Annotated in this window: 39 protein-coding genes, 1 tRNA gene and 2 pseudogenes (1 of these 42 running past the window's edge); 31 read left to right on the top strand and 11 right to left on the bottom strand. The window is 45.8% G+C overall.

Features of this window, described 5'->3' with window-relative positions; translation table 11 throughout:
• Positions 1–117: 117 nt before the first annotated feature.
• On the bottom strand, positions 118–1,005 hold the full coding sequence (locus NLX74_RS20600; protein WP_235309420.1) for a LysR family transcriptional regulator: 888 nt from the start codon (positions 1,003–1,005) through the stop codon (positions 118–120).
• Between the two features lie 118 nt (positions 1,006–1,123).
• Here NLX74_RS20600 and NLX74_RS20595 point away from each other — a divergent pair, with 118 nt between their 5' ends.
• A complete protein-coding gene (locus NLX74_RS20595; protein ID WP_235309422.1) occupies positions 1,124–2,149 on the top strand; it encodes a YeiH family protein in 1,026 nt (341 codons plus the stop codon).
• A 240-nt stretch (positions 2,150–2,389) separates the two neighbouring features.
• Positions 2,390–3,934 carry a GH25 family lysozyme gene (locus NLX74_RS20590; protein WP_254329821.1) on the top strand — a complete coding sequence of 515 codons (1,545 nt, stop codon included), beginning with the start codon at positions 2,390–2,392 and terminating at the stop codon, positions 3,932–3,934.
• A gap of 72 nt (positions 3,935–4,006) precedes the next feature.
• Here the strand turns inward: NLX74_RS20590 and NLX74_RS20585 are convergent, their stop codons facing one another.
• Positions 4,007–4,273: a DUF2642 domain-containing protein gene (locus tag NLX74_RS20585; protein ID WP_025719729.1), complete on the bottom strand. Its 267-nt coding sequence runs from the start codon at positions 4,271–4,273 to the stop codon at positions 4,007–4,009.
• Between the two features lie 168 nt (positions 4,274–4,441).
• Here NLX74_RS20585 and NLX74_RS25720 point away from each other — a divergent pair, with 168 nt between their 5' ends.
• On the top strand, positions 4,442–4,570 hold the full coding sequence (locus tag NLX74_RS25720; protein ID WP_013371969.1) for a hypothetical protein: 129 nt from the start codon (positions 4,442–4,444) through the stop codon (positions 4,568–4,570).
• Positions 4,571–4,757: 187 nt separating this feature from the next.
• On the opposite strand, the gene NLX74_RS20580 is transcribed toward NLX74_RS25720, so the two are convergent.
• Both NLX74_RS20580 and NLX74_RS20575 read right to left on the bottom strand, forming a co-directional pair.
• Positions 4,758–4,988 (bottom strand): LSm family protein, encoded by a 231-nt coding sequence (locus NLX74_RS20580; protein ID WP_025719727.1) that lies wholly within the window; start codon positions 4,986–4,988, stop codon positions 4,758–4,760.
• A 112-nt stretch (positions 4,989–5,100) separates the two neighbouring features.
• On the bottom strand, positions 5,101–5,766 hold the full coding sequence (locus NLX74_RS20575) for a cupin domain-containing protein (RefSeq protein ID WP_235309428.1): 666 nt from the start codon (positions 5,764–5,766) through the stop codon (positions 5,101–5,103).
• A 457-nt stretch (positions 5,767–6,223) separates the two neighbouring features.
• Between NLX74_RS20575 and NLX74_RS20570 the strand changes: the two genes are divergently transcribed.
• The 6 genes from NLX74_RS20570 to NLX74_RS20545 all read left to right on the top strand — a co-directional run bounded on the left by NLX74_RS20570 (position 6,224) and on the right by NLX74_RS20545 (position 10,819).
• The gene (locus NLX74_RS20570; RefSeq protein ID WP_235309430.1) at positions 6,224–6,877 is read left to right on the top strand and encodes a cell wall hydrolase; all 654 of its coding nucleotides are present in this window, start codon (positions 6,224–6,226) and stop codon (positions 6,875–6,877) included.
• Positions 6,878–7,060: 183 nt separating this feature from the next.
• Positions 7,061–7,411 carry a hypothetical protein gene (locus NLX74_RS20565; RefSeq protein WP_029517714.1) on the top strand — a complete coding sequence of 117 codons (351 nt, stop codon included), beginning with the start codon at positions 7,061–7,063 and terminating at the stop codon, positions 7,409–7,411.
• A 31-nt stretch (positions 7,412–7,442) separates the two neighbouring features.
• Positions 7,443–8,429, top strand: coding sequence for a ketoacyl-ACP synthase III (locus NLX74_RS20560; protein WP_254329820.1), 987 nt, complete (start codon positions 7,443–7,445; stop codon positions 8,427–8,429).
• Between the two features lie 216 nt (positions 8,430–8,645).
• Positions 8,646–9,179 (top strand): GNAT family N-acetyltransferase, encoded by a 534-nt coding sequence (locus tag NLX74_RS20555; RefSeq protein WP_061828477.1) that lies wholly within the window; start codon positions 8,646–8,648, stop codon positions 9,177–9,179.
• Positions 9,180–9,312: 133 nt separating this feature from the next.
• The gene (locus NLX74_RS20550) at positions 9,313–10,416 is read left to right on the top strand and encodes a glycerol dehydrogenase (protein ID WP_023989402.1); all 1,104 of its coding nucleotides are present in this window, start codon (positions 9,313–9,315) and stop codon (positions 10,414–10,416) included.
• Positions 10,417–10,603: 187 nt separating this feature from the next.
• Complete coding sequence (locus NLX74_RS20545) at positions 10,604–10,819, top strand: hypothetical protein (RefSeq protein WP_165178361.1); 216 nt, start codon at positions 10,604–10,606, stop codon at positions 10,817–10,819.
• Positions 10,820–10,891: 72 nt separating this feature from the next.
• Here the strand turns inward: NLX74_RS20545 and NLX74_RS20540 are convergent, their stop codons facing one another.
• Entirely contained in the window at positions 10,892–11,923 is a 1,032-nt protein-coding gene (locus tag NLX74_RS20540) for a glycosyl hydrolase (protein ID WP_254329819.1), read from the bottom strand.
• A gap of 31 nt (positions 11,924–11,954) precedes the next feature.
• On the bottom strand, positions 11,955–12,233 hold the full coding sequence (locus tag NLX74_RS20535) for a hypothetical protein (RefSeq protein ID WP_254329818.1): 279 nt from the start codon (positions 12,231–12,233) through the stop codon (positions 11,955–11,957).
• A 353-nt stretch (positions 12,234–12,586) separates the two neighbouring features.
• Between NLX74_RS20535 and NLX74_RS20530 the strand changes: the two genes are divergently transcribed.
• The 3 genes from NLX74_RS20530 (at position 12,587) to NLX74_RS20520 (ending at position 13,396) form a co-directional block, all read left to right on the top strand.
• Positions 12,587–12,769, top strand: coding sequence for a hypothetical protein (locus NLX74_RS20530; RefSeq protein ID WP_254329817.1), 183 nt, complete (start codon positions 12,587–12,589; stop codon positions 12,767–12,769).
• A 52-nt stretch (positions 12,770–12,821) separates the two neighbouring features.
• The gene (locus NLX74_RS20525; protein ID WP_023989398.1) at positions 12,822–13,148 is read left to right on the top strand and encodes a YnfA family protein; all 327 of its coding nucleotides are present in this window, start codon (positions 12,822–12,824) and stop codon (positions 13,146–13,148) included.
• Between the two features lie 95 nt (positions 13,149–13,243).
• Positions 13,244–13,396, top strand: coding sequence for a hypothetical protein (locus NLX74_RS20520; protein WP_165149143.1), 153 nt, complete (start codon positions 13,244–13,246; stop codon positions 13,394–13,396).
• A 77-nt stretch (positions 13,397–13,473) separates the two neighbouring features.
• Here NLX74_RS20520 and NLX74_RS20515 read toward each other — a convergent pair whose 3' ends face one another.
• Both NLX74_RS20515 and NLX74_RS20510 read right to left on the bottom strand, forming a co-directional pair.
• Positions 13,474–13,662 (bottom strand): hypothetical protein, encoded by a 189-nt coding sequence (locus NLX74_RS20515; protein WP_023989396.1) that lies wholly within the window; start codon positions 13,660–13,662, stop codon positions 13,474–13,476.
• A gap of 130 nt (positions 13,663–13,792) precedes the next feature.
• Positions 13,793–13,951: a hypothetical protein gene (locus tag NLX74_RS20510; protein ID WP_013311032.1), complete on the bottom strand. Its 159-nt coding sequence runs from the start codon at positions 13,949–13,951 to the stop codon at positions 13,793–13,795.
• Between the two features lie 247 nt (positions 13,952–14,198).
• On the opposite strand from NLX74_RS20510, the gene NLX74_RS20505 reads away from it, so the two are divergent.
• The 3 genes and pseudogenes from NLX74_RS20505 (at position 14,199) to NLX74_RS20495 (ending at position 15,667) form a co-directional block, all read left to right on the top strand.
• Positions 14,199–14,284 (top strand) — tRNA-Leu (locus NLX74_RS20505).
• Positions 14,285–14,548: 264 nt separating this feature from the next.
• A pseudogene (locus NLX74_RS20500) lies at positions 14,549–14,692 on the top strand (NucA/NucB deoxyribonuclease domain-containing protein); the annotation flags it as partial.
• 171 nt (positions 14,693–14,863) lie between these two features.
• Complete coding sequence (locus NLX74_RS20495; protein ID WP_254329816.1) at positions 14,864–15,667, top strand: discoidin domain-containing protein; 804 nt, start codon at positions 14,864–14,866, stop codon at positions 15,665–15,667.
• Between the two features lie 125 nt (positions 15,668–15,792).
• On the opposite strand, the gene NLX74_RS20490 is transcribed toward NLX74_RS20495, so the two are convergent.
• Positions 15,793–16,593, bottom strand: coding sequence for a bacterial surface protein (locus NLX74_RS20490; protein ID WP_254329815.1), 801 nt, complete (start codon positions 16,591–16,593; stop codon positions 15,793–15,795).
• A gap of 160 nt (positions 16,594–16,753) precedes the next feature.
• Here NLX74_RS20490 and NLX74_RS20485 point away from each other — a divergent pair, with 160 nt between their 5' ends.
• Complete coding sequence (locus tag NLX74_RS20485) at positions 16,754–17,809, top strand: fibronectin type III domain-containing protein (RefSeq protein ID WP_254329814.1); 1,056 nt, start codon at positions 16,754–16,756, stop codon at positions 17,807–17,809.
• 921 nt (positions 17,810–18,730) lie between these two features.
• On the opposite strand, the gene NLX74_RS20480 is transcribed toward NLX74_RS20485, so the two are convergent.
• Positions 18,731–19,330, bottom strand: coding sequence for a YgdI/YgdR family lipoprotein (locus tag NLX74_RS20480; RefSeq protein ID WP_254329813.1), 600 nt, complete (start codon positions 19,328–19,330; stop codon positions 18,731–18,733).
• 150 nt (positions 19,331–19,480) lie between these two features.
• Here NLX74_RS20480 and NLX74_RS20475 point away from each other — a divergent pair.
• A pseudogene (locus NLX74_RS20475) lies at positions 19,481–19,820 on the top strand (YolD-like family protein).
• Between the two features lie 459 nt (positions 19,821–20,279).
• Here NLX74_RS20475 and cysK read toward each other — a convergent pair.
• The gene (gene cysK, locus NLX74_RS20470) at positions 20,280–21,221 is read right to left on the bottom strand and encodes a cysteine synthase A (RefSeq protein ID WP_254329812.1); all 942 of its coding nucleotides are present in this window, start codon (positions 21,219–21,221) and stop codon (positions 20,280–20,282) included.
• Between the two features lie 806 nt (positions 21,222–22,027).
• On the opposite strand from cysK, the gene NLX74_RS20465 reads away from it, so the two are divergent.
• From NLX74_RS20465 to NLX74_RS20400, 14 genes are all read left to right on the top strand, one after another.
• Complete coding sequence (locus NLX74_RS20465) at positions 22,028–22,663, top strand: MBL fold metallo-hydrolase (RefSeq protein WP_254329811.1); 636 nt, start codon at positions 22,028–22,030, stop codon at positions 22,661–22,663.
• 495 nt (positions 22,664–23,158) lie between these two features.
• Entirely contained in the window at positions 23,159–23,680 is a 522-nt protein-coding gene (gene loaP, locus NLX74_RS20460; RefSeq protein WP_254329810.1) for an antiterminator LoaP, read from the top strand.
• A 165-nt stretch (positions 23,681–23,845) separates the two neighbouring features.
• Positions 23,846–24,574 carry a 4'-phosphopantetheinyl transferase family protein gene (locus NLX74_RS20455; protein ID WP_254329809.1) on the top strand — a complete coding sequence of 243 codons (729 nt, stop codon included), beginning with the start codon at positions 23,846–23,848 and terminating at the stop codon, positions 24,572–24,574.
• A gap of 48 nt (positions 24,575–24,622) precedes the next feature.
• Positions 24,623–24,862, top strand: a complete 240-nt coding sequence (locus NLX74_RS20450; RefSeq protein WP_165178358.1) for an acyl carrier protein — start codon at positions 24,623–24,625, stop codon at positions 24,860–24,862.
• Positions 24,859–26,097: a beta-ketoacyl synthase N-terminal-like domain-containing protein gene (locus NLX74_RS20445; protein ID WP_254329808.1), complete on the top strand. Its 1,239-nt coding sequence runs from the start codon at positions 24,859–24,861 to the stop codon at positions 26,095–26,097. Before NLX74_RS20450 ends, NLX74_RS20445 begins: the two co-directional genes overlap by 4 nt.
• A gap of 15 nt (positions 26,098–26,112) precedes the next feature.
• Complete coding sequence (locus NLX74_RS20440) at positions 26,113–27,375, top strand: hydroxymethylglutaryl-CoA synthase family protein (protein WP_069289930.1); 1,263 nt, start codon at positions 26,113–26,115, stop codon at positions 27,373–27,375.
• On the top strand, positions 27,372–28,133 hold the full coding sequence (locus tag NLX74_RS20435; RefSeq protein WP_254329807.1) for an enoyl-CoA hydratase/isomerase: 762 nt from the start codon (positions 27,372–27,374) through the stop codon (positions 28,131–28,133). The genes NLX74_RS20440 and NLX74_RS20435 overlap by 4 nt, the downstream gene beginning before the upstream one ends.
• A gap of 45 nt (positions 28,134–28,178) precedes the next feature.
• The gene (locus NLX74_RS20430) at positions 28,179–28,928 is read left to right on the top strand and encodes a polyketide synthase (protein WP_013310979.1); all 750 of its coding nucleotides are present in this window, start codon (positions 28,179–28,181) and stop codon (positions 28,926–28,928) included.
• A 221-nt stretch (positions 28,929–29,149) separates the two neighbouring features.
• Positions 29,150–40,291: a hybrid non-ribosomal peptide synthetase/type I polyketide synthase gene (locus NLX74_RS20425; RefSeq protein ID WP_254329806.1), complete on the top strand. Its 11,142-nt coding sequence runs from the start codon at positions 29,150–29,152 to the stop codon at positions 40,289–40,291.
• Complete coding sequence (locus NLX74_RS20420) at positions 40,275–59,975, top strand: SDR family NAD(P)-dependent oxidoreductase (RefSeq protein WP_254329805.1); 19,701 nt, start codon at positions 40,275–40,277, stop codon at positions 59,973–59,975. The genes NLX74_RS20425 and NLX74_RS20420 overlap by 17 nt, the downstream gene beginning before the upstream one ends.
• Before the next feature lie 50 nt (positions 59,976–60,025).
• Positions 60,026–73,411, top strand: coding sequence for an SDR family NAD(P)-dependent oxidoreductase (locus NLX74_RS20415; RefSeq protein ID WP_254329804.1), 13,386 nt, complete (start codon positions 60,026–60,028; stop codon positions 73,409–73,411).
• Positions 73,412–73,442: 31 nt separating this feature from the next.
• Positions 73,443–82,316 (top strand): SDR family NAD(P)-dependent oxidoreductase, encoded by an 8,874-nt coding sequence (locus tag NLX74_RS20410; RefSeq protein ID WP_254329803.1) that lies wholly within the window; start codon positions 73,443–73,445, stop codon positions 82,314–82,316.
• Between the two features lie 60 nt (positions 82,317–82,376).
• On the top strand, positions 82,377–83,252 hold the full coding sequence (locus tag NLX74_RS20405) for an SDR family NAD(P)-dependent oxidoreductase (protein WP_254329802.1): 876 nt from the start codon (positions 82,377–82,379) through the stop codon (positions 83,250–83,252).
• Between the two features lie 61 nt (positions 83,253–83,313).
• Positions 83,314–84,253, top strand: partial view of an acyltransferase domain-containing protein gene (locus NLX74_RS20400; protein WP_254329801.1) — the 5' portion only. It continues 14 nt past the right edge of the window; 940 of the gene's 954 nt are visible here — the first part of the coding sequence; the start codon lies at positions 83,314–83,316; its stop codon lies off the right edge, out of view.

Raw genomic sequence — 84,253 nt, 5'->3', positions numbered from 1 at the left:
CGGTAGATTACAGGCGACTGGCTGCTTAAACTTGAAAGGTGTTTTGATCCCTGTCTCACAAACGGGGGTCAGTCCCAAAGCACCTTAATGGGTGCTTTTTTTCATGGTTTCTGCACTTTACCTTTTCACATTATAACTTCGCAAAATCTCCAAAAAAGCGGTGCTTGCTTTCGTTTCAAATGTCGAAGAAGGAGTTAGGAAGGAGAATTTTCGAATGACCGGAAGATTATGAATATCCAGTACTTTTAATGTGCCCAGAGCAAGTTCCTTCTGAATGACCCATTGGGACAGCAAAGAAATCCCCAAGCCTGCTTCTACAGACTCTTTGATGATCTGTGTACTGCCAAAATTCATCATATGAGAAGGGGAGAACCGAAGCCGTGCAAACATCTTTTCAGCCGCTTCCCGGGTTCCAGAACCTTCTTCCCTCAGAATCCAGATGTCCTCTTGCAGCTCACTTAAATCCACTTGAGATTTACCCGCCAAACGATGATTTTGCGGAACGACGATATACATTCGATCATCAGCAAATGATTCAATGTGTAAATGGTCATGCTGAAATTCTCCTTCGATAATGCCTACATCCAGTTGATTATGGATCATGAGTTTTTCAATTTCCTGAGTGTTGCCGATGGTAATCGAGGGCTGAATGAGTGGATACTGGATTCTCATTTGCGCAATCACGTGCGGCAGCACATATTCGCCATATGTGTAGCTTGCGCCAATCGACAGGTTTCCTTTTGCCGTATGTATCAGCTCGTCCACCAAATATTGCATCCGTGTATGGAGACGGATAATCTCCTGAGCATGATGATACACAATTTCACCTGCTTTGGTTAAGCGCACATATTTATTACTACGCTCCAGGAGGCGGGTCCCTACGCTACGTTCCAGCGTTTGAATATATTGACTTACCGCTGGTTGGGTCATGTGTAACACCTCGGCAGCTCGTGTGAAGTTTTGTTTCTCCGCGACCCTAACAAATACGATTAAAGATTGGTCCAAAGCCCATTCCTCCAAATACGTCATATCTATTTACTTATTATCATTATTATAATGATTTATTTTTCTTATGACAAAAAACATATTAAGCTGGATGCATGTAGAATTGGAGGGGTTCACCATGAACAGTCATACACAACACACCAAATTATTTTCGAACAGAGGGCGATTATTCCAGCGTATATTTGGCATTATCTTCACGATGTTATTTGCTTTGGCAGGCTACGGCCTGAACGAATTGCCAGGTTTTCATTATGTAGGTCCATTGGCCGGTGCTATGTTTCTCGCTATTCTGTACCGACAGTTGTGGGGATACCCTGAAGCTGTGCGCTCGGGGGTTGAGTTTTCAGCAAAGAAAATACTACGTGGAGCGATTGTGTTATTTGGGCTGAAGCTGAACATGGATGTTGTCATTCATCATGGGTTGGGTTTACTTTTGCGTGATGTGGGCACCGTTGTATTTTCCATCTTTTTTACGGTTTGGCTGGCAAAACGTTTTAAGGCAGATGCTTCGCTTTCGCTTCTTCTTGGTATTGGAACAGGAGTTTGCGGTGCAGCAGCGATTGCAGCGGTTTCTCCCTTGTTAAAATCCAAAGATGAGGATACAGCCATAGGAGTAGGACTCATTGCCTTGGTTGGAACGGTATTTGCCATTTTGTTTACTGTGCTTCGTCCCTGGCTTCCTTTGACGGATATGCAATATGGAATCTGGTCGGGCATCAGTTTACATGAAATTGCACATGTGGCCTTAGCTGCAGCGCCTGCCGGACAGGATGCTCTTGCAATGGGTTTATTAGCCAAACTGGGGCGTGTTTTCTTACTCATACCGCTCAGCTTTGTTTTAATGGTTTGGATGAAACGAACTGGAAAAATTCGTACAGACGCTAAAGTGGAGTTTCCCTGGTTCCTCATCGGCTTTATGGCTACAAGTATTGTGGGTAGCTATGTTTTTGGGAAATATATTGTAGTTTCATCTAGTCTGACGAACGAAATTTCTCAAGTTACCACCTTTATGTTAACGATGGCTATGGTAGGTATGGGGCTGAATGTGAGCTTTAAGGCTTTGCGGGAGAAAGCAATGCTTCCCTTACTGGTACTATCTGTTACCTCGATCATTCTTATAGGGTTAACATTTTTAACAGTGTGAACATGAAGTATTCGTTTGGTGATAAGATTGCTAGTAAACTAGATTAATAAAACTGAAAAAAGCTCTGCTTGCTGTATAGCTGGCAGAGCTTTTTAGTACTTTTGTATGATAAGACTGAAATATGTACTGAATCAATCGTAACTTTTACCATATGATTCGCGTCTATCAAAATAGAGGTCCTGAGAATCATAGAGTGCAAGAATTTCATAAGCGAAAATATAGAGATTGGTAGGTTACATAATGAAGAAAATTTGTTTATTTGCTTTTTTGTTTCTGTTTCTACTAGCATTTCCAAGAGAAAGTCATGCTGCATCTTCGAGTTCACATCTTCAGTTGGATGGTAAAGATATAAGTGTTGGCAAAGGTGTTCAGATTCAAGAAGTAAAGGGGAATGTACTGGTTCCACTCCGTCTCATTGTAGAGGAATTGGGTTATAGCGTGAATTGGGAGTCGAAGACAGGGACCATAACTATACATAAGCAAAATCTTAACCTCAGTCTTCAGGTCAACAATCCCATAGCCTCTGTCAATGATCATCAAATGGGATTGGCTGTAGCTCCTTTGCTTAAAGAGGGGACGACTTATGTTCCGCTTCGCTTTGTATCGGAGCAGACAGGAATGAATGTGACCTGGAACAACGAGCTTAAAACCGTGTTCCTGACGACTCCTCCTACTTCAAGCGGCAATAGCGAGTCCACTCATGATCATCCTACTACTCCAGCTGTAAGTAATCCTAAAGAGAGTGCGCGCACGGCTATAAACCAAATTAGCTTCGCTAATCACCAATTAACTATAACTGTTAATGGAAAAGTAACCCCCAAAGTAACCACGTTGACTCATGCAGACCGTATTGTTGTAGATATACCGGATACAAAGTTTGCTGAGGAATTTCCATCCTCGCAATCATTTAACAATGGTGGACAAGGAAGGTTTTCAGTCACAGAAGATCCAGATGTTTCCCAAGTAAGATACTCCATGTTTAGTACAAACCCAGCCTCGGTACGCATCGTGGTCGATCTTAATCAGAGTACACCCTTTCATGTACTCAATGCGGATGATGGTAAGGTGGTTATAGCGTTGGATCAGCAAACAGAGGAGCCATCAACTACCGAGAACGTTATACCTACCATACCTGTTGTACCTGAGATTTCTTCCGATGGACACGCGCAAGGGATTGACGTCTCACACTATAATGGCAATATTGATTGGCAGCAAGTGGCGGCGGCAGGCAAGACATTTGCTTTTATTAAAGCTACAGAGGGCACAAAATATCAAGATAATCAATTTTTAGTAAATGTGCAGGGTGCCAGAGATGCTAACATCCTGGTTGGCGCTTACCACTTTTTGAACGCTACTACTGCGGATGGAGCTCGTCAGGAAGCAGCTAATTTTGCCAGGGCTATAGATTCAGCAGGAGGCAGGCTGGATTTACCCCCTGTGATGGATTATGAAAATAACCCCAAAGGTCTTACTCCTGCACAAATTAGTGAAGTGGCGCATGCTTTTTTGGATGAAATGGAGAGGCTTACCGGGCGTCAGCCGATCGTATACACGGGCAATGTCTTTGCTTCCAAGTTTGATCCTACATTTTCTATGTATAAGCTGTGGGTAGCCCGATACAGCACTACGCAAAAGCCGACCGCAGTCCCAGCTTGGAATAGCTGGTGGGCTTGGCAGTACAGTAGCACAGGCAGTGTTCCGGGTATTCAAGGCCAAGTCGATTTGGATGAATACAACGGAACGATAGATGAACTCCGGGCTTCACTGGCAGGAGAGCTTGATTAGCATAATCAACGTTATAATCAATCCTCGCGAATCCGGAATAGGATCTGCGAGGATTTTTAATGTCTAATTTGTTTAGTTGGGCATGATCCATACGATTTCGCTGATTCGAACAAAGAATTTTTTTCCGTATACATCTAAAATGACATGATCAGGCTTACAATCCACTACACATCCATCAATTCTGCCACGTGTGGTCTCAAGTACAACGTACTTGCCGATCACCGATTTTAATGTTTCTACGACGTACGGATCTACAGGGTGCACCACGACGTGGTGAGAGGTAGGATGGTGGGGGAAAGGTTGATTAACGTTGTAATTGAGCATTTGATTTGAATTCAATTGCTTCACTCCTTCAAGATTAGTTGTGTTATCCTATGCTCCTGCCTAGGAAAGGTGTAGGCTAATGCCCATCAGCAAAAACATTCATAACATTGCCGAAAAGCCCGGTCCGTAGGAAAGCTCAATACATAAGCTATGTTGTACCTTGAATTGAAGGAGGCAATGACCATGAGTGAATGTGAAAGAGGTTGTGGTGGCGGTTCAGTAGGGGGCTACCCAGGAGTATGGACATCGACAGGAGCTATTCTGGTACTGTTCATTCTGCTCGTTATCATTACGAAGTCTTTATGGGTTTAAAATGAACTGAGTAGCTTAACCCCCCATTGGTATATAACCGATGGGGGGTTAAGTGTATTAGAGGATGGAACGTATGTAAAACACCTCAAATAACAGCGTACAAGCCCTACACAAACTGTGCCGGGCTGGGCAGCTGTCATTTGAGTTACATTGGCATCTATAGACAGGAACGGACAATGGATCAGGATTAAATTAACGCAATCGCCAGCAGGGTGAACAGGCTCAAAGTTAAGATTTGATTCCCATACCCGTAGCCAGGATAAAAGGCAGACGTTTGTACACGTCCGTTCCGTTCTGTTTTTAAGTACACATTATTACGATCCACATCCATAATGGTTCCTTCGTACTGTTTTCCGTCAATGGTGAGAATACGCACCTTTTTATTCATGCAGTTCAAACAGTTGTAGTAAGCGTCCATTCCATCACCCCCTCTTATACATTGGCATTTTATGAGAGGGACGGTCTTATGGTAACGGCGAACATACAGGGAAAAGGTATTCCCTTCAACTTAAGACCTGACTAGAGTTAGCCTATTCTTGATAGGGATTAAAAGAGAAGCCGGGATATCCGTTAGTATAGGCGTAATCTCTTTGGGGGACGACCTGAGGGTGTGATGAAGCATCAGCAAGCCTTACATGTATCCCTGGTTTTCGGGGGGGCTGCTGCTTGCAGTCATTGGGAGGACCGATGATGACAGGTTTTTTAATAGGGGCGAGCGCTTCCTGAACCTTATTCTCATCCAGGCAGTAAGTATGAGCCAGAATGTTATTTGGCGTTAGGCGCAAAATGTCAGATCCCAGTATGAATTCAGGGGTCGGGGCATCAAAAATCGTCAACAAATGAGTGTTATCCATCGTGGCGACCAGATAATGCCACCATCCTTGAGGGACGTTAGCCACTTGGCCAGGTGTGATCGGAAAATGTCGTAACTCACGGGTAAAGGGGTTAATCAGTGACACGGTTACTGCTCCAGAGATGCAGTAGACCAGTTCTGTGGCATTTTGGTGATAGTGAGGCTCCACAACATTAGCAGTGCTGAGGCGAATATCCAGCAGCGATACATTTGCTAATGTATTCAGCTGCTGGATCGACAGCTCGTTGATCGAATTTTGAGCATCCTTCTGAAACAAAACATTGTCGCTTAAATCATAGGTGAATTGTACAGTAGGAGAGGTGTAATCCATATATGAATTCACGCGTCGTTTCCAGCCTTTCTGTTAATCAAGATTTGATGATCGTACGCTACCCTATGCATACGCCTATATATGTGTGCGCGCAAATATGATTTGAATTAGTAGAAATCAGGCTCCGATCCCGGGAAAGTTGAAGCGAAAAATAGCGAAAAAAGTCACGTATTCAAGTGTGGTCAGTACATGATTCATTGCTTTTAATACACGTCATCCCTTTAGGGATGGCGTTTTATTTGCTTGGGTAGTCTTAGGACCAGAGCCGGATGATACGTAAATGCGGCTTGTGGTATACTGCAACGGACGTGTGAAAGCTTGATTGTCCCATTCCGTATGTAGCCACGCGTCATTTCTGCAGCTAGGCATAAGTTATGTCATAAGAAACATCATCGGATAAACGTCCCTGAGTTGTACAGGCCGGAATGGTTGCACCGGACAGAACATGAAAGAGGAGGTTGTCTGGAATATGAAAAAATTATCTATTTTAATCCTGTCCTGCGCATGTATGTTAGGTACTGTATTGTCAGTCGCACCAGGACAAGCACAAGCACAAACGTCAGCTTTGAAGAAAGGGATTCAAAGCGAACGGGTGCTGGAGCTTCAACAGCAGCTTCATTCGCTCGGTTATTTCAAGGCTGGGTTTACTGGGTACTATGGTTCTCTGACCAGTAAAGCGGTGGCTCGTTTTCAACGAGATAATGGTCTGGCACCTGATGGAGTAGCCGGAGCGGCAACACAAGCCAAGCTGAAATCCTTCGGAGAGGTGCGCGTAACCGCGCTGGATCAACTGGCTCGTATCATTTATTCTGAGGCGCGCGGAGAATCGTTTGAAGGTCAAGTGGCTGTTGGCGCTGTCGTATTAAACCGTGTGCAGTCCGGCGAGTTTCCAAGCTCGATCCCGGACGTTATTTTGCAGCCTGGCCAATTCACCGCTGTACAGGATGGTCAATACCGCCTGAAACCAAACAAGACGGCATACCGTGCAGCCAGACAGGCACTTAATGGTGCTGATCCAACCAATGGGTCCTTGTTTTATTACAACCCGGCCATTGCCACAGCCAAATGGAGTAAAAGTCGCCCGGCTGTCATCTCACTCGGTCGCCATACGTTTACGAATTAATTGCAAATGAGAATACGCAAATTTCCAGCCGTCAGTTGCTTCTTCTAGGAGCAGTGACGGTTTTTTATATTCACAAATTTGTAATATTTTAGTGGCAATTTATCTGATTTAATATTAAAAATTCTACCTATTATTCCGATACTCTTAATAGACAAAAAAATGAAATCAAAGGAGTCTTTCTAAATGAGTCAACATCCTTACACTATCGAAGTCGATCAAGCCATGAAAACGGTACATATGGCGGTGAATGGAGTTTTTAGCCAGGAGGAGTATGATAGCTTTGTAAAAGATTATGTAGCCAAAACTTCATCCATTCAGGCGTCAAGCTTTACACTCAAGGTAGATTGTACCCAGATGGCACTTTTGGGTCCGGGAGAAGTGGAAAAATTGAAGGGCTCATTTGTACGTTACAAAGAAACTGGATTTGCCAAAGTAATCTTTGGCATCAGTCTTCAACAAACCATTATTAAAATGCAGCTTGGTCGAGTAGCACGTGAAGCAGGATTAAACAACGTAGATATTGTCGTACAATAATGCGCTGACGTATGTGTAAGGGGGAAACCTGATGAGCCATATCAAAATAAAAGCACTGGGTGTGTACCATCCGCCCCATTCGTTGGATAACGAATATTATGTTCGCCATTTTGACGAGCGGGGCAAAGATATTCGACGCTTCATGGAGCATATGGGTAGAAAACAGCGTTATATCATTGATGATCCGAACGAAAACGGCCTAACAATGGGAATTGCAGCTGCGCAAAAAGCTCTGGAACAAGCCGGTATGACAGGCCGTGATGTGGATATGATCGTGTTCTCCACTCAAGTTCCTGAGTCACTGTTTCCGATGAATGCCTTATTTGTTCACCAGGCGATTGGGGCGAGACATGATGTGGCCGTGATGGATTCCAACGCGAATTGTGCAGGGATGACAGTCGCTGTCGACCAAGCCAGTCGGTCGATGCTATCTAATCCTGACGTGCGGGCAGCCCTTATTATCGGTTCAGATTATAATTCACTCATTTCCGGTCCGGAGGATGAGATTACTTATGCGAACTATGGAGATGCTGCATGTGCGGCTATTTTGGAGCGTACAGAAGAAGACACCGGTTTTATAGATTCAATGTATTTTACGGACCCAGTCAATATAGATAAAATTTTGTACCCGGCTCAGGGGTTAGCGGCAACACTCCAAAGGAACGCCCCCGGAAAATATATTCAGTGGCTTCCGTTCGACGCCAATATGGCCTTACCTCCTACATTTGATCTGCTTGAACGCATTTTAAAAAAGAATGGGTTGACGCCTCAGGATGTACGGGCTTATTGTCTGTCTCAGTTCTCGTTAGCAAATGTATTGAAGATTCAGGATCACTTGGAGCTAGAGGATGCCCAAATGATTTATGTGGGTGATCGATATGGTTACACAGGTACCAGTAGCCCGTTCATTGCGCTATATGAAGGTATTGAATCGGATCGTATCCGGCGCGGTGATTATGTGCTGTTCTGGACGATTGGAGCTGGATACCAGCTGGTTGCTATGTTGTTTAAATATTAGTTATGCGAAGACCTTGCAGCTGTAAGGTCTTTTTTGTGTGTCACACAACGACAATTGTAATGATTTGGTTGTGTTATGTTTGATTGTTTTGTAAAATTTAAACATTGAATTAAAAGGGAGAGCTTATATTGCGGACATCGGATAGCATGACAATTATAACGGAAAACAGGGCACACAATTCATAATAGGAGCTGAAGAGTCATTAAGATCGAAAATTTGTTTTACGGGGAACGAATAAAACTGGCCGCAGTCAGGGAAGAAGATGCCGAAGTGATGTTCAAATGGGGTGAGGATGCGAAGTATCTGCGAAATGTAGATACGGATTTGGCGCTCCCCTACACGTTGAAACAGATGGAGTCAGAAGGATCTCCCCGCTCTAACGAGGTCTATTTTCGATTAAGAACATTGGCAGATGATGTCTTGATCGGATTTGTTGCTATCCACGGGATTGAGTGGAATAATCGCAGCGGACAGCTGGCAATAGGTATAGGTAATACGGACTACCGCGGCAAGGGCTTTGGGGCAGAAGCGGTACGGCTCATTCTTCGTTATGCGTTTTATGAGCTCAATTTGAATCGGGTCGGCTTGGATGTGATTGAGTACAATACACAAGCGATCCGAACTTATGAGAAGGCGGGGTTCCAGCTTGAGGGTAGAGTTCGTTCCGCTGTTCTTCGTGATGGTAACAGTTATGATCGTATCATGATGGGTATCCTGTATTCTGAATGGAGCTCGACTGTTCAAATATAATAGATACACAATTTGTTCATATAATATTCCATAATAAGCCTTTTAATAACGTGAAAAGAGGTTTATAGTTAAGGGGTCACATGCCCAAATCATTATTAATTTGAGTATGAGTCAAAGCTGAGGAGGAATTTACATGGCAAACGTTGTAAGGTCCGTTACTTCACCCAAGAAATTTATTTCTGGACAAAATCTACTCTCGTCGTTAAATGACTATATTAAGGATTATGGCGATAAAGCCTTTGTCATTTGTGATGAGTTCATACTTGAAAGGGCCCAAAAGGAGGCAGGTGCTTCGATTGAAGCAGCTGGTAACCAGGTGGTCTTCGAGAAATTTCAATATGAATGTACAAAAGAAGAGATTGATCGTAACCGCGAATTGGTGCGTAAACATGGTTCGAACATTATCATAGGGATTGGCGGGGGAAAAACATTGGATACCGCCAAGGCAACGGCTTATTATGAAAAGCTGCCTGTTGTTATTTTCCCAACGATTGCTTCTACAGATGCTCCTTGTACCGCGCTTGCGGTTATATACAAAAAAGATGGCTCTTTTGATGAATATCTGTTCCTGCCTACTAATCCAGACGTTGTACTGGCGGATACAGGCATCCTGGCAGCAGCGCCTGCACGTTTCTTTGCAGCTGGAATCGGTGATGCACTGGCCACTTATTTTGAAGCTCGTGCCTGCTATCAGGCCAATGGAGATAACCTGGTTCTGAACAAGCCTTCCACTACAGGACTGGGACTTGCTCGTCTTTGTTATGATACGTTGCTGGAAAATGCTGTGAAGGCCAAACGTGCTGTGGATCGTAAAGTATATACTCGTGCGGTTGAGGATACGATTGAAGCTACTATTTATCTGAGCGGTGTTGGTGCAGAATCAGGTGGATTGGCAGCAGCACATGCCATTCATAATGGCATGACGGCTGTTCCTTCGCTCCATAAAGCACAGCATGGTGAGAAAGTTACATTCGGTTTGTTAACCCAGCTAGTGCTGGAAAATGCACCGAAAGAGGAACTGGAAACCGTGATTAAACTGGTGAAGGATGTAGGCCTTCCGTTGACGCTTCGTGACTTGGGTGTAGAGGAATTTGTTGAGGCTGAATGGCGCCAAGTGGCTGAAGCTGCTTGTGCATCGAATGATACAATGGTCAACATGCCGTTCCCGGTTAGTCCTGCTGACGTGTACAATGCAATCATTGCAGCGAATGCAATAGCAGAATCCTATCAAGAATAGTTTCTTCCTAAATCACGAAAATGGGTTTACAAAAACGGGTCTGTCACATCACTGGCAGACCCGTTTCGTTTACGTGCACTAACTTGTGAAACAAAAGAAGGGTACCAGGGACTTATATCCTATCTTGTTCTAACCGATATACATGTAACAGGGAAATTAGGTTGGTTACACAGCAGGAGGAGATTTGATGTTGGTGCATGGTAGAACACGTAGGGGTAACTTGTACATCCATATGTCCAGCGGTTTTCACAAAATTGGAGATTATCGGGAAGAATATTCTGTAGCACCGGGTGATCGGCTGATGTCTAGACTGTCCAAGCGGATCTACACCATTGTATCCGTACATCTTGGTGAAGAGGCGTATGCCGATATTGATCTAGAAGAGGTTATCAGAAATAGTTAGAGAGCTTTATTTAGATTTAGTATAAAAAAAGCTTCCACTTTGCTCTTAGAGCGAAGTGGAAGCTTTTTTCTTTCAGCGGAGGGACTCATGAAGAAGGTCTCGTGTGATGATATTATTTTGGTTCATAAAATGTCTGATTGCTGCTTGTGAATTGGTTGCAGACAGCTCCTTTCCCCATGTCATGGCATAGGCCCAGGCTGGCTGGTTTTGCAGCACCTTCGCACTCGGCAGAATATCACTTTCTCCGATTCCCATAGGCTTGCCCTGCGCAAGCTTTAGTAATTCAGTGTAGTAGGAGGATTTATAATCATTATTATAGATATCAGCTGCAAGAATATCTACCCGGTTAATACCTGGGAAGGACAGATTATAGGAAGTGCTATATGCGTTTGGGGCATTGGGACTCCACACCCACAACAGGTTATTCAGATGATGGACATGAGTGAACCGATCATACATTAGATTCCACAACTTAGCGTAATTTTGCTTGTTCCCCCACCAAAACCAGTTGCCGTTCATCTCATGATAGGGTCTCCATAAAACAGGTACATCCGCGTCTCGTAAAGTCTTAAGGGACAGAGCCACCTCATCCAGATCGGCGATCAGTTGTTTATATTGCGGGGTACCCGGTGTGATGTAACGATTAAATTCAGCTTGAGTTATTTTTGCTTGTACATTTTTCCACGTTTTGGGTGTGCCCGGTAGCGCCTGATGGAAGGTAATAGCTACGATTCCGCCGTCCTGACTCCATTGGATAGCACTATTCACAACATGCTGACGTTGCTCTTGTAGGGCCGTACGGGACTGATTAGCTAATCCTCCAAACTCATAGCCGTGAAGTCCTGCGTATTGTCCGCTGATTTGTTGTAGCTTGTTATTTTGTTCATCCGGTGCCTCTAAGTAATCATGCTGCCCGGAAATTAGCATATCATCCGGTACATTAGATAGGTAGGCGAGTAATTGCTTAGCTTTGGTAGAGGCCTGAACATTAATTGGCGGGGCGGCATCGGCAACAATGAATGATTGCTGAGAGCCGCTGAAGAATAAAACAAGCATTAGTAGTAGCACCCTCTGTAACCAAAAGCGTGTTGAGTGAGATTTCATGGCGCTCCTCCTTTGATGCATGGTAATGGGATTAGTATTTTTCTTTTTGCTTTCTAAGCTGTATATAGGCGCTAATAATAATCACCAGCAGACTAATCGTGGCCCATCCATTGAATTCCTGTGAGTGTATCCAGTTGTCCCATATAAGGAAGCCTAAAATTACAACGAGCAAACCCATTGCAAGATACATTTTGGTTTGTGCTGGACGTTGGGTGCATTTTGAAATCCAATGTATGATGCCGAAAACGATGGCTGCCTGAAATAAAAATATGCCCATTATCATTAAACTTGCTATAAAGATTGGGGACATAGGTATCCTCCTCCTGGGTTTACAAACAGAATATGCAGGTTGTAACCGGGATGTGGATTATTGGATGTAAATTTAATTGCAATTGGAATAAACAGTTGAGCGCTGGTTACGATCTTGAACATGTTGACTAAATTATACCATAACTACCGTCCTGCAATGAAAGACGTCTAAATACCCACTCTACCTTGATTCGACATCATACTTTATATTCAGCGAAATATTGACATATGGATATGCACTTCACATATATGAAGATGCAATCAGAAATATGTGGTAAGTATATGCATAAAAGCACCGCGAAATCGACGGAAAAGTTTGGTAAGATTAAAGTAGATTGAAAAGGAGGTACTCTTATGAATGAAGAAAACAGACCATTCTCTAGATCAGCAGATGCTGAAGGAGCCAAAGCGAACTTTGATGCCAATCAGCGGAAGCTTCACTCCGAGGGAGCGCCTAGCTTATGGCGTCAGGTCAGCAACCTGCTGATTCTAGTTGGCGTGATTGCATTGATTATCATTTTAGCTCGAGTGCTCTAATTGAGATATCCAAAAAAACGAAAAGAATTTGAAGAATTAGGGATGTGAAATGGTGTTAAAGGCAGCTTTACTTTTTATATTGGCTGGCATCGCTGAAATTGGAGGAGGATATTTGATTTGGCAGTGGCTGCGGGAAGGGAAGACATGGTATGTCGGACTTTGCGGCGGAGTAATTTTGGCTGTGTATGGAATCATCGCTACCTTTCAGGTTTTTTCCTCCTTTGGGCGTGTATATGCAGCATACGGAGGTGTCTTTATTGTTCTTTCCATCGCATGGGGCTGGTGGATTGATAAAAAGACACCCGACTTGTACGATTTCATTGGTGGATTGATTTGTTTGGTCGGTATAGCTGTAATCCTGTTTCCGCGATCAGGGTGATAGGACGAAAAACCCTTTTTTATTTTCGAAAACATGACTATAGGTCTAAAAAAATAAGCTTCATATTCCGAAATAGAACTTAAGGAGGGGGTTCTATGAACTGGAATCAAATGAAGCTTAGATTGAAATTTGGCAGTACTATGCCGAAGAATGAAGGTAATTTCTCTTTTGGTATCATGTGTGGACTCTTAATCAGCATCGTGCTGTGGATCTCGATCATTGGCTGGATTATGCTGATCTTTAAGTGATTTTACGAAATCACTGTACATATCAAAACAAATAAAATTAAGGGTTGCTCACAAACCCGTGTCCTATTACCCATGCTTTATTTTGTGAAATCGTTACGTAACTTGTCTATCCCGCGACCTATGGCTTCATCAATCATATCGGTAGCAGCAGGTGTATCTGCATCGGTGTCAGGAATGCGATTAAATCCTGGCTCGCGCTTGTCGAGGGATTGTTTATGTTCGATTTGATCGTCAGTACGATTTTTTTCAGAGTTATTATCTCTCATAGCACATCACAGCTCCTTTTATTAGGTACATTCAGCTTCTATACTTTACATAAACGCTTGTGCTCCAGACTAAACGTTGATAAAAATAAAACCGGGAGGGACTAAATCCCACCCGGCACTTCCCAAACAACTAGCGATGCTCAATCAGATCAATCGCTCCCAGAACAACATGAGCCAGTCCGAAACCGAGAATGCCTGTAGCTGCAAGTTTGTACTTACTGCTCAGCAACACAGCGCCTGAAGCCGATACTACCGTTCCAAGAACAGCTGGAATCATACCTTCACGCATTCGTAACACCCCTTCTGGTAGTTTGGAAAGACGTTTATTAGTGTAATTCAAAAGTGCACAAGTTATACAAAAAGAGAAATTTATTATTTTTTTTAAAAAACACTTTACAATTCGATAAAATTATCGTATTATATGTTGGTGCCCAATTGAACGACATTTACATAACGAGAACACTTCTTAATCAGATGCATGTTTCTCAGATACTTGTAAGACAAGTAAGTGTAAAGATTAGCGTTCCTAAATTTATGCCGGGGTGGCGGAATTGGCAGACGCACAGGACTTAAAATCCTGCGGTAGGTGACTACCGTACCGGTTCGATCCCGGTCCTCGGCACTATGGTTTTTCTCTTGAATCCCTTGATTATCAAGGGATTTTTTATTTTTTAGTGATTGAAATCATGACTTCCATATCACAGGGAGCGAGTGCCTTTTTCGCTCTTGGGGACGGATTGGGGACGAACTTTTGGATCGAAGACATCGAGGTGTGCTGTTGTTTTACGACTAAGCTTCTTGGTGACGTGAGCATAGGTGTCTGAAGTCACTTGAGATGTGGAATGTCGCAATCGATGCTGAATCTCCTTGATAGGATGCTCCCTAGCCAATGGCAATGTGGGCTGGAGGCGGTGTAGGTGTCGATATCCGATACATAACTCCTAGTGATAACCGGGGAGCAGGATCATGGATAAGTCATCAACTAGATAAGTATGCTGATGGAACAAAAGTGAGATTTATCGTGAAATAAAAGCGAAGACTCAACCAGTATAATAGCTGGTATGAGTCCTTTTTTATATCCAATAAAAAATAAATATGCAAATATTTAGATTATATTTATAGATCAGCAAGTTTATGTTTAGACACAATTACTCAATTAAATTATTCTTAGTTCTATTAAACATATTGGAGGATTACCTTAATGAAAAAAGCATGTATAACAATTTTATTTTTAGTTCTTTTATCTCTTCCCGTATCGAATGCTTTTGCAGCCGAGACAGAATATTCAGAAAATTTAATTCCAAAATTGACATCTAATAATTTGCCATCTGGAGTGGCAAGTGCGAGTAACGAATTTTCATACGCATATAGATCTTTTGACGGGGATTTTGCTGCTATCTCTAGTGCTTGGGGATCAAATGAAAATACTGCATGGTTAAGATATGACTTCCCTAAACCTGAAGTTATTGAGCAATACGTTATATATCCACAGACAACGGCAACCGACCGAGCTCCTAAAGGTTGGACTTTTGAAGGCTCGAATGATGGGGATACTTGGAACGTGCTGGACACTCAGTCCAATATCACTGAATGGGTAGATAGTACTCCCAAAAAATTTACTTTCTCTAATTCTAATTCATACAAGGATTATAGAATTAATATTACAGCAAACAATGGGAGTCAGTATCTAGCTCTTAGCGAATTAGAGATGGTGTCTAAAGTATCGAGTTCCACTCCTAATCCAGGAACAGAGGAACCAACTCCAAACGGGGATCGTGCAGTTCTGGTAGTCACCATGACAACAGGTTTGGAGAAAGAATTCGATTTGAGCATGAAAGAAGTCAATGACTTTATCACATGGTACGAAAGCAAGCAGGCTGGATCTGGATCGGCTTCATATGCCATCAATAAACACGATAACAATAAAGGTCCATTCAGCAGCCGTAAGGATTACATGTTGTATGATCGTATCCTCACATTTGAAGTAAGTGAATATTCTAAATAAAATTAAAAATCTCTGCTAACCTTAATTGGTCGGCAGAGATTTTTTCGTTGGTCAGTTTGAATTTAGAGTAGATGTGAAAAAGGACTCCGTTGGTATGTAACCAGTATGGAGTCCTTTGTTGTTTATTATTTAGTTGAATACTCGCTTACCTCAAACGTGAGTATTTTGTTGAATATTACATAGTAATTGCGACTGCTAAAAGGACCTATGTTATTCTTATGTTTATTGATTGCATAGGAAGCCGTACCTGAACCCGCTTGTTTAGCCTCATACCAGGCAATAAAATCGTTAACTTCTTTCATACTCAGGTCAAACTCTTTTTCAAGACCAGTATCCATAGTGATAACTAAAATAGCTCGGCCTATATCTTTAGGTGTATCTTGATCAGGATTAGTTTCAGTTCCTGGATCAGGTGCTGGAGATGTATTTTTTGTATCTGGGTTATAAGTTTTTAATACCCCATCAATATCAAATGCATCCATTCCAATAGCACCATTAGTTTTAATTATTAATGTGTGTTCTCCTTGTGGCAAGCCCGTTTTCTCAAACGAAATAGCTTGAAAAGCACTTTTTTTATTGTACTGTGTATAAGGATATTCGACTCCATCAAGTGTCAGGGTATAATTTTGAGTTTTCCAAATAGATACGGTAGTAATGAGTCTTATTTTTGTTCCTGTGAAATTAAATTTAATGAACTTTTCATTGTTGTCATTAGTCAATGTTTCAGAGCCATTATAAAAGGTCCCGTTTGTAGATGTAAACCATCCATTGCCTTCATATTGAATATGGGAGTCAGTGTCATCATAGCGATTCCACCCTTCTTCTGGGGAGGTAAGGGAATCACCTACTGTTGCGGCATAAACTCCTTGATTAAAACCGAATAAAAGAATTAAAGATAATAAAAACAGAGTTGATAGTTTTATCATATATATATTCCCCTTTTGTGATATTTGTTTTATCAGAATATAAAAATAAAAGAGGAATGTCTAAACATTAATGTCTATATATTCAATTTTATGTTTAGACAAGTTCTGAGTAATATATTACTTTAGTATCTGTTCAACAGATTACTTAGGGGGAAATTTTGTGAATATGAAATTTATAAAAAAAATTGGTGTTTTATTCGGAGTTTTTTTTTTTTTATTTACAACAGGCATATTTTTGAATTCGAATTTATATGCGGCGTCTATCGGACAAGGGCTTACTGAACCAGAAGTAGGATGGAAACGTTATAATGAGACAGCAACAGCAATTAAATATAATGGTAATTGGTTAGCTTATTCGACGAGTAACTCGTATTATGGTGGTACTCATAAAGTTACCAGTGGTATTGGAGATTCAGTAGAGTTTAAATTTTATGGAAACAAGATGAGATTAATAGGAATTCTTTACATTGGAGCATCTAAAAACATAGAGGTCTCCATAGACGGCGTCAAAGAACAAATATCTATGTATAGAGATGGAGTATCATATCAAACATTGAACTTTGAGAAAACAGGATTAACTGATTCTGTTCACCATGTAATTATAACGAATAAGGAAGCCAAAGAATTTTATGTCGATGCAATTGACATTAATGAAGATGGAAGGTTGATAGGCCAGAACGTTCCTATAAATTTAGAGGCTATGGGCGGAGATAGCCAGGTTAAATTGAATTGGGATTTGGTGAATGATGCGGAAAGCTATACAGTCAAATATGGGACGGAACCAGGCAAGTACACCGAAACGGCAACAGCTTCAAAAGACGCATATGGAAATTTCGTCATTCCAGGTCTGACCAACGGAACAAAATATTACTTTGTTGTGAGTGCTAAGATTAATGGCGTTGATTCTGAATACTCCAATGAAGCATCTGCCACTCCAGAAGGAGGAGGAGACGGTCAAACTGATCCTGAGCAACCTTCAGGTAATCGCGCAATCCTGATAGTTACTATGACAACTGGCTTAGAGAAGGAATTTGATTTGAGTATAAAAGAGGTCAATGACTTTATTGCATGGTACGAAGGCAAACAGGCTGGTTCTGGATCAGCATCCTATGTAATCAATAAACATGACAATAATAAAGGCCCATTCAGTAGCCGTAAAGACTACATGCTGTATGATCGTATTCTAACGTTTGAAGTAAGTGAATACTCTAAATAAAAGCAAATCCCCGCTAACCTTTAATTGGTCAGTGGGGATTTACATTTTTATCTCTTCTTAGCCCGATACCATGATATAACTGCTGTAATAAAACTTTGTTTCGAATCACTTTAATTAATGCTTTACTCTATTCATATGTTATCATATCTGTTTACACAGATGATGAAGTCCCCTTATTTTCGTTATTTTTAACTTTTCTTGTTTTCTTAGTTCTCCGTCTAAGAATGACAAACATATAAACTGTAGCAATCAACAATGACTTTATATAGAAAATGTCATGTAATTGTTGAGAGTAGAAAGCTAGAACAGCAATAAACATAAGGACGGAAACAATTATTTGTACTGCAGGATGATAAACAAACTTTATAAATTTACTATGTTCATTACTTTTTTGAAGATCGGTTACTAAATATACTACGAAAATAGGAGTAGTAAATAAAACTCTTTTAATTATATCTACTATTGTTTGTGAATTAACTGTAGTAAATATAAGATACGACAAAGTAAGTACAATAAAAGTAATAAAAGAAGTATTGGAATTACTTAATTTTAAAAATCCTACCAACCATCGCACTAATACCTTGAAAGGATAAACAATTAGAAGCGAAAAAATCCAAGTAAGTAAATTCCAAAAAATGTCTGATGTAACGATCATATATAATCTCCAATAAATCCGCATCGGCTACGGTATTTGCTTTTTCATCTGTAATGTATGTATCGGTATTTTCCGCCATTTCCTTTACAGCAGACATACGAGCTGGATTGCTGTCAAAGAAGGACAACTAAATTTATGGGCTGATAAGTCTAATTGCGAGATATTGTCATAATAGAGGACTGGAGTGCGGACAGAGTAGACCTATGAGCGATGCGAATAAGTATTTCACAGAATATTAAACCCCCGGATTGCTTCGGGGTTGTTTTTTATCTGATCGTATATTCGTAAACTTTATCCTGAATCTTTATCTCTGCTTTTAATGGCTTATCACTTTTAGCCACCTCATTGGGGATCTCTGAAAGATAGTACAGTGTTCCCGTTTTAAGTGGGTCTACGCTAGTTATGTTGGTGTAAGTAAAGTCTTCACCACCACGTTCCTCAATAGTACTGAATGTATCATAATCATATTTGTTATCAAATTTTAGGTTTACTTCCGCTATTTTATCCGCTTTAATACCTTCTGCCCCAAGATTTTTGGCTTTAATGATTAGAGCAAAGAAGGTGGAGTCTGTTTCTTTGGATTCGTATAGTGTGTGGAAGTCTCCCGGTTTAGAGGGTTCGATTTTTTTCGAAATCTTATTTCCCGTTACTGTTATATCAGCGAAATCTTGTATTGTAACTGTCTCGCCCTTTTTAATAGGTGTAACCGTATCTTCTTGCTTTTGTTCCACTGGTGCTGCTGGTGCGGCAGTATTCGTTGGCGTAGTAGCTGGTTTAGTGTCATTTGTTGTGGCAGTTTGTTTAGGCGAGCAAGCTGCAAGCGTTAGAAACGCGGCAGCCACCAATATACCTGTTACAATTTTCATATTATCCCCCTGATTTTGTATTTTCGTATAGTCTATCAGACCTAGGAATATTTTTCTAGGACAAAAGTTTTGGATTCGGCATACAAAAAGCCTTTCTAGAACGTATGTTCGGAATATGATTTCTACATAACACATCAGGAGGCTGTATACATGGGAAAGAAACTTGAGGGCAGTGGATTATGGGAAAGAAGTCGGATAATCATCCCTGAACATAAGGAAGCATGCCTGAAGCTTATGAAGGATCACCGACGGCGTGATAAGCATGGATGGACTGGATGATCAAGAAGTGCAGCTAATTGAGCAGGCGCTCATAGTCTCTTACAACACACGTCAACCTATATCGATAGTGGTTTTTAGCCCGTTCGATGACGAAGAACTCACAGGTGTAATCATGTCTATAAATACTGCTCGCAGGGAGGTAAAACTGTTTCGTGATGAGGATGATTTTAGCTGGATTAAGTTGGAGGATATTATTTCAGCAAGTATCTAGCAAAAATCTAAGGGGAGTAAATATTCTACTGACGTTATCCAACAAACAAGAAATATTTTCAACCGCCTTACCTACGACATTTCAAGTCGAAGTCTTTCTAGGAGCATTTGACGCTAGTGTTTTAGCTGATTAACTAAAAAAGCAGATCCTCATATCGTAATCGAAGACTTCCTGATGATGATGCGTTACACCCGCATCAAGTTAAAGAAAGAGGCTTACAGAGTGGTACAAGACTATTACGGAGAAGCTCACTTTTACAGAAAAAGCCTGATGAGCTACAACGACATCGCGCTGGGCCAAGGTAACTTTTTCTTCGCTAGCGGTCCATTCGTTGTGCGAAAAATGGACCGCTAGCGAAGAAAAGCATCAATTTAAGTTAATGAAATAATTCTATAGGTTCTTGCTTATCGTGGCAGGAAAATTAACAAAAGAGGCAGGGGGATCCCTGCCTTCGGCGTTTTATAATCCTACGTCTGTGAAAAGCGGAGTGGACAAATAACGCTCACCTGTATCAGGTAATATGACCACGATCATCTTGCCTTTGTTTTCTGGAAGTTTCGCAATTTGTGTTGCTGCATAAACCGCAGCCCCAGAAGAAATACCAACAAGTAGCCCTTCTGTTTGGGCAAGCAGGCGTGCAGTTTCAAACGCATCTTCGTTTTTAACTTTGAAAACCTCATCCACATATTCCTCATTAAAGTTATTTGGAATGAAACCAGCACCGAGTCCTTGTAGTTGATGTGAACCTGGAGTACCGCCAGACAGCACTGGTGAATCGAACGGTTCGACGGCTATCACTTTTACAGAAGGTTTTCGTTCCTTCAATACTTGGCCAACGCCCGAAATAGTTCCACCTGTACCTACTCCCGCGATAAAAATATCTACACCGCCGTCTGTATCCTGCCAGATTTCCTCCGCTGTAGTTTTGCGATGAATTTCTGGATTGGCAGGATTGCTAAATTGCTGTGGTATGAAAGAGTTTGGTATTTCGGCAGCCAAGAGCTCAGCACGCTTGATAGCGCCTCTCATCCCCTCGGATCCCGATGTTAACACAAGCTCAGCACCGAACGCAGTCAAAAGCTTACGACGTTCGATACTAAACGTTTCAGGAAGTGTAATTATAAGTTTATATCCAAGAGACGCAGCTGCAAATGCAAGTCCGATTCCAGTATTTCCACTTGTCGGCTCGATAATAACGGAGTCTTTATTGATTAAGCCCTTCTCCTCAGCGTCTTTAATCATAGCATATCCAATGCGGTCCTTAACGCTACCAGCCGGATTAAAATATTCCAACTTTGCTACCACGTTTGCCTCAATATTTTGGATTTGGCTGTAGTTCAACAGTGCTAACAAAGGAGTGTTTCCAATTAACTCTGTCAACTTTTGGTGAATTTTAGTCAAAATTATCCCTCCAAACAATTAATTCATATCTACTTACTATGACATAGATATTATCACGAATTTTTCTTCATAACCATGTCCTGTTAATTCATAGTGCGGAGCGGGAACGGATGGAGACAGTCTAAGCCTAAAGTTACTACTCATAAAAAAGTAGTTCAAGCTTATTCAGAACCAAGAGAGTCATTAAGAATGTATACCGTGTATCATTTTTTAATTTCGGAATAATTATCACGGTTCATAATAGCTTTTTTCCAGGATGCGTTGGAGGATAGAAATTAGATTACAGTGTAATAAACGATAGTGGCATGAGGTAAGACAACACATACGGCAAAAGATACTACCCGCTAACCTAGTGGTCGGCGGATAATGATTTTGCATTGTAGAAGGCAAAAAGAGCAGTGAAGGGGATAACCCTCCTGCTCTTTTTGTTGGGGACAAATTGGGGACAGACTGTAGTATTTTGTGTAGAATACAGTCCAAATGAGAACATATACGAACACACAAAAGCCTTGAGGATGCTGGATTTTAGAACTGTATGCCAGTACAGTATATTGAAAACTCATGTTTTTTGGCAAGATTAAGCGATCTTGTAACAGAGAGTCGGAGCCTTTCTATTGCATCAATGGTTATAATCGTAGGTACCACGAAATGGGGGCTTTATAATTGAGTGTAAATTATCTCCAAAAATGAAGAGGTATAAATCCTTCAAACAGAATGTTGTTGTTTTTAATTAATCATTGGGAAGGTGGTTCAGTGAAGCTGATATGAATCTGACTTATCATATGGAACAGTTAAGAGTTTGTTTTATGAATTTCATTAACTATGTATATTTCGTAATGGATGAGAAAACAAGAGACATAGCTATTGTTGACCCATCATGGGATTTATTGAATGTAGAATCCTATCTTCAACAATTGAATGGCGATCTCAAAGCGATACTATTAACTCACTCACATTGGGATCATATTAATTTGGTAAATCCACTCCTGGAAAAATATAACCCGCAAGTATTCATGTCAATAAACGAAATCGATTTTTATAATTTTAGATGTAGAAATTTACATTCAATTAAAGACAAGGATTCAATCCAGGTTGGTGAAACGGAAATCAAAAGTCTTTTGACCCCCGGACATACCGTGGGAAGTGTATGCTACCTGTTGTCAGATCGCTTATTTACTGGGGATACAATTTTCATTGAAGGTTGTGGCTTTTGTGACCCAAATGGAGGAGATCCGGTAGAATTATATAATAGCGTTCAAAAAATAAAGCGAGAAATTGATGACTCTATTCAAATTTATCCTGCTCATTCATTTGGTAAAGCGCCTGGTTTTACACTCAATCACCTCATGGATGAAAATATTTATTTTCAATTTACGAGTAAGGAATCTTTTATTAAATTTAGAATGCGTCCGAACCAAAAGGGACTGTTTGATTTCAAATGAGTCTGTAATGTGGTCCAGTTCTAATGGTGAGAGAAAATCTTGAATATAAAAAATAGTACATAACGATCTATCGCTTGTGTATGCCTCAGATGACTCAAGTTCACTAGTATAAAACACCCAGATCAGTTTTTTTATGAGCCGCTAGAAACATAAAAGCTGTACTCGAAAGATAATAATGACCTCAAATTGAGCCATTTTCAGAAAGGTTTGCGAATCCAATGATGAACCTGACCGTTCCCAATCAACTGTGAATTGACAGGGTTTGAGTAGAGGATTATAATGGAAAAACATTATTCCAATTATATGATTATATGAAAAATAAAGGAACTTGTCTGTGGTTAATCGCTGGCGGGTCACGTTAACCATTAATGAGGGATATATCGTGAGAGATTGTAGCTTATCAAGTAGGATAAGTGAAAGGGCGAAGCTATGTATATGGGTAGTAGACATTATAGAAGATGATTTGGCAGTACGTTTTTATAGGAGATGAGTTAAGTGAGCTGGTACGTGTTTTTTGTGCGAACGGGTAGGGAAGAACAGGTCAAGCAGCTTATTAATGAGTGGATGGATTCTGAAGTCTACAAACCCTTTATACCTCTCCAAGAGAGACTTTTTAAAGTAGCAGGAATAGTAAAGAAAGAATGGGCTCCTTTGTTCCCAAGCTATGTATTTATTGAGTCGAATTTACCTGACTTGCAGTTCGTAACCAGTACAAATTCAATGATTTGCACTTCTAGTGATATCATTCGTTTATTGAGATACTCGAAGTTTGAAGCTTCAATGAGAGATTCGGAGAAACAAATGTTAGAGAGTCTATGCAATGATAGCTATTGTATAGAATCATCAACTGGAATTATTGAAGGAGACAATATACGTATCCTAGATGGCCCACTCAAAGGAAGGGGGAGTATAGTTAAGAAAATAGATAGACATAAACGACAAGCGGTCATTCAGTTGGAATTTATGGGTGATATTAGGTTAGTAAGAGTAGCTTTGGAAATTATAAGTAAGGTTTAAAGTGGAGAACTTATGACGAGTTCATACTCCATGAGGAAGCTTTCAGAACCCATAAGGGATTTGAAGGTCTTTTTTGATTTGGACTGCTAAGTTAGTAGTTTACTAGGGGGGATATGCGTAGCCTCGTATGCAGAACAACTAATATTGAAGCGGGAAGATGCCGTGATGAAGGCGGCCGTTAGTTTTGTCCATGTAGATTATAACGCAGACGCTCCCCTTGATCGGGAAGTTTTTCATTCGGATGAGTGTAATTACTTCGAGAGTTTGGTATTCCATCGGCGGAAAACCAACTTTGTGCTTGGCAGGCTAAGTGCGAAACAAGCGGTTTCGGTGCTGTTAAGCGAGCCAAACCTGCGCAACGTAAGTGTGGAGACAGGTGTCTTTGGCCAGCCCATGCTTCGAATCAATGGTGTCCACAGTTACCAGGTGAGCATTGCCCATTGCAACTATATCGGAGCGGCTGTTGTTTTTCCCGAAGCGCATCCCATGGGCATTGATATTGAGAGGATTGATTCTAAGCGAAATAAGACAATTGAAAGCCAACTGACGACGGAAGAAATGGAAAGAATCTCTGTCGTGCGGGGAGTAGGGGAGTATTCAGCTTTATTGACGGTTTTTTGGACAGTGAAGGAGGCCCTGTCGAAAATATTGCGCACAGGTTTTACAACATCGCTGCATGTACTTGAAATGAATGAGACCAGATTGGTGGATGGATACTTCCAAAGTACATTTTCACATTTTCCACAGTATGCTGCCCAGTCTTACCGGTTAGGTGACTATATCTGCACGATTGTAGCACCAAGGAAGACGGAATGGAGTATGAATACTTCTCGGATTTATGAGAAATTCAATGCAAGTTTTCATCGAAATCCGTTTATAGGTCATGCTTATTGAATACCGGGTTGTTGAGTTTTAAATCATTTATCTTTTAGGAGGATACCCATGCATAAGGAAGAAGTATTCGATATTGTTAAACGTTGTATTCGTGAAGTGCTTCCTGAATTACAAGATCACACGTTCGAGTATAGCGATCGGTTGGTGGATTTGGGTGCAGATTCAGTAGACCGGGCCGAAATTGTAAACAAGACAATGGAAACATTATCTCTTAATATTCCGCGTGTCGAATTGTCTGGCGTGAAAAATATAGGGGAATTGACAGATGCACTTTATGCGAAATTATGAAAAATTATGAAAAGTCTGAGTTATTCGTTACGGGGATTGGCGTGACTTCGGCGATTGGGCAGGGGAAGGCTGCTTTTGCCTCGGCGTTGTTCAAAGGGCAGCATGCATTTGGCTTCATGCAGCGCCCTGGCAGAAGAGGCGAAGCTTCATTTATAGGTGCGGAGCTGCCAACCTTGTCTTATCCGAAGGCATTATCCAAACGAATGTTACGTACAGCATCATTTTCGGGGCAGGTAGCCATGGTAACCCTTCAAGAAGCCTGGGATGATGCCCAATTGGATAACGTTGATCCTAGCCGTATTGGACTGGTGGTTGGAGGCTCCAATTTTCAGCAACGGGAGCTATTTCAGACCTATGAGGCCTATCGGGAAAAAATGTGCTTTGTACCGCCGACCTATGGGGTTTCCTTTATGGATACTGATTTGTGCGGACTATGTACCGAACAGTTCGGCATTCAGGGGTTAGCTTATACCGTCGGTGGTGCATCCGCTAGTGGACAAGTCGCAATCATTCAAGCAATTGAGGCAATTCAAGCAGGTCGTGTTGATGTTTGTATTGCAATGGGGGCATTGATGGATATTTCGTATATGGAATGCCAGGCATTGCGGTCCTTGGGAGCGATGGGAAGCGACCGATATGCCGATGAACCTGCAATGGCGTGTCGACCATTTGATCAGTCGCGGGACGGGTTCATCTATGGGGAATCTTGCGGGGTTGTAGTCATAGAACGAGCCGATTCTGCCGTGAGGCGTCGGGAGGAACCTTATGCCAAACTTGCAGGATGGGATATGGGAATGGATCGAAACCGGAATCCCAATCCCTCTTACGAAGGCGAAGCCCGAGTGATTAGAAGAGCTTTGGAGAAAGCAAAGCTGCTACCGGAAGAGATTGATTATATTAATCCCCATGGGACAGGCTCGGTCGTTGGAGACGATATAGAAATAAAGGCATTACAGGATTGTAAATTGTCACATGCCTATATCAATGCAACCAAATCCATTATCGGTCATGGCTTGAGCGCGGCAGGAACGGTTGAAATTGTGGCTACTCTTTTACAAATGAAAGAGTCGAGACTTCACCCTACCCGTAATTTGGAGGAGCCTATCCATTTGGACTGCAATTGGGTGAAGAATGAGTCTGTACCAGCAATTATTCACAATACCATGAATCTGAGCATGGGATTTGGTGGAATCAATACTGCCATTTGTATGCAAAAATGTGAGTCGCGTATTTGAGAGAGGGGGACGATTATGGTTGTCGTGGGAATAGAGGCAATGAACGTTTTTGGTGGCTCTGCCTATCTGGATGTTATGCAATTAGCCCAACACAGGCAATTGGATCCTGCAAGGTTCGAAAATTTATTAATGAAAGAAAAGGCGGTTGCCCTGCCTTATGAAGATCCAGTTACCTTTGGAGTAAATGCGGCAAAACCGCTGGTGGACGCTCTTTCAGAAGCGGAAAAAAACCGAATCGAAATGCTTATCACCTGTACAGAATCAGGTATTGATTTTGGGAAATCAATCAGTACATATATTCACCACTATTTGGGGTTGAATCGGAATTGCAGATTATTTGAGCTCAAGCAAGCCTGCTATTCCGGTACTGCAGGACTCCAAATGGCGGTGAATTTTATTCTTTCTCAGGTCTCGCCAGGAGCAAAAGCGCTTGTAATTGCCAGTGATATTTCACGATTTATTGCTGCTGAAGGCGGGGATGTATTGAGTGAGGATTGGTCTTATGCTGAGCCAAGTGGAGGCGCAGGGGCCGTGGCAATGCTCATTAGTGAAAATCCTCATGTTTTTCAAATCGATGCAGGCGCTAATGGATATTACGGCTATGAGGTGATGGATACTTGCCGGCCGATTCCAGATAGCGAGGCTGGGGATGCAGATTTGTCTTTAATGTCCTATCTGGATTGTTGCGAGCAAGCGTTTTTGGAATATCAAAAACGGGTGAAAGGAGTGGATTATAAAGATACCTTTCAGTATCTTGCCTTTCATACTCCTTTTGGCGGAATGGTAAAAGGGGCGCATCGCACGATGATGCGAAGGTTGACTCAATCCAAACCAAATGAGATTGAGGCAGATTATTTACAACGTGTTAAGCCTGGATTAGCGTATTGCCAACGAGTCGGAAATATTATGGGGGCAACTTTGTACCTCTCCTTGGCAGGTACGATTGATCAAGGTACATTCGATGCTCCAAAGCGAATCGGCTGTTTTTCCTACGGGTCAGGCTGCTGCTCTGAATTTTATAGCGGGGTTGTTATGCCGCAAAGCCAGGAACATCTGCGGCGTTTTGAAATCGAGCGTAATTTGAATGATCGCTATCAGTTATCTATGGATGAATATGAATCCCTGCTAAAAGGCAGTGGCGCCGTACGATTTGGAACCCGCAACGCCAAGCTGGATTTTCAATTGATTCCGGGGGTCATAGCTTCCGGGAAAGGGAGACAGCGGTTGTATTTGGAAGAAATCTATGAATTCCACCGTAAATACAGGTGGGAATCATGAGTTATCAAACGATTCAGGTTCGCTTTCAAGAATCGATTTGTTATATTCGGTTTTACCGACCTGAGGCAAACAATACGATTAATAATACCCTCATCGAGGAGTGCTTGCATGTGCTGGCACTGTGTGAAGAGTCGGTTACGATCGTAGTTTTGGAGGGTCTGCCAGAGGTGTTCTGTTTTGGGGCGGATTTTGAGGGAATGCGTGAAAAAGTGGAAAGTGGACAAGAACATGCAATGAGTCCAGAGTCTATGTATGATCTGTGGTTAAAACTAGCAACTGGGCCTTATATCACGATTTCTCATGTGCGAGGAAAAGCAAACGCTGGTGGCGTCGGATTTATTGCTGCCAGCGATATTGTGATAGCTGACGAGACGGCACAGTTCAGCTTGTCAGAATTGCTATTCGGACTTTTTCCTGCTTGCGTTCTACCTTTTTTAGTCCGCAGGATTGGATTCCAAAAAGCGCATTATTTAACACTAATGACGCAGCCCGTTTCGGTTCAACAGGCCCATGTATGGGGATTGGTTGATGCGTACGATGTTCAGAGCGAGATGGTACTACGCAAACATTTATTACGCCTCAGACGATTGACCAAGAAGGGGATCTTACGCTACAAGCGCTTTATGGATGAACTCAACGATTTGCGTCAATGTAAACCACTAGCGTTGGCGTCCAATCAAGAGGTGTTTTCAGATTCTCAAAATCTTAAGGGGATTTTCCGGTACGTTGAAACGGGGCAATTTCCGTGGATGGACTGATGGCGTGCGCTACAAGATGGGGATGCAGGGGGGAAGAAGATCATAATGTCACAATCCGTGGTTGAATTACTTGAAATCGAGCGAGGCATTATTCAAGTGAAAATGCAAGATAGAGTTCATAAAAATACATTTACGCTTGAAATGACCCATGGACTAAGACAAGCGTTCAAGACGATCCAAGAAGATTCAACCTGCAAAGTCGTAATTCTAACAGGATACGATAATTACTTTGCCACGGGTGGGACGCAAGAGGGACTGTTGGCTTTACATGAAGGAATCTCGAAGTTTACCGATGAAAATATTTACTCTCTTGCATTGGGCTGTAAAGTTCCAGTGATAGCTGCCATGCAGGGACATGCGGTGGGCGGTGGCTTTGTAATGGGGCTATTTGCTGATTTTGTAGTCTTAAGCAAGGAAAGTGTGTACACAACTAATTTTATGAGATACGGATTCACACCGGGAATGGGTGCCACGTATATCATTCCTAAAAAACTAGGGTTCAGCTTGGGAGAAGAGTTATTGTTAAATGGGGGCAATTATCGAGGCGTTGAACTGGAGAAACGGGGAGTTCCATTTCCGACCCTGCCCCGCAAAGAAGTGATGGGCTATGTAATGGATCTTGCCCGGCAGCTAGCCGAGAAACCCAGATTTTCTTTAATCACGCTAAAGGATCATTTGGTTGCTCCACTCCGGGAACAGCTTCCCAAAATCGTAGAACAAGAGCTTATCATGCATGAGAAGACCTTTCATCAAGCGGAGGTTAAAGAACGAATTATCAACTTGTTTGGAAAATAACCAAATAAAGACTCCTTGAATGCCTTTGCGGTTGTTCATGCGAACCAGCAACGAGTGTGAAAGAAGCATATAGCCTTCCTCATCACTCGTTTTTTCTTTGATATATTTTAGCAGGCAACTCCCGGCAATGCTTCAAACGTGAATAATAGCTCAAAATGGACAGGGTGATAAGCCTTTAGCTCATGTTATATAAACTTTGTGTTTTGAGGAGTTGGTGGAGAATGATGCGAAAACATGACCAAACATGGAACCTTGATATTCCGATCGCTTCTTTTATTGAAACTTGCCGGAAATTTCCTGAAAGAGAGTTGTTTACGTTTGAGAAAGAAGGCCAGAGTCCTCAAGTTCTTTCCGGAAATACGCTTCTACATCAAATACAGGCTTTGGGCAGTATCCTTTTGAAAGAACTGGCTGAGCAGGAACGGGCACTTCTTGTATTTCCTCAGGGTCTGGAATATATCAGCAGCATGCTGGCATGTTTTTATGCAAATATCGTGGTCATACCTACACCTATTACAGATTCGGAGCCGGATGAAAAAATCTTTGAGAAGATGATGCCTATTTATAGGGATTCCCAAGCCGTATGTATCATAACTAATACGGACTTCAAAGCATTTCTCCAAACACGGGAGGAGTTTAATTCAATCCGTATCCTGAATATTGATGAAATCTTTCAAGAAGACGCCGTTGACGTTGACATAGAAATGAGAATGCCAGCGCCGCAGGATACTGCTCTTTTGATGTATACATCGGGCTCAACATCCTTACCAAAAGGTGTAATCCTTAGTCACAGCTGCTTGATGAATCAGGCCAAGGCTGAGCAATGGAGAATTGACCGGAATAGTCGTGTTGTTTCCTGGACACCGCAATTTCATGCTTTTGGACTGCATAACAATATTTTAGTCCCACTTTTAAACGGGGCATCGAGCATTATTCTCCCGCCAGAAAGCTTCGCTAAAAATCCGGAAAATTGGATTCATATGATTGACAAGTATCAGGCTACCCATACGGCAGCGCCAAATTTTGCGTTCGATTATTGCTGCTCCACACTGGACATCGCTTCAATTAAGCAATATTCACTTCGCCATCTCCAAGCGATTATATGTGCAGGTGAGCCCATTCGGAAGGAAACTTACGAGAACTTCATCCATAAATTCCGGGCATTAGGGCTACGAGAGGATATATTTTGTCCCCTCCTTGGCTTATCGGAGCTGTGCCCCGTCGCCAGTATAAAACCAGGTCAGTCGATGAGATTCCTTAATTTAGATATCCCTAGCTTGGAGCAACGAAGAGTCCAATACACGGATGAGAAGAACAAATCGAAGTCCGTAGTGAGCTGTGGGGAGATTGAAGATCCGACGCAAATACGAATTGTTCATCCTGAAAGACATACACAATGCTTACCGGAGGAAGTCGGCGAGATTTGGATTAAATCCGTACGGATGGCAGAGGGATATTTAAATAGGAAGGAAGAAACGAATAGCACTTTTGAGGTAGCCCTTTCCGATACAAAAGAAGGCGGCTTTTTTCGTTCCGGGGACCTTGGCTTCATTGCGGACAATCATATCTATGTCATCGGCAGAGAGAAGGAAGTCATCATTATTCGCGGCAAAAATCATCATCCCGTCGATATTGAATGGACCATCCAAAAGAATATGCCAGAGTTGACCTTGCCCATTGCTGTATTTTCCTCTGAAATCAATGGTCAGGAAAAAGTAATCGTCGTACAGGAAATTGAAGCGCCCCTTCATGAGCAGGAATATAAACGGTTGGTCGAAAACATACTGAATGCCGTATCCGATACGCATCAACTTGAAATTTACGATATCTATTTGCTGCTTAAGGGAAGTATACCCAAAACGGGAAGTGGGAAAATCCAAAGAAAGATCTGCCGCAATGCTTATATCAAACAAGAGCTTCAAGCACTTTATCAATATCGGAGTGGATTTTCACCATCACATTCGAATATGGAAGAAACCGCTGCAGAAAACCATCACGCTACCATAAATGCCATTTCGTTGGTTCAGTCGAAGATTCAGGAATATATAGTGCAATTTTTGTGTTGGGAACTGAATCTCAAGCACGAAGAAATGAATTTGAATACAAATCTTCATGGTTATGGCATCGATTCTATTCTTGTCATGAAGCTTATACGCGGCCTTGAGAAGTCCTATCCGATCAAGGTTAAAGCAAGAGAAATTTTAGAGAACCCGACGATTCAACTATTATCGGCATATTTAGCCCAAAAGGTTAAAGAAGATAAATCCACTGCACAGGTCAATACTGAGAATAATTCGCTCAGTTTCCGAAGGAATCCGCTTTCTGAAGTTCAGAAAGGGTTGTGGCTATTACATAAAATGTCCCCTGAGATGAATGCTTACAATATACCAATATGCCTCCGGTTTAATACGAAGATTGAGATTGAAAGCATTAAACAAGCTTTTCACATCGTTTTAGAACAGTATCCTATTTTAAAAAGTGTGATTGAAGAGGAAAATGGGATACCTTATCAAAAGCTGCAGCCCACGCAGCCGCTTCATGTGCAAGTGGAGGATATTTCAGCCTTGGAAGCAGATGAGATTATTCCATTTATTAGAAATAAAGAGAAGCAACCATTCATGCTGAAACAGGATCCTTTGATGCGTATTTATGTTATGTCCAGATCTGAACAGGAACATTTCATACTGGTTGTCATCCACCATATTATTTTTGATGGAAGTTCTTTCGGCATGTTTTTACAAAGCTTTTTAGATGCCTATAAGAACGTGGTACAGGGAAAGACATCGACAGTGTTGCCACCCGCAGCGAGCTACGGCGATTTTGTTAAATGGGAGCAAACGATGTTAGCGAGTGCAGAAGGGGAGAAGTATCGTTCCTACTGGACACAACAGCTGTCAGGTGCTTTACCGACCCTGGAGCTGCCATATGACCGCTCTGGTTTTCCGGCTCAAAGCATGGAAGCACAAACATATTCCAAGCCGCTTCCACTTAAATGGGTCAAACGGGTAAAGTCTTTTGCCCAAACGCAATATACGAGCTTGTCTACAGTCTTATTAGGTATGTATACGGTATTGCTTAACCAGTATTCGGGACAGGAAGATATCATTGTTGGAATGCCAGTTATGGTGCGCCCGGAGCAGCGTTTTGACAATTTAATCGGGTATTTTGTCAATATGCTTCCAATCCGGAGTCAGATATCGGAAACAGAGACATTCCTGGATTTCATGAAAAAATTGCAGCTGACAGTAGTCGATGGAATGGATCATGCCTCGTATCCTTTTCCGGCTCTGGTCCGAGAATTGAATGTGCCGCGGATACAGACGAGCTCACCTGTTTTCCAAGCAGCCTTTTCTTATCAAAACTTCCTTCCAACTTCAAGTTTTCAGCAGCTTTGCAAGCCATATAAAGATATCTTTTTCGTCGAATTGGTTGAAGAAATTCACCAGGAAGGCGAATACGAGTTGGTATTGGAAATGCAAGAGCAGGAAGAGGAAATGATATTAAATATCAAATATCGCTCCAATTTGTTCGATCATTCAACCATCATACAGATGGCAGAGCGTTATATAGAATTAGCGGAAGCACTTATAGAGAATCCCACTTGGCCCTTGGAGGAGCATTCGTTACTTTTACCAGAGGAAAAGGACATCATCCTTAATGACTGGAATGCTACCGGAACAAGTTATCCTGATAAGTGCTTCCCTGAATTATTCGCAAAACAGGCAAGAAAAACACCTGAGGCTATTGCAGTTGTATATGAAAAGGAATCGCTTACCTATGGGGAACTAAAAGAAAAGAGCACTTTGCTGGCCTTATATTTGCAGAAACATGGGGTAACTCCTGATACTCTTGTGGGGATTTGCATGGAACGTTCTTTAGATATGGTGATTGGGCTGTTGGGAATCCTGATGGTCGGTGGAGCCTACGTGCCGCTCGATCCGGAATATCCAGAGGACCGATTGGAGTATATGCTTCAGGATTCCAAAGTTTCACTGGTCATTACGCAATCGGGGTTGTTGGAGAAAGTATCACGTTTGGAAGGGAACAACGTTAGCTGTATTGTCCTTGATAAAGATTGGGATCATCTGAAAAGTGATGTGAAGGGTAGAAAGACAATCAAACGGGAAGTGCAACCTCACCATTTGGCATATGTGATATATACCTCTGGAAGTACAGGAAAACCCAAGGGGGTCATGATTCCACATAAAGCGTTGACCAACTTTCTTATTTCTATGGGAGAGCAGCCCGGTTTAACAGAGCAGGACAAACTACTTGCAGTGACAACGTATTGCTTTGATATAGCGGGACTGGAATTATATCTGCCTTTGATTAAGGGGGCTCAATGCTATATTTGCAGCTCCAAAAACATAAAGGATACCGAAAGACTTAAGCGGGAAATTCAAAGAATAAAACCCACAATCATGCAAGCCACTCCTGTGACTTGGACCCTGCTCTTTCAAGCCGGCTGGAAGAACGAAGAGAATATGAAAGTTCTCTGCGGAGGGGAAGCCCTTTCGGAAACGTTGAAATCTTATTTTGTTCATAACAGCTGTGACGCATGGAATATGTTCGGTCCGACTGAAACCACAATTTGGTCTACAATTCAAAAGATCGACGCAGATAAGCCTGTTTCGATCGGTAAGCCTATTGCAAATACCCAGATTTACATTTTGGACAAACATCTTAGACCTGTGCCTGTCGGTCTTCCGGGAGAGCTCTTTATTTCGGGCAGCGGATTGGCCAGAGGTTATTGGAACCAGCCAGAGCTTACGGCTGAAAAGTTCATAGACAACCCATTCAATCCGGAAACCAAGCTCTACAGAACTGGAGATTTATGCAGGTGGCTTTCGGACGGCTCTATTGAGTATGTGGGACGGATGGATTATCAAGTGAAAATTCGCGGGTTTCGGATCGAGCTGAGTGAAGTTGAAGGTCAGGTCAGAACATATCCAGGAATCGATGATTGTGTCGTGATTGCCAAGGAACAGGGGGGGAATAAGCAGCTTGTTGCCTACTGTTTGCTGAACAATTCCGAGTCCGGTAAGCCTTCTCTCGATCCGAAAGAAGTGCGAAACTATTTAAAAACTTTCTTGCCCTATTATATGATACCCGCATTTTTTATAGAGCTAGATAAGCTGCCTTTGACCCCTAATGGAAAAATAGATCGAAAAGAATTAATGAATCGCAGGATCGAGTTAGCAACAACAAGAAAGATCCATTTACCACAATCGGATGTTGAACAGCAAGTTCTAACGGTATGGAAAAAACTTCTGAATGTTGAAGATCTAAGTACAGATGATGCTTTCTTTGACGTAGGTGGGAATTCTTTTTCAGCAGCAGAGATGATCGGAAGGGTCGAGGAATTGTTGGAATGCGATATTTCGGTGACAGCATTGTTCAAGTATCCGACAGTTAAGGAACTCAGTGCCTATATTACAGAAACAAGAAGCGAGAATGTTGATTCTCAAACGGAACAATCACATACACCGGAACAAACAGATACAGCTGAGAATACAGCCTTACCGAAAATGGATTCAGGCGAAGATGACCTCAAGCCACCCTACCCAGATTATTTTGAGGATTGTCTCGCAATTATAGGGATTTCATGTCATTTTCCAGGGGCCAAAAACCATGCCGAGTTTTGGAGCAATTTGAGGGCAGGGGTAGAGAGTGTTCGCTTCTTTTCCGAGGAAGAATTGGTTGGATTAGGGCTGGAAAAAGAAATCGTCGGTAATCGAGGCTATGTTCCCGGACGATGCACAATTGAAGGGAAAGAGTATTTCGACCCTGAGTTTTTCAGTTTATCACAGAAAAATGCAGAGTTTATGGATCCTCAAATGAAATTGCTGTTGCAGCATTCATGGAAAGCCGTTGAGGATGCTGGCTATATTAGCAAAGAAATTCCTGATACCAGTGTGTTTATGTCGGCAAGCAGTAGCTTCTATCAAGCATTTATTCCCAATTTAGCATCGCAATCGCCTAATGTCCTGAAGAACGCGGATGAATATGTAACCTGGATCTTAGCACAGGGTGGGACAATTCCTACCATGATCTCTCATAAATTAGGATTTAAAGGTCCGAGTCTGTTTGTGCATTCGAACTGCTCTTCCTCATTAGTCGGATTGCGTCTGGCTTCGCAAAGCCTGTTATCCGGTGAAGCCAAGTACGCTTTAGTCGGAGCATCCACGATCTTTCCTTTCACCAGTTTAGGCTATGTGCATCAACCCGGCTTGAATTTCTCCAGTGATGGACATATTAAAGCCTTTGACGAGTCGGCAGATGGGATGATTGGCGGAGAAGGGGTCGGGGTTGTTCTACTGAAGAAAGCGACAGATGCCGTTAGAGACGGTGACCATATTTATGCGCTTTTACGGGGAGTAGGTGTGAACAACGATGGAACCGACAAATTAGGGTTTTATGCCCCAAGTGTCAAAGGTCAGGCTGAAGTTATTCAGAAGACGATAGAATCAACCCGAATTCATCCCGAATCTATCAGTTATATCGAGACGCATGGAACCGGAACAAAATTGGGCGATCCTGTTGAATTTGCTGCCTTAAATGAAACGTACAGGCAGTATACGACCAAAAAACAATTTTGCGGTATTGGATCGGTCAAAACCAATATCGGGCATCTGGATACTGCATCAGGTTTGGCGGGGTGCATTAAAGTTGCTTTAAGCCTATACCATAATGAGATTCCTCCTTCGCTTAATTACGAAAAACCAAACTCTGATATCCATTTGCCCGATTCACCCTTTTATGTTGTTGATCGTCTCCAAAAATGGGAGAAGGCGTCGGCTCCTCACCGGGCGGCGTTAAGCTCCTTTGGAATAGGCGGAACTAACGCTCATGCCATATTTGAACAATTTGTAGCCAATGCTGAGTTAGAACGATTTAAAGATCATTCTGTGAACGAAGATGCTATCTATCTGATTCCATTATCTGCAAGGCATCATCATCGGCTTAAAGTGTATGCACAAGAGCTTTTAGATTTTTTGATAGCTTCTGAAGACATTAATTTGTCGGATGTATCCTTTACGCTTCAGACAGGACGAATGGCAATGAAAAACCGGGTAGCTTTTATCGTAAAGAATACGAGCGAGCTGGTACAAAAGCTCCAATGGTTCACGAATGAACAAGCACATATCGAGAACTGCTGGTGGGGAGAAAACAATCAGTCAAAAGATTCAGTGCAATTATTTGAACAGGAAGAAGTTTTCAAGGAATTAATGAGCAAATGGATTGCAAATCGTGAAATGAACAAGCTGGCAGAGTTATGGGCCAAAGGCTTCTATATAGATTGGCGATTGCTATATTCCAATGTCATACCGAAAAGAATAAGTCTACCTACGTATCCTTTTGCACAGGAGCGTTGTTGGGCTCCAGAGGTTGAGGCCAGAGCAGTAGGAACCGAAACAGCGAAAGCGCCAGCGGTTACGAGTAGTCGTACACTGCTATTTGAGCCTACATGGAAAAATCAGGATGTACCGCTGGAAGCCGAAGTCCCTGCCTATGATCGGCGAATGGTCTTACTTTGTGAGCCGGAAGAAGTTTTGCACGAGAAACTCGAAGCGAGCTTGAATGGAGCTGCGCAGGTGCTTGCCTTTCAATCTGGAAGAGGCCGGGTCAATGAGCGGTTCCAGGCCTATGCTGTTCAAGCCTTTGAGAGCATCCAAAGTATGCTCAAAGACAAGCCGAAGGGAAGAGTACTGGTCCAGATTGTGGTGCGGAACTCTGGAGAAGGACGGCTCTTTTCGGGGCTTTCGGGACTGTTGAAGACAGCCCGGCTAGAAAATCCAAAATTCATCGGGCAGCTGATTGAAGTGGATCAGGGAGAACAGGCGGAAGGCATCCTGGCGAAGCTGGAGGATAACAGCCGAAGCCCGATGGATGGCTGGATTCGCTATGAGGAAGGTCAACGGAAAACCGCTTGCTGGAGCAGGCTTGTAACATCTGGGCAAAAAGAGGAGCTTCCATGGAGAGATAGTGGGGTCTATCTGATCACCGGCGGCTCCGGCAGTCTGGGGCTGCTGGTTGCAGAAGAGATTACGCGGCAGACGCAAGCAGCGACCTTCATTTTGACGGGGCGGTCGCCGCTGGACCGAGACAAGCAGACGAAGCTTCAGGAGCTGGAAGCTTCAGGGGCCAGCGTGGTGTACAGGCAAGGCGATATCACCGACAGGAAGACGGTTATCGATTTACTGGACAGCATCGAGCAGGAATATGGACGTGTCCATGGGATTATCCACTGTGCAGGGGTGATTCAAGATAACTTCATCATCAAGAAAACAAGGGAAGAATTTATAGAGGTGCTGGGACCGAAGGTGAGCGGACTAGCCCATCTGGATGAGGCGAGCAGCGGTCAGGACCTAGACTTCTTCGTGATCTTTTCTTCCATATCGGGCAGCCTGGGCAATCCGGGACAGGCTGATTATGCGACCGCCAATGCCTTTATGGACGCATACGCCGAATATCGGAATGCCCTGGTAGGGGCGAAGCAGCGGCGGGGGCAGACGTTATCTATCCGCTGGCCGCTATGGAAAGAGGGCGGGATGCGGATCGATGCGGATTCGGAACAGATCATGACGCAAAACATGGGCATTACAGCCATGCAGACTCGGTCGGGAATGAGGGCGCTGTACCAAAGCTTGGCCTCCGGCAAGGAGCAGGTAATGGTCTTGGAGGGGGAACCCGAGAATATTGAGGCCTACCTGGCGAAAGCCGTTTCACAAGCCGGTGTCCGTGCCATTCAGGCAGTACCTAACCAAGCAAGCGTACCTATGCTGGATGCAGGCTTGCTCTACGACAAAACCTTGCATAGTCTCAAGGTACTGTTTGGAGAGGTGACCCGGCTGAGCGTCGGCAGCATTGAAACCAATGAACCGCTGGAAACCTATGGAATCGACTCGATCATGATTACCCAGCTGAATGCCAAGCTGGCGGGCTTCTTTGGAAAGCTGTCCCAGACGTTGTTTTATGAGTACCAGACCCTGCACGCCTTGACGGAATATTTTGTGGCGGAATATCCGCAGGTGTGTATGCAGTGGACCGGGATGAGCCATGACATACAGCCTGCGGAGGAAACAGTTGCGGCACCGCTGTATGTCGAAGAAGAAGCCGTGCCATCTGCGGCAAAGGCGGAAGCGAAGCCTGTCCGAAACTTGGCCGGATCTGCTCCTGCGGAAATGCGTGAACCGATAGCGATCATTGGAATGGCTGGAAAGTATCCCTGGTCCAGGGACATGAACGAATATTGGGAAAATCTAAAAGCAGGGAAGGACTGTGTCACCGAAATCCCGTGTGAGCGCTGGACGCTGGAAGGGTTCTTCCATCCTGATCCACAGGAAGCGGTGGTGAATGCAAAAAGCTACAGCAAATGGGGGAGCTTTATCGAAGGATTTGCAGAATTCGATCCGCTGTTTTTCAATATTTCGCCACGGGAAGCACTCGGTATGGATCCGCAGGAAAGGCTGTTCATTGAAGCCTGCTGGGAAGCACTGGAGGACGCGGGCTACACCCGGGAACAGCTTGCGGTGCGGCATAACCGCCGGGTAGGCGTATTTGCCGGAATTACTAAGACGGGCTACGAACTCTATGGGCCGGAATTATGGAAAAAGGGAGCGCAAATATTTCCCCAAATATCCTTTAGTTCGGTAGCGAATAGGATTTCGTACCTCTTTAATTTGCAAGGGCCAAGCATGCCGATCGATACGATGTGTTCGTCCTCGTTGACCGCGATTCATGAAGCCTGTGAGCATCTGTACCGCGGAGAATGCGAAATGGCTATTGCAGGCGGAGTAAATCTGTATCTCCATCCGCTCAGTTATGTGGGACTTTGCGCCAACCACATGCTGTCAGCAGACGGGCAGTGCAAGAGCTTCGGCAAAGGAGGCAATGGGTTTGTCCCTGGAGAAGGCGCGGGGGTCGTCCTATTAAAGCCGCTGTCCAAGGCGATCGCTGATAGGGACCTTATCCATGCGGTGATTCGGGGAACGAGCATTAACCATGGAGGTAAGACCAACGGCTATACGGTGCCGAACCCGACAGCCCAAGGGGAACTGATCCGGGCGGCCCTGGAGCGAGCGGGGGTACATGCGCGGACGGTCAGCTATATTGAAGCCCACGGGACAGGCACGGAGCTGGGAGACCCGATTGAAGTGACGGGTCTGACCCAGGCATTCAGGAAGGATACGCCGGATACGGGATTCTGCGCCATAGGCTCTGTGAAGTCCAACATCGGACATCTGGAGGCGGCAGCGGGCATCGCCGGGGTGGGGAAAATCATCTTGCAGATGAAAAACCGGACGCTGGTTCCCAGCCTGCATGCCCAAGAATTGAATCCGAACATCCATTTCGGTCAGACGCCGTTCGTCGTCCAGCAGGAGCTGGGGGAATGGAGACGGCCGGTGGTTGAGATCGATGGAGAGACGCGGGAATATCCGAGGATAGCCGGGATTTCATCGTTTGGAGCGGGAGGCTCCAATGCACATGTCATCATCGAAGAGTACATTGCGGAAGAGAAGGTGCCCATGAGCGTTACGGCTCAGAAGCCTGCGATCATCGTATTGTCAGCCAAAAATGAAGAACGACTGAAAAAGCAGGCCGATAGAATGCTAGCCGTTATGCGGGAAGGACAGCTCAGCGAAAGCAGTCTGGCCGATGTGGCCTACACGCTGCAGGTGGGACGCGAAGCCATGGAAGAACGGCTGGCAGTGATTGCAGGGTCTATGCAGGAGCTGGTGGATAAGCTGGAAGGATTCCTGGAAGGACGAGATGGAATCCCTGAGTTGTACCGGGGCCAGGTCAAACGGAATAAGGAGGCGCTGACGGCGCTGGTAGAAGATGAAGACATGGAGAGAATGATTGCTGCCTGGATAGGGAAAAGGAAATATTCGAAGGTTGTTGATCTCTGGGTCAAGGGACTGGCAATGGATTGGAATCTGCTTTATGGGGATGCCAAGCCGCGGCGAATCAGCCTGCCGGCCTATCCTTTTGCGAGGGAGCGGTACTGGATCACGGATATTAAAACTAAATCGGCTTCCATTGAATCTGCAGATGCTGTAAAGCCAACAGATTCGTTCATTGCCCAAAAGGCACTTGCCAAAACGGCAAATGTTTCGGAAATGAATAAGGAAGACATCGATGCTTCAAATCCCGAAGCTATTCCTTCGTATATCCAAAACATCCAGAGTCATATTTTTTCCAGTGTAAAAATAAAGAAGATGCCGGATCTTTCTTATCTAGCGGATGCATACGAGACAATGTCCTCGACTACAGTCGATAGCAAAGCTTACTCGGAACAGGATGGAGCGACACGAGGGACTGAACGGGAATGGAGGCTTACAGATGAAGGAAATGAATGATATCTTATGCAGGCTGTTATGGAGCCATTTGCGCTTGATGGGATTATGTCCATATGCGCAAATGGAAAAGAAAGCTATGATCGCGGATTTTAAAACAAAAAACGGCTTACTGAATTTATACGATCGTTGGCTTGAAGAAAGCATAGAGATTTTGGTACGGAATCAGTATTTGTACTGCAATGGAGAGTCATATAGTGTAGCGGGTACTGCTTCGGTCGATCTGCAGGCTGTATGGAAGGAGTGGGAATGGAAGAAAGGGGCATGGCTGAAAAATCCGGATCTCTCAGCCTGGGTATTTTTGGTAGAGTCGACCTTACGCAAGCTGCCAGAAATTTTAACCGGGAAGATACCAGCCACCGATATCATTTTTCCTAATTCCTCCATGAAACTGGTAGAAGGTATATATAAGAACAGTCCTGCGGCGGATTACTTTAATGAAGTGCTGGGAGATATCGTAGTTTCCTATCTAAATGAGCGGATCAAGCATAACCCGTCGGTACCGATTCGAATCATTGAAATTGGTGCAGGCACTGGAGGTACTAGCGCTTTGGTCTTCCAGAAGCTCGAACCTTATCGGGAGCATATTCAAGAATATTGCTATACCGACAAATCCAGAGCATTTTTATTACATGCACAAAAAGAGTACGGTCCGAAAAATCCTTACCTGACTTATCAGATTTTTAATGTGGAAGAGTCGGCTCAGGGACAAGATATTGATACAGGTGGATATGATATTGCGATTGCCACCAATGTATTGCACGCCACACGGAACATTCGCCAAACGTTACGCAATGTCAAAGCGGCGCTGCGAGAAAACGGTCTGATTCTTATAAATGAAATCAGCGGTAACTCTCTGTTAAACCATCTATCCTTTGGCCTTTTAGAGGGATGGTGGCTTTATAATGACCCGGAGCTACGCATTCCAGGCTCTCCTGGGTTATATCCCGAAAGTTGGCAAAAGGTATTGGAAATGGAGGGTTTCCGGTCCGTTTTCTTCCCTGCTCAGGAAGCGCATGATATAGGTCAACAAATTATTGTGGCGGAAAGCGATGGTATGATTCGGAACAAACAGGAACCTGAACACGACAAATCTCAAATGAAACAGCGTGACGAAGGAATTCGATCAGATATTGATGTAACAAGCGAGATGGCTGAAGAGTATGTCAAGGAGCTTATCGTAGGGAAGCTGGTAGAGGCTTTGAATGTGGACTTTACTATGATTGATATTCATGAGTCATTCGCAGATTATGGGCTGGACTCCATTCTTGGTGTCAACTTTGTGCAGGCTGTCAATCAGGGGCTGGGGATTCATTTGCAAACTACCGACATCTTCGATTACAGTTCGGTAAAACAACTGACGCTATACATTTTAAGCCAATATGGAGATAAAGTTTCACAAGTCTTGGACCAGAGCGCTAATCCAATAGACAACATGGAAGATGCAAGTCGCGACATCCAAAAACCTAAAGACACGGACCATATTCTTCATCCCGTTGAAACGGCAAGTATATCCTTTGAGCAGGACAGACCCAATAAGAAGGATAAAGGGAAAGCTTTAACACCAAGGGAGCCCATTGCGATTATTGGAATGAGCGGGCGGTTTGCTGGATCTGATAATGTACATGAGCTTTGGAATCACCTTAAGAACGGTGACGATTTAGTGGAAGAGGTAACCCGGTGGGATCTTTCGAAGTACCAGGAAAAACATGCAAGCTACTGCAATCACGGCAGTTTTTTGGAGGATATTGATAAGTTTGATCCGCTTTTTTTCAATATCTCAGGATTGGAAGCGACCTATATGGATCCGCAGCAGCGATTGTTCCTGGAGGAAGCGTGGCATGCTCTGGAGGATGCTGGCTATGCGGGGACAGGGATGGAGGGTCGCCGTTGTGGAGTGTATGTGGGCTGTGCCGAGGGAGATTACCAACAATTGCTGGGTGAAGACCTGCCTCCACAAGCGCTTTGGGGTCATATGGGTTCCGTGATACCCGCTAGAATCTCCTACTACTTGAATCTTCACGGACCAGCAATAGCTGTAGATACAGCTTGTTCCAGTTCGTTAGTTGCAGTTCATCTGGCCTGCCAAAGCTTATGGACCGGAGAAACGGATATGGCTTTAGCTGGTGGTGTCTATATTCATACGACTCCTCGTTGCTATTTATATGGTGACCGGGCAGGAATGCTGTCTCGCTCGGGACGCTGCTATACCTTTGATGATAGGGCAGATGGAATGGTTCCGGGAGAGGCGCTTGGCGTAATTGTGCTCAAGCGACTTCATGAAGCTGTTGCTGATGGAGACCACATCTATGGAGTGATTTCAGGCTCAGCGATCAACCAGGACGGTACCACGAATGGACTTACTGCGCCAAGCCAGAAATCTCAGGAGCGACTCGAGCAAAATGTATACGATACATTTCATATCCACCCAGAGCAAATCCAGATGGTGGAAGCACATGGAACTGGCACCAAATTGGGAGATCCCATTGAATATCAGGCACTGACTCGAACCTTTAGAAAGTATACCGACAAGAAGGAATATTGCGCCATAGGGTCCATTAAGACGAATATTGGCCATACGCAAATTGCGGCAGGAATTACGGGAATGATCAAACTGTTATTGTCATTAAAGAATAAGCAAATTCCTCCTACACTTCATTTCCGGTCGGGCAATTCAAACATTCAGTTTGCGGATAGTCCTTTTTATGTCAATACGTATCTGCAGGACTGGGAAGTTGAGCCTGGAGTCAGACGCTGTGCAGCGGTCAGCTCCTTTGGTGCCAGCGGTACGAATGCTCATATGGTCATAGAAGAGGCTCCACAGACGGAACGGAGACATTCCGAAAAGCCAGGTTATTTCATTCCGTTGTCGGCACGGACTTCAAAACAATTACGCCAGCAGGTAGAGCAACTGCTCGCTTATTGTGAACAGGAGCCTAAGGCGGATTGCGGTAATATGAGCTATACATTATTGCTTGGGAGAAAGCACTGTAATCATCGGCTTGCATGTGTTGCCCGTAATCAAGGCGAGCTTGTCATGTCCCTTAAAAAGTGGCTGGAAAAAGGCAGTGCTTCTCAAGTTTATCATTCTGAACTGCACGAAAAAGATCAACGCATACAAACATCTTTGAAAAGATACGGGGATGAATGTATTTACAATTGTCAAAACGCAAGCGATACCCGCGAGTATTTGGAGCTTTTGACTACGATTGCAGATCTGTATGTTCAGGGATATTCGTTAGACTTTGAGTGCTTGTTTTCAAATGAACAGTACTCTAGGATTCCGTTGCCAACTTATCCTTTTGCAAAAGAGCAGTATTGGGCGCCTAGGAGTGAGGACGAAATTACAGGCGGCAGAGCGGCAGAGCGTGAACCAAAATTTACGGTCGCCAGAGCTGCGGAAGCGCCTGCCGTTACGAGTAGTCGTACACTGCTATTTGAGCCTACATGGAAAAAGCAGGATGTATCGCTGGAAGCCGAAGTCCCTGCCTATGATCGGCGAATGGTCTTGCTTTGTGAACCAGACGAAGCTTTGCACGAGCGACTTGAAGCGAGTTTGAACGGAGCTGTGCAGGTGCTTGCCTTTCAATCCGGGAAGAACCGGATTGATGAGCGGTTCCAGGCCTATGCTATTCAGGCCTTTGAGAGCATTCAAAGCATACTCAAAGACAAGCCTGAGGGGAGGGTGCTGGTCCAAATTGTGGTGCGGAACGCCGGGGAAGGACGGCTCTTTTCGGGACTTTCGGGACTGTTGAAGACAGCCCGGCTGGAAAACCCGAAATTCATCGGGCAGCTGATTGAAGTGGATCAGGGAGAACAGGCGGAAGGCATCCTGGCGAAGCTGGAGGATAACAGCCGAAGCCCGATGGATGGCTGGATTCGCTATGAGGAAGGTCAACGGAAAACCGCTTGCTGGAGCAGGCTTGTAACATCTGGGCAAAAAGAGGAGCTTCCATGGAGAGATAGTGGGGTCTATCTGATCACCGGCGGCTCCGGCAGTCTGGGACTGCTGGTTGCAGAAGAGATTGCCCGGCAGACGCAAGCAGCGACCTTCATTTTGACGGGGCGGTCGCCGCTGGACCGAGACAAGCAGATGAAGCTGCAGGAGCTGGAGTCTTCAGGCGCCAGCGTGGTGTACAGGCAAGCTGATATCACCGACAGGAAGACGGTTATCGATTTACTGGACAGCATCGAGCAGGAATATGGACGTGTCCATGGGATTATCCACTGTGCAGGGGTGATTCAAGATAACTTCATCTTCAAGAAAACAAGGGAAGAATTTATAGAGGTGCTGGGACCGAAGGTGAGCGGACTGGTCCATCTGGATGAGGCAAGCAGCGGCCAGAACCTAGAATTCTTTGTGCTCTTTTCTTCCATATCGGGCAGCCTGGGCAATCCTGGACAGGCTGACTATGCGACGGCCAATGCCTTTATGGACGCATACGCCGAATACCGGAATGCCCTGGTAGGGGCCAAGCAACGACGGGGGCAGACGTTATCGATCCGCTGGCCGCTATGGAAAGAGGGCGGAATGCGGATCGATGCGGACACGGAACAGATCATGACGCAAAACATGGGTATTACAACCATGCAGACCCGGTCGGGAATGAGGGCGTTGTATCAAAGCTTGGCCTCCGGCAAGGAGCAGGTGATGGTCATGGAAGGGGAGCCTGAGAAAATCGAGGCCTACTTGGCGAAAGGCGTCTCACAAGCCGGCGTCCGTGCCATTCAGGCAGTACCTAACCAAGCAAGCGTACCTATGCTGGATGCAGGCTTGCTCTACGACAAAACCTTATATCGACTCAAGGTGCTTTTGGGAGAGGTGACTCGGCTGAGCGTCAGCAGCATCGAAGCCCATGAGCCGCTGGAGAGGTATGGAATCGACTCGATCATGATTACCCAGCTGAATGCCAAGCTGGCGGGCTTCTTTGGAGAGCTGTCCCAGACGTTGTTTTATGAGTACCAGACCTTGCACGCCTTGACGGAATATTTTGTGGCGGAATACCCGCAGGAGTGCATGCAGTGGACCGGAATAAGCCATGACATGCAGCCTGTAGAGGAAAGACTTGCGGCACCGTTGTGCGCCGTGGAAGAAGCCGTGCCGGCTGCGGCAAAGGCGGAAGCAAAGCCTGTCCGAAGCTTGGCGGGGTCTGCTCCTGCGGAAATGCGAGAACCGATAGCGATCATTGGGATGGCAGGAAAGTATCCCTGGTCCAGGGACATGAACGAATATTGGGAAAATCTAAAAGCAGGGAAGGACTGTGTCACCGAAATCCCAAGTGAGCGTTGGACGCTGGAAGGGTTCTTCCATCCTGATTCACAGGAAGCGGTGGCGAATGGAAAAAGCTACAGCAAGTGGGGTGGTTTTATTGAAGGATTTGCGGATTTCGATCCGCGCTTTTTCAATATTGCGCCACGAGAAGCACTCGGTATGGACCCGCAGGAAAGGCTGTTCATTGAAGCCTGCTGGGAAGCACTGGAGGACGCGGGCTACACCCGAGAACAGCTTGCGATGCGGCATAACCGCCGGGTAGGCGTATTTGCTGGGATTACCAAAACGGGTTTTGATCTATACGGACTGGATTTATGGAGAAAAGGAACGCAAATATACCCTCATACATCCTTTAGTTCAGTGGCCAACAGGATTTCGTATCTCTTTAATTTGCAAGGGCCAAGCATGCCAATCGATACGATGTGTTCGTCTTCGTTGACCGCGATTCATGAAGCCTGTGAGCATCTGTACCGCGGAGAATGCGAAATGGCTATTGCAGGCGGAGTAAATCTGTATCTCCATCCGCTCAGTTATGTGGGACTTTGCGCCAACCACATGCTGTCAGCAGACGGACAGTGCAAGAGCTTCGGCAAAGGAGGCAATGGGTTTGTCCCTGGAGAAGGCGCGGGGGTCGTCCTATTAAAGCCGCTGTCCAAGGCGATCGCTGATAGGGACCTTATCCATGCGGTGATTCGGGGAACGAGCATTAACCATGGAGGTAAGACCAACGGCTATACGGTGCCGAACCCGACAGCCCAAGGGGAACTGATCCGGGCGGCCCTGGAGCGAGCGGGGGTACATGCGCGGACGGTCAGCTATATTGAAGCCCACGGGACAGGCACGGAGCTGGGAGACCCGATTGAAGTGACGGGTCTGACCCAGGCATTCAGGAAGGATACGCCGGATACGGGATTCTGCGCCATAGGCTCTGTGAAGTCCAACATCGGACATCTGGAGGCGGCAGCGGGCATCGCCGGGGTGGGGAAAATCATCTTGCAGATGAAAAACCGGACGCTGGTTCCCAGCCTGCATGCCCAAGAATTGAATCCGAACATCCATTTCGGTCAGACGCCGTTCGTCGTCCAGCAGGAGCTGGGGGAATGGAGACGACCGGTGGTTGAGATCGATGGAGAGACGCGGGAATATCCGAGGATTGCCGGGATTTCATCGTTTGGAGCGGGAGGCTCCAATGCACATGTCATCATCGAAGAGTACATTGCGGAAGAGAAGGTGCCCATGAGCGTTACGGCTCAAAAGCCTGCGATCATCGTATTGTCAGCCAAAAATGAAGAACGACTGAAAAAGCAGGCCGAGAGAATGCTAGCCGTTATGCGGGAAGGACAGCTCAGCGAAAGCAGTCTGGCCGATGTGGCCTACACGCTGCAGGTGGGACGCGAAGCCATGGAAGAGCGCCTGGCATTGATTGCAGGGTCCATGCAGGAGCTGGTGAATAAGCTGGAAGGATTCCTGGAAGGACGTGACGGAATCCCTGAGTTGTACCGGGGCCAGGTCAAACGGAATAAGGAGGCGCTGACGGCGCTGGTAGAAGATGAAGACATGGAGAGAATGATTGCTGCCTGGATAGGGAAAAGGAAATATTCGAAGGTAGTTGATCTCTGGGTCAAGGGACTGGCGATGGATTGGAACCTGCTTTATGGGGATGCCAAGCCGCGGCGAATCAGCCTGCCGGCCTATCCTTTTGCGAGGGAGCGGTACTGGATCACGGATATTATGAGTCCCTCTGTAGAAAGAGTCTCTTCTGTAGAAAGAGCCGTTACGGAAGCTCAGGAAAAGGCAATTCCCGTCCAGACTCATGCGATGCAGCCAACAGCCCTAATGCAATCCGTTTTTTTGAATAGTTCTGAAAAACCAAGCGCTATATCCTTACCGAATTTGTTGGACCGTCAGCCGCATCTAAGCAAGTCTGCCAACCAGGAGGGGACAACGATCATGTTAACTTCACTGGAGGAGACATCGAACACATTAGAGGATGAGAAGAAGACGGAAGCGCTGTCGTCTATTCCTTCTGCAATATCAGCGGAAATATTGCAGGAGGAGCTGACAACAAGCCTGGCGCAGGCTTTATATATAGATCGGAGCGATATCGATTCGGATAAGAACTTTGTTGATCTTGGATTGGATTCCATTATAGGCGTAGAGTGGGTTCGTAGCATTAATAAGCATTACAATACATCCATAACAGCGACAAAAGTCTACGATTATCCAACCATCCGGGATTTTAGCAAATTTGTAGAGAAGGAATTGTTGAGCAAATCAATTGCGCCATTCTCTGCCCAGTCTATTTCGGATCATTCTCCAGCAGAGTATTCACCGTCATCCGTTGCATTAGAGCCGGAGAAATCGGCAGAGGCTTCCATTCAGGTGAATTTGATGCCGATTTCGTTTGAAAAGCAGGTGCAGGCCAGCATGGCTGAGTGCAGCGCCTCTGCAGAGCTGTTGCAGGAAGAACTGACGGTTAGCCTGGCTGAGGCTTTGTACATGGAACGGAGCGAGATCGAGGCGGATAAAAACTTTATAGATACCGGACTAGATTCCATTATAGGCGTAGAGTGGGTTCGAAACATAAATAAACGATATGGCACATCCATAGCAGCGACCAAGGTCTACGACTATCCGACCATTCGCCAATTCGCTACATTTTTGGCACAAGAAATCAATAAGCATGGAGGAAGCTTCAATCAACAGTTCTTGAGCACAGTCCCGGACACGGACAAGCCTATTGCGAAAGTCCATTCGAAGGGACCTGACACGATGCAATGCTCTCCAAGGCTATCGCCTAAGGGGGAGCCCGAGCCATTCCACCTGGTAAAGGTAGCAGAGGATTCATCGCCTTTGCCTTCGGAAAATAAAGACGTAATTGCAATTGTCGGGATTTCGGGAAGATATCCTGGTGCGGAAGATGTGCAGCAATATTGGGATAATCTCGCTCTAGGCAAAAATTCCATTATTGAAATCCCGAAGGACCGTTGGGATGTAAGCCAATATTATGATCCTCGTCCAGCGCAAGAGGGGAAAATCAATTGCAAGTGGCTGGGTGCTTTAGAGGATATGGAATATTTCGATCCGTTATTTTTCAATATTTCTCCTACCGAGGCGGAAGGGATGGATCCCCAGCAGCGCATCTTTATGCAGGAAGCATATAAGGCAATTGAGGATGCAGGCTATAGTGGCTCACAGTTGGGAAATAAAAAATGCGGGGTTTACCTTGGAATTTTAAATAATGAATATAGTATGCTGCGGTACAAGCATCAAGCGCAGTTCACCAATACTACCGGAAACAGTAACGCTATTGCAGCGGCTCGCATCTCTTATTTCCTCAATCTGAAAGGTCCGGCCATATCCGTAGATACGGCATGCTCCTCATCGCTGGTGGCAACCCATCTGGCATGCCAGGCGTTATCTAACGGAGAGATAGAAATGGCGTTGGTTGGCGGGGTGTCGTTATATCTGACTCCTGAATCGTATGTAGGTATGTCTGCATCCGGAATGTTGTCGCCAGATGGCCGGTGTAAAACGTTTGACAATAGCGCCAACGGCTTTGTTCCAGGGGAAGGAGTAGGGGCGCTGGTTCTGAAGCGGCTGAAGGATGCTGAAGCTGATCGGGATCATATATACGGAGTTATTATCGGGTCCGGAATCAATCAAGATGGAAAAACCAACGGGATTACCGCTCCAAGCACTAACAGCCAAATTGAGCTGGAGCGGGAAATATACAACAAATATCAGATTGAGCCTGAAAGCATTAGCTATGTTGAAATGCATGGGACAGGAACCAAGCTGGGCGACCCTATTGAATTGGAAGCTTTATCAACCGCTTTTAAAGAAAAAACCGATCAGAAGAACTACTGTGCCATAGGTTCGGTAAAAAGCAATATCGGGCATACTTCTGCAGCAGCGGGCATAGCAAGCGTGCAAAAGGTGTTGCTATGCATGAAGCATAGAAAACTAGTACCGACACTGAATTTCAAGAACCCGAATGAGCATTTTGATTTTGATAATTCTCCTTTTTATGTCAATACAGAATTGAACGCCTGGGAACCTTCCCACGGGGACAAAAGGCGCGCCGCTGTGAGCTCTTTCGGATTTAGCGGTACGAACGCCCATCTTATTATTGAAGAATATCGTCCCGGGACGGGAACATCTGCGATATCACCAACAGCCGCCGATATCCATAATCCCGTTCTCTTCGTTTTGTCTGCCAAAGGTGAAAAGCAGCTAAAAACGTATGCCGAAAGAATGAGGAGCTTTATTGCATCCCAGGAAAATCTTAACCTCTCGGATATGGGGTATACGCTGCAAGTGAGCCGCGAGCCGATGGATTACCGGCTGGCTTTTGTGGCAGATTCAAAAGAGGCAATGCTAAAAGCGTTGGAAGGATTTGTGAATCATGATCCGCTTGCTGGCGTCCTTACGGCTCAGGTGAAAAAGAGCAAAGACGGGATTGTGATGTTTGAGGCGGATGAAGATGCCAAATCGTTGCTTGAAACCTGGATCAAGAAGAGAAAACTAAAAAAAATAGCGGAGTTGTGGGTAAAGGGGCTAACTATTGACTGGAACAAGCTGTATGGGGACATCAAACCTTACCGGATCAGTCTACCGACCTATCCTTTTGCGAGAGAACGCTGTTGGGCGCCTGAGCTTGACAGCAAGGCAGGCAAAGGCATGACTTCTGTCACTGCTGCTTCGCTCCATCCTTTACTGCATCAAAACACCTCCGATTTCTCGGAACAGCGGTTCAGTTCGACTTTTACAGGCCAGGAGTTTTTCTTGAAGGATCATGTGGTGAATGGACGCAAGGTTCTATCCGGGGCTGCTTGCCTTGAAATGGTCCGGGCGGCCGTGGATCAGGCAACAGGATCTGATGAGGGTGGGCCAACCGGAATTTGCCTTGAAAACGTGGTTTGGGCACGGCCTATTATCGTAGAGGATGGGCCACTACAGTTACACATCGGACTTTTCCTGGATGATCATCAAGAGATTTCGTATGAAATATATGGGGAGAGCGAAGAAGCTGATGCAGGGATTGTGATATATAGCTACGGCAGTGCTACACGAAGATCGGCTGCGGAAGTCCCGGCACTGAATATTAAAGACTTGCAGAATGTATGCAGTCGGAACTTTGATCCCACACAATTGTATAGAGTTTTCAGGGATATGGGAATGGATTATGGTCCTGGACATCAAGGGATTAAGATGGTGTATGCGGGAGAGGGTCAAGTGCTGGCTAAGTTATGCTTGCCGTCTTCCGTTTCTGACAACCAAAGCCAATTTGTCCTGCATCCAAGTATGATAGATTCGGCCTTGCAGGCAACCATAGGCTTGACGCTGGGGTCTGGCGAGACCAAACCTTCTCTGCCTTACGCCATTCAAGAAGTTGAAATTATAAAAAATTGCAGCTTCATCATGTGGGCGTTGATTCGTTATAATGCAGACGGTATAGCTGAGGAAAAGGCACAGAAGCTGGATATTGACCTGAGCGACGAAACCGGAGCCATCTGTGTCAGGATAAAAGGATATTCATCAAGAATCCTGAATAGGGACTCGATTTCCTCGGATGTTCAGTCTAATTCTAGTACCTTGATGCTTGAACCCGTATGGAAAGAGCAAGGGATTGCTCTAGAGGCCGAAATGCCTGCATATGATCGCCATGTCGTGTTACTCTGCCAGCCGTCCGGGATTTCCCGTGAACAAGTTGAAGCTCGGATGGACGGCGTGCAATGCATTGTACTGCAACCCGACCGAAACGGAATCGCGGAACAGTTCCAGCGTTACGCCGTCCAGGTGGTTGAAGAGATTCAAAGCATTTTTAGGGAAAAACCCAATGGTAAGGTGCTGATCCAGATTGCCATAAGCGGACAGGAGGAGCAGCAGCTTTTCTTGGGACTTTCCGGTCTTTTAAAAACGGCCCGGCTTGAGCATTCAAAACTGGTAGGTCAGTTAATAGAACTGGGACAGGATGAGGACTGGGAAGCAATCATAGACATTTTTAAAAAAAACAGTCGTAGCCTCGGGGATATCCAGATTCGGTACGAGAAAGGCACACGTTGGGTTTCCTGCTGGAACGAAGTTCACATCTCTCAGGAAGCGACGGGTAACCCGTGGAAGGATGGCGGAGTGTACCTGATTACCGGCGGTGCCGGTGGATTGGGACTCATTTTTGCCAGAGAGATTACGGATAAAGTTCATAAAGCTGTCTTGATTTTAACGGGGCGTTCCACGCTGGATGAGGGCAAACGGGCTGAGATAAAGAAAATGGAGGCATTAGGGGCACGAATTATATACAGACAGGTCGATGTGACTCAGGAGCAGGCGGTGACCGATTTAATCCAGGAAATTCAGGAGGAATTCGGAAACATCAATGGCATCATTCACAGTGCAGGTGTCATTCGCGACAACCGCATACTCCAAAAAAATAGCGAGGAGATGCTGGAGGTTCTCGCTCCCAAAGTATTAGGGACAGTGAATCTGGATCAGGCAAGCAAGAACCTGCCGCTTGACTTCTTTGTTCTATTTTCGTCTGTAGCCGGAGGATTAGGTAATCAGGGACAGGCAGACTATTCTGCAGCTAATGCGTTTATGGATACTTATGCCGGATACCGGAACACTCTGATAGCATCTAAGCAGCGACAGGGTCAAACGCTATCCATCAATTGGCCGCTATGGAAAGAGGGTGGGATGCGTATTGATGAGGAGACGGAGAAGCTGGTAAGGCAGCGTACAGGCATGAGCGGCATGTCAACCTCTTCCGGCATTCAGGCCTTGTACCGTGGCATGATCGCAGGCGTTGATCAGGTTATGGTGATGGAAGGCAATCTTGCAAAAATGAAGAAAACCATGGGGTTAATCACGACTCCAGAGACTAGGCAGCCTGAGAAGGTGACAGGAATTTCAGAAGCTTCCTCTGAAAGCAATGTCGTACCAGATCTGCTGGACAAGGTGCAGGCCGCTATGATACAGGCCGTGTCAAAATTGCTGAAAGTCAAACTTGAAGATATTGATGCACATGTAGAAATGAGTGAGTATGGCTTCGATTCCATCCTGCTCACACAATTTACCAACAACATCAATCACTTACACCGGCTTGAGCTGACGCCGGACATATTTTTTGAATATACAACGATTCATGACTTCACCAGGTATTTGGTGGACGAATATGATGCCGTGCTTGGCGAGCAGTTTGCCGTGCATGCCCGGACTGAGCCTGCTGTGCAGGCCGTGGAGGATGATAGGGAAGACAGTACCCGCGGTAGACGGCAGCGTTTCCGGTTTGCAGGCGGGAATGTGTTGTCCAACCCGCAGCTGACTCAGGCTGCTCCTGAACCCATTGCTATCGTGGGAATGAGCGGTGTATTTCCCATGGCCCGGGATGTGGATGAGTTTTGGAAAAATCTTGAGGAAGGCAGGGACTGTATCACTGAAATCCCTGAAGATCGCTGGGATTGGAAGACGTATTACGGTGACCCTGAGCAGGAGGCCAATAAAACAAACATCAAGTGGGGCGGGTTTATTGAGGGGATCTATGAGTTTGACCCGCTATTCTTTGGAATTTCACCGCGAGAAGCCGCACTCATGGACCCGCAGCAACGTCTGTTGATGACCTATATCTGGAAGGCGATTGAAGATGCAGGCATTCAGGCTGGGAGTCTGTCGGGAACCCGCACAGGAATCTTTGTAGGTACCGCGAACAGTGGCTACAGCGGTGTGATTTATCAGGGAAATGTGGGTGTCGAGGCGTATTCCTCCAGCGGTATGGCACCGTCTGTTGGGCCCAATCGAATGAGCTATTTCCTTAATATTCATGGTCCGAGCGAGCCTGTCGAAACGGCTTGCTCCAGTTCACTGGTGGCCATTCACCGAGCCGTTAGGGCCATAGAGGATGGAAGCTGCGAGATGGCGATTGCGGGTGGTGTTAATGTGATTATCACACCTGAACTCCATATCAGCTTCAACAAAGCAGGAATGCTGTGTGAGGACGGTCGATGCAAAACCTTCTCCAATAAGGCCAATGGCTACGTGCGTGGTGAAGGGGCCGGCATGCTTTTCCTGAAAAAGCTGAAGGATGCAGAGAAGGATGGAGACCATATTTATGGTGTAATTCGGGGTACTGCCGTCAATCACGGAGGCCGGGCCAATTCCCTGACAGCTCCTAATCCGAGGGCTCAGGCGGATGTGTTGGTAAATGCATATACAAAGGCCGGAATCGACCCAAGGACTGTCTCTTACATTGAGGCCCACGGGACAGGCACCGAGCTGGGCGATCCGATTGAAATTAACGGACTGAAAGCAGCTTTCAAAGAGCTTTATGAGAATACAGAAGGGCCCGGGATTACAGAATCCCATTGCGGATTGGGCTCGGTGAAGACCAATATCGGACATCTGGAACTGGCTTCTGGAATCGCGGGCGTCATAAAAGTGCTGCTCCAGTTAAAGCATAAAAAGCTGGTCAAAAGCCTTCATTGTGATGCAATTAATCCTTATATAAAACTTGAAGGCAGTCCGTTCTATATCGTTCAGGAGGCGCAGGAGTGGAAGCCACAGCGGGATACTCGAGGGGAAAATATTCCTCGGAGAGCAGGTGTTAGCTCCTTTGGATTCGGGGGTGCCAATGCCCATTTGGTAATCGAAGAATATATTCCTGGAAAGCAGGAGCAGGATTCTATTACCCGTACCACCCCAAAATCGGCTATTGTGGTGCTGTCAGCCAAGAGTGAAGGACAACTACAAGAGCAGGCGCAGCTATTACTAGCTGCAATCGGGGAGCATCCGTTTACAGACAGCAGTCTGGTAGATATAGCGTATACCCTTCAGGTGGGGCGCGAAGCGATGGAAGAACGTTTGGCTTTCGTTGCAGGCTCTCTCCGGGAGCTAGAAGAGAAATTAAAAGGATTTGTGGAAGGCCGGGATGGTATCCACGGCTTATACGTGGGACACGCCAAACGCCATAGAGAAGAAAATAGAGCTCGTGAAGACGGAGAGGGTGCGGGCACGGCGATTGATGTGTTAGTTAGCGAAGGCTGCTATGGCAAAATAGCTGACCTTTGGGTAAAAGGAGTCGTTATTGACTGGGCCCTGTTGTACGGAGAGGCTAAACCAAACCGTATCAGTCTGCCAACCTATCCCTTTGCCAAAGAACGATATTGCATAACCGATATCAATAAACGGACGGGAGCAAGCGGTGTAGTGCTGGAAAGGGAGACAGCAGTCGGCATTCATCCCCTACTTCAGCGCAATACGTCCAATATTTATGGACTGCAGTTCAGCTCCATTTTTACGGGGAAGGAATTTTTCCTGTCTGACCATGTGATAAGGGGGCAGAGGCTCTTGCCTGGAGTGGCCTACCTTGAAATGGCGCGGGCGGCAGTAGAGCAGGTTGCAGGATCTCCAGAAGACAAGTGGACGTCCATCCGGTTAAAAGATGTGGATTGGATCCGGCCTGTTGTGGTTGGGGAGGAGTCGGTGGACGTTAGTGTTGGGCTCTATCCTCAAGATGGCGGGGAGATCGCCTATGAAATTTACAGCAAGTCTGGAGCAACGGACACGGAGCTGGTGGTGCATAGTGAAGGCAGGGCAGTAATTGTTCCGGTGGCAGACATCCCTGCTATAGATATTAAAACCTTGCTGGAGCAGTGCAGTCTGGGCTCCTTCTCATCCCGTCAGTGCTATGAGGCGTTTGCAGCGATGCAGGTTTCCTATGGGCCGGGACACCAGGGAATTGAGAAGATATATATCGGGGTGGACCAAGTTCTTGCCAAGTTGTCCTTGCCTTCTTCCGTTTACTCTACGATGGAACATTTTGTGATGCACCCCAGTTTGATGGATTCCGCTCTTCAGGCGACGATAGGCTTGATTATGAGTGCGGGTGATTGCAAAGCTTCCATTAAGCCAGCTTTACCATTTGCATTGGAAGAGTTGGTGGTGTTTAACAAATGTACATCAGAGATGTGGGCCTGGATCCGTAATAGTGAAGACAGCAGGCAAAATGGCTCGCTGCAAAAGTTAGATATCGATTTGTGTGACGAGCAGGGGAATGTTTGTGTGAGAATGAAGGGATTCTCATCACGAGTTGCTGAAGGAGGAACAGGGGGCCCAGATGAATGGACTGCACCTGAGACTTTGATGCTTGAGCCTGTGTGGGAAGAACAAGCGATTGCTCTGGAAGGAACAGCACCTGACTATCAACAGCATCTGGTAATTTTATGTGAACCGGGATATATTTCCGGGGAAATTATTGAATCGCAAATGAACGGGGTGCAGTGCCTCATTCTCCAATCTGAAGAGAAGAGCATTGATGCACGGTTTAGGACTTATGCGACACAGGTGTTTGAGGCAATTCAACATATTCTTAAAACGGAATCCAAAGGCAAAACATTGGTTCAGCTTGTCGTTCCGGTGCAGGATCACCAACAGGTATTCTCGGGACTTTCCGGACTCTTAAAAACAGCATGGCTGGAGAATCCAGTACTGGTTGGCCAGCTGATAGAAATGGATGTGGAGCAGGATTCAGCAGGTATGATAAATATCCTGCAAGAAAACAGTCGCAGCTCTATAGAACCACATATCCGCTATCAACAAGGTAGACGGCATGTTGCCGTATGGACGGAAATTAAAGCCTCCGGGGAAGCGATCAGCATTCCGTGGAAAGACAGGGGAGTATATTTGATTACCGGCGGAACCGGAAGTCTCGGTTTGATTTTTGCCGAAGAAATTACACGACAGGCCAGAGATACTGCTTTAATTCTTGTCGGACGCTCCCCGCTTCGTGGTGACACCAAAGCAAGGATTGAGGAGATAGAAGCTTTAGGTGCAAGAGTAGTATTCCGGCAAGCCGATGTCGCCGATAAAAGGGCGGTTGAAGATTTGATTCGGGATATTCAGGAAGAGTTTGGGAAGCTGGATGGAATTGTGCACAGCGCAGGAATGGTTAGCGATAATTTCATTATTAAAAAAACACGGGAGGAATTGCAAAACGTTTTGGCGCCAAAGGTTACGGGAGTGGTGAATCTGGATCAGGCTTGTAAGGAAATTCCGCTGGACTTCTTCATCCTTTTTTCATCCGTTGCAGGGAGCCTTGGGAATATAGGACAGGCTGACTATGCTGCTGCCAATGCCTTTATGGACGCCTATGCCAAGTACCGCAGTACACTGGTAGAGCGAGCACAACGCCAGGGGCGGACGATTTCAGTTAATTGGCCTCTCTGGAAAGAAGGCGGAATGCGTATTGATGGGGAAACAGAAAAGATCATGGAAGGGATGGGGATGTTTGCAATGGAGACTGGTGCAGGAATTCGGGCTTTGTATCAGAGCCTGGCTTCCGAAAAGAATCAAGTCATGGTGTTGGAAGGGCATGCCAGTCAGCTAAGAGAAACGCTCCTGCAGCAACCGTCCCTGAATCAGGCTGGAGATGCCTCCTCTATGATAAGGGAAAGCGAGATGGGTTCGGTCATCGGACAAGACCTGCTTGCCGAAAAAGCGGCAAATTATTTAAAGCAATTGCTCGCTACATCCATCAGGCTGCCGGCAAGGCAGATTGAAACCGATGCCCCTATGGAGAAGTATGGCATTGATTCCATTATGATTAAACAGCTAACCCGTGAGTTGGAGAAAACGTTTGGAACACTGCCCAAAACTTTATTTTTTGAATACCAGAATATCCGGGAATTGACCCAATATTTCCTTAAAGTCCACCAGAAGCAGCTGATTAAATTGCTTGGAATCGAGACAGAGGTCAACGCTGCGAAAGAGTTCAAACCTTCTACGAAGGAAAACGACCCGGTAAGGTCACTTTCTGATAGTCGGAAGCAATCGCGTTTCATGCCAGTTCAGGCAAGTTTCCAACCGCAACCGGAAAGAGCAGGCGGATCGGAGGAAATTGCCATTATCGGCTTGTCCGGCATGTATCCCGAGGCAGAAAACATACGGGAATTCTGGAACAATTTGCGTGATGGGAAGGATTGCATTACGGAAATCCCCAAAGATCGCTGGGATCACAGTAGGCACTTTGACGAGGACAGGGACCAGTCCGGAAAAACTTACAGCAAGTGGGGAGGCTTTATTAAAGGTGTGGATCAGTTTGACCCCATGTTTTTCAATATCTCTCCTAGAGAAGCACAGATCATCGATCCTCAGGAGCGCCTATTCCTAAAATGTGTCTATGAAACGATAGAGGATGCAGGCTATACCCGGGAAGCGCTTGGACTGGAGCGGGGCCTTGGGCTGGATAGGAATGTGGGTGTTTTTGTCGGGGTCATGTATGAAGAGTACCAGCTTTATGGGGCACAGGAACAAGTTAGGGGCAGAATGATTGCCGTTCCTGGCAATCCGGCTTCCATTGCAAACCGGGTATCTTATTTCTGTAACTTCCACGGTCCGAGCATGGCTGTGGACACCATGTGCTCTTCTTCATTGACGACCATTCATCTGGCCTGCCAAAGCTTGCAACAAGGCGAGTGTGAGCTTGCCATTGCTGGCGGCGTCAATGTATCCATTCATCCGAACAAATACCTGATGCTTGGGCAAGGGAGGTTTGTATCGAGTAAAGGACGGTGCGAAAGCTTTGGACAAGGCGGAGATGGATATGTGCCGGGAGAAGGCGTAGGAGCTGTACTGCTTAAACCGCTGGCCAAAGCTATTGCAGATGGAGATCATATATATGGGGTCGTAAAGGGGACCTCGGTGAATCATGGAGGGAAGACAAACGGATTCTCAGTTCCGAATCCCCATGCGCAGGCCAGTGTCATTGGAAGAGCATTTAAGAAAGCAGGAATTAACCCCAGAACCATCAGTTACATCGAAGCGCATGGCACTGGGACATCCTTAGGTGACCCCATTGAAATCGCCGGATTGCAAAAAGTGTTCCAGGAATACACGGAGGACAAGCAATTTTGCGCAATCGGATCGGCAAAATCAAATATTGGGCATTGTGAGAGCGCGGCAGGGATTGCGGGAGTTACAAAGGTGCTCCTTCAGCTCAAATACGGACAAATCGTGCCTTCATTGCATTCAAAAACACTAAACCCGAATATCGATTTTAGCGATAGTCCTTTTATAGTTCAGCAGGAGCTGGGAGATTGGAAAAGACCCGTCGTCACAATGAATGGGAAGACGGTTGAATACCCAAGAATCGCAGGTATCTCCTCCTTTGGTGCCGGAGGCTCCAACGCACATGTGCTTATTGAGGAATATATCCCTGAGGAGCAGGAGACTAGACAGGCTGCCACTTCAATGCAAAATCCGGTAATGATCGTGCTGTCGGCGAGGAATAAAGAGCGACTGGAAGAACAGGTGCAAAGGTTGCTTGCTGAACTCAAAGAGCCGGAATACTCGCAAACCAGCCTGGAGGATATAGCATTTACTCTGCAGGTGGGACGGGAAGCCATGGAAGAACGGTTAGCAGTCATAGTTAAGTCTACCCATGAGCTTACAGGAAAGCTCGAGAGCTTTTTAGCGGGGAATGAGAATATTGACGGGCTATATTGGGGTCAGGCAAAGAAGAATAAAGACATCCTAGCTGTTCTTGAGGCGGACGAAGACATGGCAAAAATGGTGGATAGTTGGATAAGCAAGGGTAAGTATACAAAGCTGGCGAAGCTTTGGGTTAAGGGGCTGCTCTTCGATTGGACTAGACTTTATGAGAATACCAGCCCTCGTCGGATTAGTCTGCCAACTTATCCATTTGCCAAGGAGAGCTATTGGATCTTCGCGCGTGGGGGCGAATCCCGGGACGTCGAGGCGGAATCTCCTGTAGCCGAGGTGTCGGTACAAGAACTCGTTTCCAGCCCTCCTGCAGTTAACCATAGCAACGATAATGTGCAGAGACAGACTTTGGCGAAAGTACCTGAAAAACCGCAGGGCATTTTGCTGAGCTCCGTTTCCAACATCCAGATGGTAGCAGATAAGCCGGAGAAGTCAGCCGCGCTGGCAGAATCCAAGCCTGCCCCGCCGCAACCTGAGGCCAAGCCTTCTTCGTCGCCGCCCGCTGCCAGGGATGAGGCAAAGCGGTCGACATATGCGCCAACGGCTGTACGGATAGAAACATTGGAGAAGGAACTGGTAGAAAGTCTTGCGAAATCTTTGAGTATGAATGAAAAGGATATTGGCCGGGACGATCAATTTATTGATATGGGACTGGACTCTATTATAGGTGTAGAGTGGGTGCAGGCTGTGAATAAACGCTTTGGAACAGCTATTCCAGCAACCAGAGTGTACGATTATCCTAACATTAAAGAATTCTCCAAATTTTTGGCAAAGGAATTGAACAAGTCGGCGGGAGATACAAATCAGGCTTCTACAGAGCCGAAGCCTAAGCAGCCCATGCAAGCCTTGATACAGAAAGTACTGCAGGGTGAGTTGGATTTTGAACAGGCCGACCAGTTATTCAACCAATTACACTCGTAGACAGCCAACACGATATTTGTCCTATTTCATACAGCTAGGAGGACATGTTTATGGATTCAAAAGATATTTTTCGTGCGGTGCAAGCAGGGGAAATAAATTATGAAGATGCTGAAAAACAATTGCTTCAATTTATTGGCGAGCTCCCGGATGAATCATTGGAAGCCAGTCCACAGGAATTATCAGAAGGACTGGCTTTCACGTTGCAACCATTGGACAGCTTCCACAGGCCGGAGGATGGGCAGGAGATAAGCGCACCCCAGATAAAGGTACAGTCTGTGGTTGAATTGCAGGAATTTGAGCACGGGATTGTCATGTTGAAAATGAAGGACACGGTGCACAAAAATACATTTTCCGATGAACTGATTATTGGCCTGAATGAGGCATTCAAGACGGTGCAAGCTAACGAGAATTATAAAGTTGTGATTCTGACGGGATATGACACCTACTTTGCCACAGGAGGCACCCAAGAGGGATTGCTGGCTATCCATGAGGGAAAGGCGAAATATAGCGATACCAATGTTTACAAGATTGCTTTGGATTGCAAGCTGCCCGTCATCGCTGCTATGCAGGGGCATGGGATTGGTGCTGGCTGGTGCATGGGGATGTTTTGCGATTTTATCGTGATGAGTCGGGAAAGCATCTATACTACTAACTTTATGAAGTACGGCTTTACCCCCGGAGCGGGTTCAACCCTGATTTTCCCTGAGAAATTCGGGGTTAGTATGGCACAGGAAATTTTATTTACAGGTACTAGATATAGCGGTTCGGAACTGGAAACCAAAAGGGTTCCTTTTCCAGTTGTATCGAGGAATGAAGTAGTGCCGTACGCCATGCAGCTGGCAAGAAAACTGTCCGAGTCTCCCAGGGAGTCATTAATTGAGCTGAAAAATCATATGGCTCAATCGATAAGAGAAAAGCTGGCGGCTACTATTGAAAAAGAAATAAAAATGCAGGATAAAACGTTTGTGAATCAGCAAGAGGTTAAAGAACGGATTCAATTTGCCTATGGACAGCTGCCGAATAGCAATGATTCCCACAAAACGGTCAAGCATGCTGATTCTAAAAAAGCTATGCCAGATATTCCGCGCGGTCAGGAACATAAGGAGTCTATCGCGATTATTGGTATGGCAGGGCAATTCCCCGAATCCAAGACTTTGGCTGAATTTTGGGACAATCTGGCTCAGGGAAGGGATTGTATATCGGAAATTCCTTCAACGCGATGGTCAATCGATGAATATTACGATACCGATCCCAAGGCTCAGGGAAAAACCTATAGCAAATGGATGGGTGTTTTAGAGGATGTAGATAAATTTGACCCGTTGTTCTTTAATATATCCCCTGCTGAAGCAGAGATGATGGACCCTCAACAGCGCCTGTTTCTTGAAAGCAGCTGGAAATGCATTGAAGATGCCGGATTGAATCCAGCCTCACTGTCGGAGAGTCGATGCGGTGTTTTTGTAGGTTGTGCAGCCAGTGATTATGGGAGGTCCATGAGTGGGCAGGGGTTAAATGCGCAGGTTCTCATGGGAGGGTCTCCTTCAATTCTATCCGCTCGGATTTCGTATCTGCTAAATTTGAAAGGTCCTTCTTTGGCTATTGATACCGCGTGCTCTTCCTCTCTGGTGGCCATTGCTGAAGCCTGCAACAGTCTCCTTTTAGAAACAAGTGACCTTGCTTTGGCAGGCGGAGTCATGATTATGGCTGGTCCGGGAATGCATGTTATGACTAGCAAGGCAGGAATGCTGTCCAAGGATGGACGGTGCTTTACCTTTGATGCCCGTGCAAACGGGTTTGTCCCCGGAGAAGGAGTTGGGGTCATGTTATTAAAACGGCTCTCTGATGCAGTCAGAGACAAGGACTCCATATATGGAGTTATTCGCGGATGGGGAATGAACCAGGATGGAAAAACCAACGGAATAACTGCTCCAAGTGTAAATTCACAAATCTCGCTGGAAAAAGACGTATATCGACGGTTTAACATTCATCCCGAAACCATCTCCATGGTCGAGGCCCACGGGACAGGAACAAAGCTGGGTGATCCTATCGAGGTGGAGGGACTTACGGAATCATTCCGATCCTATACAAGCAAGAAGGGTTATTGCGCCTTGGGGTCACTGAAAAGCAATATGGGTCATATGATGACTGCGGCCGGGGTGGCCAGTGTGATGAAAGTGCTGCTGGCCATGAAGCACCGCCAATTGCCGCCTACCATCCATTTCGAATCCTTAAATGAACATATTTCTCTGGAGGATAGCCCGTTCTACATTAGCACCGGTCTGCAAAGCTGGGAGCCCGAACCGGGAGTACCCCGGCGTGCGGGCGTAAGTTCCTTCGGATTTAGCGGCACTAACGCTCATATGGTTATTGAAGAATATGTTCCTGTAGTCTCTGCGGTGAATCTACCCCCAGTGGGTAAAGACAACCCGGGACTATTTGTGCTGTCCGCTAAAAGTGAACAATCCTTGAAAACCTATGCAGCAGATATGATGAATTTTGTTAAGTTGCACGAAAGCGTTAATCTGACGGACCTGACCTATACCTTGCAAGTGGGAAGAGAGGCTATGGACTGGCGTCTCGCGTTTTTGACGGATTCAAGAGAAAATCTGATAGATGAACTTGAACTTTTTATTAACGGAAGCTCGTCGGAAAAAGTGCTGATCGGCCGTGTGAACTATGCAGGGGACAGAATCGAACTCTTGGATTCGGACGAAGACACCGGAACCCTGGTTCGGGCCTGGACTGAGAAGAAAAGACTTGATAAGGTAGCCAAATTGTGGGCCAATGGCGCAAGCATTGAATGGGACGCACTTTATGGAGATATCAAGCCCAGACGAATCAGTCTGCCGACCTATCCTTTTGAAAGGGCACGCTATTGGTTATCCGAAACGGGCACTGGACAAGGCAGTATAAATCCAGCTATGACTGCCCAAATTCATCCTTTATTGCATCAGAATATTTCCGATCTCTCCGGACAACGTTATAGCTCTACTTTTACAGGTCGGGAATTTTTCCTGTCAGACCACAGAATCAAGGCTCAACAAACATTACCCGGGGTGGCTTATCTCGAAATGGTGCGAGCAGCTGTAGAAGAGGCAGTGGGGGCTGTAGTAGAAGGCGAGACACATATTCGGCTAAAAAATATCGTATGGGCCCGGCCTGTGGTTGTAGCAGACGGACCGGTGAGGGTACTCATCAGTCTATATCCCCAGGACAATGGAGAGATTGCGTTTGAAATATGCAGCGGGATGGAAGGAGCCGACGCTGAGGGCATTATACACAGTCAGGGAGTCGCTGTGTTGGAGAGGGCGGGCGAGCTACAGTATCTGGACCTGAATGTCTTACGGGCAGAATGTACCCGTACACCACTTTCTTCAAGCCAATGCTATGAAGCTTTCAGAGCCATGGGGATAGACTATGGACCGGCACACCGTGGCATTGAGGCAATCTTCCGAGGAAAGGATTACGTGCTGGCCAAGCTGTCCTTACCATCCTCTGTACTCCATACTCAAACTGAATTTGTTCTGCACCCGTCTTTGATGGATTCAACTTTGCAGGCCACAATCGGCTTGGTAATGGGTTCGGAAGAAAATTTGCCTGTAGGCAAGCCTGCGTTACCCTTTGCTTTGGAGGAACTGAAGATATCCGAAAAATGCACTCCAGAGATGTGGGCCCGGATCTCTCACGATGGGAGTGAAGAGACGTCGAATGGATTAAGTAAGGTGGATATTGATCTGTGCGATGAGAACGGAAAGATTTGCGTGCAGTTCAAAGGACTTTTATCCAGAGCGTTGGAAGGAGATGTGGGACAAGCCAGCATCACTGAGGATATGGGTACACTGATGCTTGAACCTGTCTGGCAGGAGATGCCTGTCACCGCAGGGGTGAACGCAAACGAAGATATCCGGTATGTTGTGATCCTGTGTGAAGTGGATGGTATCGCCAGGGAGGATATTGAAGCCCGCATGGATGGTACTCGCTGCCTTGTTTTACAGTCTTCCAGCGCGGATATGGACGGTCGGTTTCAAGATTATACCATTCAGATATTTGAAGAATTGCAAAGCATCCTGCTGGACATACCCAAACAGAAAGTTTTGATACAGCTTGCAACCCACGCTCGGAAGGACCAACAGGTTTATTCCGGGCTCTTTGCAATGCTGAAAACCGCTCAAAAAGAAAATCCGAATGTCATGGGTCAGTTGCTTGAGCTTGATGTGGAGGATGATGTCGAAGGAATCATTGAGAAACTACAAGGGAACCGGAGTGGCCGGTATAACGAACGGATATGGTACCAAGGGGACAAACGACAGGCTTTAATATGGCAAGAAATTGAAGCCTTACGTGAAGATGCAGACCTGCCGTGGAGAGATGGTGGGATCTATCTCATTACTGGTGGCTTAGGCGGTCTGGGGCTTATTTTTGCCAGAGACATTGTGCGCAATGTGAAAAACTCCATCATCATATTGGTGGGTCGGTCATCACTTTCTGCGGACCAAAAGGCTCAGTTAAACGAACTGAGAGCGCTGGGTGGTCATATAGAGTACCAACAGGCGGATGTGGGCCACAACGAATCGGTTACCGGGCTAATTCATGGCATCGTCGAGCAATTTGGCGGCCTTAACGGTATTTTGCACACAGCCGGAGTGATTCGGGACAACTTCATCATCAAGAAGACTAAAGAAGAGGTTAGAGAAGTGCTGACTCCGAAGGTCTCAGGGGTGATGAATCTGGACCAGGCCAGCAGAGACCTGCCCCTGGATTTCTTTATCTTATTTTCTTCGGGCGCAGGAAGCCTTGGCAATGTAGGACAGGTTGACTACTCCGCTGCTAATGGCTTTATGGATGCTTATGCCTCCTATCGAAATGCTTTGGTGACAGCAAAGCAGCGCCAGGGGCAAACGCTGTCGATAAACTGGCCTCTGTGGAAGGATGGAGGCATGCATGTCGACCTGGAAACGGAAAGGGCGATGCAGGGCCTAGGCATGATTGCCATGCAAACGGAGAGTGGAATCAAAGCTTTGTATCAAAGTCTGTCTTCCGGCAGAAGTCAGGTTATGGTGATCGAAGGATATCCCCAAAGGATTAAAGCGGCAATTTTAGGCCAGCTCTCGGAAACTGATGTCTCAGGCCGATCTGTAATGGAAAGCGAGGGAGCACCGCTTATCGGAGAAGAATGGCTAAGGGAAAAAGCGGAGGGTTATTTGAAAACGGTACTTTCAACCGTGATCAAGCTGCCCGCTGAAAGTATAGATGTAAATGCACCAATGGACAGGTATGGGATTGACTCCATACTGGTTATGCAGCTTACCAATGAATTGGAAAAGACTTTCGGCTCACTACCGAAAACATTATTTTTTGAATACCAAAATCTCCGGTCATTGACGGGTTATTTCCTTGAAACGTATCGCGGTCGGCTGATTGATGCTGTAGAAGCGACAGAGAAGAATACGGCTCCTGATGCAGGCCCGAAAGCACCTATAAAAGCAACCATAGAGCCTTTGACTTCGATATCGACTAATCGTAGGCGCCCATGGCTTCTCCCGACAGGTATACAGCCACATCAGGAGAAGAAGGCACTAGACATTGCAATTATCGGCGTGTCTGGAAGATATCCGGGAGCACTAGGTATCCGAGAGTTCTGGGAAAACCTAAGGGATGGAAAGGATTGCATTACAGAGATTCCCAAGGGGCGCTGGGATCACAGTCTGTACTTTAATGAAAACAGAGGCAAGCCTGGGAAAACCTACAGCAAGTGGGGAGGGTTCATCGATGGGGTGGACTGGTTTGACCCGTTGTTTTTCAATATTTCGCCAAGGGAAGCGGAAACGATGGACCCGCAGGAGCGCTTATTCCTGGAATGCGTTTATGAAACGATAGAGGATGCAGGTTATACGAGAGAAAGCCTTTGTGCAGAGCGGGAGCTTGGCGGCATAGAAGGCAATGTCGGGGTTTACGTTGGAGTGATGTACCATGAGTATCAACTCTATGGAGCCCAGGAACAAGCCAAGGGGAGGATGATTGGACTTTTCGGGAATGCCTCGGCGGTTGCCAACCGGGTATCGTATTTTTGTAATTTTCAAGGGCCAAGTATCGCTGTAGATACTATGTGCTCCTCGTCACTGACATCAATTCATATGGCCTGTCATGGACTACAGCATGGAGAATGCGAACTGGCAGTAGCAGGAGGGGTCAACGTCTCCATCCATCCTAACAAATACCTATTGTTGGGACAGGGAAGTTTTGCATCAAGCAATGGGAGATGTGAAAGCTTCGGACAGGGAGACGGATATGTACCAGGAGAAGGAGTCGGAGCTTTGCTGCTCAAGCCATTAGCCAAAGCTATAGCAGACGGAGACCGGATATATGGAGTTATCAAAGGAACTGCAGTGAACCACGGGGGGAAAACCAACGGCTATACCGTACCTAACCCCAACGCACAGGCCAGTGTGATTGGTCAGGCAATTAAGGAGGCAGGAATCAACCCCAGAACCATCAGCTATATAGAAGCCCATGGAACAGGAACTCCACTGGGAGATCCGATTGAAATTGCAGGCTTACAAAAGGCTTTCCGTAAATATACCGGGGATAAGCAGTTCTGTTCAATCGGGTCGGCGAAGTCTAATATCGGGCATTGTGAGAGCGCTGCTGGTATCGCCGCGGTGACAAAGGTGCTTTTGCAGTTGAAATATAAACAAATCGTGCCTTCGCTACATGCAAGTACCTTAAATCCCAATATCGACTTCAGCGATAGTCCCTTTAAAGTTCAGCAGGGGTTAGAAGAGTGGAAAAGACCTGTAGTTGCCATCAACGGTGAAACCAGAGAATACCCAAGGGCAGCAGGAGTGTCGGCCTTTGGTGCTGGGGGCTCTAACGCTCATGTGGTCATCGAAGAATATATTCCAGAAGAAGCTAGTCAGCAGCAAGCTGCTCCTGCGTCCCTGAATCCTGTCATGGTCGTGTTGTCAGCCAAAAATAAGGAAAGGCTGGACGAGCAGGTGCAAAGATTGCTGTCTGCAATCAGGGAACTGAATGACCCGTATACAAGTCTCTCAGATATCGCCTATACGCTGCAAATCGGGCGGGAAGCAATGGACGAACGTCTGGCGATCATTGCAAAATCCATCCCAGAGCTTGATTGGAAATTGGAAGGCTTCCTGCAAAAAAAGGAAGGCGTAGAAGAGCTGTATAGAGGACAGGTAAAGCGTAATAGAGGAGGGCTTGTCACTCAGGAAGTCGATGAAGATATGGCTAAAATGATTGATGCATGGGTGGACAAAGGGAAGTATGGAAAGCTCGCTGAACTTTGGGTTACGGGACTGATTTTGGATTGGAACAAGCTTTATGGGGATGTGAAGCCTCGTAGGATGAGTCTGCCAACCTATCCTTTTGCCAGGGAAAGCTATTGGATACCCGTACTTGAGGAAAAGAGCGCCGCAATAACAGAAGCCGCTTCGTCCCAATCTTTCTTTTTAACACCTTTACTGCATCAAAACACTTCAGACTTTCTGGAGCAGCGGTTCAGTTCAACGTTTACAGGCGAGGAATTTTTCCTCAAGGATCATGTTGTTAAAGGCCAAAAGGTTCTGCCTGGCGTAGCCTATCTTGAGATGGTACGGGCGGCTGTAGAACGTTCCACAGGAGATATGGACAACAGCACAACAGGAATCCGTTTGAAAAATGTAAACTGGATTCGGCCCATTGTGGTGGACAACCAGCCAGTTCCTGTACACACCAGGCTATTCCTGGAAGACACCGGAAAAATAAGCTTTGAAGTGTATAGCGGGCAAGTAGGAAGCGAAAGAGGGCATACCGTGCATAGCCAAGGTGATGCGGTGCAGGTTTGCGTAGAGCAAAAACCGAGACTAAATCTTAAGGCGTTACAGGAAGATTTTGGTCAACACAGGTTTAACGGATCGCAATGTTACGAAATCTTCGAGGAAATGGGTATGGATTATGGCCCGGCATACAGATGTGTGGAGAAAGTATATACACATTCGGGCAGGGTGCTAGCCGAGCTGGCATTGCCTTCCTTCATTTCTAATATGGCGGACAGCTTGGTCCTTCACCCCAGCTTGCTGGATTCGGCCTTGCATGCATCCATCGGGTTAATCATGGGCCAAGAGAACGGAGGGCTACCGGGTAGCGCTGTAGCATCTACGCCTCATATGCCGTTTGCCCTCCAAGAGATTGAGATTTATGGGGCATGCACCCCGACCATGTGGTCGTTGATTCAATACAGCGAGGGCAGCAAGAAAGAGGACAAGGTACAGAAGCTTAATATTGACTTGTGTGACGAGGAAGGAACTATTTGCGTCAGAATAACAGGATTATCTACCCGGGCGCTGGACGGAGAAATCGGCATTGAAAATGCACAAGGCGCAGCGGCAGGAGAAAGTGCCGCCGACCCGCTTGTGGGATCTGTAATGCTCATCCCGAAATGGGACCCGGCTGCTATAAAAAAAGATGTCGTTTCCCCCTCACCGACAGACCGATTGGTCATTGCAGGTGGTGCTGACAAAGACAGACAGGCCATCCGGGAGTATTATCCTAGGGCGCATTTCTTGGAGCTTCAAGCGCACGATTCCATTGAAACAGTAGCCTCAAAGGTAGAAGAATATGGAGCCGTTGACCATATTCTGTGGATTGCACCCTGTGCTTCCGTCGAATCGGTGACTGCTGAATCCATGATCAAGGAACAGGAGCAGGGAGTCCTTCTCTTCTTTAGAATGGTCAAAGCGATGCTTTTATTGGGATACGGGACGAAAAAGCTAGGCTGGACAACGATAACCAATCAAGCTCAGCCGATGGATCAGAACGATACAGTCAACCCGACTCACGCAAGTCTTCATGGGCTGGTAGGCACCATGGCCAAAGAATATCCGAACTGGAAAATCCGTATCCTTGACCTGCAATTCGATGATGACTGGCCGCTATCCGATATATTTACGCTGCCTTCAGACCGGCAAGGACGGATGTGGGTTTTCAGAAATGGGCAGTGGTATCGGCAGCAATTGATTCCATTCAAACAGACTTCAGGTTTAAAAGGACAGACGCTATACAAAGCCAGAGGCGTCTATGTGGTCATCGGGGGCGCCGGCACTATCGGAGAGGCTTGGAGCAAGTATATGGCCTGTACCTACCAGGCTCAGATGGTGTGGCTAGGCAGAAGGCAAAAGGATGCCTCTATCCAGGCCAAACTGGACGGATTTGAAGGCCTGGGACCTGTTCCATGCTATATCACGGCGGATGTAGCAGACGAAAGGGAGCTGCAGCGGGCATATGAGGAAATAAAACAGCGGTACTCCAACATAAACGGTGTGGTCCACTCAGCCATTTCATTTTTGGAGAAGGGCTTGGAAGATTTGACGGAGGAAGAGCTCCGGTCAGGGCTTTCAGCAAAGATTGATGTCAGTGTACGCATGGCTCAGGTCTTCCAAAATGAGCCGTTGGATTTCGTATTGTTCTTCTCTTCCATGATTACCTATGTAAAGAATCCGGGACAAAGTAGCTATGCTGCCGGAAGTACCTTTAAAGACGCGTTTGCGCATCGTCTTTCGCAGGAATGGCGTTGTCCGGTGAAGGTCATGAACTGGGGATATTGGGGGAGCGGCGAAAACAATGCCTCCGAAAATGGACGGCAGGAGGTAGAAAACTACTCCAGACTGGCGCAAATAGGTGTTGGGCTCATTGACCCGCAGGAGGGGATGGAGGCGCTTGAGACGCTTCTTGCCTCACCGATCGACCAAATGGGGCTTATGAAAACAACAAGACATCTGGAGATGGAAGGGACTAATCCGACAGAAGAGATTGATCTCTACCCGCCTAATTCGGCTCCGAACCTCAGGGATTTACAGGAAAATATTGCTACAGCAGTACAATCAAGAAGCCATTTTATCGAAAATTATGCCGCAGACGATATGAGCGATCTCCAGGAAAGGGAGATGGAACATCTCCTACACAGGTTGTTGCGGGAGCAGCTCTTGTCCATGGGGTTATCAGGGACAGATCGTCAGTCTGTCGACGAGTTCAAAATTAAACTCGGACTTCCTGAGCTATATGGCAAATGGCTAAAAGAGAGCATGGAGATTTTGGCACAGATGGATAACGACCTATCAGGTAGAGATTCCAGCTTGACGGATCGAGATGATGTCTGGCAGGAATGGGAAGAGCGCAAGCGTACTTGGCTGCAATATCCGCAGATGAGAGCAAGGGTCAATTTGGTTGAGACAACGCTACGAGCTTTACCGGTAGTGCTTACCGGAAAATCGCCTGCGACCGAAATCATCTTCCCCAATTCCTCAATGGAACTAGTGGAAGGAGTTTATAAGAACAATCTGGTTGTGGACTACTTTAATGAGGTACTTGCCGATACTACTGCCGCTTATATCCAGGAGAGGATTATGGCCGACGCCGCTGCAGAAATCAGAATTCTGGAAATCGGCGCGGGCACCGGAGGGACCAGTGCTACGCTATTCCTGAAATTACGCCCATATCGCAAACACATTCAGGAATATTGCTATACCGATATTTCCAAAGCCTTTTTGATGCACGCTGAAAAAGAGTATGGGCCGCATAATCCGTATCTCAGCTATCAGATTTTTAACGTTGAAGAACCTATTGCCGGGCAAGGTATTGAGACGGGGAAATATGATATTGTCATTGCCGCTAATGTACTTCATACCGCAAAAGATATCCGTCAGGCATTACGTAATGCAAAAGCGGTTTTGAAAAGCAACGGCTTGCTCCTGCTCAATGAAATCACAGGTAGTAGCGTGTTTACCCACCTTACCTTCGGATTGCTAGATGGTTGGTGGGCGTATGAGGATCCGGAATGGCGTATTCCTGGATGCCCAGGGCTTCACCCTCAAATATGGGAAACCGTATTGGACAAAGAAGGTTTCCATGCAGTGTTCTTCCCGGCGCAAGAGGCGCATGATTGGGGCCAGCAGATTGTTGTAGCCCAAAGCGATGGCTTGGTTCGGCAAAAGCGACAGCACAAACGAAGATCAATAATGATAGAGAAAAGAACCGTAGAAACGGTATCAGTGAAACAACGAACTCAACCCAAAATAGAGGTAGAACATGTGCTGCGTGAAAAAAGTACGGCGTACTTTAAACATTTGCTTGGTGAGACGCTAAAAATGGAACCGGGAAGTATCGACTCAACGGTTGCCTTGGAAGAGTATGGAATTGACTCGATATTGGTAGTGCAAATCACAAATGTTTTGCGTGAAGTCATCGAGGATTTTGCCAGCACGCTGTTTTTTGAGTACAACACCATAGATGATCTAGTAGCATACCTTCTTCAAACGCAAAAGGACTCGTTGAAGAAGCTGGTAGGAATGAAGGAACAGGAGTTGACCGAAGAGACTTCCAGAGTTGAAGAGGGCCCTGCTTCGCAATTACTCGCTACTGTCCCAATGAGGTTTGACCGGGGAGGGCGTTTCCTTAAGCCTTCTGACAGCACAATGGAAAAGCCAACGACACGATCCTTCAATATCAGGGATGTTGCGATTGTTGGGATGTCAGGACGCTATCCGGGAGCTCGTAATATAGAGGAATATTGGAACAATCTAAGAGAAGGTAAAAATTGCATAACTGAAATTCCGAAAGACCGTTGGGATTGGAAGACCTACTTTGACCAAGAAAAAGGGAAAAGGGGCACAATCTATACGAAATCGGGTGGTTTTATCGAAGGCATTGATTTATTCGATCCGCTATTTTTCAAAATTTCTCCCGCAGAAGCCGAAACAATGGACCCGCAGGAAAGACTGTTCCTGGAAGCGGCATATGCAAGCATAGAGGATGCTGGGTATACCCCTGCCAATCTTTGTGAGAGTAGAAGAGTCGGTGTATTTGCAGGCGTTATGAACGGAAATTACGGTTTGGGACCTCAATATAATTCCATCTCGAACCGGGTTTCCTATCATTTGGATTTCCAAGGTCCGAGTATGTCCTTAGATACCGCTTGCTCTTCCTCATTGACGGCGATCCATTTGGCTTTGGAAAGTCTGTATAGCGGTACAAGCGAGTGTGCCATTGCCGGGGGAGTCAACTTAATTGTAGATCCTATCCACTATATCAAGCTGTCGGCTATGACGATGCTTTCTAAAACGGGTGAATGTAAGTCATTCGGAGACCAGGCAGATGGATTTGTCGACGGAGAGGGTGTCGGCGCGATTGTATTGAAGCCGCTGGAGAAGGCCATTGCAGATGGCGACCATATTTATGGAGTTATCAAAGGGAGCATGCTTAATGCTTCAGGTAAAACCAGCGGTTATACAGTACCTAGCCCTCAAGCTCAATCCTGGTTGATTGAAGAAGCGCTCCAGCGTGCGGATGTCGATGCAAGGACAGTTAGTTATATTGAAGCCCACGGAACCGGTACAGCTCTGGGAGATCCTATTGAAATTGCAGGATTGACAAGGGCTTTCGAAAAATTCACAAAGGATAAGCAGTTCTGCGCCATAGGGGCGGTCAAATCGAATATAGGCCATTGTGAGAGTGCAGCAGGCATTGCAGGAGTGACTAAAATATTGTTGCAGCTTAAGCACAGCCAGCTAGTACCATCCTTACATTCCAGGAAGTTGAACCCTGAAATTAATTTCAACAATACTCCATTTATCGTTCAGCAAAGCCTGGAGGAATGGAAGAGACCGGTAATTACAAGCGATGGAATCACAAAAGAATATCCAAGACGGGCTGGAATATCGTCTTTTGGTGCAGGCGGGGCAAACGCCCATATCGTGATTGAAGAGTATATTCCCGAGTATCAGGAACAGTCTGGAACAGAATCTGACTCTCAGGGACCTGCTATGATCGTATTGTCAGCCAAGAGCGAGGAGCAGCTTAAGGAAAAGGGACGGCAGCTACTGAATGCTCTTCAGGGTCAGCTATCCTCCGCAAGCCTATCGGATATTGCTTACACGCTTCAGGTGGGACGCGAGGCGATGGAGGAGCGTTTAGCCGTACTTGTGGAATCTACCGCAGAGCTTGAGGAAAAATTAAAGAGTTTTGTGGATGGACGTCATAACATGCTCAACCTATATAGGGGACAGGCTAAACGCAACAGAGAATCGTTGTCTATTTTTTCGGGGGACGAAGACTTGCAACAAATGATCGATCTTTGGATTTCCAAAAAGAAATATACCAAGCTTTTGGAGCTGTGGGCCAAAGGGATAAATTTGGATTGGAAAAAACTTTACACAGGGAAGATGCCTCACCGTATCAGCCTGCCTACCTACCCTTTTGCTAAAGAGCATTACTGGACTTCTGAAAGCAAGGATCAAGTAAAAGCCTATACATTATTTTCGCAAGGTGAGAGCGATGTAGACTTTGATGATATATTGTGCGGCAGACTCTTGGATGAAATGATGAACGATACCCTGTCTGTTGATGAGGCTGCCAGTGAAATCCTCAATATATGTATACGTAAATGAGAAGTTTCTACGTGCTGGGAGGCAATAGAAGATGAAGGACTTTTTTCAATATATTCTAGGCGAGGTAAAAAGCGGACGGATACAGAAAGAGGATGCCATTGTAAAAATACGCCAATTTCAAGCTCGAATGGCTTCGCATGAGACCCCGCAAAGCGGAACAAGGACTTCGGGGTCATTGGCGGGTACGGGAGTCCTTATGCTTGAGCCTTTCTGGAAAGAGCAAGTTGCTCTCCAGAAAGTGGCACGCCCTGAATTTAGCCAGCATCTGGTGGTACTTTGCGAACTGGATCATTTCGCAGAGCGCAGCATTGAATCGCTCATGAAAGGAACCCGTTGCATCAAGCTGCATGCCAGCCAAAGCAGCATGGATGAACGCTTTCAGACGTATGCCCTCCAGCTGCTCACGGAAGTACAAATGGTTCTCACAGAGGAATCCAAGGGTAGCGTACTGATACAGATTGCAGTTTCCGCACAAAGCGCGCAGCAACCTTTCGCAGGACTGTTGGGATTACTGCAGACAGCTGAGAAAGAAAACCCGAAAATCGTAGGGCAATTCGTAGAATTGGAATCTGTAGGTTTGGAAGAGATGATTGAGAAATTAAAAGAGAACAGTCAATATCCAAAGGATAAAAGGATACGGTATGAGGATGGCAAACGTCTGGTCCTCGGCTGGAACGAGATGAAACCCACCGAGACAATGGGCAGAGTGCCCTGGAAGGATCGGGGGACTTATTTGATTACAGGCGGTGCAGGAGGTTTAGGACTTATTTTTGCGGAGGATATCGCGCAGCGAGTCAGGGAAGCCACGCTAGTTCTTGTAGGCCGTTCAAATCTGGACGAAGGTAGACAGGCCATATTGGAGAGGTTGAAGGCGCTGGGGGCCCGCGTTGAGTACAGACAGGTAGATGTTGCACGGAAGGAAGAGGTCTCCAAATTGATCCTTGAGATCGGGGAAGAGTATGGAGGCCTTGATGGTATTCTTCATAGTGCTGGAGTAATACAGGATCGTTTTATTATGAATAAGACACAGGAAGAGTTCGCGGAAGTAATGGCACCAAAGGTTGCCGGACTGGTGAACTTAGATCAGGCGACCAAGGAGCTACATCTTGATTTCTTTATTCTCTTCTCCTCAATAGCTGGGATTATGGGCAACCCCGGTCAAGCCGACTATTCTGCCGCAAATGCCTTTATGGATGCCTATGCCGCGTATCGAAACAGCCTTGTATCCTCAAAGGAGCGCAAAGGGCAGACGCTATCTGTCAATTGGCCTCTCTGGAAGGACGGAGGGATGCATGTGGACAATGACACGGAGAGGGCTTGGCAAAGTATTGGCATGGTAGCTATGCAAGCTTCAAACGGTATCCAGGCTCTATATAACGGTCTGGCCGCTGGTCTAAATCAGTTATTGGTCATAGAAGGTGAGCAATCCAGATTGCAAAAGTATTTCTTGGAGTCCCAACCGCAGGAGAAAGAATATGTTGAAGAGTCAGCTTCTTCAGAGGTGAATCTTGAACTGCTTCTGGAAAAAACCTTACATCAGCTAAAACTGTTGTTTGGAGAAGTTACCAAGCTGAGCATTGACAAGATTGATGTCAGCGAGCCTTTGGAGAGCTATGGCATAGACTCCATCATGATTACAAGGCTTAATCAAAAGCTGCAGGGGATTTTTGGAGAAATATCAATGACCTTGTTTTATGAATATCAGACGTTGGAAGCAGTGGCCGAATATTTTATTGCTGATTATCACAAGGAATGCGTACGGTGGACAGGAATCGGAAGCCCGATAAAGACGGAAGAGAAATCCGTCTCCATTTCCGCAACCTTGCATGCTGCCAGCGAGTTTTCTTTGTCACCCCTGCCAAAGGAAGAAAACAATCGTATCTGCAACACGGCTACTAGCAGAGACCGTGTGAAACACGAGCAAATAGCCATTATTGGTATAAGCGGACGATATCCGCAGGCCAAAAATATGGAAGAGTACTGGAGCAATCTGGAACAGGGCAAAGACTGTATAACAGAAATTCCTGCGGAACGCTGGAAGAGGGAAGGTTTCTACTGTTCCGACATCAAAGAAGCGGTTGAAAAGGGCAAAAGCTATAGTAAATATGGAGGATTCGTGGAGGATTTTGCAGATTTTGATCCTCTCTTCTTTAATATATCTCCCCGGGAAGCAATGAGTATGGATCCTCAGGAGCGAATATTCCTGGAAGAATGCTGGAAGGTTTTCGAGGATGCAGGATATAGCAGAGAACAGCTCGCCGAACAGTATAATGGCCGGATTGGCGTCTTTGCAGGAATTACCGGAACGGGGTTCAATCTATATGGACCAAAGCTGTGGGAACAAGGACAACTCGTCTTTCCGCGAACCTCCTTCAGCTCGGTAGCCAACAGAATATCCTATTTCTTGAACTTAAAGGGGCCCAGTATCCCGGTTGATACCATGTGCTCTTCCTCATTAACTGCAATCCACGAGGCCTGTGAGCATATCTTTAACGGTGAATGCGAAATGGCTGTTGCTGGAGGAGTCAACTTATATCTTCATCCTTCAAGCTATATCTTTCTCAGTACGATGAGAATGCTATCGCCTGAGGGACGGTGTAAAAGCTTTGGGGAAGGCGGGAATGGATTTGTCCCTGGCGAAGGTGCAGGGGTCGTGCTGCTCAAACCTTTATCACGAGCCATTGCAGACAAAGACCATATCTATGCGGTTATTCGGGGAACCCGTATCAACCATGGAGGAAAAACAAACGGGTATACCGTGCCTAACCCGGTAGCACAGGGTGAACTGATTAGAGAGGCTTTTGATAAAGCAGGCGTAAATGCCCGGGCAGTCAGTTATATTGAGGCCCACGGTACTGGAACGGAGCTCGGCGATCCTATTGAGATCACCGGGCTTACCCAGGCATTTAAGAAAGATACGCAGGACACGGGGTTTTGCGCTATTGGCTCGGTAAAATCAAACATAGGCCATTTAGAGGCGGCCGCAGGGATCGCAGGCATCGCTAAAATTATCTTGCAAATGAAAAACCGGAAAATTGCTCCTAGCCTGCATTCCCAAAAAGTGAACCCTAATATAAACTTTTCCAAAACGCCATTTGTAGTCCAACAGGGGCTTTCTGAATGGGAGCGTCCGATAGTGGAGGAGGACGGCGAGCAACGGGAATACCCGAGGATCGCCGGGATATCTTCCTTTGGAGCCGGTGGGGCTAATGCCCATATCGTCCTTGAGGAATACCTCCCTGCGGAACAGGATGACTTTCAAAATGCCTTTACTTCTCCAAGACCGGTCGTCGTAGTTCTGTCGGCAAAAAGTGATGGAGCATTGAAGGAGCAGGTAAGCCATTTGGTTGCTGCAATGGATCGGAATGAGTTTTCCGATCACGATCTGGTGAATGTGGCTTATACCTTGCAGACAGGACGCGAAGCGATGGAAGAGCGCCTCGCTGTGGTCGTTGAGTCAGTGGAGGAACTTAGAAGCAAGTTGCGGGGCTTTATTGGAGGAAGACAGAGTATTGCACAGCTTTACCGGGGACAGGCCAAGCGAGACAAGGAGAGCTTGAACATGGCCTCAGAGGAGAAAACGCTCGATGAAAGGATTGATTTACAGATTCTAGCAGAAAAGTATGGCAGAATCTCAGACTTGTGGGTCAAGGGTGTCCGTATTGACTGGAGCAGACTTTACGGTAATGTCCAGCCCCGCCGTATCCCTTTACCCACATATCCTTTTGCCAGAGAACGCTATTGGATACATGTGGATGAAGAAAAGCCTGTCGCCAATGCGGCTGCATATCTACATCCATTACTGCATCAAAACACCTCCGTACTTTCTGAGCAAAGATTTAGTTCAACCTTTAGCGGCCAGGAGTTTTATCTGAAAAACTCCGTAATTTACGGGAAGCTTGTCCTGTCAGAAGCGGCATGCCTTGAAATGGTGCGGGCAGCGGTTGAGCAGTCGTTAACAGTACAGGAGAAGGGTCAGGCAAACATCATTATTAAAGATATTGTATGGACACATGCTCCCGCTATAGGAGATCAGCCGTTAGAAATACATATAGGGCTCTTTCCGGGAGATCAAGGAGCGATTGGCTTCAAAATCTACAGCAGATTAACAGAAGCCGGGGACCCTGTCTTACACAGCCAGGGTAGTGCCGAATTGGAGATGTTAAATGAAGCGAAAACGTGGGATATACAGGCTTTGCAGATGGAATGCTTTCAGCATGTTTCGCCTAGGATAGACGACGAAGCAGTGTGGGACATGGGAGCCGACGACAGTCTGGGACATCAGGCCAATGAACAAGTGCATATAGGACAGGGGTTAGTGCTGGCCAAGCTATCGTTGCCTTCCGGTATTAGGAATACTGAGGGCTTATTTGTTTTGCATCCCTTTATAATAAACGCTGCTTTGCAAATGCCGCCGGCATACTTGTTTTCGAATGATGAAAATATTATGCGGCCTTCAGGCATTGATTCTCTACAGAAAATACGGCCGACTGCCATTGAGGGACTCGAAATATTTCGGGAATGTCCCTGTGAAATGTGGGCGTTGATCCGGTATAGCAGAGGAAGCGGGGCTGGTCATAATACGCAGAAGTATGACATTGATTTGTGTGATGAGGCAGGCCAGGTCTGCGTGCGCATAAAAGGATGCTCCTACAAGGTAGTGGGCGCATGTGAGAAAACACCTGGTGCAATGATGCTCCAACCCTTCTGGAAAGAACAGGCGGTTGTTGCGGAGGACCCGATGGTTCCCATTTACGAACGACATGTGGTAATGCTTTGCGAAACAGATACCATTGCTGCAGGAGATATCGAGTTCTCCTTGGCAGGAGTGGAATGTATCACTCTGCAATCCGGTATGGAAGAGATCGATCGCCGCTTCGAAATGTATGCTGTCCAGGTTTTTGAAAAAATAAAAAGAATCCTGAATGATAAACCCAAAGGCAAGGTGCTGGTGCAGATTGTAACGATTCCTCAACATGAAAAGCTGCTCTTCGCTGGGCTGTGCGGCATACTCAAAACTGCGCAAAAGGAAAATCCAAAGATCCATGGTCAGTTAATTGAAGTTGAGGGTACAGAAAAAATGGCAGGGCTCATCGAAATACTAAAGACGAGCAGCCGACACCCTGCGGATAGCCGCATCCGGTTTGCAAAAGGCAAACGTTGGGTTCCTGTCTGGAGTAAAGCAGAAATGCCGTCAGAGACACCGGATATTCCATGGAAAGACCGCGGGGTTTATTTGATTACTGGAGGAGCAAAGGGTTTAGGTCTTATTTTTGCTAAAGAGATTGCGCGTCAGGCCAAGGAAGTGACTTTGATTCTTACTGGACGTTCCCTACTGGACCAGGACAAGCAGACCTCATTGGAGGAATTGAAGGCATTGGGCGCCCGGATGGAATACAGACAGGTGGATGTCACGCGAAAGGAAGCTGTGGTTGGCTTAATTGAAGATATCAAACAGACATACGGCGGAATCAACGGCATCCTACACAGTGCTGGAATAATCCAGGATAACTACATTATTAAAAAGACTAGCCTGGAATTCAGGGAAGTGCTGGCGCCCAAGGTTGCGGGACTGGTAAATCTGGACCAAGCCAGTAAGGACATTGCTCTTGACTTCTTTATCCTGTTTTCGTCAGGTTCGGGAGTGGGTGGTAATGCAGGTCAGTCTGACTATGCTGCCGCGAATGCTTTTATGGACGCATATGCCTGGTACCGCAATACCTTGGTATCCTCCATGGAGCGTACAGGCAAAACGCTGTCCATCAATTGGCCGTTATGGAAAGATGGCGGAATGCGCCCTGACCAAGAGACGGAGAAGGCCATGCAGAAGGTGGGTATGTATGCGATGAGGACAGAGACAGGAATGAGCGCCCTGTACCAAAGCATAGCCTGTATTTCGGATCAGGTCATGGTGATCGAAGGAGACGTAGATCTAATCAGCAACATGATGATCATGGAGGGACAGCTTGAAGAAAGCGGTAAAGCATCGCGGGATCAGGCGCTCGGGTCAGAAGCTAACATCGTTCCCTCCACAGCAAACAAGACAGAGTCCGGCCAAGAAGAAGACCTGTTGCGTGAAAAGACGGTCCATTACTTGAAGACTCTGCTTTCAACGTCCATCGGTCTGCCTGTATATCGAATCGAAGAGGATATCCCTTTTGAAAATTATGGGGTTGATTCTATAAAGTCTATGGAGTTGACCGACCAGCTGGAGAAAACATTCGATCAGGTATCGAGGACTCTATTTTTTGAATATCCGGATATCCGGAGTTTAACGGAATATTTTGTGGAAGCCTATCGAGACCCATTGATTGCTTTGTTTGGTATAGATCAGGTAGCGGTGGCAGGCGCGAAAGCTGACACAACTTTTGCAGCAAACGAGGAAGTGTCCGGCAGAGCAGAGGACCTGCTGCGTGAAAAGACGGTCCATTACTTGAAGACCCTGCTTTCATCGTCCATCGAACTGCCAATATATCGAATCGAAGAGGATACACCTTTTGAAAATTATGGGGTTGATTCTATAAAGTCTATGGAGTTGACCGACCAGCTGGAAAAAACATTCGATCAGGTGTCGAGGACTCTATTTTTTGAATATCCAGATATTCGGAGTTTGACGGAATATTTTGTGGAAGCCTATCGAGACCCATTGATCGCTTTGTTTGGTATAGATCAGGCAGCAGCTGCGGGTGCAAAAGCCGACACAACTTCTATAACAAATAAGGCAGTGTCCAGCCAGGAAGAAGAGCTACTGCGTGAAAAAATGACAAGTTACCTAAAGCGCCTGCTCTCTTCGTCCACTGGACTGCCGGAACACCGCATTGAAGAGGACAAAAACCTGGAAAACTATGGTGTTGACTCCATAAAGTCAATGGAATTAACCGATGAGCTGGAAAAAAACTTCGGACCGCTATCGAGGACCTTACTTTTTGAATATCCGAATATCCAGAGTTTAATAGAATATTTCCTGGAATCGCATCGAGGCGAATTGATTGAATGGTTTGGTATGGAGCAGGTAAAAGCCCCTTCTCCGATATTCCGTCATCTCCAATTTTCGGCAACCGAGGTAGAGCCTCCGGAGGAGAAGAAACAAGAAACAGGAGCGATGGACATTGCTGTCATCGGGGTGTCCGGGAAATATCCAGGTGCGGAAAATCTTCAGGAGTTCTGGAGCAATCTCCAAGAAAGCAAGGACTGCATTACCGAAGTTCCAAAAGATCGTTGGGAGCACGATCTTTATTTTGACAAGGAGAGAAACAAGCCGGGAAAAACCTACTGCAAGTGGGGCGGTTTCATGGAACGAATAAGCCTGTCAGAGCCAGCATTCTTTCATCTCACCCCCTATGAGATCAGTTTAATGGACCCGATGGAGCAACTCTTCCTGGGGATAATATGGAATTTGCTTGAAAGTGCAGGATATACGCGAGAGGCATTACAGAAGAAACACCAGAACAAGGTTGGCGTCTATGTGGGCGCTACGTATCACAAATACTGCTCCTGTGATATCGAACCGGACTCTGCTCAACGGGTAACATCGTTTGGGTCTGTTGCAGTCGCAAACCCCATGTCGCATTATTTCAATTTCCAGGGACCGAGCATATCCATTGATACGATGAGCTCTTCCTCAGCTGTAGCTGTCCATATGGCATGTGAAAGCCTGATCAGGGGAGAGTGTCAAATAGCGGTAGCTGGCGGGGGGAATCTATTGACCAGTCCCAAAAAATATATTGAATCCAGTCAAAATCAGTTGATTGGAAGTCATGAAGATAGCAGAAGCTTTGCAGATGGGGATGGGTACCTTCCAGCGGAAGGAGTTGGAGCGGTACTCTTAAAACCGCTTCATAAGGCTGTACAGGATGGAGATTGCATTTTAGCGGTTATTAAATCCACGGCAACCAATCATGGAGGACATAGCAATGGATATACAATCCCTAACCCCAATGCGCAGGCGCAACTAGTCGAAGAAAACTTTTTGAAAGCCGGTATAGACCCCCGGACGATCAGTTATGTAGAGGCAGCCGCAAATGGGTCTACATTGGGAGACCCTATTGAACTCGCTGCTTTGAATAAAGCATTCCAGAAATTCACGACCGAGCAGCAATTTTGTGGCATTGGCTCAGTCAAATCCAATATTGGGCATGCAGAAGCGGCTTCGGGGATATCACAGCTAACCAAGGTCATATTGCAATTGTGGCATCGAAAACTGGTTCCTACCATTAAGGCCGAGAAGCTTAACCCTAATATTAATTTCAGTAATACTCCATTTTATTTGCAGCGGGAAGTTCAGAAATGGGAGCAGCCTGTAATTGAGATGCAGGGAGAAAAACGGGAATTCCCGTTGCGGGCAACCGTAAGCTCCTTTGGTGCGGGAGGCTCTAATGTGCATTTCATTCTGGAAGAATATATCCCTTCAGAAAAAGACAACATTCATTTACGAGTGGCAGATCAGCCCGAAGTGGTGATTCTCTCGGATATAAACCGGGAGAGACTGATGGCGCTTGCCAATCAATTACTGGGATATCTGGAGCAGCAGAGCGATGATGCCTTACAAGATATTGCCTTTACACTTCAGACAGGTCGCGAAGCACTGACATGGCGGGCGGCAATCGTAGCGAGTACGCGGCAGGATCTACTCACGGGTCTTAGGGAACTTCTCGAAATAGCTGATAGCGGCAACGGACCCGAAGGGGCATCTATTCCTTTATTTATAGGAGAAAGCGTAGAAGACTCAAACACGAGTGCGCTTCTCTCAGGGAAAATAGGAGAGACCGTTTCTCAATTGCTGCTAGAGGAGAAAAACATGGAAAATATAGCGATGTATTGGACCCAGGGGGGCAGGATTTCATGGGAGGCACTCCATGAGGATAAAGATGTCCGCAGGATTCCCCTACCGATAACCCAGTTTTAAACATAAACAGGGAACCGATCACTATCAGATGGAAATTACAAATTATTCTGGAGGTAAATCATGAGGGAATTTAAAGATAAGATAGCCGTAGTTACAGGAGCTGCCAGTGGGATTGGCCGCGCTATTGCGGACCGATGTGTAAATGAGGGCATGAAGGTCGTCCTCGCGGACATTGAGGAGGAGGCCCTTCTAAGGGCTGAAAAACAATTGAAAGACATGGGCGCAGAAACGTTATCCGTAGTGACGGATATTTCCAAAGAAGCTGATATACGTGCATTAGCGCAAAAAACGGTTCAGACATTTGGAGCTGTGCATCTTTTGTTCAACAATGCAGGGGTGGACGCCGGCACGGGCTGCTTATTGTGGGAAAATACGGTGGCAGATTGGCAGTGGGTAATAAACGTAAACATATGGGGGATTCTCTTTGCAACTGAAGTTTTTGTTCCTATTATGCTGAAACAGAAAACCTCATGTCATATTGTGAATACAGCATCCATCGCCGGACTATTGTCCGGCCCCGGTAATGGAATATATAGCGCGTCAAAACATGCCGTTTTAAGCTTGTCTGAAACGCTACACCAAGAACTCAGATTGATAGGTTCCAATGTAGGAGTTTCGGTTGTCTGCCCTGGGTTCGTACGTACCCAAATTATGGATGCGGAACGGAACCGACCGACGGAGCTGAGTAAGCAGACCGGACTAGGAAATCTTCCCCCGGAAAGACAAGTCATTAATCAATTGGCCCGCAAGGCTGTCCAGAATGGAATACTTCCAGAGGATGTAGCAAATCAGATGTTTGAGGGAATCAAAAAGGGGCAGCTATATATCATAACAGAGCCGAAATTCAAACCTGCAATAAGACAACATATGGAGAATGTTCTTAACGAAAGCAATCCTACACCTTCCCAAATGCAATTAGTTCGCAATTTACTGTGAAATATTTATTTTAAATGGTTTTATTAGGATTTAATCAATGAGTATGTTGTGGGAGGTTAGAATGGACAGATCTGTGATTTTTATGTTTTCAGGCCAAGGCTCACAATACTACGGCATGGGAAAAGAATTATATAGGTTAAATTCAGTTTTTCGGAAATGGATGACCAAGCTGGATGAGATTCATACGGATATTACAGGCAGGTCCGTATTAAAAATGCTGTACGACGACAACCGTGGGAGGGGGGACGTGTTTGATAGCCTGTTATATACTCACCCTGCAATTTTCATGGTGGAGTATGCCCTCACACAGGTATTACTGGAAAAGGGGATTTATCCTGATTATGTTTTGGGTTCCAGCCTCGGTGAGTTTGCATCTGTTGCTGTGGCTGGCTGTATGAGTTATGAAGATACTCTTCAAAGCCTTGTCAAGCAAGCACAAATGGTAGAAAACTACTGTCCAAAGGGTGGCATGCTGGCCGTAATTGGCGACCTCAGTCTGTATGACCAAATATCCGTATTGAATGCCAACTCAGAGTTAGCATCAATCAACTATGACTCGCATTTTGTCATTTCTGGCAGCTGTGAGGAACTGGAAAAAATTGAACGCTACTTGATAGCTAATGAGATTATATGTCAAAGACTGCCGGTCCAGTTTGCTTTCCACTCTTCCTTAATGGACCCTATAGCCTTGGAATATACAGCGTTTTTAAAGCTTAAAACTCTAAGGAATCCGACCATAAATATGGTCTCATCTATGTACGGAGGCAAGGCGGCATCCCTTGACAACCGTTTTCTTTGGGATGTTGCTAGAAAACCTATCCGTTTTAGGAACGCTTTAAAATGTCTGGGAGACGGGGACGGGGTTATCTATATTGACCTTGGCCCCTCAGGCACTCTTGCTAATTTTGTGAAGTACAATTTTGGTAGCAAGAAAATGGCAAGTATTTGTTCTATTCTTTCACCTTTTCAAAACGATATGAAAAATTTGGATCGTCTATTTG

This window comes from Paenibacillus sp. MZ03-122A, from assembly GCF_024213325.1.
Lineage (GTDB): Bacteria > Bacillota > Bacilli > Paenibacillales > Paenibacillaceae > Paenibacillus > Paenibacillus polymyxa_B.
The sequence above is the reverse complement of the archived record's forward strand: the minus strand, read 5'-3'. Positions and strand labels throughout refer to the sequence as shown.

What these genes read in the sequence shown, in the direction of transcription:
- NLX74_RS20440 (WP_069289930.1), top strand. Translation starts at nt 26,113, where the DNA reads ATGGTTGTCGTGGGAATAGAGGCAATGAACGTTTTTGGTGGCTCTGCC.
- NLX74_RS20530 (WP_254329817.1), top strand. Translation starts at nt 12,587, where the DNA reads ATGAATGAAGAAAACAGACCATTCTCTAGATCAGCAGATGCTGAAGGA.
- NLX74_RS20430 (WP_013310979.1), top strand. Translation starts at nt 28,179, where the DNA reads ATGTCACAATCCGTGGTTGAATTACTTGAAATCGAGCGAGGCATTATT.
- NLX74_RS20580 (WP_025719727.1), bottom strand. Translation starts at nt 4,988, where the DNA reads ATGGACGCTTACTACAACTGTTTGAACTGCATGAATAAAAAGGTGCGT.
- NLX74_RS20550 (WP_023989402.1), top strand. Translation starts at nt 9,313, where the DNA reads ATGGCAAACGTTGTAAGGTCCGTTACTTCACCCAAGAAATTTATTTCT.
- NLX74_RS20445 (WP_254329808.1), top strand. Translation starts at nt 24,859, where the DNA reads ATGAAAAATTATGAAAAGTCTGAGTTATTCGTTACGGGGATTGGCGTG.
- NLX74_RS20435 (WP_254329807.1), top strand. Translation starts at nt 27,372, where the DNA reads ATGAGTTATCAAACGATTCAGGTTCGCTTTCAAGAATCGATTTGTTAT.
- NLX74_RS20545 (WP_165178361.1), top strand. Translation starts at nt 10,604, where the DNA reads ATGTTGGTGCATGGTAGAACACGTAGGGGTAACTTGTACATCCATATG.
- NLX74_RS20590 (WP_254329821.1), top strand. Translation starts at nt 2,390, where the DNA reads ATGAAGAAAATTTGTTTATTTGCTTTTTTGTTTCTGTTTCTACTAGCA.
- NLX74_RS20535 (WP_254329818.1), bottom strand. Translation starts at nt 12,233, where the DNA reads ATGTCCCCAATCTTTATAGCAAGTTTAATGATAATGGGCATATTTTTA.
- NLX74_RS20570 (WP_235309430.1), top strand. Translation starts at nt 6,224, where the DNA reads ATGAAAAAATTATCTATTTTAATCCTGTCCTGCGCATGTATGTTAGGT.
- NLX74_RS20415 (WP_254329804.1), top strand. Translation starts at nt 60,026, where the DNA reads ATGGATTCAAAAGATATTTTTCGTGCGGTGCAAGCAGGGGAAATAAAT.
- NLX74_RS20540 (WP_254329819.1), bottom strand. Translation starts at nt 11,923, where the DNA reads ATGAAATCTCACTCAACACGCTTTTGGTTACAGAGGGTGCTACTACTA.
- NLX74_RS20405 (WP_254329802.1), top strand. Translation starts at nt 82,377, where the DNA reads ATGAGGGAATTTAAAGATAAGATAGCCGTAGTTACAGGAGCTGCCAGT.
- NLX74_RS20455 (WP_254329809.1), top strand. Translation starts at nt 23,846, where the DNA reads ATGAAGGCGGCCGTTAGTTTTGTCCATGTAGATTATAACGCAGACGCT.
- NLX74_RS20510 (WP_013311032.1), bottom strand. Translation starts at nt 13,951, where the DNA reads ATGCGTGAAGGTATGATTCCAGCTGTTCTTGGAACGGTAGTATCGGCT.
- NLX74_RS20520 (WP_165149143.1), top strand. Translation starts at nt 13,244, where the DNA reads ATGAACTGGAATCAAATGAAGCTTAGATTGAAATTTGGCAGTACTATG.
- NLX74_RS20565 (WP_029517714.1), top strand. Translation starts at nt 7,061, where the DNA reads ATGAGTCAACATCCTTACACTATCGAAGTCGATCAAGCCATGAAAACG.
- NLX74_RS20595 (WP_235309422.1), top strand. Translation starts at nt 1,124, where the DNA reads ATGAACAGTCATACACAACACACCAAATTATTTTCGAACAGAGGGCGA.
- NLX74_RS20480 (WP_254329813.1), bottom strand. Translation starts at nt 19,330, where the DNA reads ATGAAAATTGTAACAGGTATATTGGTGGCTGCCGCGTTTCTAACGCTT.
- NLX74_RS20495 (WP_254329816.1), top strand. Translation starts at nt 14,864, where the DNA reads ATGAAAAAAGCATGTATAACAATTTTATTTTTAGTTCTTTTATCTCTT.
- NLX74_RS20560 (WP_254329820.1), top strand. Translation starts at nt 7,443, where the DNA reads ATGAGCCATATCAAAATAAAAGCACTGGGTGTGTACCATCCGCCCCAT.
- NLX74_RS20425 (WP_254329806.1), top strand. Translation starts at nt 29,150, where the DNA reads ATGATGCGAAAACATGACCAAACATGGAACCTTGATATTCCGATCGCT.
- NLX74_RS20410 (WP_254329803.1), top strand. Translation starts at nt 73,443, where the DNA reads ATGAAGGACTTTTTTCAATATATTCTAGGCGAGGTAAAAAGCGGACGG.
- NLX74_RS25720 (WP_013371969.1), top strand. Translation starts at nt 4,442, where the DNA reads ATGAGTGAATGTGAAAGAGGTTGTGGTGGCGGTTCAGTAGGGGGCTAC.
- NLX74_RS20420 (WP_254329805.1), top strand. Translation starts at nt 40,275, where the DNA reads ATGAAGGAAATGAATGATATCTTATGCAGGCTGTTATGGAGCCATTTG.
- NLX74_RS20515 (WP_023989396.1), bottom strand. Translation starts at nt 13,662, where the DNA reads ATGAGAGATAATAACTCTGAAAAAAATCGTACTGACGATCAAATCGAA.
- NLX74_RS20490 (WP_254329815.1), bottom strand. Translation starts at nt 16,593, where the DNA reads ATGATAAAACTATCAACTCTGTTTTTATTATCTTTAATTCTTTTATTC.
- NLX74_RS20450 (WP_165178358.1), top strand. Translation starts at nt 24,623, where the DNA reads ATGCATAAGGAAGAAGTATTCGATATTGTTAAACGTTGTATTCGTGAA.
- NLX74_RS20465 (WP_254329811.1), top strand. Translation starts at nt 22,028, where the DNA reads ATGAATTTCATTAACTATGTATATTTCGTAATGGATGAGAAAACAAGA.